Origin of the sequence: Sulfitobacter aestuarii (assembly GCF_042685005.1) — a bacterium.
In the GTDB taxonomy this organism is placed as follows: Bacteria; Pseudomonadota; Alphaproteobacteria; order Rhodobacterales; family Rhodobacteraceae; genus Sulfitobacter; species Sulfitobacter aestuarii.
In genome coordinates this window covers 56,097-165,553 of record NZ_JBHUMP010000005.1, presented here as the reverse complement: position 1 = coordinate 165,553, position 109,457 = coordinate 56,097, and the positions used below count along the sequence as shown (strand labels likewise).

The window sequence follows — 109,457 nt, the reverse complement described above, 5'->3', positions numbered from 1 at the left end:
CGCAGCAGCAACCGGCAGACCCGCTGCTCGGCCCGGCTCAGCCCGCAGGGATTGTCGCTGCCGAGGATATCGGCGCTGTCGGGATGCGGCTGCCGGGGGGGTGTTGCGCCCGGCGCGGGGCCGGGGGCCATGGCGGCGGCAAGCCCCGGCATGCGGCGGGCCCAGCCCTCGGCAAGCGCCTGCGCGATCAGCGTCAGCGGCAATTGCGGATGCAGATCGGGGTCGCGATCGAAATCGAGCGCGATCATGTCGAGACCGTTCTTGGTACAATCCAGCACGATCAGGCAGAGTTCGTGCAGCCCGGCGCTCTGCGCGATGGTGGTCGCGGCGGAGCTGGCGGCGAAACCGGGATCACCGCGCATGTCGGACAATTGCCAGAGCCTGCCGGGGCCGGGCGACGTGCCCCCTGTTCTCAGCAGATGCCGCGCCAGAGCGGCGGCGGGCGCGGTGCGCGCCTCTCCGGCTTCGGCGAGGCATTGCACACGCTCGCCCTGTATCCGCAGCAGAACGACCCGGCGCGCCCCGGTCTGGCGCCGCAGCAGTGCCAGCACCCTGTCGAGCCGCCCCTGACCGCCGAGCGCCGCGTGCCAGTCATTGATCAGCGCGAAGCTCTCCGCGATGCGGAAGGACAGGTCGTCATCGGGTTGGCGCGCCGGGGGGCAGGGGTCTGGCAAGGTGAGTCCTTTGCTTTCGTCGCAGCCTTTCTGCCCCGGGCTGGTGGTGCGGGAAGGGCTGTTTTGCGGCGGCAATGGGGCAATGTCCTGCCGGGAGCGGCCCTGTCGCCCGCCGGAGCCGCAAAGCTGCCGGATTCCGCCTCTGCACGCCTAGAAATGGCCCCGCTGCCTCATCCATCGTGAGGATGCACCACGCTCCGCGCCGCCGTACCATTCCCAAGGCGATGGCCCGTCCTTTGCCGTCTGACGCCCGCTGATAGGAGCCCGCCATGACCCTTGCCGAGACCGATATCGAACGCCAGGTCGCGCTGGCCATGGCGCTGCCGGATGATCCGCCGGAAACCGCGGGGATAGTCGAAGTTGAAGCCGAGGCGCCTGCCGCGCCGGGGTGCGCGCAGGTGCTGCTCGTGACGCAGACACCGGCGATCCGCGACGCCTTGAGCGCCGAGATGGCGCAGGATGACACCGTGCAGGGCCAGACACGCCCCGGCCCGCTGAGCGCGGCGCTGCCGGAACTGGCAGGCGCGCCCGGAAACATCGATGTGCTCGTCTTCGAGCTTGACCGCGAATTGGAGGCGGATCTCGCGGCGCTGCGCGCGCTGACCGAGACGCCGGGGCCGCAGCTCATCGCCGTCAGCGCCACGCCGCTCTGCGAGACGCGCAAACAGGTACTGGAGAACGCCGGGGTGCAGGAGGTGCTGAGCCTCACCCTGACCGCGCAGAGCGGCGCCAGGGACGTGCAGAAGCTCCCCGAACCGGCCGAAACAATCCCTGCCGAAACGATCCCGCCCGAAACGATTCCGGCCGCGCGCGATCTGCCACCTCCGAACGCGCCGCAGGGCAAGCCGATCCGATTGCCGCAATCCGGGCCGCTGAACGCCCTCGCGGCGGCGCAGCCTGTGCGCAGCGACATCACCGTGGTGCTGCGGGCGAGGGGCGGTGCCGGGGCGACCACGATTGCCGTCAACCTCGCGGTGACGGAGGCCGAACATGTCGCGCCGGGCAGCATCGCGCTGGTCGATCTCGACCTGCAGAACGGCGCCATGGCGCTGTCGCGCGACATGCCCGATTGCACCGACACCAGCGAGCAAGGCAAGGGCGAGACGGATGTGGACGACGATTTCCTTGCCCGCGCCATGGTGCGCCATCACAGCGGCGTCGATGTGCTGACCGCGCCCGATGTCTTCGCGCCATTGACGGCGCTGCAGCCGGGGCGCATCGCGCAGCTGCTCGACGCGTTGCAGGCGCGCTATGACCATGTCGTGCTGGACATGCCGCAGAGTGTGCTGGACTGGATCGAGCCGGTGCTCGACCGCGCCGCGCGGGTGCTGCTGGTCAGCGACATGTCCCTACCATCGATCAAGCGCACGCGACGGCTGGTGGACATTATCGGCGAGAACCGCACCGCGCTGCCGATCCGGGTGGTGATCAATCTGGATCGCAAATCTACCTTCCCCAGCGCCACGCAGGCGGAGATCGCCGAGCTCATCGGGGCGCCGCTCGCCCATTGGATCCCGGTCGATCCCCGCGCCGCGCGTCGGGTCGGCAACGGCACAAGAGCCGCGCCGCCCCTGGCCGACGCCAAACCTTCCGCGACCGGCAAGGCTTTCGGCGCGCTGGTCAAGGCGATCAGCCCGAGGCAGAAGAAGGGCTGACCGGACTTGCGCCGGGCGGCCATCCGAGCTTTTTATTTGCGAAAAAATTCTTACCCCCGTAGTCCGGGCCTGCTAATCTGCGGGTCAGACAGCGGGCAGGGCGGGCATGATCAGCAGGCGACACTTCATCAGCGCCACCTCGGCGGCGGCGGCCCTTGCGGGGCTCGCGCCCGGTGTCGCGGCCAATCCTTCCCCCAACCCGGACCCGAGCCGCGCCGATACCCGGCTTGACCGGCTGGTGAACCGCATCGACCCGACCATCGCGCTGTGGAACCCGCATACGGACGAACGGCTGCAGCTCCGGTTCTTCGGGGCGGCGGGCTATGACCGCGAAGCTTTGCGAAAAATAAACTGGCTTCTGCGCGACTGGCGCGAGAACGAGATGGCGGAGATCGACGCGCGGCTGCTCTGGGCGCTGGCGGCGCTGCGTCAGGCGGGGATGCAGGAGGGCAATGCCGGGCTGATCCATGCCCACTCCGGCTACCGCACGCTCAAGACCAACGAATACCTGCGCCGCAAGGGCTATCGCACCGCGCGCCATTCCTTCCATCTGCGCGCCCGTGCGGTCGATTTCACCATGCCCGGCGCGCCGGTGGCCAGCCTCGCGCGCTATGCACAATGGCTGCAGATCGGCGGCACCGGCCATTACCGCAACAATTTCGTGCATATCGATTCCGGCGGGTCGCGGCGCTGGACCGGCTGAGCAGTCTCAATCCTCCTCCTCGGGACGGCGCAGCCGGGCGCCGCCGGGCGGAGCGCGGCGGATGCGCTGCCTGAGGTCATGAACAAAGCTCACCAGCTGCGCGACCGCGGGCCAATGTGCCTCCGGGATCGTCCGGTCCACCTCCGCCGCGGCATAGAGCGCGCGCGCCAGTTCGCGGCTTTCCAGCACCGGGATCTCGTGTTCATGGGCCAGCTTCCTGATCTGCGCCGCCAGCAGGTCGGCGCCCTTGGCCACGCAGACCGGCGCCTCGTCGACGCCGCGTTCATAGCGCAGGGCGACGGCGAAATGCGTCGGGTTGGTCAGGATCATCGTGGCGGTCGGCACGTTGCGGCGGATCTGCTGGCGCAGGCGCTGGCGGCGGATCGCCTCGCGCCGCGCCTTGATCTGCGGATCGCCCTCGGATTCCTTGTGCTCGTCCTTCACCTCTTTCAGGGTCATGCGCTGTTTCTTGGCATGGCTGAAGCGCTTGTAGAACGCGTCGAACAGCACCACCGGGATCATCGCCACCATCACCCAGGCCAGCATCGCCGAGGCCCGGGTGCCGACCAGACCGGGGCTCCATTCCGGCAGCATCGCGGCACCGGGCAGCATCTCGTCGAGCGTGTCCCAGGCGACGTAGAGGCAGATCCCGGCAATGATCACCAGCTTCACGAAGCTCTTGGCGAATTCCACGAGGTTGTTGGCCGAAACGAGCTTCTTGGCACCCTTGAGCGGTGACAGCTTGCTGCCCTTGGGCTTGATCCGCTCCCTGGCCACGACGAAAGGCCCCTGCAACAGCCCCGAAAGCAGGCCGCCGAGCAGGAAGATCGCCAGCGCCACGAGGGTCACCATGGCAATCCGCCCGACCATGTCGCCGAGCGCCGCGGAGAGGTCGGCGATGCCGGTGCTGCCGGAGCCGATCTGCAGGCTGCCCGAGAGCGCGAAAACGCCGCCGAGCGCGCCGCTCGCCTCCATCGCGAAACGCGGCAGGTACCAGGCGGTGAAGATGAACAGCGCGCCATAGCCGAGCAGATGCCCGACCTCCTTGCTGACCGGCACATCGCCCTTCTCGCGCGATTTGCGCAGCTTCTTCTCGGTGGCCTCTTCATTGCGGGACCCGTCGTCGTCCTTGTCCTCAGCCATGCATCACCGCACGAATGTCCGGTACCAGTCGGCAATCGCCTCGATCTGCAGATCGAGCAGCGCCGGGATGGTCAGCGCCAGCACCCCGAGACCGAGGACGATCAGCCCCGGCGCGGCGACGAAGAACACCTGCATCGCGGGCATCACCCGGTTCGCCACGCCGAGCCCGAGATTGACCAGCAGCGACAGCAGGAAGAACGGCGCGGCCATGGTCGCGGCGATGTAGAAGGCCCCGGCGCCGAGCCGCGCCACCTGATCCGCCATGTCGCCGGGAATGATCCGCCCCGGCGGCAGGATCACGTAGGAGCGCAGCAGCCCCGACAGGATCACATGGTGCAGGTTGGTCGCGAACAGCAGCGCCACCGCCCCGGCCATCAGCAGCGCGGCAATTGCCGAACCGCTTTCGGCATTCGACTGGTTGGGCATGAAGGCGTTGCTGAGCCCGGCGGCAAAGCCGATCTGCGCGCCGAGGATATGCAGCGCCGCCAGCAGCAGCCGCGCGCCGAGCCCGATGAAGATGCCGATCATCACCTCGAGCCCGATCAGCAGCACGAAGAGCGGCAGCGCGGCGGGCGGCTCGGGGATCGGCAGGATCGGCATCAGCGCCAGCGTCAGCACCAGACCGAAGGCGATCTTGACGCGCGGCGGGATCGCCTGTTCGCCGAAACCGGGCAACAGCAAGGTGGCGCTGCCGAGCCGCGCGAAGGCGATGAAGGCGGTGAGCAGCCAATGTTCGGCGAAGGCCGAGAACAGCAGCGGGTCGGCGCCGCTCATGTGCCGATCGTCGAAAGCGTCTTGAGCCGCGCCTTGCGGTGGATTTCGGAATGCGAGATCACCGGCGTCTGCGGCGCCACCCGTTCCAGCATCGAGCGGATGATCGGGCGGAATTCGGGGCTGACCAGCAACGCCACCTGTTCCTCTCGCGCCGAGAGTTTCTGCAGCTCGACCCGCGCCTCCTTGATGAAATCCTGCACCTTGCTCGGTGACATGGTGCAGATCGTCTCGTCGCCCTGCACCTTGACGGCAGCGGCGAATTCGCCTTCCCAGCGCTGCCCGAGCGTGCTCACCGCGATATAGCGGTCGGAATCCTCCAGCGCGCCGCAGATCTGCGCGGCCAGCTTGCGGCGCACATGTTCGGTGATCGTGGTGGCATTCTTCGACACCGCCGCCGCCTCGGCCAGGGCCTCGACGATCAGCGGCAGGTTGCGGACCGAGACGCGTTCGGAGAGCAGTTTCTGCAGCACATGCTGGAGCAGGATCACCGGCGAGGCATTGGCGATGTCCGAGACCAGCTTGCGGTAATCGGGGCTGAGACGTTTCAGCAGGGTCTGCGTCGCCTCATAGGTCAGCATGTCGGGCATATGCTCTTTCAGCACATCGGTGAGATGCGTGACGATGACGCTTTCGGGATCGACCACGGTGAAGCCCGCCGCCTCGGCATCCGCCACGCTGGCGCGGTCGATCCACAGGGCGTTGAGCCCGAAGGTCGGCTCCTTGACCCGCTCGCCGGGAATGCCGACCGCCTCTTCGGCGGGGTCGATCATCAGGCGGGCATTGGGGCGCAGCTCGCCGGTGGCGACCTCGACACCCTGTACGCAGATCCGGTATTGCGTCGGGCCGGCGGTCTCGCTGTCCTTGATCCGCACCGGCGGCAGCACGAAGCCGTAATCGGTCATGAACATGTTGCGCAGGCTCTTGACCTTGCCGGGCAGGGTCGCCTCCGCATCGTTGAGCAGGATGATCAGCCCGGTGCCCATCTCGAGCCGGATCGTGTCGATGTTCATCATGTCCATCGGATCCTCGGCCGTCTCCGCGGGCTTGCTCTGCGCCGCGGCCCGCTCCTCCTCCGCCAGTTTCTCGGCGTTGCGGCCGAGCATCAGGCCGAGCCCGGCCAGCGCGGCGGCGACGCAGAAGAACAGCAGATGCGGAAAGCCCGGCAGCAGCCCCATGCCGCCGACCAGCGCGGCCGAGACCAGCAGCGCCTTGGGGCTCGCGCCGAGCTGCTTGGTGATCGCATCCGAAGACGCGCCCTCGCTGGCGCCCTTGGTGACGATCATGCCGGCGGCGATCGACACGATCAGCGCCGGGATCTGCGTGACCAGCCCGTCGCCGATTGTCAGGATGGTGAAGTTATGCAGCGCGTCGGTGATGCTCATGCCATGGCGCATGGTACCGATCAGCACCCCGCCGAGCACGTTGATCAGCGTGATGATGATCCCCGCCACGGCATCGCCGCGCACGAATTTCGCCGCACCGTCCATCGCACCGAAGAAGCTGCTCTCGCCCTCGACCTCCTTGCGGCGACGGCGCGCCTCTTCCTCGTCGATCATCCCGGCGCCGAGATCGGCGTCGATGGCCATCTGCTTGCCCGGCATCGCATCGAGCGAGAACCGCGCGGTGACCTCGGCGATCCGGGTCGACCCCTTGGTGATCACGATGAAATTGATCGTCACGAGGATACAGAAGATCACCGCCCCGATCACGTAATCGCCGCTGACCACGAAATCGGCGATGCCCCGGATCACGTTGCCCGCCGCGTCGGTGCCGGTCTGGCCCTCGGACAGGATCAGCCGCGAGGAGGCGACGTTGAGCGACAGGCGCAGCATGGTCACGATCAGCAGCAGCGTCGGGAAGGAGCTGAATTCCAGGGGCTTGTCCACCCAGAGCGCCACCATCAGCACCAGGATCGACACCGCGATCGACAGCGACAAGCCGAAATCGAGCAGCAGCGGCGGCAGCGGGACGAAGAGGATCGCCAGCACCACGCAGATCGCCAGCGCGAAGGAGATGTCGCGGTTCTTCGCAAAGGGCGCGAGCCATTCGGAGGCCCCGTCGATCGCGGCTGTCTTGCGGTTGCTCATGCTGCTCATGGCGCCTGTCCCGGCAGCGGGGCGATGGCATGGGCGGGGATGACCGGGGCGAGGTCACGGTCGCTGTAGATCGACCGCGCGGCGCCGCCCTCGCTGATCTCCGCGCTCCACCACGGGCCTTTCGCGGTATCAGCCTCGGGCACGGAAGGCGCGGCGACGGCCTGCGCCAGCACGCGCGACGCGGCGGTCGGGGCGAAGCTGCGCCGGTAGCCCCGGTTTCCCGCCGCGCCGTGGCGCACGGGTGCGCGCAGCGGGTTGAACCGGCGCGGCTGCGGCGCGGCGCTGGTGAGCAGGGTGGTGCCCGCGTCGGTGGCAAGGCCCGGCCCGGCATCCTGATCGGCCAGCGCCGCGAAATGCGCGGCCCTGTTTTCGATCACCTGCAGGTTGCGTTCGATCCCGGCGATATAGAGCGTTTTGTAGCGCGGCGTGGCCGAATGATAGCGCCCCGCCGCGTCGATCCAGCCCTGCGCTTCCGCGCGCAGCCGCTTGAGGAACCGCGCCGCGTAATCGGCATTGGCGATGGGATCGAACCCCTGCGCGGCGCTGGCGAAAGCCTGCGGATGCCAGCGCAGGTTGATCTGCATGCAGCCGATGTCGATCGAGGTCTTGCCCTCGGCCTGCCGCGCGGCGACGAAGCCCTGCGCCTCGGCGCGGCTGTCGAAGAAATGGCTCTGCCCGTCGATATTCACCGACCAGGGCCAGACGGTCAGCGCCCCGTGCATCTCGCGCCCGCTTTCTTGCAAACCGATGGCGAGCAGGATGTCCTTTGGCAATCCATGACGCTGCTCGGCGGCGCGGATCGCGCGGATGCAAAGCCCGGTATCGCCGATCGCCGCCTGCGTGACGGGCAGGGCGCGCGCGGTCAGCGCGGGCAGACGACCGCGCGCGGGCAGGTCGGCGTCCGGGTCCGCGAGCAGCGCCAGTTCGGCAAGGCCGGGAAGCCGCGCTTCGGGCGTCCCGATACCCGGCAAGGACAGGCCTGCGCGGATCTCGGAGCGCGGTGCCGGTGGCGAAGGGGGCGTGGCGCTTTCCGGTTCGGGAAAGGCGAAGAGGCTCTCGAATGCCGCGCCGGGCGCGGCGTTCAGCGCCAGAGCGGCGCAAAGGAGCAGGCCGAGAAGGCGCATCGCTCAGGGGCCGCCATGCACGATCAGGTCGAAGACCTGATCGGAGAGCTTGGTCAATGTGGCATAGATGAAAGGCAGGGTGAGCCCGAGCCCGACGAAGATCGCCGCGACCTTGGGCACGAAGGTCAGGGTCATCTCCTGTACCGAGGTCAGGGCCTGGAACAGCGCGATGCTGAGCCCGACCACCATGGCGAGGATCAGCACCGGGCCGGAGGCGATCAGGATCGTCCAGATGGTGTCGCTGAGAATTTGGTGTATGTCGCCGCGCGACACGTCAAACCGCCATCCGCAGGACTTCCTGGTAGGCCTCGACCACCCGGTCGCGCACCGCCGTGCTGACCTTCACCGCCGATTCCATCGCCATCGTCGCCTCGACCACCTGCTGCGTCGTAAGCTGCCCCTGCAGACCCGCCACCGCCGAGGCATCGCCCGCGCGGATCGTCTGCAACGTCTCCTGCGCGGTATTGCCCAGCATCTCCGAGAAGCTCGCCGCGCGCGGTTCCTCCGGCGCGGCAGGCTTGGCGGCGGGCAGCGATTGTGCCGCCTGATAGGCGCGCGCGGCGCCGTTCAAACCGTTGATCGCGTTACTCAATGTATTCAGCCCAGCAGATCGATGAGCTGGCTGCGCATCTTGCGGCCCGCTTCCATGATGTTGAGATTGGCCTCATAGGACCGCGCCGCCTCGCGCATGTTGGCCAGCTCGATCATCGGGTTCACATTGGACAATTTAACATAGCCTTCGGTATCGGCAGCCGGATGGCCGGGATCGTATTCCACCCGGAAGGCAGAGGCATCCTCGCTCACCGCGCCGACCTGCACTAGGCGCGCGCCCGAGGCCGCGTCGAGCAGGCTGTCGAAGCTCACCACCTTGCGCCGATAGGGGTCGGCCCCCGGCGCGGTGCCGGTGCTGTCGGCATTGGCGAGGTTCTCCGAAACCACGCGCAGCCGCTCCGCCTGCACCCGCATGGCGGAGCCCGCGATCTTGGAAATGGCGCCGAGTTGATCCATGTCGTTCCTCACTTGCTGCCCGCTGCAATGGCCATCAGCTCATGACCCTTGCGATAAAGTCGCGCCGCGAGCCGGTATTGCCCGGCGGTCTCGGCGGCGAGAATCGCCTGTTCCTCGACCACGACGTTGTTGCCATCGATGCTGCTGCCCCATGAGGTGCCGGTATAATCCACCGCGACCTCGCCGCGCCGTGCTGCCGGGGCGTTCAGGTAATCCTCGAAGGATTGCACGTCCCGCGCCTTGTAATCAGGGGTATCGGCATTGGCGATATTCTCTGCCAGCACCGCCTGACGCTGCGACAACCAGGTCAGCCGCTGGCTGGCGGTCTGAAACCAGGAGACTTTCGAATCTTCCATTACGAGCCTTGCGAAAAAGTTTCCATAAGGTCCATATATCCGAAAGCCGATGTGCAAGGAAGCCCGCCAATGTCCGGCCCGACCAGATTCTCGCAATTCCGCAGCGCCCTGCGGCATATCCGCGACGGCGAGACGATCGGCCGGGTAGTGGCGCTCGGCTCGCTGGAACTGCAGGCGGCCGGGCTCGGGGGCGATGCGAAAATGGGCGCGCATGTACTGGTCGCCGGGCATATGCGCGGCGAGGTCGTGGGCATGCGCGAGGGCCATGTGGCGGTGCTGCCTTTCGGCACCTGGGAGGGGGTCTCCTATGGCGACGAGGTGCGGCTTCTGGAAAGCGACGGCGCAGTGCATCCCGATGCCAGCTGGCTCGGCCGCGCTGTCGATGCCTTCGGTGCGCCGCTCGATGATGCCCCGCTGATCGAGGGCGCGCGGCCCTATCCGGTGCGCGCCGACCCGCCCGGCGCTTTCGGACGGCGGGTGATGGGCGACAAGCTCGAGACCGGGATCAAGGGGGTCGATGTCTTTACCCCGATCTGCCGCGGCCAGCGCTTGGCGGTGCTGGCGGGGTCCGGGGTCGGCAAATCGACCCTGATGGCCATGCTGGCGCGCCAGACCGATGCCGATGTGATCGTGATCGGGCTGATCGGCGAGCGGGGCCGCGAGGTACGCGACTTCATCAGCCGCGATCTCGGCCCCGAGGGCATGGCGCGGTCGGTCGTGGTGGTGGCCACCTCCGACCAGCCGCCGCTGACCCGGCGGCAGGCAGCATGGACGGCCACGGCCGTGGCGGAATTTTTTCGCGATCAGGGTCGGCAGGTGCTGCTGGTGCTCGACAGCGTCACCCGTTTCGCCATGGCGCAGCGCGAGATCGGCCTCGCCGCCGGGGAGCCGCCCACGACGCGCGGCTATACGCCGTCGGTATTTTCCGAGCTGCCGCGCCTGCTGGAACGCTCCGGGCCGGGCCATGAGGCCGGCGGCTCGGGCGACATCACGGCGGTCTATACCGTGCTGGTCGATGGCGATGACCTCAACGAGCCGATCGCCGACAATGTCCGCGGCATCCTTGACGGGCATGTGGTGCTCGACCGCAAGATCGCCGAGACCGGGCGCTATCCGGCGATCAACATCGCCCGGTCGATCTCCCGCGCGCTGCCGCGCTGCCATCTCCCCGCCGAGCGCAGCATCATGAACAAGGCCCGCCGCGCCATGGCGCGGCATGGCGAGATCGAGGACCTGGTGCGCATCGGCGCCTATCGCATCGGCAGCGACAGCGACAGCGACGCGGCCATCGCCTTTGCCGCCAGCGCCGAGCGGTTCCTGTCCCAGGACATCGGCGAGAGCCTGAGCTCGGAAGAGGCCTTCGCGACGCTTTACGGGCTGCTGATCGAGGCGGGCTACAAGATCACCCAGGAAGAGCTTGCGGGCGGCTGAGCCTAGCGGCGGCGCGCCGCGCGCAGATAGCCCTGGGTGCCGGCCTCGTCGCTGGCGCCCTGTTCGCTGCGCGCCGCCTCGGTCCGGGCCTGGGCGCGGATGATTTCCTGCAATTGCTCGTTGGCACGCAGCGCCTGGTAGCTCTCCAGAACGCTGTCGCGCTGCCGGTCGACCTCGCTGTCGAGCTGTGCAAGCTGCGTGTTGATCCGGTCGTTCTCGCGGCGCAGCGCGGCAAGGAAAGTGCCGCGATAGGCCATCGCCTCGGGCATGGTGACCGTTCCGGCCTCGTGACGACGACGTGCCAGCTCGCCCTGTTCGGCGGTCAGCGCGGCGGCCTGTTGCTGCAGCTCGGTCAGTGCCTGGGCCTGCTCGCTCAGCGCCTCGTCCTGCAGCCGGGCCAGCAGTCCGAGGGTTTCGAGCCGCCGCTGCATCTCAGCCCTCGACCTGCAGCGCGCGCAGCGCCTCTTCGGTCTCGGCAAAGGAGGGACGGATCGAGGGCGGGATATTGCCGCGGCCGATCTCGACGCAGAGATTGGGCGAATGGCCATGGGTCATCGCCACCACCACATCGCGGATCACCTGCGAGAAACAATGGTCATGCTCTTCGATGAACTGGATCTTGCCGACCAGCGGCGCCACCGCGCAATAGGCCAGGAAGACGCCGAGGAAGGTCCCGACCAGCGCCCCGCCGATCATCGTGCCCAGGATCACCGGTGGCTGATCGACCGCCGACATTGTCTTGATCACTCCGAGCACGGCGGCGACGATGCCGATCGCGGGCAGCCCGTCGGCCACCGCGTGCAGGGCATGGGCGGGCAGGAGGTTTTCATGCAGCCGGGCTTCGATCTTCTTTTCGATCACGTCTTCCATCTGATGCGGATCGTCGAAATTCATCGTCACCATGCGATAGGAATCGACGATGATATCGACGCTGCCCTTGTCGTTCAGGATCCGCGGATATTGCTTGAAGATGTTGGATTCATGCGGATTCTCGATATGTCCTTCGAGCGCCACCGGCCCCTGCGTGCGATAGAGCCGGGTCAGCTCGAACAGCAGCGACAGCAGGTCGCGGTGATCGGTGGATTTCCAGCGCGGCCCGGAAAAGGCGCGTTTGATCGCACCGCCGGTCGCCTTCAGCGTCGCGCCGGAATTGGCGATCACGAAGGCCCCGATGGCGGCCCCGGAAATCATCATCCCCTCATAGGGCAGCGCGTGCAGGATCACGTCGAAATAGCCGCCCGAAAGCGTATAGCCGCCGAAGACCATGCCGAGGACGACGACGAGTCCCAGAAGGATCATCATGTGAGCGAGGCCCTTACCAGTTGGGTTGCGAAAAATACGACTTAGCGGCGTTACGAGGGAAAGTACCAGTTGAATATTAACCTCACAACCGGATATTTTTCGCAAAAGTTTCTGCAGCCCGTATGTGCCTTTAGTGTCGCGCGGTGCCTGCGCGGACATCCCGGAGGATTGCCATGTCACGCCCTGCCGCACCCGCCCTGCGGGTTTTCGATCCGATGGAGTTCGCCGCGCCGAAGGACTGGCCGCCGGAGATCGGCATTGCCGCGATTGCCACGCTCGAAGGCCAGCCGGAGTTGCATCCGGCCCATGCCAGCGAGGGGATGGCGGCGCTGATCGCGCGGCTGGAGGCGAAGACCGGCTGGGATTTCAGCGGCGCCGGGATCTATCCGCAGGCCGAGGGCTATCCGGCGCTCGAGGTCAGTTTCGAGGACAACAGCCGGATGCTGCGCGAGCTCGAACGTTTCATCGACGATCCCGCCCTGCTGGAAGCGGCGCAGGACTTCGCGATCAATTTCGAGTTTGCCTCCGAAGAGGGGCTGCAGATGGAGGGCGTGCGCCCGCCCGAACCGGCCCCGCCTGCCGAAGAACCCCCCGAACCGCAGCCCGAAACGACTGCCCCGGAGCCGGAAATCGAGGCCCCGAGTGTCGCCGCGCCCGTCTTGCCGCAGGGCTATGTCCCTGTCGGCGAAGGCGAGATTCCCGCAGCCCTGCGGGGCGCCTATCTGCAGCAGTCGCGCCAGGGCGGGCTGGTCCTCATGCTGCGCGAGGGCGCGAAGCCGCGGCGGGCCGATTCCGTCGAATTGCTGATGCGCGGTGACCGGATGGGTCTGGCGGTGCTCGAAAGCGCGCTTTTCGCCGATGGGCGCCTGCGCCCGGCGATCCATGTCCCGCTCGCCGCGCTGCGCGCCGATCTGATCCGCCCGGGGGAGAAATATCCGGTGGTCTGCGGCCGGGATGGGGAGTACCTGCTGCTCACCCCGGTGTTCACGCCGCTCAGCCGGGAGAAGAAAGCGTCGCGGCGGGTCTCGGCTCCGGTTCTGGCCTCGGCGCTGCTGGCGGCCTTCGCGGCCTATATGCTGCTCACCCAGCCCGGCGGCGAGGCGAGTGCCACACGCAGCGATCCGGTCGGCGCGCTGCGTGACGAGATGTTCAAACCCGGCTCGGACTGACTTTTTCGCAAATCGCTCAGCTCGACGCCGCCTCGAGCGTGATGGTCACACGGCGGTTGCGGGCGTCGGTGGGTTTGTCGGGCAGGAGCGGCGTCATCGCCGCCGCGCCCGCGACGCTGACGAAACGCGCACCCGAAAGGCCAAGCGCCACCAGCGCCCGCCGCGTGGCATTGGCCCGGTCCGCCGACAATTCCCAATTGCCGTAATCCTCGTCATCGCGGAACGGCGTCGCGTCGGTATGGCCGGTGATGGCGATCTGCAGCGGCACGTCGCGGATCGCCGGGGCGACCGAGCCCAGGATGGTGCGGATGTCATCGGTCAGATCGGCGCTGCCGAGCCGGAACATCGGGCGGTCGCCGATATCGACGATATTGATCACCAGCCCGTCATCGGTTCGCGCGATCATCACGTTCTCCGCCAGATGCGCCAGCGCCTCTTCGTCCTCGAAGACGCTGGCCAGCTTTTCCTCCGCCGCTGCCAGCCTGTCGGGCAGATCGACGGGCTCGGCCGACACCTGTTCGACCACCGGGGTAGGGGGCGCGTCAAAGGCGGTCTTGAGCGCCGACCAGGGGTTTTCCGACGCGCCGGGGGCGGCCGGGTTCTCCCCCTCGGGCTCTGCGCTGCGGCCCATGTCGCTGCCCGGCGCGCCCTCGCCGATGCTGATATCGGCGGCTTCCGAATCCTCGCCGTTCTGGTGACGCATCGGATCGATGATCGTGTCATGGCCGCTGGTATCGACCAGCGAAACGGTCGCGGGGGTGAAATATTCCGCCAGCCCTTCGAGCTTGTCCTCGTCCGAGACGGACAGGATCCACAGCAGCAGGAAGAAGGCCATCAGCGCGGTCATGAAATCGGCATAGGCGACTTTCCAGTTGCCGCCGTGGTGACCCTTGCTGACCTTCTTGGGCCGTTTGATGATGATGACGTGATTGTTCTTGGCCATGACGCGGATGTACCGTTCTGTTTCGGACCTTCGCCGCCACGGCGGGTCCGAAGGGCAGGTTATGCGAAAAAAGTGCACCGGGAAAGCCTGTCCTGCGTGCCTGTGTGACCCTTGCAACAGGTGTCTTGCGAAAAAATACTTCCTAGACGGGTATCCCGGTGCCATAGTCGGAAGATGATCGAGAGGGCGGCAAGCCCCGGTGAGGATCTGAGCATGAACGCAATAAGCAGGCCATCCCGGCGCCCGGCGCCGGTGTTCGATCCGCGTATGGATCTGACCGGCGAACGCCAGTTGATCGCCCGTTACCAGACGGCGCGCTGCGCGCTGGCGCTCGACCGGCTGACCCGGCATTTCGCGCCGCATATCCACACCATGGCCCGGCGTCGGGCGCGCGGCGAGGATTATTTCGAGGATCTCGTCTCGGAGGGGCAGATCGCGCTGATCCGCTGTCTGGCAAGCTACGAGCCGCGCGGGGAAATTCCCTTTTTCGCCTATGCGAAGCCCTTCATCCGCGCCGCGCTTTCCGCCGCGATCCGCCAGCAGATCAGCCAGGTCAGCATCCCGCGCCAGCATCTGCGCGCCGCCGCGCAGGGCGAGGATGCGCAGCAGGCGGCGCTGGTGCGTGCCGCACGCCGCAGCGACAGCTACGAGGCCCTGGCCGAGGGGCTGGCACTGGTCGATGAGCAGAACGGCGAGAGCCTTCTGCTGCGCGGCGAGCGTGACAGCCAGCATCAGCGGCTTTTTGAAGGCGCGCTGGCGCAGCTCAGCCCGACGGAGCAGGCGCTGGTCACCCGGCATCGGCAAGGCGGTGACGTGGGGATCTCGGTCATTGCGAAAAAACTCGGGATGCGCGATGATACGGCTCTCAAGCTCGAAAAGAGAGCCCTCGCGCGCATGAAGACCTATTTCCTCCTGCAGGGGCTGACCCCGGCACAGCTCGGGCTCGAGCCGTGATGCAATTCCCGCTTCTGGAAACGCTGCCGCCTGCGCAGCGTCTCTCCCCGCCTGCGGCCCGTGGCGGAGCGGGCGGGTTCGAGGCGTTGCTCGGGCAGGCGCCCGTGACCGACCTGCGGGAAGCGGTCGAGAAGCTTGCCGAGGGACGCGCGGGGGAGGCATCGGAGCTCACCGCCGAGCTGGCGCAAGGCGGGGTCACGCGCCGCGTCGCGAAGGGCGATGGATCAACCGATCCCGACGAGACAGGCACGGCGGAGAGTTCGGCAGCGTCAGGCGCGCCGCAGACGATGCCGATTGACGACGCGATACCGATGCCCGTGACAGGGCCGCAGGTGGCGCGCACGCCGCGTGGCTCTCTTGAGGTGACGCCCAGGACGGCAGAAGCGCCGGAAGAGACCGCCCCGCCTGTGACAGCGACGGATAAACGCACCGAGGCACCGATCTCCGCGCAACCGGAACTGTCGCGGCAGGAGGCAGTCCCGCAGGCGCAAGTTGCAGAAGCCCCGGATGTCCGGGTGCGGGAGATCGTGGCGGCAGAGGCCGGGACGGACGGTGCCCGGCTGGTGCGCGCGGTCGAAGGCGGGACAAGGGATGCATCGGCGATGGCCGCGCCGGTGGCGATGATGCAACGGGCCGTGCCGTCGGCTAGCCAACCGGGTCCGGGGCAAATTCCTGTTGCCGTCCCGGCGCTGCAAAGCGCCGCATCGTCCGCGCCTTCCGCGCCTTCCGCGCCTTCCGCGCCTTCCGCACCGACGGGGGAGGGTGTCGCGTTGCCGAGTCAGGTTTCGGCGGAAATCCGTCAGGCCGGGGCGCCCAAACCCAACGCACCGCAAGTTGACGTGACCCAAGTCACCGCGCGCCAAGCCCCCATGTCCAAGGCCACCGCGAACGACTCCAGCGCACCCCAGGTCACTGCAGCGCCGCCCACCGCGCCAGTGCTCGCCTTTGCCGAGATCCTCCCGACCGGCGCGCCACCGCGCATTGACGCGGCGCTGGCCGAGACGCGCCTCCCCGAGCCATCCGCGCCGAAATCACTGCTGGTGCAGAATGTCGCCGAACGGATCGTGACGCTGGCGCCGGGACCGGGCCTGACCACGCTGCGGCTGCGCCCGCATGGGCTGGGGCTGATCGAGATCAGCATCGAACAGGCGACCGACGGGCGGCTCGACGTGCAGATGCGGGTGCAGAACCCGCTGGTGCTCGACGCGATGCTCGGCGAGCGTGCGGCGCTGTCGCAGCTGTTCGCCGGGCCGCAGGGCAGTCCGGGCGGCGCGCTGGCGCTGAGCCTGTTCCAACCCGGTGGCGATACGCCGGGCGGCCAGCGCCGCGAGCCGGAGGGCCAGACGCCGACCCGACAGAACGATAGGGCCGAGACCGACCTTGTGGAGCCTGAGTCGGAGCCGACCGCTTCGCTCGTCAGCTCCGATCATTTGAACATCCTGACCTGAGGAGCCCGCAGAGATGAGCGTTTCTTCCATCGGCAACCTGACAGCCCCCCAGGGCGCGGATTCGTCGCTTTCCAAATTGTCCAACGATTACCAGAGCTTCATGACCCTGCTTGTGGCGCAGGTCAAAAACCAGGACCCGCTGGAACCGCTGGACGCGACCCAGTTCGTCTCGCAGCTCTCGACCCTCACGCAGGTCGAGCAATCGGTGAAGCTGAACGACCAGCTCAGCGCCCTGCGCTCCAGCATGGCGCTGAGCGCGGCGCTTTCCGAGACCGTATTGATCGGACGCGACGTGACCGTGCCTGCCGAGACGCTGGTAAACGGGCCGGAAGGCGCCCGGTTCAGCTTCGAGACGGAGGCCGATACCGGCGGCATCACCGCGCTCATCACCGATGCCGAGGGCAATGTCCTGCGCCAGATCACCGGGCTCAGCAGTGCCGCAGGGGTGCTTACCGGGGTCGATTGGGACGGGCGCGACGATGCGGGCAACATGCTGCCCGAGGGCGAATACGGGCTCTCGCTGACCTCGGCCGACAGCGACATGGGCTATAATACCTATGCAACTCGGCGGGTCGAATCGATCTCCTATGCCGGGGCGGAACAGCTGCTCAACCTGATCGGCGGCGGCACGGCGCTCAGCGGAGATATCCGGAGGATCGAATAAGCGGCGCGGCATGGCCCCGGGCGTTATGTCGGCAATTCCGCCATATTACGGACATTTATTGAGGTTAAACCAACGGCAGTTAGAGCCATTGGTGATGTTTTCCAGAGAAAGGCTGGGGAAACTTACCTGACGTCGCGTTATAATGAAGTTGCCGACGTAACTTCCCTGAAATACTTTATCGCAATTCAATGAATTCCGGTCGGACCGCTGCCTGACCAGCACCGAATGACCGATATCCGATAATTGGTAGCCGTTATTCCAGACACGTTTCCATATTGCCTCGCCTTCGATATAGCGCTCCCCGCCGTACAACTTGTCATCGGAACGGCGGCGCTTGTCGGGATGCTGATTTTCTGGATCCGCGCGCATGCCAGCCTGCCGGGGGCGAAATGGTTCATCCTGGCCAATTACTCGATGCTCTGGTGGCTGTTGGCCGTCGGTCTGGAATTGTCCGTGCCCTCTGTGGAGTGCAAGGTTTTCTGGGGGCAGCTGTCGTGGCCCGGAATCGTGCTGCTGCCGACTTTCTGGTCGTTCTTCCTTTATGAATACGCGCTTTCCCGGAACGTCAGCACGCGCATATCCCTGCTGGGGGTGCTGGTATTCCCGACGCTGATCTCGCTGCTGGTGTTCAGCAATTCCTGGCACGGCCTGTTTTACGGGCCGCAGACGCGGATGATCACCGGGGAGCAGGCGGATTATGTGCATTACGATCACGGGCCGTTCTTCTTCGCCGCCATCGGCTATCTCTACCTGTTGATCATGGGCAGCACGCTCATCGCGGGACGGGCGGCCAAGAAGGCCAATCCGGCGGTGCAGAGCTTTTTCGTGAAGCTCTTCCTGACCACGGTCTTTCCGGTCGTGGCCAATCTCGGCTATGTCATATTCGGTTTCACGCTATACGGCATGGACCCGACGCCCTTTTCCTTCGCGATCTCGCTGACGCTGGTGGTGTGGCTCATTCTCGACAATCGCTGGGTCGATGTGAATGCCATCGCGCGGGATCTGCTGTTCTATAATTCCTCGGACCTGGTGTTCATCGTCGATGGCCAGGGCAAGCTTTTTCAGGCCAATCAATCCGCGCAGGAATTGCTGGGCAGGCAGCCGACGGAGGGCCGGGATCTCACCGCGCTGGCGGGGTTCGGCATTGCCTTCGGTCGGCTGCTCAGGGAGGGCGCCTTGCCCGAAGCGCTGGAGGTGCAGAATGGCGCGCGGCATTTCGTTGCGCGCGCCTACCGGATCTCGCTGGGCCGGGGGCAGAAGCTGCTTGGCTGGGCGGTGTCCTTCGTCGATGTGACGACCCAGCGGCTCGCCGCCGAACGCGCCATCTCGGCGGAGCGGCAGCAGACCCAGTTCCTCGCCACCGTCAGCCATGAATTGCGCACGCCGCTGACGGTGATCAACGGCTCGATGCAGATGCTCACCGCGAACCGCGAGAAACTCCCGCCCGAACAGGTGGACCGGCTGCTGGACCTGACCACGCGCAATGCGGGCAGGCTGGTCACGCTGGTCAATGACCTGCTCGACACGCAGAAGCTCGCCAGTTCGGAATTCCGCCTGAAGCTGCAGATCTGCGACCTCGGGGTGATCGTTTCGGATGCCGTGGCCAGCATGGAGACCTTCCGCCCGGAAAGCGGCATCTCGCTGACCTGCGACGCGCCGGTGGGCGAGCTGCGGGTGCTCGGCGATTGCGACCGCCTCGCGCAGGTGGTCACCAATGTCATTTCCAACGCGATAAAGTTTTCCGAGCCCGGCGGCACCGTCGCGATCCGCGCCCGGGCGGCGGGGGAGACGGCAATCGTCGAGATCGAGGACAAGGGCTGCGGCATTCCCGCCGGGGCCGAGGAAAAGGTCTTCGGCCGCTTCACGCAGGTCGACGGATCGGATGCCAAGGAAGTCTATGGCAGCGGGCTTGGCATGCATATCTCGCGCCAGATCATGCTGCGCCATGGCGGGCGCATCGGCTATGTCAGTGCGCTGGGGGTCGGCACCACTTTCAGCATCGAGATCCCGCTCGACGCCCGTTTCCCCGCCACGCAAGAGACGCCCGAGGCGCTCGGGAGCCGCGTGCCGCCGGTACCTGCCGCGTCCTGATCCGCCCGCGCCGCTATGGCAGCGACACGCCGAATTGCAGCCCTTCGAGCCAGGGCGCCTGTTGCTCTGCCAGGATCAGGATGATGCGGCGCAGCGCCGCGACCTGATCGATGTCCTGATAGAGCAGCGGCATGTGCAGCGCCTGATGGATGATCCCGAGCAGCATGTCGCGCAAAGCCGCATCGCTGTAGCGCGTCGCCTCCGCGGCGACCTGCAGTTTCAGCCCGGTGAGCAGCAGGTTCTGGCCCCCGAGTTCGATCATGACGTCGCCGATCTTGCGTTTCGAGCGGTCGGCTTCTGCCGTCTCCGCCGCGGCATCGCCATCCCCCATCCCGTCCAGCAGGCCGCGGCCGTGGAAGGCCGAAACGAAGCCGAGCAGCAATGCCGCCAGCAACAGGCCGGTCAGCATCCGCCTGCGCAGATGTGCCGTGCCGTCCTCGTCCGTCTTGTAGAGCAGGGTGGTCATCGCGCGCGTCCTGATCGGGTCAATAGGGCAGCACGACGTCGAGCGCATCCTCGCCATAGCGCGGCTGTTGCACGCGCGACAGCTGGCCCTTGCCGCCATAGGAAATCCGCGCCTCGGCAATCTTCTCGTAGGGGATCGAATTGCTGATATCGATATCGACCGGGCGGATGATCCCGGCGACGCGCAGCTCTCGCAGCTCGTTGTTGACCCGCACCTCCTGCCGCCCGGCGACCACCAGATTGCCGGAGGCCAGCTTTTCCACGATCATGCCCGCCACCTTGAGACTGATCTTCTCGTTGCGCCGGATCTGTCCGGTCCCGCGGGAGGCGGAATTGCCCGAAAGATCCACCAGCGCGCCGCTCGGCAGGTCGTCGGCGCTGAGCCCGGGCAGCACCCGGTCGATCTTGCTTTCATAGCCAAGGAAGGTGCTGCCGTCGATCGCATTGGCCGAGGAACGCGCCCGCTGGCTCTCGTTGCGCAGCTGCGCCTCGTCGTCGATCTCGATCAACACGGTGAGGATATCCCCGACCTGCGCGGCGCGGTGATCGCCGAAGAACCCGGTCGAGCCGGTCTGCCAGAGCGAGGCGGCCTCGGCGCGCTGCGGGATGCGCACCGGTTTCGGCGGCGGCATCGGCACCCGGACGGAGGCGGCCTCGGGCATGGTGGCGGCGCTCAGTTCCATGTCGGAGAGCTGCGGATCGCGGTGTTTTTCGTATTCGGTGCAAGCGCCGAGACCCAGCGCCGCGATGAGGAGCAGGGGCAGGGCGGGGGGGATGGACTTCTGTCGCATGAATGTCTCGCTGGATCTGGAAGGGTTCGGGTCAGCGCACGCTGACCAGGCCATCGCCCATGGCGGCGGCGAGGATCGTCTTGTTGGAGGCGCGGTTGATCACCCGGATTTGCTCGCCCTCGGCCCCGTCTTCGAGCGCCCGGCCCGGCGCGGTGAGCAGGATCGCCCCGTCGCTGAAGCTGATCGTGACATCCTCGCCGCGCCGCACCACCCGGGGCGCCATCACCGATTGCGCCGGGACGGGCCGGTCGGGCAGCAGCATCCGCCGCACCTCCTTGCCGAGGATCTCGCCGGGGTCGCGCAGGGAATTCTCGCCGAGCCGGGCCAGCGGCACTTCGGCAGTGACCATGTCGGCGGAGGTGATCACCTCGCCGGGCATCATGCGCCGCGCCGGCACGAAAGTGGTGACCGAGACCACCGCCTGACCGCGCAGCCCGAGGTTGCCGCCATTCTCCAGCAGCAGGCTCGCCGCGAAAATGCCGGTGCCCGGATCGATGCGGAACCCGTCGAGCCCGAGGATATGCTCCGGCGTGCCCTGCGGCAGACGCAGGCTGATATTGCCTTCGCCGGACGGGTCGATGACGTTGCTGCCCAGCACCGCGTCCTCGAGCAGCATCCGGGTCGGCGCCAGATCGGCGGCACCGACGGCGCCGACACCACCGGCCAGCAGGACGCCGAACAGCGCGGCAAGAAGGGCGCGCGGTTTCATCACCGGATCTGGCTGTTGGTCTGCAGCATCTGATCGGCGGTGCTCATCGCCTTGGAATTCATCTCATAGGCGCGCTGCGCGGTGATCAGATCGGTGATCTGCTTGATCGTATCGACGTTGGAATTCTCCAGATAGCCCTGGCGCAGCAGCCCGATCCCCTCATCGCCGGGGTTGGACAGCACCGGCTCGCCGGAGGCGACGGTCTGCAGCATCAGGTTGTTGCCCACCGGCTTCAGCCCGGCCTCGTTGATGAAGGTCGCGAGGGTGAGCTGGCCGAGCTGTTCGGGCTCGGGATTGTTGCCGACATAGGCGAGGAACTGGCCATCGGGGGAGATCTCGACCCGCGTGGTATTGTCGGGCACCACGATCGCCGGGTCGAGCAGATCGCCGTCCAGCGTCACCACCTCGCCTTCGGCGGACAGGTTGAAATTGCCCGCGCGGCTGTAGGCATTGGTGCCGTCGGGGCGGGTGAGCACGAAATAGCCGCGCCCGTCGATCGCGATATCGAGCTGGTTGTCGGTCTGGGAGAGGCCGCCCTGGGTGTTGAGCCGCACGATCCCGGCGGTCTGCACGCCGAGCCCGATATCGATCCCCACGGGGCGGGTCGCGCCATCCGCACCGGTGGCCGCGCCTTCGCGGCGCTGGGTCTGATAGACCAGATCCTGAAACACCGCCCGCCCGGCCTTGAAGCCGGTGGTATTGGCGTTGGCGATGTTGTGGGAGATCACGTCCACATTGGTCTGCTGGGCCAACATGCCGGTGGCGGCGATACCGAGTGTCTTCATCTTTGGGCCTTTCTCTGGCTCGCGGCGCTCAACTGTTGGACCGCAGGCGGCTCAGCGCTTCCTTGCGCAGGTCGTCGGCCGTCTTGGCCAGGGACATCGAATGTTCATAGGCGCGCTGCAGCTCGATCAGCCGCGACATCTCGGCGATCGGGCTGACGTTGGATTGCTCCACATGGCCCTGCATCAGCGCCGGTTCGAGCGTCGGGTTCAGCGGTGCGACGCCGTCGCGCGGCACCATCATCGTGCCGCTGAGCCGCTCCCAGAAGGCGATGTCGGGCGCATCGAAAACGCCGACCTGGGCGATCACCTCGCCATTGCCGCCGGAGATCGTGCCGTCGCGCGCGATGCTGATCTCGCCGCTGCCTGGCGGGATGTTGATCGGGGCGCCGCCAAGGTCGAGCAGCAGGTCGCCCGCCGTGGTGGAGAGATCCCCGGCGGCGTTCTGCACCAGGCTGCCTTCGCGCCCCAGCGCGGTCTGCCCGGTGGTGGTGAGATAGCCGAGCCAGCCGTCGCCGGTGATGGCGATGTCGAGCGGATTGCCGGTGCGGGTCAGCGCCCCCTGGCTGAGATCGGAGACCGTGCCGCGGTCGATCGCATAGCTCACCGCACCGAGATCGCCCGCGGCATTGCTCTGGGCGACGTAATTCTCGAACAGCGTCCGGGAGGCGCGAAACCCGGCGGTATTGGCATTGGCGATGTTGTTGGCGGCCACATCGGTGGCGCGTTCCAGCTGCGAAGCCCGGGCATAGGCCAGATAGCCGACATTCTCCATGCGTATCTCCCTATTTTTTCGCAGTTGATTTCTCCTCGTTTAGAGACAACAGTAGGCGCTATAGATCAAGCGAATTTTTCGCAAACAAGGCCCGAGGTGAAAACGGGTCGAATTGGGGGCCGGAGGTAGGTGACGCGGGCTTTTGCGACAGGCGGGCGGTATGGCGGCGGTGCGGTTTGCGCGCTGGTGCTGACGTTTGCCTGCGGGGTTCCGGCCAAGGTCCCGGCGGAGGTTGCGTTTATTCTCGCGTCGGGCGGGGAGGTGACTCTGAACGGCGCCGCTCCCACCGTGCCGTTCGGATCTGCGGCGCGAAATCTGCCGCAATCTCTGACTTTTTCGCAAAATCTGCCCGGCATCACCCCTGCATTGCTGCTGCAACCGCCCGCCCGGTTGCATCTGGCCGCGGAGGCGGCGAACCTCACCGCCGGGGACGAGCCGGAAGACGCCGTGGCCCCTGCCGGGAACGCGCCAACGTCCGTCCCGCGTTTCGAGACGGGGCTGATGGTTTTCCCCGAGGCCGCTCAGAGCCTGCGCGAGCAACGTGATATTTTCGCAAACTGTCTGGCCGAGGCCAGCCCGGAAGACCTGCCGCAGATCCTGCTCGATCATGCGCAGCAACTCATCGCCCGGATGATGCTGCCCGAGGCACGCGGGCTGGTGATTGCCGCCCTGCGCGACCTGCCGGAACAGGATCGCATCGCCCGCGCCCGCGGCGAAGGGTATCGCAGCCTGATCGATTATCTCGGCGCTCCGCGCGGCCCCCGCGCCGCCGAGACCCTGCCCGCGGAATGGGCCGGTGATCCGCTCTGGCCGACATTGCTGAAGCTGCAGCATGGCGCCTTGCCCGCCGCGCGCCTGACCGCGGCCCGCGCGCAGGCCGCGCTGCAGAACCCGGCGATTGCCGCGGTGCTGGCGATGGGGCTGTTCGAGGCGGCGCTCGAGGCCGGGGAGATCGCCATGGCGCGCGAGATCACCGCCGATGCCGAGGCGCTCGGAGCGCGGATGGAGCCCGACCGGCTGCTGTTGATGCGCGGGCTGCTGGCGCTGGCGGAGCGCGACGACCGCACCGCTTTTGATTTTTTCGCATGGGCAGCCGAGGGCCGCGGCCGGGCCGCCGCCGAGGCGCGGCTGCATATCGCCGATCTGGCGCTGGGACGGCGCAATCCGGGGCTGTTGCCACAGGTGCTCGACATCCTGAAGGCGGGCGTGCCGCATTGGCGCGGCGACGCGCTGGCGCTGCGGATGCGGGCGCGGTTGGCGCAGGTGGCCGAGGAGCTGCGCGATCAGGAGACGGCGATCATGGTGATGGCCGATATCATCGAGTCCTTCCCGGCCTCGCTCGAGGCGGTGCTCGCCGATGAGCGGATTCCGCTGGCGCTGACGCGGACCGAGAGACGTATCGCGCGCGACAGCCTGAGCCTCGAAGAGGGGCTGGCGCTGGCGCGGCGCATCGGGCCGCGGGTGGCGCAGCGCCCCGAATGGGTCGGGCTGCGGCTGACCCTGGCCGACAAGATCGCCGAGGCCGGGCTGCAACAGGCGGCGGTGGCGGAATATCAGGTGGTCTGGCAGGAATTGCTGGCGCTCGGCGCGAGCCGCATCGACCCGGCGCTGCAGGATCGGCTGGTCCTGCATGAGGCGCGGCTGCTGATCGGCATGGGCCGACCGAAGGCGGCGCGCATCGCGCTCGACCGCCGCGCCGCGCCGCATCCCGACGCGCCCGAAGCCGACTTCGCCTTGCTGCGCGCGCAGCTTGACGGCGCGCCCCAGGGCGGGCCGGAAAACCCCGGGGAGACGGCAACGCCGGGCGATCCGGAGCTGGCCCTCGCCCGGGCGCGCCATGCCCTGCAGGCGGGCAGCGAGGCGGCGGCGCTGGCCGCCTATCGCGCGGCGCTCGGCCGGGCGGAGGGCGCGCGCGAGAGCGATCATCTGCAGGCGATGCGCCTTGCGGCGAAGCTCGAAAAGACCCTGCCGACGAACGAAACCCCAGTCGCGACGGGCGATCTGGCCGCCCCGGCGCTGCCGGTGCTGACCGGGCTGGCGGCGCGGATGCCCGCGCTCGCCCCGGTGGCCGAGGACCTGTCGCGCGGCATGTTGGAAACCGCCGCAGCGACGACGGAGGCGGTCGATGAGCTGTTGGCCGCCATTGAATGAATTTTTCCCCCGGCCCGCACGGCACAGCCCGGCGGCCCTGACGAACTGGTTGAAGAGGATTGAGAGATGACGATTTCGAGCGCGATGCAGGCCGGGGTCTCCGGATTGCGGGCCAACGGCGAGGCCGTGAACCGGATTTCGGAGAATATCGCCAATGCGGGCACCGTCGGCTACAAGCGCAGCTTTGCCTCGATGGTCACCAATACCGCAGGGGACAGTTCCGGCGTGCGCGCCGAACGCGGCTCGGCGGTGGATCTCGCGGGCACCACCCAGAGCAGCAATTCCGGCACCGCGCTGGCGGTCAGCGGCAAGGGCTTCTTCGTGGTCTCGAAAGTCGCCAACGATCCGAACCCGGCCAATTACATGCTGACCCGCGCCGGGGATTTCAAACCCGACGCGAACGGCGATCTGGTCAATGCGGCGGGGTTCTTCCTGGCCGGGTATTCCTTTGGCGAGGACGGCACGGTGAGCGGGGTGGATCGCACCACCTTCGGCTCGCTGGAGACGGTGAACGTACAGCAGGCGACGCTGACCGCCGAGGCGTCCAGCGCGGGCAGCATCTCGGGCAACCTGCCCTCGGCGCTGACCGGCCCCGGCCCGGCACAGGCGCCCTTTATCTCGTCGCTGTCCTATTACACGCCGCTCGGCGAGCGCCAGACGCTGGGGCTGAGCTGGGCCCCGTCGAATGTGACGCCCAATGAATGGACCCTGTCGATGAGCGATGCGCAGGGCGCCGCGCTCGGCGAGGTGACGGTGAATTTCCACGATTCCGGGGAGCTCGCCGGGTCGCCTTCCGGCTACGCCTTCGCGGCCGATCCGGGCCTTGTCCCGCCGGCTGAGTTCACAATGGACGGCGATGGCAATATCCAGCTGACGCTGATGACCGGCGCCGAACCGCAGGCAATCACCATCGCGCTCGGCGCCGTCGGCAGCCATGGCGGGATCACCCAGTTCGCCGGCGATTACGAGCCGCAGCAGATCAGCATGGACGGTTCCGAAGTCTCCGCACTGAGCCGCACCGAGATCGACGAGGGCGGGGTGCTCTACGGGGTCTTCGAGAACGGGATGCGCCGCTCGCTCTACGAGATTTCCATCGCCATGGTGGACAATCCCAACGGGCTCGAACTGCTCGACGGCAATGCCTATCGGGTGACGCTGGCGTCGGGGGACGCGGTGATCAATACCGCGGGCACGGCAGGGGCGGGCACGGTGCTGTCGGGTGCGCTGGAAGGCTCGACCGTCGATATCGCGCAGGAGATGACCGATCTGATCCAGGTGCAGCGGGCCTATTCCTCCAACGCCAAGATCATCACCACCGCAGACGAGATGCTGCAGGAAACCACCAATCTGAAGCGCTGAGACTAGTCGATCATGGGTATTTCATCCGCCTTCAACATCGCCCGTTCGGGGCTCGGCGCGACGGCGCTGCAGGCCGACCTGGTGTCGCGCAACATCGCCAATGCCGATGCGCCGGGACACAGCCGCAAATCCGCGCAGCTGGTCACCGGGCAGAGCGGCGAGGTCCGGGTCGCCGGCGTGGACCGCAGTGTCAGCACCCTGCTGACGCGGCTCGACCGGGGCAATGCCGCGCGGCTTTCGGCCGGGGTGACGCTGGCGGAGGGGATCAAGGCCTATACCGATTATCTCGGCCAGCCCGAGGAGGGGATTTCCCCCGCCGCGCTGCTGAACGGGCTGAACGCGGCGGTGGCGAGCCTGTCGGGGATGCCCGGCGAGGCGGCGAGCCAGCGCGCCGTGGTCACGGCGGCCCATGCCATGGCGGGCAATCTCAACCACCTCTCCGAGGTGCTCTCGGGCGTCAATGCCGAGGTGGATTACAACCTGCGCTACGATATCAGCGCGGCCAATGACACGCTCAACGGCATCGCCGCGCTTAACAAGCAAATCCTCGGCACCGAACAGGGCAGCGCGCTGCAGGCCGAACACCGCGACCGGCTCGATAAGCTGATCGACAAGGTGACTGAATATCTCGACGTACAGGTGGTCAGCACCGCCGATGGCAGCGTGAACCTCTATACCGGCGGCGGCGCGGAGCTGGTGATCGGAACGCAGGTCCAGGATCTCGCCCATGACCGCGCCACCGGGCGACTGCGCGCCGGGGCGGTCGACATCACGCCCGGCCCCGGCGGCCGGGGCGTCAGCGGCGGGACGCTGGCCGGGCTCTTCGCGCTGAAATCCGAGGTTCTGCCCGGTTTCGGCGCGCAGCTCGATGCGCTGGCCGGGGCGCTGGTCTCGGGGTTCGAGACGGCCAACCCGGTGGCACCGGGCGGGCAGGGGCTGTTTACCGACGCGGGCAACGGTTTCGATCCGGGCGCGCTGTCCGGGCTGGCCGGGCGGATCACCGTCAACGCCGCCGTCGATCCCGAACAGGGCGGCGATGCGACGCGGCTGCAGAGCGGTGGCGGTGCCGGGGCGCTGGCGCCGGGCGATCCGGCCCGCGTCTTCGCCATGCTCGATATCTTCGCGCAGCCGGTGACAGTGGACAGCGCCGGGCTCGGCACGGGGCTCGACCTCGGCGGGCTGGCCAATGCGCTGGTCACCCAGCAGCAGGGACGGCGCAGCGCGGCCGAGGGCGAGGTGCTGGCCAGCCGCGCCGCCGGGGACACGATCGCCGCCTCGCGGGCCAATTTCCAGGGCGTCAACATCGACGACGAGATGCAGAAGCTGCTGCTGATCGAGCAGAGCTACAAGGCCAATGCCCGGGTGCTGAGCACCGTGGGCGAGATGATGGACACGCTGCTGGCGGCGGTCTGAACCGCCGGGCAAGTTTGACGAGGAAGACCGATGACACGTATTTCCACCATCGCGAGCAGCCAGATGAGCCTCAACATGCGTCTGGCGCTGGCGCGCCAGAGCAGCGAGATGAGCCGCCTGTCGCAGGAGGCCGCCACCGGGCTCAGACAGGATGTCTATGCCGGGGACGCCTCGAAAGCGGGGCGCAGCCTCGATCTGCGCGGTCAATTGGGCATTACCGAGAGTTTCATCGACGCCAACCGGCTCCTCGAGGGCAAGCTTGAGGTGATGACCGAGGCGCTGAGCTCGGTGCAGACGCTGGCCGGAGATTTTCGCAACCTGACGCTCTCGGGCGACATTGCCGCCAATCACCGCGGGACGTTCCGCGCGCAGGCCGAACATGCGCTCGGCCAGATCACCGATTTCCTCAACACCACCTATCAGGGCGGTTTCCTGTTCTCCGGTCACGAGACCGGCACCGCGCCGCTGGACCCCGACGGCACCGGCACCGGGGTGATCTATCGCGGCGGCGCGCAGGCGGCGGTGGCGCGGATCGACGCGCAGCGCGAGATGGCCTATGGGCTGACCGCGAAGGACCCGGCCTTCAACGATATTTTCGCAGGGCTCGGCATGGTGCTGAACGTGCCCGACCTCGACACGCTCAGCGATGCCGAGTTCGGGCAGCTGCGCGACAACGTGCTCGGCGCGATGAACGACGGGATCGGCGGGCTTACCGCGTTGCAGGGGCGGCTCGGCGATCAGCAGCAGCAGCTTTCCCGGCAGATCGAAAGCCAGGAAGTGCGCCAGAGGATCTATACCGGCGGGATCGGCGATATCGAGGCGGTGAACCTGGAGGAAACCGCCGTGCGGCTGCAGCAGATCGAGCTACAGCTTCAGACCACCTACCAGATCACCGCGCGGATGTCGGGGCTGAGCCTGCTGAATTATCTCTGACCCGGCGGGCCTCAGCGATAGGCCGAGGCGGAAAAGCCGCGCAGCATCTCCATATCGACGGTGAGCACGCTGTAGGTGCCCGAATTGGTCGCCGCGCTCATCAGCGCCAGCACCGGGCTCTGCACCTGCGAAGCCGCCCCGACACCGACGAAGGCCGAATATTGGCGGATCAGCTTTTCCTGCATCTCGGGATCCTGCAGATCCTCGATATCCATCCGCGCCGAAAGCATCTTCATCTTCGAATCGACATCCGCCTGGGCGAGATTGTCGGGCAGGCCGAAGGCGGTGAAGATGAAATCGGTCATCTCCTTGTCGGCGAGCACCTTGTACCAATTGCTCATCCCCGAGACCTTTTGCTCGAAGGCAAGCACCGTGCCGACGCTTTCGTTGACGCTGCTCTGGCTGTCGATCAGCCGCTGGCTGACATAGCGCTGCGTCATCTCCTTCTGCCAGTCCGGGTCCTGCAGATCGGGACCGGCACTGCCGTCGCGGGCGAAGCCGAGCGTCTCGTTGATCACCTTGTACTTGCTGTCGGTCAGCTTGTTGAGGATCGAATCCTTGTCCTCGGGATCGGCGGTGATGATCTGTTTCATCATCGCCTTCGCATAGATTTCCTTCTCGAGATCAAAGGCTTTCATCACAAAGCTGAAGACCTCGTAATCCTGCACCAGCTCCTCGACGCTGCCGATCGCGCCGATCCTCTCCTCGAAGGCGGCAATCTCGCGCTTGGCCATCGCCTCGTTGCGCACGTCATTCTCGAAGGTCTCGCGGTTCTCGCGTACCAGTGTGACGGCAAGCATCGGGGAGAGACCCTGGGTCGAGATCATGCGGGCGCGCCTCCCGGTTCCGGGGTGACCAGCGCGAGCAGACGCTGCTCATGTTCCAGCACCGGGGCGAGCGCCTTGAACGCGGCGTAAAAGTCGCGGGCGTCGAGATGGGCAAGCACCTCGCTCAGCGCCGGACCCTGGCTGTCGCGCATGATCTGGGCGAGCTCGGCGAGGATGCGCAGCGCATCGCTCACCGCCGCCTCGCGGTGCTCGGGGCTGGCCAGCGCCACCTGGCTCAGATAGCACAGCCGCCGCACCGGCGTGGTGGCGTCGGCCTCGCTCATGATCTCGTCGCCGCGCAGCACGTCCGAGCGGTTCTCGATCTCGATCACCATGCGCTGGGACCCGGCATTGCGCAGGATCGCGCCGTTGACGATCACCCGGTCATTCGGCTTGATGGTCAGCTTCAGCCCCATCAGACCGCCGCCGCCTCGGCCTGCCCCTCGAGCGCCTGGAGGATCGAGCGGTTCACATCGACCAGCACCGAGACCTTGGCCTCGCCCGCCAGCACCCGGGCGGTATGGCGTTCGATGAACATGGACAGCGAGATCAGGCTGGCGCGCAGCTCGGCGGGCAGGGAGTTCTGCGGTTGCAACAGATCGGCCTGGAAGGTCATCCACAGGGTGACATTGTCATGCAGGATGGGGCGCAGGAATTCCGCCAGCAGGGTCAGCCGGGTGCCCCGGTCATCGGCAATGTCGAAATCTTCCTGATGCGCGTCGAGCCGGGCAGTGACCTGCGCAAGCACCCGGCGCTCCATCTGGCGCGGGCTTTCGGTCTCGCGGATCGTCTTCTTGTAAGCGGCAAGGCTCATGGTTCTTCACCTTCTGGTGCTGGGGAAAGCGGGCCTACTGCCCTGTGACCCGGCCCCGTTGCGGGGCCGGGCCTGTGCCTGCAATGGCAAGCTGCTCGTTACTGAACTACTCGTTACGAAGTCACGTTTACTGGAACAGACGCAGGACGCCCTGCGGTGCCGAGTTGGCGATCGACAGCGCCTGCGTGGCCAGCTGCTGCTGGGTCTGCAACGCCTGCAGACGCGCGGCCTCTTCTTCCATGTTGGCATCGATCATCGAGCCAACGCCGGAATCGATATTGTCGCTCAGCTTGGTCAGGAACTCCTGCTGGCTTTCGATGGATTTTTCGTATTGACCGAGCTTGGTGGCAGCGTCGGTGGTTTTGGACAGCACCCCTTCGGCAGAAGCCATTAGACCGGCGAGATACGTCGCACCTGTGTCGAGCTCTGCACTTTGTTTGAAGTCAGTAGCCATGGCGGAGAAGTCCGTGACCAGACGTTTCACATCGACGGCACCGATCGTGATCGTCTTGGCAGCGAATGTACCGCCCGCGCGCGAAACTCCCGCGACCACATCAAGGTCTCTTGCGAAATCCTGTGGGGTCGCTTCGGTCGTCTGGCTCGCGGTAGTCGCGGTCAGGACACCTGTGGCGGCATCTACGGCACCTGCCGTGGTACCCGCAGTCGCGCCCGCAGCGACCAAGTCATCGCCGTTGAAGGTCGACTGGCTCAGCGTGGTCTCCATCCGCTTGACGATCTCTTTAAGATCGTTCTCGATCTCGCCATAGCCGCCTTTCGCGCCCTGTGCGAAGCTGACCTTGTCAAGAAATTCCTGGCCCAGACTTTGAATTGTTTCGGCACCAAGGCGGGCGGTGGCCACGCTGTTCTTGGTCAAGGTCAGACCGTCGTTAATCGCTGAGTTTACAGCCGAGTCGGCCTTCATCGTCTCGGAGATCTGAAAATAGGCCGCATTGTCCTTGCCCGAGGACACTTTCAGGCCCGATGAAATCCGGTCCTGGGTGGTCGAGAGGTTGTTGTTGATGTTGCGCAGAGCCTGCAGCGCGTTCATCGCGGACTTGTTGGTAATCAGAGAAGTCATGGATTCTGTCCTTTTGCGTTCTTGCTCAGGCCCCCCATTCTTGGAAGGCGACCCGTTTCTGCGGGCTATCGGGGGAGAGTGCGCGAAAAGTTGCCGAAAGGTTTCCGATCCGGCAGAAGTCAGATATTTTTCACAAAGCCGCCGGAGCCTGTGGCGGAATTGTCACGCAGCTTGCCCGCGCGGTCATAGATCCCGTCGAGGCTCTCGCGTTTGCGCAGCTGTTCGATCTCGCCGAGGATGCTGCTCGACGCCTCGGCCATGCCGCGCAGCAGGCGGCCGTTCTCGGTGAGCTGGGCCGCGAGCTCGCCGAGCAGTTCGCGCAGGCGCGAGACGTTGTCGCCGCCGTCCTGCAGGAAGGGTTCGATCACCGGCTGGCGCTGTTCGAGCGCCTTCATCAGCTCTTCCTTCTCGCCGAAAAGCTGGGCGATCCGGTCCACATCCCCGGCCCCGAGCGCGTCGTTCTCCGCGCGCAGCAGGGTCAGGGTGCTCTGCACCAATTGCTCGAAGGCGGCGATATTGGCCTCGTCCTCGCCGGTCAGCGACGGTTCACCGGCATCGCTGCGCTGGCGTCGCTCGCGGATGCGCATGCCGAGGCGCGACAGGGCGGAGGCGGGGGAAACGTGGGTCATTTGCCATAGGCTTTCATCTGCTGCGCGACCGAGGCGGTGAGCCCGATCCCGCCCGAGGCGACGATCTGCCTGGCCACGGCGTTGCCGAGCACGGAGTTGAACATCTCCTCGCCGAAACCGCCGTTCATCGTCTTGGGCATCGCATCGGCGAGCATCTGGGAGACGACGGTGCCGAGGAAGACTTCCTCGAAATCCCGCGCCGTGGCGGTGATGCGCGGGTCTTCGGCAGGGCGGGGCTGGCTCAGCGTCGGGGCGAGGGCGGTCAGATTCATCAGATGATCTCCAGATCGGCATGGAGCGCGCCCGCCGCCTTGATGGTTTGCAGGATTGAGATGATCTCGCGCGCGCCGATGCCGATGGCGTTGAGCCCGTCCACGAGCTGTTGCAGGTTGACCTGCCCGCCGACCACCGCAAAGCCGGAATCGCGGCGCTGGATCTGGATGTCTGTGGAGGGCACCACAACCGTGTCGCCGATGCTGATCGGGTTGGGCTGGCTGACCGAGGCGCTTTCGCTGACCGAGACGGTGAGCCCGCCCTGGCTGATCGCCACCTCGTCGATGCGCACGTTGGAGCCGATGACGATGGTGCCGGATTTGGCGTCGATCACCACGCGCGCCGGGCCGTCGGGCTCGACCGTCAGGTTGTCGATCGCAGCGAGCATGCCGGGAATGTCGGATTTGCCGTCGATCACGACCTCGACCGTGCCGGAATCGAGCATCCGTGCCCGGGCCGGGGCGCCGGCCTGGTTGATCGCCGCCTCGATCCGCGCGGCGGTGGTGAAATCGGGGTTGCGCAGGGCCAGCCTGATCGAGCGCATCGCGTTGAGATCAAAAGCGACTTCGCGCTCGACGATGGCGCCGTTATCGACCCGCGCCACGGTCGGTACGCCTTCGGTGACCTCCGCCGCATTGCCCTCGACCGAGAAGCCGGAGACCGAGACCGCGCCCTGGCCGACCGCGTAGATCTCGCCATCCGCCCCGGCCAGCGGCGTGACCAGCAGCGTGCCGCCGCGCAGGGAGCTGGCATCGCCGAGCGACGAGACGGTGATGTCGATCGGCGAGCCGCGCCGCGCGAAGGGCGGCAGGTCGGCGGTGACCATGACGGCGGCGGTGTTGCGCGTCTTGATCGCCTCGTTGCTGAGATTGCCCACGCCGAGCCGCCCGAGCATGCCTTCGATGGATTTGCGGGTGAAGGGCGAATTGCGCAGGCTGTCACCGGAGCCATCGAGCCCGACCACGAGACCGTAGCCGATCAGCTGGTTGCCGCGCACCCCCTCATAGGAGACGATATCCTTGATCCGCACCTGCGCCGCCGCAGCGCCCGCGCAGAGGCAGATCATCAGGCCGAGCATCAGGCGATGGAACATGGCGGCACCTTCGGTTGAACCGCGGCCATTCTGCGCTGAGTGCAATTTTTTCGCAACATGAAAGCCGCGCTACAGTAAAGCGATAAACCCCAGGTTGATCGTGATTGATCCGCCGGGCGGGCTGGCCTATCGTCACTCATAACTTTTTCGCAAATGATGGCCAGCTGATGCGCGTGTTTTTCCATGATTCCGATCCGACGCGTGCGGCGGCTCTCGCGCAGACCCTGCGGGCGCAGAAGATCAAGCTCGAAATGCCCGGCGATGCGGCGATGTTCCAGGGGCTGGCCGGGCTCGATCCGGAGGCGGCGCGACTGTTGCCGATGCTGATCGGCCTGACGGCACAGGAGGGCGCGGCGCGGATCCGGGTGTTGCGCGCCAATGGATGCGGCGCGCCGCTGCTGGCGCTGCGCGAGACGGCGGAGCCGGACGAGCTGGCGCAATTGCTCGATGCCGGGGCCGATGACGTGATCACCGCGCCCTATCCGCCGCAGGTGATCGCCGCAAAGCTGCGCGCCGCCCTGCGCGGGGCGCATGACATGCGCTCGGATCGCGTGGTCGTCGGGGCGCTGGCGGTGCATATGGACGGGCGCCATCCGGAGATATCCGGGCAGGAGGTGCGGCTCTCGACCAAGGAGAACGAGGTTCTGCGTTTCCTGGCGCTGAACCGGGGCAAGGTGCTGCCGCGCAGCGCCATTTTCGATGCGCTCTACACCTTGTCGGACTACCAGCCGCACGAGAAATCCATCGACGTGCATATCTGCAAGATCCGCCGCAAGCTCTCCGATCACACGGCCGACGGGCGCAATTATATCGAGACTTTCTCGGGGCGCGGCTATGCGCTGGCGCGGATCGGGGCAGGGGCGGAGGGGGCGACGCCGCCCTGTGCGAGCGGAACCGCGCCTGGCGCGGCTTGCTGGGCCTGAGCCGGGAAGCCATACGCGCCTAGTTTTCCAGCAGTTCGTCCTCGTCGCTCGGCAGGCGGATGATCTCCTGCTGCACCAGCTCGTTGGCGATGTCGATCAGCTTGGTCTGCGCCTCGCGGGTCTCGCGGGCGCGCACGGTGCCGAGCTCACGCATCTCGGTCTTCAGCATCTCCTGCATACGCTGGGTCAGCCCGGCGAGAATCGCATCCCGCACGTCTTTTTTCGCACCGCGCAACGCCAGCGCCAGCACATTGCCCTCGGCCATGCGGATGATCCGCTGCAGGGCTGCCGGTTCGAGCCGGATGAGATCGTCGAAAGTGAACATCTTCTGCTTGATCTGGGCAAATTCCTGCGGCGTGCGGTCGAGCAGATTTTCCGAGAGCCGCTCGAATACCTGACCGTCCATCTTGTTGAACAGCTCGGCCATGCGCTGGCGCGAATCCGGGTCGGATTTGCGCATCCCGGCGGTGAGGATCTCGGATTGGATAATCTTTTCGAGATCTTCCAGAACATGCCGCGGCAGCGCCTTCAGCCCGATCATCCGCACCGAGATCTCGGCCATCCGCTCATCCCCGAACAGGGGCAGCACCCGCGCCGCGACATCGGGCTTGATCTGGGTCAGGATGGCCGCGACGGTCTGGTCGTGCTCGCCGCTCAGCCAATTGGCGATGCTCTGTTCGTTGAGGGTGGAGAAATCCTCCCAGACGTTGCGGCTCCCCGACGGGCTGCGCAGGTCGGACATGATCTCGCTGATCTTCTCGTCGGGCATGAAACCCGACAGCATCCGCTCGGCAATGTCGATCGAACCCTGCACCCCGGCGGCGCCGGAGACATTCTCCGAAAATTCGCGGATCACCGATTCCACCGTGCTCGCCGGGATCGTGCCGAGGGTGGACATGGCATGGACCACCGCCTGAATCTCGCTGGTGGACATCATCTTCATCATTTCCGAACCGCGTTCCTCGCCCATGCACAGAAACAGGACCGCGGCCTTCTCGACGCCGCGCAGCTGGATATCGTCATGGGCAAGTTTCATCGGGTCACTCCGGGGTCAGGACGGCTCAGCCGGCGGCGTAGGATTGGATCAGCGAACCGGCAAGCATGTACCAGCCGTCGATCAGCACGAAGAAGATCACCTTGAAAGGCAGCGAGATCATGACCGGCGAGAGCATCATCATGCCTGCGCCCATCAGGATCGACGCGGTGATCAGGTCGATGGCGATGAACGGCAGGTAGATCAGGAAGCCGATGGTGAAGGCGCGGCGCAACTCGGAGATCATGAAAGCCGGGACCAGCACCGACCAGGACAGCTCGCTGCGATCCGCGGGCAGGGTGATCGCGTCGCCTTGCTCGTCCGGCAGCTGCGGCCCCGGCATGGCGGTCTGCGCGCGCCCGGCATCGGAAAACCGCTGGAACAGCGCCAGATCGGCGTCGCGGGTATTGGCGGCCATGAAGCGGTGGAACGGCGCGGCGATGCGCGGCAGCGCCTGTTCCTCGCTGATCGACCCCTCGATCAGCGGCGCCAGCCCGTCCTCCCAACTGTCCTGGAACGCCGATTGCATGACGAAGAAGGTCAGGAATAGCGCCAGCGAGGTGATCACCATGTTCGGCGGCGACTGGTTGAGCCCCAGCGCCAGCCGCAGCATCGACAGCACGATCACGAATCGGGTGAAGGAGGTCATCACCACCAGCAGCCCCGGCGCCAGCGACAGCACGGTGAGCAGGCCGAAGAGCTGGATCAGCCGTCCGGAAAGCTCGCCGCCGCCGCTTTCGCTGCCGCCGAAATTGCGCGCCAGCGCGCCCAGCGTCTCGCCGAAGGAGGCGGTCGCCTCCTGTGCACCGGCCATCCCGGCGCTCAGGACGAGCGTCGCGCAGAGCGCGGTGACGAGGGCGGGTCTGATCACTCGGTGGCCGAAATGTAGTCTTTGACGATCTCGGTGAGGGTGATGCCGATGCCGTTCTCGCCGACCCGGACCAGATCGCCGCGTGCCACCAGCCGGTCGTTGATCATCACGTCGAGCGGCGCGCCGATCTTGCGGTCGAGCTCGACAACGGAGCCGCGCGACAGGGACAGGAGCTGCGAAATCGGCATCCGGGCATGGCCGAGCACCACCTGGATATTCATCGAGACGTTGAGCATGGCGTTGACGTTCTGTCCCTCGGCAAGGCTGCGCGCCCCGTCGCTGGAGATCAGATCCGTCAACAACTCTTTTTTCGCATCATCGGTCATCGGTGGGTCCTGTCTGCAATTTGCGAGATCTCCGGGGCGGCGAGCAGCTGCAGGATCGCCTTGCAGGTCGCCTCGAAGGAATAATGCGACCGGCCGTTCTGCCAGGTGGCCTCCACATCGGTTTCGGCCAGTGTCGCGTCGGGAATGACCCGCGCCTTGCGCCCCTCGTCGGGTTCGAGCCGGGCCAGCGCCGCGCGCACATGCAGCGCCATGTCGGGAGCAACGCGGATGTCGAGGCTCGGCGAGCCGACTGCGCGGCGGATGATCCGCGCGATCTCCTCGCTGACCCGGGCGCTGCCATAGGCGGCGCCGAGTTCGGGGAAGACCTTGGCGCAGATGTCATGGACAAAACCGGTCATCTCGGTTTCGAGCCGCTGCTGATGCTCCTGCCTGTCGGCCAGCAGATCGCCGAACCGGGCGAGCAATTGCTCGGCGAGCTCGGTCTGGCGCGCCGCGATCTCCGCGCGGGCGGCGGTGAGCCCGGCCTCGTGACCGGCGGCATAGCCTTCCTGCCGGGCAGCCTCGGCGGCCTCGCGCACCGCGGCGGCCAGCGCCTCGGATGAATGCTGCGTCGCGGTTTCGGACCGGGCGCGGGCGGCGGCTTCCGCCTCGATCTCGGCGTCGAAATTACGGTCGAAAAAGCAGTCAAGGGACATTCTTCATCACGCCTTCTGATTGATCCAGTTGCGAATCGTGCGCATCGTCGCTTCCGGCTCCTTGTGGGCGAGCTGGCCAAGCTCCTCGATATAGCGGCTCATCACATGGCCCGAGACCGAGGCGATGGAGACGTAATCGACATCCGCCAGCGGGTCTTCATGGGGATCTTCGGGGTCGAGCAGCTCGCCGGTCTCGCCGCTTGGCGCGCCGACGGCGGTGCCGGGCGGTTCGGAGAGCGCCGGGTTGGCGGCGGGCTTGTCGAGCGCCGGGGCGGCGGCGAGATTGCGCAGCGCCGGACGCACCGCCAGCAGGATCACCAGCGCCACGATGACGATACCGCCGAGCACCCGCAGCAGCGATCCGAAATTGCGCGCCAGCATGTCGCCGAGCCCGAGCCCGCCGACCTCCGCCGTGCGCGGCGGGCCGGTGACGAATTGCAGATTGTCCACCGTGACGATATCGCCGCGGTCCTCGTCGATCCCGGCGGCGGAGCGCACCAGCGCGGTCAGCCGGGCGATGTCCTGATCGCTGCGCGGGACATAAGTGCCGTCCGCGTCCCAGGAGCCGTTGACCAGCGCCGCCACGGTGATGCGCCGCACGCCGCCCGCCTCGGTGATCCGCTCCGAACGCGTGTTGCCGATCTCATAGACCACGTCATCGGAGCTGACGTCGCGGTTGTCCGACCGTGAGCCCGACGCGCCGCCTGTGTCGAAACCGGGCAGGTTGTTGGCGACATCGACATTGGCGTTGCCCGCCTCTGTGCCCGCCGATGATTCGGTGGAGGAGGAGGTCGAGCGCGCGACCTGCTGGTCGGGGTCGTAGCTTTGCTGCACCACCACTTCGCGCGAGGTATCGAGATCGACAGCGACGCGGACCCGGACGTTCTCCGCCCCGACATGGGCGCCGAGGATGTTCTCGACATTGCGGCGCAGCCTTTCCTCGATCTCGGCCCGCGCCCCGGCAATGCCGCTACCTGCGATCGCGTCCTCCTCGGTCAGGATCGCCTCGCCGGTGCCGGACAGGATCGTCACCCGGTCCGGCGCGAGCCCCGGCACGGCGGCGGCCACGAGGCTGCGGATCGCCAGCGCCTGGCGCCGGGTGACCGACTGGCCGCGGCGGGCATGGACGACGACCGAGGCGGAGGGGTCGGGCCGCTCCTGCGAAAAAGTTTCGCGTTCAGGCAGAACCAGATGCACCCGCGCCTGTTCGACCTTGTCGATGGTCTCGATCGACCGGGCCAGCTCGCCCTCCAGCGCGCGCAGCCGGTTGACCCGCTGCAGGAAGCTGTTCATGCCGATTCCCGAAGCGGTGTCGAAGATTTCCCAGCCGGTATTGCCCTCGGCGGGCAGCCCGGCGCTGGCCAGCGCCATGCGGGCGCGGGCGATATCGGCTTCGGGCAGCGAGATGACCGTGCCGTCGGCGGAGACTTTCGGAGCGAATCCGGCGGTTTCCAGTTCCGAGATCATGCGCGAGGCATCCGCGGCGTTCACATCCATGGCCAGCGGACGGTATTGTGGCGCCAGCGCCACAGAGAGCCCGACGAGCAGCGCCGTCATCACCCCCAGGGCCACCGCCGCCATCACCAGGAGCCGAGTCCGCCCGAGCCCCTTCAGATTTTGGATGAGATCTGTCACAGCCGCCTGATTTATTGGGTGAGAATTGTTCTTTGCGAAAATGATATGGACTCTGCGGCCCGGCCTCAAGGAAATTTTTCGCAAACCTGCCCCGGACCTGTGCGCTCCGTGCCGCAGTGTTGCGGCAAGACAGCAACACTTCTGCATCTCGGTTCCGGCATCTTCCCATAGACCAGGAGTCCTGATAATCAATATGCGAAAAAGTTGAAGAGGTCGGGAGCCGAAACCATGTCTGATTCCTCCTCTGCTCCTGTCAGATCGAAATGGGCGGGCAGGGTCATTTTGATCAGCGTTCTCGTCGCCTTCCTCGCCGGCGGCGGTCTTGGTGCCTATGCCTGGCAGGCATTGGGCCCGGGCTTCGCACCCGCGCAGGACCCGGCCGCCGCGCCCTCCGACGCCCCGGGCAAACCGGCCAGCGCGCGTATCGAGTTCGAGCTCGGCAAGACCACCGTCGCGCTCGGCCTGCCGCCCGGCGAGCGGCCGCGCTATCTGATGATCGCGCCGGTCGTGGTGTTCAGCTTCACCGATCCGAAAGTCATCGACGGGGTCGAGAAGGATCCGCTGCCCGGTGCCGCCGCGGTGCTGCGCGACGGATTCGTAGAATACCTGTCGCAGCTGCATCTGCGCGAGGCCGAGGGCAGCGCCGGGATCGTGCGGATCCGCAGCGAATTGCTGCGCCGGGCGCGCGCGCTTTATCCGGAAAATGACGTCAGGGAGGTCCTGTTGCAGGACTTTCTGGTGCAATAGCCATGGCGGGGCTGGAGAATAACGAGCTTTTCGAGGGCAGCGGCGCTGTCAGCTCGGTGCAGACCCGCGACATCCAGCAGGAGATCATCGACCGTGCCTCTGCCGGGTTCCAGCCGCTGCCGATGCTCGATGTCATCTTCAAGCGGCTGGCGGCGGGGCTTGCCGCGACGCTGAAGGCGCGGGCCGGGCTGATCGTGGAGATCGATTTTGACAAGCTGCGCTATGCCAGCTGGGGGGAGATCGTCGCCGGGGCGGAGGAGAACGGCATCTGCGCGCTCGCCGATTGCCGCCCCTGGAACGGGCCGATGGCGGTGGTGCTCGACAACGAATTCATCTTCGCGGCACTGGAATCGCAGCTCGGCGGCACGCCGCGCCCGGGCACCGCGCCCAAACGCGCCGCCTCGATCATCGAGCGCCATATCTCGCGCCATCTGGTCGAGCTGATCCTGGCCGACCTTTCGGCCAATGTCGCGCGGCTGACCGAGGCGCGCTTCATCGTGGATGCGATCGAACCGGTGCGGCAGATGGCGGCGCTGCAGCCTGCGGGCGCGGCCTGCGCCACCGCGCGGCTGATGGTCAGTATCGGGGAATGCCGGGGTCATATCGACGTGATCCTGCCGCTCGCGACACTGGAACCGGCGCGCAAGATCCTGTCGCGGATGTTTCTCGGCGAGAAGCTCGGCGGGGACACGTCCTGGCGCGATCATATCGTCAGCAATATCAGCGGCTCGAATGTCACGCTCACCGCGCAGATCTGCGAAGTGCCGGTGCCGCTGGCGCAGATCCTGACCTGGGAACGCGGCACAACGATCGACCTCGGGATCCTGGCCAGCCAGGAAGTCTCGCTGATCTGTTCCGGCCTGCCGGTGCTCTACGGTTCCGCCGGGCGGCGCGAGAACGGCAATGTCGCGCTGCGCATCAGCCGCGAGGCCGAGGCGCCGGTGCCGGAGGAGGAAGAGGGCGGGACGGCGCGCAGGCCCGCGCCCGGCCCTGATCACAACGACGCGGCGCCGCCACGGGCGCCCGCCACCATCAACGCGGGGGAGCCATGATCGGCGACATCGACCTGACCGACATCATCATCATGGCGCTGCTGATCGCGGCGCTGATCTATTGCTTCGTGCTGTCGCGGCGCATGGAACGGCTGCGCGCGGCGCTCGAGGAGGTCGGCCCGGCGCTGGAGGTCTTCTCCGAAGCGGTGGACCTGTCACAGGAAACAGTGGCCGAGATGCGCCAGGCCAGCGAGGAGCTGAGCGCCCGGACCGGGACGGCGTCGCGCGGGCAGGAAACCAAGGCGGCTGCGCGCGAGGGCGCCGCGCCGGATCAGAAGGACACGCTGGTCAGCGGCTTTTACGATATGGTGAACCGGGGCATGGCCTGATGGCACGGGCGATCACCTATGCGATGATCGGCCTGGTCGGGCTGGCCGGGGTCAAGGGCGTGTCGCTGATCGGCGCGGCCTCGGCCGTCGGCTCCGACGCGCCGCCCGACAAGGTCACGCAGGTGGCCGCCGGGGCCGACACCGCGCCGCAGACGGTGGAACCCCGTGCGCTGCCCGAACGGGCGGCGCGGGAGACGCCCGAGCTCTTGCCCGAGCTCCTCGTCGCCATCGCGGCGGAGCGCCGCGCGCTTGGCGAACGCGAGGAATCGCTTCAGGCGCGCGAGGCGGCGCTCGATCTCGCGCGCGATGCCATCGCCGAGCAGAACCGGCAGCTCGAAGCGCTGCGCGAGCAGATCGACCGCCACCTGGCCCGGGCCGAGCGGGAGAATACCTCCGACGTGACCCGGCTCATCGAGATCTACAAGGCGATGAAGGCGGAGGAGGCCGCCGGGATCATGAACGAGGCCGATATCGAGGTCGCCGTGCTGGTGCTCGCGGCGATGGCGCCGCGGTCTTCCGGACCGATTATCGCCAAGATGAACCCGGTGCGGGCGCGGGCGATCTCGAAGATCATTCTCGAACGCTCCCGCCTGCCGGGGGACCAGAAACTGGTCGATATCAGGCTCAACTGAGCGCTGAAGGTGACTTTAGGTCAGTTAGATCGCGGATGTTGCGCCCGGGCCACAGGTCGAGCCGGGGCCACGTCTGGCGGGTGATGAGGATTCCATTGCACGCCCTGATAGGCGATATTGATTGGGGGGAGGAATCGCCCGGGCCGACAAGGCCATGGCGCTTCAAATTTTCGCCGCGGGAACGCGATGCGATAGCCATGCGAAAAAATGTCAATATCAACCGGCCTCGCCGGTTCTGTATCGGGTAACGAGGGGGGCTTCATGGGCTGTCAGAACGTGCGGGAAACTGTCATTCCGGGAGTTGCGGGCAGGGCGCGCTGCGATCTGCCGGGGCTGTCTTTGGTGAAACGCGGCGAGGACCGTGTCTGGACCGGTTTTGCCACGCTGCCGGGATTGCTGCATTTCAAGGAGGAGCGGGGGCTGGGCCCAGAGTGGCACATCCGCGACCGGCGCTCTGCCGGGGCGGCACTCGATCCCGTTGCCGACCGGCTGCTGGTCTGTGCCGGGATGATCCGCGATCACATCCGCCCGCTGCTCGCCGTCCTGCAGGCCGACAGGCCGGGCCGGGCGTCGTTCGCCGCGGATGTGGCGCTTTTCGCGGCGATGCTGATTCACGAGCAGAATCTGGTTATCGGCGGGGTGCTGCCCGGGGTTCATGCGGTGCGCGGGCAGCGCGACTGGCAGGAATGGGCCTGGCTGGTAAGCGGCGAGGGGGCACTGCTCGATCTGGCCGAAATCGGGCGGGCCGGGGCGCTTGCCTATCATCGCGCGGGACCGGAGATTGCGCGGCGCTATGACGCCAGCCGTCACCTGTCCTTTGATTACGACAACCGGCTCGGTGCGCTGCTGCGTGGCGATGCGACACGCGCCGACATGCCGCTCTCGCGCCCGGAAATGCGGCGGCGCTACGAGGATCTGTCATTGGCCATGAGCCTTTGCCTTGAACGGATGCAGGAGCGCGCCGCGCCGCGCCGACAGGAAATATCCGCCTGAGCCGCGGCCGCGCGCGTTTTCCCTCCCGCCCCAAAGTTTCCATCTTTCCGGCCCATTTCGGCGACAGGAAAATTCACCTTATCCGCTTAAAACACTTTTAAAGTGTGAAAAAGCGGATAACAATAACCTATGAGTGTATAGCGAAAATATTGTAAGCCGGGGTGCAAGGGGGTGGATATGGCCGAAACAGACCGGTTCCATTTCCGCAAAGTGGAAAAACATGGACAGCGCCCCTATTCTTTGTGAGGATATTCGAACTTGCGAGAATATCTGAGAATTACGATCAGAGGATCATCGCGATGACAGGACCGGGCAGCAGGTGCATCACGGGATTTCGCCCGGCACCGCGCTGCGCATCCGGCCCATGCCAGATCCGGTGCATGCATGATCGAGGAGGAAATATTGTTGAACTCCCCTATCACGACCCCCGACGAGACCGTTCCGCGCGCGGCGCGACGCTCCGGCCGCGACATCCGTTTCGCCACGCAGGAGATCACCCCGGCCGAAGCGGCGCAGATGCTCGCCAGCGCGCATGCCCCGCATAAGGACACCCGCGCGATCGAGACCTATGCCCAGGCGATGCGCCATGACGCATGGGTGATGAACGGCCAGCCGATCATCCTTGACGAGCGCGGCGCGCTGATCGACGGGGTTCAGCGGCTGGAGGCCTGCATCCTCGCGGACAGGCCCTTCACCACGCTGGTCGCGCGCAACGTGCGTGCCGATACGCTGCACACGATCGACCAGCACCGGCGGCGCAATTACGCCGGGGTGCTGGAAAGCCGTGGCTATGAGAATGCCGGCGCGGTAGTGCGGCTGCTCAGCAAGATGATCCGGATCGAGAACGGGACCCTGAACCGCGAGCCGCTGCCGGTGAGCTGGGGACATTTCGACCGGGTGCTGGAGCGCAATCCGGGCCTCGTCACGGCGGTGGCGCTGTCCGAGCGTTATGCGGGGTCGATCCTGCCCGCCAGCGTGCGCCCGGCGTTCTTCTTCCAGGCGCTTCAGGCCGGGCGGGGCACGGCGCTTGAACATTTCATGGACGTGCTGGCGCCGGAGGTGCGGGTCGAGCGGATCACCGCGGCCACTCAGGCGCGGATGCGGCTGGCGGGCTGGATGAGCGACGGCGCACTACGCATCGAACCGGACAAGATCCTCGGCAATGTGGTGGATTATTTCAACGCCGAATGTCGCGGCGAGACCCTGCCCGACAATCATGTCTGGAACTTCGATCCCGGCCGGGTGCGGAATGCCGATGGCAAATGGGTGGTGCCCGAACGGCCGGTGCGTCAGGACCGCGCCGACAATCTCGATGCGCGCGAGGTCGAGATGGTGCGCGGCATCCGCTTCGCGAGTGCCAGCGAACTCGAAGAGATCGCCCTCAAGCTGTTGCTGAAGGGGGCGGATATGCCCGATGCCGACAAGGGCGCCGACAGGGACGCGGAGGCGGAAACGGTATCCCGGCGGGTGCCCGAGCGGCTCGATCAGGCCGCGTTCGACGCCTTCCTCACCCCGGTGCAGAGCCTGCGGACGCGGCTTGAAAAGGAGATCGAGCGGCGCTTGGTGGAACGCGCGGCGCCGCCCAACCTCGGCCTGCCGCTGGTGGAGGGCTATCGCGGCTTGACCGGCGGGCGGCTCGACCGGCGCCGCCGGGTCGAACGTTTCACCGGACGGCTCGCGGCCGAGGTGCAGGCGGCGGCGCGCACGCCGAGCGACGCGGTGGCGGTGCGCATGGTCACGATCACGCCGGAGCTGGCCCGGAACTGGCTGGCGGCGCCGATCAACAGCGGCAACCGCAAGATCCAGCGCACCCATGTCAAGGCAATCGCAAGGGACATCGTCAACGAACGCTGGATGGTCAATGCCCAGCCAATCTGCTTCACCGGCGATCCTTTCGAACCGGCCGACCGCGATGGACTGCGCCTGCTCAACGGGCAGCACCGGCTGCAGGCGGTGATCGAGGCCGGTCTGCCGATCGAGGCGCCGGTGGCGGTGAACATTCCGCAGGCCGCCTTTGCCACCTTCGATGTCCATGCCAAGCGGGTGGTGCGCAGCGGCGGCAGCCGGGTCGATGACCGGGTGCTCGCCGCGGCGGCGCGGTTCCAGTGGAAGGAGGACAACAATATCCGCCTGCTGGAAAGCAGCGTCTCGCCGACCTCCTCGGAATTGCTAGAGACCCTGCAGCGCCATCCGGGCCTTGCGAAAAACTTCCCGCGCTCGCGTCGGGCCGGCATGGCGAAGATCGGCTCGGCCGGGGTGCTGACCTATTTCTTCTACCGGGTTGGCAGCGAGGCGCCGGACGTGGCGCCGCAATTTCTCGACGATCTGGAATACGGCGAAAGCCTGACCGGGCAGAACCCGGCCAAGCAGCTGCGCGAGGATCTGCTCTCCGGACAGGGCCGCAGCACCCGCAAGCAGACGCTGGCGCGGTTGCTGAGCGGCTGGAACGCCTACAAGACCTGGGCGCGCAAGGCCAGGGCGCGTCAGGAGACCGACGACCTGTTCTGAAATGGCGCGCCCGCCGGGTCAGCTCAGGGGAAGCGGGCGCTGTTCCTCGATCGCTTCCATGGCGAAATAGGAGGTCACCGTCTCGAGTTCGATCTTCTCGATCAGGCGTTTGTAGACCTCGTCATAGCTGCCCATGTCGCGGGTGATGATCTTGAGCAGGTAATCATATTCGCCGCCAATGCGAAAAAAGTCGATCACTTCGGGGATCGAGGAAACATGACTGCGGAACTGTTTCAGCCAGCTTCCCGAATGGTGGCGCGTCTTGACCATCACGAAAACCACCAGATCGGCGCCGAGCTGGCGCCGGTCGAGCGCCACGGTGCGGTTGCGGATCACCCCCGCTTCCTCCAGCGCCTTCAGCCGCCGCCAGCAGCCGTTCTGTGACAGCCCGACCTTGTCGCTGAGGCTGCGCTGGGATTGTGCGGATTCCCTCTGCAGCTCCTCAAGGATCCGATAATCGATTTTATCTAGTTTTGCCTTCATTCTGCTATCAAGTGATAGTTTATTGGCAAAGACAAGATGAATTTGAGTAAAAACTCTCGCGGCTCCGGTGTCATATTGCGTGTTACATCTGTTTACGGAGCCGAGATGACCCCGCTTGAAGAATTCGCCCAGAGCCTCGATTGCCCGGATGTCCATGCGCTGATCCGCGCCGGGCTGATCGGCGAGGATGCCGAGGTTGACGGACCCTATGGGCGCAAGCCGCTGATCTATGCCGATTATGTTGCCTCGGGCCGGGCGCTGGTGCAGGTCGAGGATTTCATCCGCAACCGGGTTCTGCCCTATTATGCGAACAGCCACACCCAGGCCTCCTATTGCGGTGCCTTCATGACCCGGCTGCGCGAGGAGAGCCGGGCGGCGATCGCGCGTATGATCGGGGCCGGGGAGGGCACGAGCGTGGTCTTCGCCGGGTCCGGTTCGACCGCCGGGATCAACCGGATCGTCGCGCTTCTGGACATTGCCGGTCTGGTGCGCGGCGGGGAGCGGGCGGTGGTGCTGGTCGGGCCCTACGAGCATCATTCCAACCTGCTGCCCTGGCGCGAGAGCGGCGCCGAGGTCATCGAGATCGCCGAAGGGCCGCGCGGCGGGCCGGATCCCGAGGCGCTGGAGGCGGCGCTACATGCGGCGCAGGGGGCCGAGCTGATCGTCGGCGCGTTCTCGGCGGCGTCGAATGTCACCGGCATCGTCGCCGATGTCGATGCGCTCACGGCGCAGCTCAAGCGTCATGGCGCGCTGGCGATCTGGGATTACGGCTGCGCGGCGCCCTATATGGCGATGGACATGGGGGCCAAGGACGCGATCGTGTTTTCCAGCCACAAGTTTCCCGGCGGGCCGGGGGCTTCCGGCGTGCTGGTGGTCCGCGACGCCATTGCGCGTCGCGAGACGCCGAGCCTGCCGGGCGGCGGCACCGTGTCTTTCGTTTCGCCATGGGGCCATGTTTTTTCGCAGAACCTGGCGGCCCGCGAGGAGGGCGGCACGCCGAATGTGATCGGCGACATCCGCGCGGCGCTGGCCATGCTGGTGAAGGAGGCCCTGGGGCAGGACTGGCTCTGCGCGCGGCAACGGGAGCTGCGCGCCCGCGCGCTGGCGGTCTGGTCGGGCAATCCGAATATCGAGCTGCTCGGCAACGGCCAGGCGCAGGAGGCACTGCCGATCTTCTCCTTCAGGGTGCGGGACGGTCGTGGCGGGCGGATCCATCATCAGCTTTTCACCCGGCTTCTGAGCGACGTGCACGGCGTGCAGGCGCGCGGCGGCTGTGCCTGTGCGGGATCCTATGCGCATCGCCTGCTGGGGCTCGACAAGGCCGCGTCGGAAGCCACTTTCGCGGCGATCGCGCAGGGCGAGGAAGTCGAAAAGCCCGGCTGGGTGCGGCTCAACCTTTCGGCGCTGATGTCGGATGCCAAGGTCGAGCTGATCATCGCGGCGGTCGATGCGCTGGCGCGCAATGCGTCAGATTTCCTCAACGATTATGAAGTTGACACCGCGTCCGCGCGATTTATGCCTGCTGGCAGTTCCAAGGAGTCCGCCACCTCGTGAAAAGCCCGCTCGCCCTGCCTGCCTTCCGGACGCTGTTCGCGGCGCAGATCTGCTCGCTCGTCGCGGTCGGTCTGCTCACCGTCGCGCTGTCGCTGGCGGCGTTCCGGCTCGGCGGCGCGGCGAGCGGCGGGCAGATCCTCGGGTTCCTGCTGGCGCTGAAGATGGTCGCCTATGTGCTGCTGGCGCCCTTTGCCGAGACGCTGCTGGCCGGGTTGCCGCGGCGCAAGGTGATGGTGGGGCTCGATATCGGGCGGCTGTTGCTGTTGCTGCCGATGGCGCTGGTTGCCGGTCCCTGGCAGCTGGCGGCGCTGGCCTTCGTCTTTTTCGCATTGTCCTCGGCCTTCACGCCGCTGTTTCAATCGCTGATCCCCGAGCTGTTGCCCGACGAGGCGGTCTATGCCCGGGCGCTGGCCTATTCGCGCATCGCCTATACGATTGAATCGGTGCTGAGCCCGGTGATCGCGGCGATGCTGTTGCAGCTCGTGCCCGCCGACAACCTGTTCTTTTTCGCAGCGCTGGCCTTCGTCGGCTCGGTGCTGGCGCTGCTGGCGACACGCTTTCCGGCGACGGGCGGGGCGACGCGCAAGGGGCCGTTCCTGCGCCGCGCTTTGCGCGGGATGGAAATCTACCGGCGCACGCCGCGGCTGCGCGGGCTGTTCCTGTTCAATCTGGCGCTGTCGCTGGCGATGGCATGGGTGCTGGTCAACGGCGTCGTCTATGCCGGGGCGCGGCTCGGCGATGCAGAGGCGTATTTCCCGGTGCTGATGACCTGTTACGGGGTCGGTGCCGCGATCGGCGCGGTGCTGGTGCCGCGGCTGCTGCGTGATCTGGGCGAGCGTCGGGTGATGCTCGACGGCGCGCTCGGCTTTGCCGGGGCCGGGCTGCTGATCCTGCTGCCGCTGCCCTATGCCGGGCTGCTGCTGCTCTGGGCGGCCTTCGGGCTGGCCTCGTCGCTGGTGCTGACGCCCGGCGGGCTGGTGATCGCGCGTTCGGCGGCAGAGGCGGACCGGGCGGCGGTGTTTGCGGCGCAATTCTCGCTCAGCCATGCGGGCTGGCTGCTGGCCTATCCGCTGGCGGGCTGGCTGGCGACGCAGGTTTCATTGGAGCTGGCGCTGGTCCTGCTCTGCGGTCTGGGTGCGCTGACGGCGCTGCTGGGGGCGCGGGTCTGGCCTGTCGATGACCGGTCTGAACGCGTCCACAGCCACCCCGAGCTTGACCCCGATCACCCGCATCTGCGCGCGGTACCACCGAGCGGCGCCGGGAATGCCCATGCGCATGTTTTTCACATCGACGATCTTCACCCACGCTGGAACCGCGCGCCGGTCACCCAGTGACTGCTGACGCCTTGCCCACAGGAAACGATACATGCCCCAGGACGCGTTGAACCCGATAGATGCCCAAGGACTGCCCGCGCTCGAAGCGCGGCTGCGCGAGGATCTGGAATATCTCTGCCTGCCCGGCAAGGAATGGGCGCCGCGGCGCGAGGGCGTTTCGGATGTGGTCATCATCGGCGGCGGCATGTGCGGCATGGTGGCCTGGCTCGGGCTCTACACCGCCGGTCTGCGCAACATCCGCGTGCTCGACCGGAGCGAGAGCGGTTTCGAGGGGCCGTGGCTGAACTATGCGCGCATGGAAACCCTGCGCTCGCCCAAGACGCTGACCGGCCCGGCCTTCGGCCACGGGGCGCTGACCTTTCAGGCCTGGTACCGGGCGCAGTTCGGCGCGGCGCAGTGGGAGCAGCTCGACAAGATCCCGCGACCGATGTGGATGGAATATCTGCGCTGGTATCGCAGGGTCCTGGAGATCCCGGTGGAGAACCGCGTTTCGGTCGATCAGGTCGAACCCGAGGGCGATCTGCTGCGGCTGCATCTGAGCGGCGGCGCGGAGGCGAGCATCCTGACCCGCAAACTGGTCTTCGCCACCGGGCGCGACGGCACCGGCATGCCGAATATCCCCGGTTTCGTCGGCGATTTGCCGAAGGCGCTCTGGGCCCATTCCTCGGAGGAGATCGACTTTGCCGCGCTCAAGGGCAAGCGCGTCGCGGTGGTCGGGGTCGGGGCTTCGGCGGTCGATAACGCCGCCGAAGCGCTGGAGCATGGCGCGGGCGAGGTGCGTCACCTGATCCGGCGCAAGGAAATGCCGCGGATCAACAAGATGATGGGCATCGGCAGCCCCGGCTTCACCGCCGGTTTCGCCGAGCTGCCGGATGAATGGCGCTGGCGGTTCATGCAATACAGCTTCGCCACCCAGACCCCGCCGCCGCGCGGCTCGACGATGCGGGTGAGCCGTCATCCCAACGCCTATTTCCATTTCGGCAAGGGCGTGGCGCGCACCGAGCGGAGCGGCGAAGCGGTGCGGATCGAATTCACGGACGGCACGGCCTATGAGGCGGATTTCCTGATCCTCGGCACCGGCTTCGCCACCGATCCGATGGCGCGGCGCGAATTCGGGGCGGCGGCGGATGACATTCTGCTTTGGCAGGACGTCTATACCCCTCCCGAGGGCGAGCAGAACCGCGATCTCGGGCAGTTTCCCTATCTCAACCCCGATTTCACCTTCCGCGAGAAGCGGCCCGGCGAGGCGCCCTGGCTTGGCAATGTCTATTGTTTCAACTACGGCGCAACGGCGAGTCTCGGCAAGGTCAGCGGCGATATTCCGGGTGTCTCGGAGGGCGCTGCCTGGCTGGCGCGGGCGATTGCCGCGACGCTTTATGCCGAAGATGTGGAGCAGCATTGGCAGGGTTTCCTCGATTACGAGACGCCCGAATTGCTGGGCGATGAATGGGAGGAAAGCGTGCTGGAGGGTCAGCCGGTGAAGGGAGAGGTGGCATGAGCGATATCTTCGGGATGACCAGTCTGCGACTCGGCGGCGTTTCACCGCAAAGCGCCACCGGCAAGGCGGCGGCGAGCCGCGCCAAGGTGCTGGAACTCACACAGGCGGCGGAAGATGCGGTGCTCGCGCCCGAGGATTGCGGCGGCATCAGCGCCGATCTTCGCGCGGCACTGGCGGCGCGGATCGCGCGGCTGAACGGCGACGAGGCGCTGGCGGCACATTACGCGGCACGGATCGTGGGCGATGCGACGCTGGCCGACCCGGCGCAGGACGGTGCGGCGCAGGGGGTGGCGGCGATGGTGGCTTTCATGGACAAGGTCGCGGCGAAGACTGCCGGTGTGGCGGCCGGGGATGTCAGCGCCCTGCAGAGCGCCGGGGTCAGCGATGCCGATATCGTGCGGCTGGCCGAGCTGAACGCGTTTCTGGCCTACCAGATCCGGCTGATCGCCGGGCTGCGGTTGATGGAAGGAGCCGGGGCATGAGCAGGGTCATTCACAAGTTCACCCGCAACGTGCCGCATTGGCAGCCCCGTGTGGTGCCGGTCGATCTGGCCGAGGCCAGCGAGGAACAGCTCGAGGCGTTGCAGGTCACGCCCTCGAACACCAAGGTCTCGGATTACGTGCTGGTGCTGGCCCATGATGTCGAGACGCTGAAGGTGCGCTCGCCGCTGTTCAACGCGATCATGTATGATCCCGGCGGGATGAGCCGGGCCGAGCGGGAACTGGGGGCGATCGGCGCCTCGATGGTCAACCGCTGCATCTATTGCGCCGCCGTGCACGCCAGCCGCCATGCGCAGCTGGAAAAGAGTGAGGCAGTGACCGACGAAATTTTCGCAAAAGGGGCGAAGGCCGATCTGGGCGAGCGCGACCGGGCGATCTTCGATTTCGCGCGCAAGCTGTCGGAAAGTCCCTCGCAGGCCGATGCGGCGGATATGGCGGCGCTGCGCGCGGTCGGGCTCGATGAGGCGGAAGTGCTGGATCTGATCCTGTCAACCGCGCTATTCGGCTGGGCGAACCGGCTGATGCACGTGCTGGGCGATCCGGTGCGCAAGGAAGAAACCGTCTGAGCCGGGGGCGGCAGGGTGAGGATGTGAGATGAGTGGATCTGTGAAAGTCGGGATTGCCGGAGCCGGGTCGATTGCCATGGGCAGCGCGGCGCTGCTGGCCGAGAATGGCCATGCGCCGATGCTCTGGTCGCCCTCGGGCGCGGGCACGGCGGAGCTCGCGGCGGGCGCGAAGCTGCGCGCCGTCGGTGCGCTGGAAGGCGAACATGCGGTCGGCGTGGCGGCGGATGCGGCGGCGCTGGCCGAAAACGATGTGCTGATGATCGCGCTGCCGGGCTATGGTCACAAGACCGTCTTCGATGCGCTGGCGCCGCATATCCGCGAGGGTCAGCATGTGGTGATCTCCTCGCATGCCTCGCTCGGGGCGGTCTATCTCGGGCAATTGCTGGCGGCGCGCGGTGTCTCGGCGGTGATCACCGCCTGGGGCACGACGGCGGTGACCGGGCGGCGGCAATCGGGCGTCGAGGTGCGGGTCAACACACTGCGCAAGCTGGTGGACCTCTGCACTGTGCCGGAGGAACAATCCGAAGCGGCGCTGGCGTTGATGCAGCGGCTTTTCGGCGACAGGTTCAAAAAGCGCGACGGGCTGCTGGCGATCTCGCTGTCCAACCTCAATCCGCAGAACCACATGGGCATCGCGCTTGGCAACATGACCCGGATGGAACGCGGCGAGAGCTGGAGCCAGGGGCAGAATGTCACCCCCAATGTCGGGCGGCTGCTGGAGGCGCTGGATGGCGAGCGGCTGGCGATCGCGGCGGCGCTGGGGCTTGAGGTGCGCACGATCTTCGAGCATTTCCACCTGTCCTTTCATGTGCCCGTCGCCTCGATCAGCGAGATGAACCAGCAGATGCACGCGCAGGGCAACGGCGGCACGGGGCCTGCCACTGCCGACAGCCGCTATGTCACCGAGGATGTGCCCTACGGGCTTGCCCTTACGGTCGCGCTCGGCGATCTTGTCGGGCGGCCGGCAGAGCTGCACCGGGCCGGGATCGCGATCTTCTCGGCGATGTACGGGCGGGATTTCATGGCGGAGAACGCGCTTCTGAACGCGCTCGACCTTGCGCGCTTCAGCCTTGCCGACCTGCAGGGTGCCGCGCGCAGCGGGCTGTTGCCGGAGGCGCGGGCCGCCGCTGCTGTCTGACCGGCGCAAACGACGCGCATGACGAAAAACGAACCAGAAACGATATCCAGCAAGGAGACGACAATGACAAAACTGAGCTTCAACCGCCGCCGCTTCCTCGGCACCGCCGCCGTCGGTGCCGCCACCCTGGCGAGCCCCGCCTATCTGCGCCGCGCCCATGCCCAGGACGGTGGCGAGGTGAATATCTGGACCTATAACGATTTCGTGCCGGAGAGTTTCAAGGCGCAGTTCCAGGACGAGACCGGGATCAAGGTCAACGTGCGGCTGGTCGATGACCAGGGCAAGCAGTTCAACCTGCTGGCCGCCGAGGCACCAAAGCCGACAGTCGATATCGTTACCGTGGCCGGGCACCGGTTCCTGCAATTCCTCGACAGCGAGCTGCTGGCACCGCTCGACACGCAGCGGCTGAGCAACTGGAAGAACATCAACCCGACCTTCTCGGAAAGCGACTGGGCGACGATCAACGGCGAGAAATGGGGCGCCCCGATCCTCTCGGGAATGGAGATCCTGGCCTATAACACCGAGCTCGTGTCGCCCGAGGAAGTCACCAGCTGGGACGTGCTCTTCTCCGAGGAATATGCCCAGCAGACCGCCTATATCATTCAGGACATGATGTCGGTACTGATGCTGAAGATGGGCTATGACGGCAACATGATCGCCTATCTCGATGACCCGGAGAAGGCCGCCGCGATCGTCGAGGAAGCCAAGCAATTCCTGATCGAGAAGAAGCCGCTGGTGCGCAAATATTACGACGGCGGCGCCGAGGTGCAGCAGATGTTCGTCAATCAGGACATCGCGCTGGCCCATGCCTGGAACGGGCCGATCGCCAAGCTGATCAACGACGGTTTCCCGGTCGACATGACGATTCCGAAGGAAGGCAGCTATGGCTTCGTCTATACCTATAACATCGCCAACAACGCGCCCAATGCCGACAATGCCTACAAGTTCCTCGACGCGATCCTCGCCAGCCCGGAGATCGGCGCGGCGATGACCAAGGCGTCGGGCTTCATCTCGACCTACAAGGATGTCGCGCCGCATCTGAGCGAGCTTGAGCAGAAGGCGACGACCTTCACCGACGAAGAGCTGGCGGGCATGAAGTTCTTCCGTGCCGAGGCCAATGAGTTGAAGTATTCGCTGGTCGATCCGGCGGTCGAAGCGATCAAGGCGGCCTGAACCGGGCGCTGAAAGACCCCGGCCGCCGCTCTGCGCGGCCGGGGTCGCGGCAATGCCGGGCGAGACCTGCGAGACTGAAAGGTAGATCATGAGTTCTGACACCGCTTCCGTGCCCGACAAGCGCGCGGCGAGAACCGGACACCGGCAGGATGCCGGGGACCGCACCTTCTGGGGGCGGCTGGTGAACTGGACCCCGTATCGCGGGCTGGTCGGGCTGATCTATGCGACGCCGCGGCGGCAGTTCCTGATCCTCGCGGCCTTTCCGCTGCTCTGGGTGCTGACCCAGCATCTCGGGCCGATGCTGCAGATGCTGCGGGTCAGCCTGACCGATGCCTATCCGGTGGCGCCGGGGGTCGAGACGCATTTCACCTTCGAGCATTACCTCAAGTTCTTCGGCGACAGCATCTTCTGGATGCCGTTTTTCCGGACTCTCGGCTTCGCCGTGGTGATGACCTTCTGCACGTTGCTGCTGACCTATCCGGTGGCCTATTACCTGGCCCGTCACGTCAGCCGCAAGAACCAGTTGTTGCTGCTCCTGTTGCTGCTGATCCCGTTCTGGGTCGGGGAGATCGTGCGGACCTATGCGATCATGATCCTGCTGGGCAACAACGGCGCGATCAACCTGATGCTGAAGTCGATCGGGCTGATCGACCGGCCGATTCCGTTCATGTATACCGGCTTTTCGGTCGGGCTCGGCATCGTCTATCTGACCGCGCTCTACATGCTGCTGCCGCTCTATTCGTCGCTGGAGAAACTGCCGCGCAGCTATACCGAGGCCGCCGCCGACCTCGGCGCCGGGGCCTGGACGCGGTTCCGCCGGGTGACGCTGCCGCTGACGCTGGAGGGGATCAGCTCGGGCTGTACGCTGGTGTTCCTGATCTCCACCGGTTTCTACGCCACGCCGGTGCTGCTCGGCGGGCCGTCGACCACCACATTCGCCGAGACGATCGCAGGCTTCTTCCATGTGGCGGGCGATCAATGGCCGACCGGCGCGGCCTTTGCCACGATCATGTTCCTGACCGCGCTGGTTTTCACCGGTGTGTTCCAGAAGCTGATGAACAGCCTGCGCAAGGGAGACAGCAAATGACCCGCGGCACCCGCATCCTGCTTTCCTGCATCTACTGGGCCTTCGTGCTCTATGTCTTCGTGCCGCTGATGCTGATGATCCTGATGGGGTTCAAGGACAGCAAGTTCATCGGCTTCCCGATCAAGTCCTGGACACTGGATTGGTATCTCGGCGTCTTCGCCGATACCGAGGTGATCTCCGTCTTCGGCTATTCGGTGGCCATCGCGGTGCTCTCGACGCTGGTGTCGGTGATTGTCGGCACCTGGATCGCGGTGCTGCTGGCGGAGCGCAAGTTCTTCGGCCGGGCGGTGATCTTCGGGCTGACCATCCTGCCGGCACTGGTGCCGGGGATCATCTCGGCCATCGCCTTTCGCATCTATGCGCGGCTGCTCGACATCGAGCCGGGAATGTTCGCGATCATCTGGGCCCATGCGGTGCATAACGTGCCCTTCGTGGTGCTGGTGGTGGTGGCGCGGCTCTCGACGCTGCCGAAAAGCTATGGCGAGGCGGCGCGTGACCTCGGCGCCGATCCGCTGGTCGCCTTTCTGCGGGTGACGCTGCCCTATCTCATGCCCGCGATCATGGGGGCGAGCATCTTCTGCCTGCTGCTCAGCTTCGACGATTTCGTGCGCTCGTTCTTCCTCGGCGGCTACGAACCCACCCTGCCGGTGCTGATCTTCGCCAAGCTGCGCTCCGGCATGTCGCCGGAAATCAACGCCATCGCCACCGTCGCGCTGATCCTCACCGCCATTCTGGGCGTCTGGGCCGAACGCTCGACCCGCCGCATGAACAAGGAATCCTGACATGTCCTCCGCTGATCCCATCGTCCGTATCCACGGTATTTCCAAGAGCTTCGGCAAGGCCGTGGCGCTGCAGACGCTCGATCTCGACATCGCGCCGGGCGAATTCGTCACCTTCCTCGGCCCCTCGGGCTGCGGCAAGTCCACGACGCTGCGCATCCTCGGCGGGTTCGAGACCCCCGATACCGGGCGGATCATCCTCGATGGCAAGGATGTCACCCGCGAGCCGGCCAACCGGCGCAACGTCAACATGGTGTTCCAGGACTACGCGCTGTTCCCGCATATGACGGTGCGTCAGAACATGTCCTTCGGGCTCGAGCTCAAGGGCATGGGCAAGGCCGATATCAAGCGCCGCCTTGACGAGCTGATGGCGTTTCTGGAGCTCGACAGCTACGCCGACCGCTACCCGGCGCAGCTGTCGGGCGGACAGCGTCAGCGGGTGGCGCTGGCGCGTGCGCTGGCGCCGGACCCGGCGCTGCTGCTGCTCGACGAGCCGCTCGGCGCGCTCGATGCCAAGCTGCGCGGGCAGGTCCAGCAGGAGCTGAAATCCATCCAGCGGCGCACCAACAAGACCTTTTTCTTCGTCACCCATGACCAGGAGGAGGCGCTGACCATGTCCGACCGGATCGTGGTGATGAACCAGGGCCGCGTCGAGCAGGACGGCACCCCCGAGGAGCTCTATTTCCATCCGGCAAGCCGTTTCGTCGCCGAGTTCATCGGCGAGACCAACCTGCTGGCGGGCGAAGTGCGCGGCAGCGACGGCGACGAGGTGGTGATGGACTGGTACGGCCAGACCCTGCGCGGCCATGCCCCGGCGGGCGCGCCGAAATCGGGCGAGATCGTCACCGCCTCGCTGCGGCTGGAAAAGCTCGGCTTCCACCGCGACCGCCCGGCGACCGCCAATGCGGTGCAGGGCCGGGTCGTCGGCAAGACTTTCCTCGGCAGCCGCATGGCGGTCGATCTGCTGGTCGAGGAGGCGCATGGCGCGCGGCTCAAGGCCTATGTCGATACGGCCACCGGGCAGGCGGTCGGGGACGATCCGGTCTGGCTCGGCTGGGAGGCGGATACGATGGCGGTGCTGAGGGGGTAGGGCGTTTGGCTGACAGCTTCGCACCGGCGTGCTAGTCTGCGGCCATGAAAGATCCCGGTCCGGAGAGTCCTGACGTCCGAAAGGATGCAGCAGGCATACGCATCTTTCCACCCGCGCTCCCCCTGATGACGGTGCTTGCCGGTCTCGCGCTCGGCTGGGTGTGGCCGGTGGGGGCGGAGCATCTGCTGCCCGCGCCGCTGCGCTATGGGCTCGGCGGGGGTGTCATCGCCTTCGCCGTCAATTTCCTCGGTTTCAGGTCGGTCCGGGCGATGCGGCGTTCCGGGCAATCGGAGAACCCCTACAGGACGACCACCGAGATCCTCCAGACCGGCCCCTTCGCCATCACCCGCAACCCGATGTATCTGCAGATGGTGCTGGTGTGTTTCGGCTTTGCGGTGCTGCTGGGGAACCTCTGGATTCTGCTGCTCACGCCGTTTTGCGCGATCCTGCTGCAGGTTCTGGTGATCTATCCCGAAGAGCGCTATCTCGAAAGGAAGTTCGGCGACGCCTATCTCGATTACAAACGCCGGGTCCGCCGCTGGATATAGTCGCGGCTTGCGGGGCCGCGCGTCAGCTTCACGGACAGTCACGATTTCCCCCCCCCTTAACCACCCCGCACAAAGCATTGGAAATTTTGCACCTTCCGGCCTATCCTGTCTCTGGGAGGACGGTCGATGAAGACGGGCTTGCCTTGCATCAAGCGCTGTTTGCCTCGGGTGGCGATATGCCCCGGCGGGCGGAAATTGTTACTCCGGGAGAGCGGTGGTCGGCATGGTTGAGGAGCGGGATCCGCGTCTGCATGTGCCGGAACCGGCGATCCGGCCGGGGGATGATCCGGATTTCTCCGATGTCGAGATCCCCCGCGCCGGGGCGGTGCGGCGACCTGCGGTGAATGAGAACCCGGAGGCGATGCGCGATCTTGCCTTTACCATCATCCGGGTGCTGAACCGTGACGGCGAGGCGGTCGGTCCCTGGGCGGGCAGTCTGGATGACGAGACCCTGCAACAGGGGTTGCGTCACATGATGACCCTGCGCGCCTATGACGCGCGGATGCTGACCGCGCAGCGGCAGGGGAAGTCGTCCTTCTACATGCAGCATCTCGGTGAAGAGGCGATCTCCTGCGGTTTTCAGAAGGCCCTGCGCGAGGGGGACATGAATTTCCCGACCTATCGGCAGGCCGGGCTGCTGATCGCCGCCGGGTATCCGCTCAGCAAGATGATGTGTCAGGTCTATTCCAACGCCGAAGATCCCCTGCGCGGGCGGCAGCTGCCGGTGCTCTACAGCGCGCGCGACTACGGCTTCTTCTCGATCTCCGGCAATCTGGCCACGCAATATGTGCAGGCCGTGGGCTGGGCGATGGCGGCGGCGATCCGCGGCGAGCGGCATCTTGCGGTCGGCTGGATCGGGGACGGCTCGACGGCGGAGAGCGATTTTCACGGCGGGCTGGTCTTTGCCTCGACCTACAAGCCGCCGGTGATCCTGACCATCGTCAACAATCAATGGGCGATCTCGACCTTTCAGGGCATCGCGCGGGGCGGCGCCGGGACCTTTGCGGCGCGCGCCCATGGCTTCGGCATTCCGGCGCTGAGGGTCGATGGCAATGATTATCTCGCCGTCCATGCGGCGGCGAGCTGGGCGGCGGAGCGGGCGCGGGCGGATCTCGGGCCGACGCTGATCGAATATGTGACCTACCGGGTCGGCGGTCATTCGACCTCGGACGATCCGGCGGCCTATCGGCCCAAGGAAGAAGGCAAGGCCTGGCCGCTGGGCGATCCGATCCTGCGGCTGAAGGCCCATCTGATCCAGCGGGGTCTGTGGAGCGAGGAGCGTCATGCGCAGGCAGAGGCGGAAATCAGGGACGAGGTGATCGCCGCGCAGAAGGAGGCCGAGGCGATCGGCACGCTGCATTCCGGCCACCGCCCGAGCCCGCGCGAGATGTTCGAGGAGGTCTTTGCCGAGATGCCGCTGCATCTGGTGCGCCAGCGTCACGAGGTGGGATACTGACATGGCGCGGATGAGCATGATCGAGGCAATCCGCAGCGCCCATGAGATCGCCATGGAGGAAGACCCCGACGTGATCGTCATGGGCGAGGATGTCGGCTATTTCGGTGGGGTGTTCCGCTGCACCGCCGGGTTGCAGCAGCGTTTCGGCGCGGCGCGTTGTTTCGACACGCCGATCAGCGAGCTCGGCATCGTCGGCGCGGCGATCGGCATTGCCGCCTACGGGCTGAAACCGGTGGTGGAGATCCAGTTCGCCGATTACATGTATCCGGCCTATGACCAGATCGTTTCGGAGGCGGCGCGGCTGCGCTATCGCTCGGCGGGGCAGTTCACCTGCCCGATGGTGGTGCGGATGCCCTCGGGCGGCGGTATCTTCGGCGGTCAGACCCACAGCCAGAGCCCCGAGGCGCTGTTTACCCATGTGGCGGGGCTGAAGACCGTGGTGCCCTCGAACCCGCAGGACGCCAAGGGGCTGCTGCTGGCGGCGATTGCCGACCCGGACCCGGTGATTTTCCTTGAGCCGAAGCGGCTTTACAACGGGCCCTTTGACGGGCATTTCAACCGGCCGTCGCAATCCTGGGCCAAGCATGAGTTGGGCGAGGTCGCGGAGGGGCAATACCTGACCCCGCTGGGCCAGGCGAAGGTGGTGCGCGCCGGGCAGGCGGCGAGCCTGATCACCTATGGCACCATGGTGCATGTGGCGTTGGCGGCGGTGGCGGAAAGCGGCGCCGATGTCGAGGTGATCGACCTGCGCACGCTGCTGCCGCTCGATCTGGACTGCATCACCGCCTCGGTGCGCCGTACCGGAAGATGCATCGTGCTGCATGAGGCGACGCTGATCTCGGGTTTCGGGGCCGAGGTGGCGGCGCTGGTACAGGCGGATTGTTTCTATCATCTCGAGGCGCCGGTGCTGCGCGTGGCGGGCTGGGACACGCCCTATCCGCATGCGCAGGAGGTCGATTATTTCCCCGGTCCCGAGCGGGTGCGCCGGGCCATCGAACAGGTGATGGAGGGCTGAGCATGGCGGAGCGGACCTTCAGGATGCCCGATATCGGCGAGGGGATCGCCGAGGCGGAGATCAGCGAATGGATGGTCGAGGTCGGGGATATCATCCGGGAGGATGACGTGATCTGCGCGGTGACCACCGACAAGGCCACGGTGGAAATTCCGGCAGCGGTGGGCGGCAAGGTGACCTGGCGCGCCGGTGAGGCCGGAGAGAGCCTGGCGGTGGGCAGCGATCTGGTGCGGATCGACACCGGGGAGGCGGGGGAAGAATCCGCCGAGGAAAAACCTGCGACGGAACGGCGCGAGGCACCAAAGAATGAGGAGGCGGGGAAGGAAGCGCCGGAACCATCCGCGAAAGAGCCGGAGCCTGCGCCTCAGACCGACAGGCCCCGCGCCCGCAAACCGGCCGCTGCGCCCGCGCGCAATGTCGCCGGGCGGCCGCTCGCCGCGCCTTCGGTGCGGGGACGGGCGCGCGAACTTGGCATTGACCTGCGCCAGCTGCGCGGCACCGGCCCGGCCGGGCGCATCACCCATGAGGATCTCGACGATTTCGCCCGCCACGGCCCGGAAGCCGGCGCGCGCTCCGGTCCGGCGCGGCGGCATGGCAGCGAGGAAGAACGCGTCACCGGCGTGCGCCGCAAGATCGCCGAGCGCATGGCGCAGGCCAAGGCCGAGATCCCGCATATCTCCATCATCGAGGAGGTCGAGGTGCAGGCGCTGGAGGAGCTGCGCGCCGAGCTCAACCGGCGCTTTGCCGAAAGGCGGGGCAGGCTGACGCTGCTGCCCTTCCTGCTCACGGCGCTCGCGCGCGCACTGGTCGAACATCCGCAGGTCAACGCGCATTACGATGCCGATGCCGGGGTGATCACCCGTCACGCGCCGCTTCATTGCGGCATCGCCACGCAGACCGACGCCGGGCTGATGGTGCCGGTGCTGCAACATGCCGAGGCGCTCGACCTCTGGGAGCTGGCCCGTGAGATCGCCCGCCTGTCGGAGGCGGCGCGCGATCGGCGGATGACCCCGGAAGAGCTGCGCGGCTCGACACTGACGGTAACCTCGCTCGGCCCGCTCGGGGCGCTGGCGACGACGCCGATCATCAACCTGCCCGAAGTCGCGATCATCGGGGTCAACCGCATCGCAATTCGCCCGGTCTGGGACGGCAGCGGCTTCGTGCCGCGCCGGATGATGAACCTGTCCTGCAGTTTCGATCATCGCGTCATCGACGGCTGGGTCGCGGCGCGGTTCGTGGCGGGGCTAAAGGCGCTGCTCGAGGTCCCGGCGATGCTGTTCATGGAGGCGCGCGATGACTGATCTCGAGTGCAGGCTACTGGTGATCGGCGGCGGGCCGGGGGGCTATGTCTGCGCGTCGCGGGCAGCACGGATGGGGGTCGATACGATCCTGGTCGAGGCCGGGCGGCTCGGGGGGACCTGTCTCAACATCGGCTGCATCCCGTCCAAGGCGCTGATCCATGTGGCGGCGCTGTTTGACACGGCCAGGCGGCAGGCGGCGGGCGGGATGCAGGGCATCTCGGTGGCCGAGCCGGTGCTCGATTTCGCGGCGGCGCAGGAGGATTGCGCCGAGAAGGTCGCGACGCTGCGCGCCGGGGTCGGCGGGTTGATGGAGCGCAGCGGCGTCAAGGTCGTGCAGGGGCACGCATGGTTTCGCGACGGCAAGAGCGTCGAGGTGGAGAGCGAGACCGGCACGCTGCTGGTGCGGGCAGAAAATGTGGTGATCGCCACCGGCGCGCGCCCGGTGGAACTGCCGGGCCTGCCGTTTGGCGGCAAGGTGCTCGATTCCGCCGGGGCGCTGGCGCTCACGGAATTGCCCGAGCGGCTGGCGGTGGTCGGGGCGGGCTATATCGGGCTGGAACTGGGCACCGCCTTTGCCAGGCTCGGCAGCGCGGTCACGATCATCGAGGCGGCCGCGCGGATCCTGCCGCAATATGATGACAGCCTGACCCGCCCGGTGCGCCGTCGTCTGGGCGATTTCGGCATTGCGCTGGAGCTCAATAGCAATGTCACCGACTGGCAGGCGCGCGAGGGTCGGCTGACGTTTCAAAGCGACGGTGCCGAACAGGTGCTGGAGACGGATGCGGTGCTCGTCACCGTCGGGCGGCTGCCCAATCTCGACGGGCTGGGGGTCGGCGAGCTGGCGCTGCGGATGACGGACGGATTCATCGAGATCGACGAACATTGCCGCACATCGATGCGCGGGGTCTATGCAATCGGCGATGTGACGCCGGGCGAGATGCTCGCGCATCGGGCCATGGCGCAGGGGGAGATCGTTGCCGATATCGTCGCGGGCCATGCCAACGGCTGGGACAGGACCTGCGTTCCGGCGGTCTGTTTCACCGATCCCGAGATCGCCGTTGTCGGACTGCTGCCGGGGGAGCCCAGCGAAGAGACCGTGGTGAGCCAGTTTGCCTTTCGCGCCAACGGCCGCGCGGTGACGCTGGGCGATACCGAAGGGTTCGTGCGGATACTGGCGCGCAAGCGCGATCACGTGATCCTCGGCATTCAGGCGGTCGGGCCGGGCGTTTCCGAGCTGGTCTCCGGCTTCGCGCTGGCCATCGAGGCGGGGCTGCGGGTCGAGGATATCGCGGCGACGATTCACGCCCATCCGACGCTGAGCGAAGCGCTGCTGGAAGCGGCGCTGATGCAGGCGTCGATGGCCAATCACGGCTGAGGATCAGCCGATCAGATAGGTGGTCATCCGCCCGATGCCCTTTATCTCCGTCTGTCGTGTGCTGATGCACGGCGGCGGTGTCGCCAGCGCGTCGAGCGTGGCGCGCGAGATCTGGATACGCCCGGCGGCGCCCGAAGCCTCCAGCCGACAGGCCAGATTCACCGGCTCGCCCCATACGTCATAGACAAAACGTTTCTGCCCGATCAGCCCGGCGATCACCGGGCCGGAATTGATGCCGACCCGGATCGACAGCGGCGCGGCGGCGCCGAAGCCCTCGGCCATCAGCGCGATCAGGCTCTGGGCAAAGGCGAGGGCGCGGTCGGCGTGGTCCTGCTGGCTGACCGGCACCCCGGCGACGGCCATATAGGCGTCGCCGATGGTCTTGATCTTCTCGATCCCGTGCTGTTCGGCCAGCCGGTCGAAGGCGGAGAACAGGTCATGCAGCAGGCCGACGAGATCGGACGGATCCATCTGCGCGACCAGCGGGGTGAAATCGACGATATCGGCGAAGATGATCGAGGCGGCGTCGAAACGGTCAGCGATGACGTTTTCCCCGGCCCCGACACGGGCGATGATGGTTTCCGGCAGCATCGACAGCAACAGCCCGTCGGCGCGGGATTTCTCGTATTCGATCTGCTTCAGATATTGCCGCTCCTGCGCGCGCCAGCGCCGCTGTTCGAGGCAGCTTTCGACCCGCGCGTTCAGCAGCACCGGATCGACAGGTTTATGCAGGTAATCCTCGGCCCCTGCCTTGATACATTGCACCGTCGCCTGCACGTCCTTGAGCCCCGAGACCATGACCACTCCCATGTCGCGCCAGCGCGGATCGCCCTTGAGTCGGGCCAGCAGCTCGATGCCGTTCATGTCGGGCATCAGGATATCGACCAGCGCCAGATCGAAGCGGGCCTCCTCCAGCAGCTCAAGCGCCGCGCGGGCCGAGGAGACGGAGATCGCCTCATGGCCGCGACGCTGCAGGTTGCGGCAGAGCAATTCGCAATTGGCCGCCACATCGTCGATCACCAGGATCCGCCCGCCAAGCTGTCGGGGTCCGGGAACCGTTGGCGAGAGGCTGCGCGACAGCGCCTCGGCAATGGCTGAATCGCTCTCGGCAATCGCCATGTCGTCGAGCCGCCCGCGGGAGAAATCGACCAGATCGTCGAGCCCGGCGAGCAGGGCGCGGCATTCCTTCACGACGCGCGCGATGTCGTCGGGTAATTCCGGGTCGAGCGCCTCCTGCCATTCCTCCAGCAGCAGTTCGGAATAGCCGAGGATCGCGTTCATCGGGGTGCGCAGCTCGTGGCGCAGGGTGGCCTCGTCGAGTTCGGCCAACGCCCGGTGGCCTTCGGGCGAGAGCAGGGCGGTGATCATCTCCTGCAGCGCCTGTGCCGCGCCGAGCACCTTTTCGGCATCCGCCACCGCCTCGGGCGGGGCGGCGGGGCGCAGGCTGTCGAGGATCAGCAGCTGATAGCCGAGGATCGTCTCGGCCGGTCCGGCAAGCCGCTGGCCGATGCCGATGACCAGCGCGCGACGGTCGGAAAGCTCAGCCTGCGGCATCGTGCGGCACCAGCCCGTTGATCTGCTCGAGCAGGACGGCGAGGTCGATCGGCTTGGTGTGGAAATCGTTGCAACCCGCATCCAGCGCCGATTGCCGGTCGCTTTCCATCGCATGGGCGGTGAGCGCGATGACCGGCAGTCCGGCGAGCTCCGCATGGCCGCGGATCGCCTTCGTCGCCTCCCAGCCGTCGAGCACCGGCAGGCTCATGTCCATCAGCACTAGGTCCGGGCGCTGCGCCAGCGCCGTGTCGATCGCCGCCTGCCCGTCGCGCGCGGCGATGATCTCGTATCCCTTGCGGATCAGGCGCCGCGACAGCATGTCGAGATTCATGTCATTGTCTTCCACGATCAATATCTTGATGCTCATCCTGTCTCTCCCTGTGGGGCGCGCGGGGTCACGTGGCGCCGGATCGCGGACAGCAGCTCGGTCCTGCCGTCCTTGCCCTTGCTGACCACTTCGCGAGCATTGGCGCGCAGCCATTTCATCTCGTCGCGGCTGAGATCCTTCGACGTGGCGATGATCACCGGCAGGGCGGCGCAATCGTCGCGCGCGCGCAGGCTGCGCAGGGTCTCGAACCCGTCGAGGTTGGGCATCATCAGGTCGAGGATCACCACCGAGGGCAGCTTGATGTCGAGCTGGGCAAGCGCGCGCATCCCGTCGGCGGCCTCGCGTACCGACCAGCCCTCACGCACGAGGATGCGGCGAAACAGTGCCCTTGTGCCCGGGTCGTCATCCACCACCAGCGCCTCGCGTTCGCCGCTGGCGGAAAAGGCGTTGAGGATATCGACCAGCCGCTGCTGGTCGATCGGCTTGGTCAGGTGATCGACCGCGCCGAGCGCCAGCCCCATGTCGCGATCGCCCAGCACAGTGGCGAGGATCACCGGGATTTCGCAGAGCGCTGCGTTGTTCTTGAGCTCGCGCAGCACCGACCAGCCGTCCTTCTCCGGCATGATGATGTCGAGCACGATGGCATCCGGGCGATGCGCCTCGGCCAGCGCCAGCCCGGCCCCGGCATCGCCCGCCAGCAGCGGGCGGAATCCCTCGCGGGTCAACAGGTCGGCCATTGATCTGCGCGCCGAGGGGTCGTCGTCGATGACCAGCACCGAAGCACCCGACCCCACCCCGTCGGACCGCGTTCCCGGCAGTTTCTCGCGCCCGCCGAGGGTCACTTTCAGGGTAAAGCTCGCGCCCTTGCCTGGCGTGCTCTCCACCCGCACTTCGCCGCCGAGCATCTCGGTGAACTGCTTGACGATGGCAAGGCCGAGCCCGGTGCCGCCATATTCGCGGGTAGTCGATGAATCGGCCTGTTCGAACGGTTTGAAGAGTCGGGATTTCTGCTCCTCGGTCAGCCCGATGCCATTGTCGCGCACCACGAATTCGACCGCCTCCTCGGCATCCTGCACGATCAGCTCGATCCTGCCCGACTTGGTGAACTTGGCGGCGTTGGACAGCAGGTTGAACAGGTTCTGGCGCAGCTTGGTCTTGTCGGTCTCGATCTCGCCGATTCCGGTGTCGATGCGCACCACCAGCTCGTTGTCGTTGGTGGCGACCAGCGGCTTGATCGTGGCGGCCACGTCCTGCACCAGCCGGGCGATGTCGAAAGTCTCGAAATGCAGCTCCATCTTGCCCGCCTCGATCTTGGAGAGGTCGAGAATGTCGTTGATCAGACCGAGCAGATGCTGCCCAGAGGCCATGATCTTCTCGAGATCGGCGATCGTGGTCTCGTCGCCCTCGTCGCGGGCATCCTCGATCAGCATCTCGCTATAGCCGATGATCGCGTTGAGCGGCGTGCGCAGCTCGTGGCTCATCGAGGCGAGGAAGCGGCTCTTGGCCTTGTTCGCGGCCTCGGCGCGCTCGTGAGCCTCCTGCAGCTGCGCCTGCTTGTCGAGCAGATCGGTGATGTCGCTGTAGATCGCCACGGTGCCGCCATCCGGGGTCTTGCTCTTGGTGACCTGCACCCAGGCCGGACCGATGCGGATCTCGCGACGCGTGGTCTCGGGGCTGGCGTGATGGGCGAGGCGCTCGGCGATCCACTCCTCCTCCGGCTGGCCACCGGCAAGCCCGGGATCGTCGGCCAGCACCGCCCTGAGGATCTCGCGAAAGCTCACGCCCGGGACCAGAACATCCTCGATCGCGGCGAACATGCGCCGATAACGGGCATTGGTCAGCACCAGCCGATGCCCGGCGTCGAACAGCGCGAAACCGTCGGGGATCGTCTCGATCGCGGTGAGGATCGTGTTGCGCTGCTGCTCGGCCTCCGCCTTGAGCTGGCGCTGGCGGATCTGGCTGTCGCGCAGGGCGCGCACCGTACCCGAGACCCGGCCGAGCTCGTCCGGCCCCTCCGGCGGCAGGGTGACCTCGCTGGCCCCGGCGTTGAGCTCACCGATTGCCGTATCGATGGCACCGAGCGGTTTCAGGATCGAGCGGACCACCCAGATCGTGAGCAGCGCCCCGACGAGCGCGATCACGCCGAAAGCGATGATCGCCCGCATCACCGCATCCCGGGCCGCCTGTGTGGCAGCCTGCTCGCTCTGCGCGGCCTCGCGCGCGAGATCGGCCATCAGCGCCTCGAGCGCGGCATTGACCGCACTGCTGCCGATCCGCGCCTGCGAGCTCAGCGTATTGCCGATCACCCGCCGGTCCTCGGTATAGGCATCCGCGGCCCGCAGCGCATTCTCGACATAGGCCTCCACCCCCGCGCGGATCTCCTGCGTGGCGTCCGGCGCGAAGCTCTCCATCTGCGCAAGATGGGTCTCGAGCCGTTCCCGCGCCGCCTCGGCACGGCGTTCGGAGAGGGTGAGCAGGCTGACCGACAGGTCGGTGAGCCAGAAGCGCAGCTCGCCGAAGCTGCTGTCGGCCTCGGCGGCGACCTGCAGGCGGCGGAAACGCTCGGTGGAATCCTCGACACGGTGCAGGTTGTTGAGCAATTCCCATGCCATCACCGCCGCGCTCAGCATCAGCGTGAACAGCAGCCCGGCGGAGAGCGAGCTGATCCGGATCGTGACCCGGTTGCGGGCGAACCAGTCGGAGAGACGCACCGCCCGTCCGGTCATTCCCGCGTCCCGGTCATTCTCGTTTCAGGGTGATCGAGATGGCCCCGGCCAGATCCCCGGCCGCGGCGCCCTCCTTGGGAAAGCCGGTCACATCGACCTCGCCCTTGGGGCCGCCATGACAGGTCAGGCAGGTCTCGCCGTAATATTCGGGGATCAGCATTCGGAACATCTCTCCCTCGCCGGTTGCGACCGTCTCGAAAAACGCCTGTGAGCGCGGCCAGTCGGGCTGGCTGAACTGCCCGTTGAAAACGCCGGCCTCCCAGTCGTCGGGCCGGGCCTTGCGGTTGCGCACCAGATGCATCGGCGCGGTGACCTTGAGTCGTGCCTCGCTGCCGACCTGTTCGGCGAATTGCTCGTTGACCAGCCGTCCGAAGATCGCCGGGATGAAACCCTTGAAGCCGAGCCCCTCGCTGTTGATCAGCTCCTGGTTCTCGTCGAGCACCGTGGCCATGGCGGCAAGCTGCGCCTCGGTCAGGCGGCGCTGGGTGTCGCTGAGATCCCCGTCGAGCGGCCCCTGCCCATGCTGCGCGCGATAGGCGGCATCGACCTTGGCGAGAAAGGCGGCGCTGTCGAGCCCCTTGTCGCCCCTGTCGGGATCGTTGATCAGCGTCTGATTGTTGGACACCACCCGCCGCCCGACCCGCAGCAGGGCGGCGAGGCGTTCGCCCTCGTCGGCAAGCGCCTCCGTTGTGGCCTGCGAAAAACCGGGCGGCGCCGCGAGAGAGAGCAGCAGGGAAAAGAGAAGCGCGTTGAATCGGTTCATCTGAAATCGCCCTCATCGGTAATGTCGGTGCGATATTGTGGTTATCATGCACTTTTGACCGTCATGCGTAAAGTATCTTGGCGTCATCGGGGCGCGGAACCGGCCTCCGGCTGGCGTCTTGCGCAAGTTTGTGAAATCCTGACAGATGATGTGGAAATCCGCACAAGGCCAGGCTCGCAGGGCGCTTCCTGCGGTGTTTTCGGCCGTGCCGGAAGATTCCGCATCGCGCCGCATGGTGGTGGTATTTCCGACCCGGCCTGTTTCGAGCCGGGCGTATTCTGATCGAGTAAGACATGGCAATCATCAGTTTCCTGATCTCCCTGGCCGGCGCCACCATGCTGCTGCTCTTCGCGGTGCGCATGGTGCGCACCGGGATCGAGCGCAGCTTCGGCGCCTCGTTCCAGCGCGTGCTGACCCGCAACAAGAGCATGATCGGCTCGGGCCTGACCGGCACGATGCTGGCGCTGGTCCTGCAGAGCTCGGCCGCGGTGGCGCTGCTCGCCTCGGGCTTCGCGGTGAGCGGCTATCTCGGCTTTGCCTCGGGGCTCGCGGTGGTGCTCGGCGGCGATCTCGGCTCGGCACTGATCATCCAGATCCTGTCCTTCCGGCTCGACTGGCTGGTGCCGCTGCTGCTGGCCATCGGCGGCTGGCTCTTCGTCAAGAGCGAGCAGCGCAAGCTGCGCCAGGCCGGGCGGATCCTGCTGGGCATCGCCTTCATCCTGATCTCCCTGCGTTTCCTGCGCGAAGCGATGGACCCGATCCGCGACAGCGCCTTCCTGCCCGCGGTGGCCGAATATCTGGCCCGCGACTACATCACCGCCTTCCTCGTCGGCGGGGCGCTGGCCTTCGTCATGCATTCCTCTGTCGCGGCAATCCTGATGTGTGTCACGCTGGTGCAGATCGGCGCGCTGCCCTTCGAGGCGGGCCTGTCGCTGGTGCTCGGCGCCAATCTCGGCAGCGCCTTCATCCCGGTCTGGCTGACCCGCGGCATGGAGCCGCGCGGCCGGCGGATCCCGCTGGCCAACCTGGCCCTGCGCGGCAGCGCCGCGATCCTCGCCCTGTTCGGCGCCAACCTGGCGCTGCGCTCGGGGCTGCTGACCGGTGATTACGGGGCACAGATGCTGGTCACCGCGCATCTGGGTTTCAATGCCGGGCTGCTGCTCCTGGCGCTGCCCTTCTGCGGCCTGTTGCAGCGGCCCTTCGAGCGGCTGCTTCCCGATATCGTCGCGCCGCAGAACCCGCAGCATCTGCCGCTGCGGGTCAGCGCGCTCGACCTGCAGAACACCGGCTCCCCGGCACTGGCCCTTTCGAGCCTCAAACGCGAGATCCTGCGCATGGCGGATCTGGTCGAGGCGATGTTCCGCCCGGTGCTCGACCTCTATCACGGTGGCGACGAGCGGCAGATCAAGGCGGTGCAGAAACTCGACAACGAGGTCAACAATTGCCTCTCGGGCGTGCGCGACTATGTCGCCGCCCTGCCGGTGGCGCAGCTTGGCAAGGAGAATGCCCGCGTCGCCCGCGACCTGCTGGAATATGCGGTGCGTCTCGAAACCGCCGGTGACGTGGTGGCCAAGCGCCTTGCCGAACTGGCCCGCGACCTGCGCCGCGCCAATCTCGAATTCTCAAAAGAAGGCTGGGCCGAGCTGCAGGAAATGCACGAGAACATCCTCGCCAACATGAAGCTCGCGACCAATGTGCTGATCTCGGACGATGTGGAAAGCGCCCGGCTGCTGAATCTCGAAAAGACCGAGATCAAGCGCGCCGAACGGCGCAGCCGCAAACGCCACTACCGCCGGTTGCAGGAGGGCAAGGGCCAGAGCTTCGAGACCAGCGACATCCATCTCGAGACGCTGCGCGCGCTGCGCGAATTCAACAGCCATATCGCCGCCGTGGCGACGCCGATTCTCTATGCCAACGGCCAGCTGCTCGAAACCCGCCTGATCGAAGACCTGCCGCGCACCGAGGAAGAGGCTTGAGCCGACTTCTTCTGACCGCAAATACCTCGGGGGTCCGGGGGCAGCGCCCCCGGCTTGCCGCTCCGCTCAGGCGCTCGCGCCGCCGCGCACCGCCGCCAGCAACGCCTGGCGGAACAGCCGCACCGGCGGCGAGGGGTCTTCCTCGGCGCGGGCCATGATCCCCACCGGCCCTGACATCTCGTCGGTCTCCAGCGGCAGCCGCGCCATCCGCCCGGCGGCGATGTCGCGCGCCACCACGCCCTGGCTGATGATCCAGACCGCGCCCGCCGGGCCCAGCGTCATCGCCCGTCCGAACGTGTCGGAGACGGTCTCGATCCGCCGCGACCAGTCGCCGATGCCGCGCGCGATCAGGTAGCGGTCGATCAGCGGGCGGATCGCGGCGTCCTTCGGCGGGTAGAGCACCGGCCAGTGCTCGAGTGCTGCAAGATCGCGCGTGGCGGCCAGCGGATGCCCGGCGGCGACGGCGAAGATCACCTGTTCAGCATAGAGCTGGGTGAAGGACAAGCCGCCCATCGTCTCGGGCAGGGCGAGCCGCCCGACCACCAGGTCGAGCGCGCCCGCGCGCAGCCGCTCGACCAGCGCGCCGATGCGTCCGTCCTCGACCATCACCGGCGTCGCCGGGGAGATTTCGGCGAAGGCGACGATCACGTCGGGCAGCAGATCGGCGGCGACGCTCGGCAGCGCGCCGATGCGCAGCGGTGCGGTCGCGCCGGTGCTGAGCGCATCGAGGCTGGCCAGACCATGGTTGAGCGCCGCCAGGCTCTGCTCGGCGAATTGCCGGAACACCGCGCCCTCCGGCGTCAGGGCGATGCCGCTGCGGTCGCGCAGCAACAGCGGCGCGCCGAGGATCTCCTCAAGCTCGCGCAGGGTCTTGGAGATCGTCGGCTGGGTCAGTGCGATGCGCTCGGCGGCGGCCTTGAAGGAGCCGCAGCGCAGGATTTCGACAAAGGCGGCAAGATGCCTGATCTTGATCTGGCGCAGGCGTTTGCTTTCCATATGGGCAAGTATCCCGGCTGAATTACCATTTTACATGCGCTTATGCCCCGGTCAGAAAGAAGATGACAGTCTTTGGAGGAAGCGATGCGGACACAGGTGGCGATTATCGGGGGCGGACCCTCGGGGCTGTTACTGTCGCAGCTGCTGCATCGTCACGGCATCGACAGCGTCGTGCTCGAACGCAAGACCAAGGAATACGTGCTCGGACGGATCCGCGCCGGGGTGCTCGAACAGGGGCTGGTGCGGCTGATGGAGGAGGCGGGCTGCGGCGCGCGGATGCAGGCCGAGGGCTTTGAGCATCGCGGCACGCTGATCGCCCATGGCGGCGAGAGTTTCCGGGTCGATTTCGCCGGGCTCACGGGCAAGCCGGTGATGATCTATGGTCAGACCGAGGTGACCCGCGATCTTTATGCGGCGCGCGAGTCGGCGGGCGGGCGGATCGATTTCAACGTCGCGGATGTGACGATCCACGATGCCGACAGCGACACGCCGCATGTGAGCTACAGCATCGACGGCGCGCCGCGACGGCTCGATTGCGATTTCATTGCGGGCTGCGACGGGTTTCACGGGGTCAGCCGACAGGCGATCCCGCTGGAGGTGCGGCGCGATTACGAGAAGATCTATCCCTTCGGCTGGCTCGGCATCCTCAGCAAGACACCGCCGGTCAATCACGAGCTGGTCTATGCCAATTCCGACCGCGGCTTCGCACTCTGCTCGATGCGCAACGAGCAACTCAGCCGCTATTACATCCAGTGTTCGCTCTCCGATCATCCCGAGGACTGGACCGACGAGGCCTTCTGGGAAGAGCTGAAACGCCGGATACCGCCGGAACAGGCGGAGAAGCTGGTCACCGGCCCGTCGATCGAGAAATCCATCGCGCCGCTGCGCTCTTTCGTGACCGAGCCGATGCGCTGGGGGCGGTTGTTTCTTTGCGGGGATGCGGCGCATATCGTGCCGCCGACCGGGGCCAAGGGGCTCAACACCGCCGCGTCGGATGTGAATTACCTCTATCGGGCCTTGCGGGAATTCTACGAGAAGAACAGCGCGCAAGGCATTGACGCCTACTCAAAAAAGGCGCTTGCCAGGGTCTGGAAAGCGGAGCGGTTTTCCTGGTGGTTTTCCTCGCTGCTGCACCGCTATCCCGAGCAGAGTGCCTTCGATCTCAAGATCCAGACCGCCGAGCTGGAATTCCTGCGCTCCAACAGGGCGGCGCAGCAGGCGATGGCGGAAAATTACGTCGGGCTGCCCTATTGAGGGCGTGCCGTCAGGAAAGGAGCGAGAATGTGAGCGAAAGATATGAAAGTGGCATGGTCACCCGCCGGGCGGTTCTTGGGGAAGATCACGTCGCCCGCGCCGAGGCGGAGAAAACCGCCTTCGACGCGCCGTTCCAGCAGATGATCACCGAAGGCGCCTGGGGCACGCTCTGGGCCGATAACACGATCACGCGGCGCGAACGTTCGATGCTGACCCTGGCGTTGCTCGCCGCGACCGGCAATTTCAACGAGATCCCGATGCATGTCCGCGCCTGCGCCAATACCGGTGCCTCGCCGCAGGATATCCTGCAGGCGTTCATGCATGTCGCTGTCTATGCCGGCGTGCCGAAAGCCAATCATGCGATCAAGCTGGCCAAGCGGACGTTCAAGGACATGGGGATCGAGACATGAGCAAGGCACCCCAGATGGGCGGCTATCTCGCGCGCGACCGGGGCCGGCAGCCCGAGGCGCTGACCCCCGCCTACAAGACCTCGCTGAAACGCAGCCCGCAGGCGGCGCTGCTATCCTTCCCCTCGACCCTGTCCGAAGAGACCGGCCCGGTCTTCGGTCACGGGATCATCGGCGCGCAGGACAACGACCTGATCCATAATTTTGCCGCCCCGGGCGCAAGCGCCATCGGCCCGCGGATCATCGTGCATGGCCGGGTGAGCGACGAGATGGGCCGCCCGGTGAAGTACGCGCTGCTGGAGGTCTGGCAGGCCAATGCCGGGGGGCGCTACCGTCATGCGAAGGAAGGCTATCTCGCGCCGCTCGACCCGAATTTCGGCGGCTGCGGGCGGGTGATGACCGGCGAGGATGGGACCTATGAGTTCCGCACCATCCAGCCCGGTCCCTATCCATGGCCCAACGGCGCGAATGACTGGCGTCCGGCGCATATCCATTTCAGCCTTTTCGGAGACGGTTTCGCGCAGCGGCTGATCACCCAGATGTATTTCGAGGGCGATCCGCATATCGCGCTCTGCCCGATCGCCAATACGCTGGCCTCCGACGCGCTGGCGGCGTTGGTGGCGCCGCTCGACATGCGCCGTACCCTGCCGATGGATGCCCGCGCCTATCGCTTCGACATCGTGCTGCGCGGGCGGCGACAGAGCTTTTTCGAGAACCGACCGGAGGGCATGTGATATGGTGCAAAATCTTGATAACATGCGCGAAACCCCGTCGCAGACCGCCGGCCCCTATGTCCATATCGGCTGTACCCCCAATGTGGCGGGGCTTGACATGTTCGGGGGCGACCTTGGCGCCGTGATGCGGACCGGACCGGTGCAAGGGCAGGAAATCACCATCCGCGGCAGGGTGTTAGACGGCACCGGCATGCCGCTGAGAGATGCGATGGTCGAGATCTGGCAGGCGGATGCGGCCGGGCTCTATCCCTCGCCGGAGGAGCGGCGCGGCAAGGCCGATCCCCATTTCACCGGCTTCGGGCGCAGCGCCGGAGATCCGCAGAGCGGCGAGTTCATCTTTGAGACCGTCAAGCCGGGGCGCGTGCCCTATCCTGACGGCCGGTTGCAGGCGCCGCATGTGAGCTTCTGGATCGTGGCGCGCGGGATCAACATCGGGCTGCACACGCGGATGTATTTCGCCGACGAGGCTGAGGCCAATGGCGAAGATCCGATCCTGACCCGGATCGAGCATCAGAACCGCATCGCAACCCTGCTGGCCGAGCCGGAGGAGGAAGGGCTCTATCGGTTCGACATCCGGTTGCAGGGCACGGGCGAAACCATCTTTTTCGACATTTGAAGGGGCGCGACATGGACAAACCTTGCATCATCTGCGTGGCGATCACCGGCTCGGTGCCGACCAAGGCCGACAATCCGGCGGTGCCGATCACCGTGGCGGAACAGGTCGAGAGCACGCAGGAGGCGTTCGAGGCCGGGGCCAGTATCGCCCATTGCCATGTGCGCAATGACGACGGCACGCCGAGCAGCGACCCCGAGCGGTTCGCGCTGCTGCTGGAAGGGCTGCGCAGACATTGTCCGGGCATGATCGTGCAATTATCGACCGGCGGGCGATCCGGTGCCGGGCAGGCACGGGGAGGCATGTTGCCGCTGAAACCTGACATGGCCTCGCTGTCGGTCGGGTCGAACAACTTCCCCACCCGCGTCTATGAGAACCCGCCGGATCTGGTCGATTGGCTGGCCTCGGAAATGCTGCAACATCAGGTGGTGCCGGAAATCGAAGCCTTTGATCTGTCGCATATCTTCCAGGCGGTGGCGCTGCACAAGGCGGGCAGGTTGCCTGGCAGGCTCTATGTGCAATTCGTCATGGGCGTGAAGAACGCCATGCCGGTGGACCGTGCGGTGTTCGATTTTTATGTCGAGACGCTGCAGCGGCTGGCTCCGGGCACCGAATGGTGCGCTGCCGGCATCGGACAGCATCAGGGCACGCTCAACGAATGGTCCATCGCGGCGGGCGGTCATGCGCGGACCGGGTTGGAGGATAATATCCGGATGAGCAGGAATGAGCTCGCCCCGTCGAATGCCGCCCTGGTGCAGCGGACGGTGGAGATCTGCGCGGCGCAGGAACGTCCCGTCGCAAGCTGGCGGCAGGCGCGCGAGATACTGGGGTTGGCGGCGCCCGGCGTTTGAGCCGACGGGTCAGCCCGCGATCACCGCTTCTAGATCGGCCAGCGCCGGTTTCGGCAGCTGCGCCAGCAGCGCGGTAACCGACTGGCGACATTGCGCCCCGGCCCAGGGGGCGGGGAAGTAGCGGTCGGGCAGGGCCGGGATCTTCAGCACGATGCGCCGCCAGCTATGCACGATCAGCACGCGAAGTGCCGCGCATTGCAGGGGCGAGAGGCCGGAGGATTGCGCCGTGCTCCGCTGCACGACCTGCAGTCGCTGCGCCAGATCGCGGCTCAGTTCCGCGGTCTCCGCGCTGCAGATCTTGCCGGTCATCCAGCCGGGCAGGGCGGCACCGGCGTCGATCCTTGTGGCAAACAGCCCGGCGAGCTCGGGTGGCCGCGGTGCGATCAGCATGTTGGAGCTGATCCAGGCGCCGCCCGTCGCATCCGCCGCGGCCGGTTGGCCCGGATCGGTGAGCACCAGCCAGGCGTCGTCGCTCTCCGGCTCCGAGGCGTAGATCCGCGGACTCGCGGCGGCACTCTGCGCGCGTCCCCAGTCGGTCAGGAAATAGGCGCTGTTGCGGCCCTGGCGTTGGCTGTCGATCCAGCCATCTTTGCGCAGCCGGTGCAGCGCCACGCGCATCGCCTCGGGTTTGATGCCGATGAGCTCGGTAAGCTGGCTCAGCACCGAGCCGGAAATACGCGCCTCTCGCTCCTGCGCAAGCTCGCCGAAAACGGTGACCAGCAGCGACCAGACCCGCGGGGTCCGGTCGCCGCTGAGGGCACTGATCAATTGGGTAAAGGCGGGCCTGTCCATGATTATTGATAATCCGGTTCGCCCGCCGTTCCAAGCTCAGCTTTGAAAGGCGTTCATCGTCAACAGGTCATATTCCGCGACCAGCTCGCCGTCCTGGTTGGTCAGCGTGACATGCCAGCGCACCTCGCCATATTCCTCGTTGCGCGGGGTCTTTTTCTTGACGGTGAGCCGCACCTTGATCGAATCTCCGCTCTGCACCGGCTTCATGAAACGCAGGTTGTCGAGCCCGGTGTTGGCCAGCACCGGCCCCTCGTTGGGCTCGACGAACATGCCCGCGGCAAAGCTGATCAGCAGGTAGCCATGCGCGACGCGGCCGGGGAAGAACGGATTCCGCTGGGCGGCATCCTCGTCCATATGAGCATAGAACGTGTCGCCGGTGAAATGGGCGAAAGTCTCGATATCCTCGAGCGTAACCTGGCGCAGCGGCGTGTGCAGCGTCTCGCCGATCTCGAGTTCGTGGAAATTGCGGGTAAAGGGATGCGCGCCGCCGTCCTTTTCCGCGGCACCGGGCACCCATTGGCGGCCGATCGCGGTGAGGATGTCGGGGCTGCCCTGGATCGCGGTACGCTGCATGTAATGCATCACGCCGCGCACCCCGCCGAGCTCTTCGCCGCCGCCAGCCCGGCCCGGACCGCCATGCACCATATGCGGCAAAGGCGAGCCGTGGCCGGTCGATTCCTTCATGCTGTCGCGGTTGTTGAAATAGATCCGTCCGTGGAACGCACCGGCACCGAGCGCCACTTCGCGGGCGACTTCGGGGTCATGGGTAATGACCGAGGCGACCAGCGAGCCACCGCCACGGTTGACCAGCGCGACGGCGTGGTCGAGGTCGCGATAGCCCATGATCGTGGAGACCGGGCCGAAAGCCTCGGTATCATGCACGCGCTGCGCCCCGTCAGGGTCGGCGCAATGGAACAGCATCGGTGGCAGGAAGGCGCCTTTGTCGGCATCCGCACCCTGCACGTCGAAGTTTTCCGGATCCCCGAAGACGCGCTCGGCCTCGGCGCCGAGGATCTGAGCCTTCTCCAACACGTCGCGCTTCTGGCTGTTGGAGACCAGCGCCCCCATGCGCGTCGTTTCGGCGCGCGGATCGCCGATTACGGTCTTGGAGAGCCGCGCAGAAAGCGCCTCGATCACAGCGTCGACCTGCGCCTGCGGCGCCATGATGCGCCGGATGGCGGTGCATTTCTGCCCCGCCTTGGCGGTCATCTCGCGGTGCACTTCCTTGACGAAAAGGTCGAATTCCGGCGTGCCGGGGGTGGCATCCGGGCCGAGGATCGAGGCGTTGAGACTGTCCTGTTCGGCCACGAAACGGATCGAGTTCTTCAGGATATGCGGCGCCGAGCGCAGTTTCAGCGCGGTATCGGCGGAGCCGGTGAAGCTGACCATGTCCTGACAGGTCAGACGGTCCAGCATGTCGCCGAGCCCGCCGGTCACCAGCTGCAGCGCGCCTTCCGGCAGCAGCCCGCTTTCCAGCATGATCCGCACCGCCAGCTCGGTGACATAACAGGTCGCGGTGGCCGGTTTGACGATGGCGGGCATCCCCGCCAGCAAGGTCGGGGCGAGCTTTTCCAGCATCCCCCAGACCGGGAAGTTGAAGGCGTTGATATGCACGGCGGCGCCGCGCATCGGGGTGCAGATATGCTGGCCAAGGAAGCTGCCTGAGCGCGACAGCTGTTCGACGTCGCCATCAAGATAGACATGGGCATCGGGCATTTCGCGCCGCCCCTTGGAGGCGAAGACGAACATCGTGCCGATCCCGCCGTCGATGTCGATCATGTGGTCGGCCTGTGTGGCGCCGGTGGCGAAGGACAGATCGTAAAGCGCCTGTTTCTTTTCGTTGAGATGCGCCGCCAGCGCCTTCAGCATCCGGGCGCGGTCATGGAAGGTCATGGCGCGCAGGTTGGGCCCGCCGATATTCACCGCATGATCCAGCATGGCCTGCGCATCGAGCCCGTCATTGCCCGCCCGCGCCATGACCTCGCCGCTGACCGCATTCTCGATCTCGCGTGCGCCTGTTCCGGGGGCGATCCAGCTGCCTGCGGCGAAGGAGTTGATCTCTAGAAGGCTCATGGCGATTTCCTTTCGGGGCAGGGGGCGCTTGGCTTGGCCCCTATCCTAACATGATCCGTGGCCGCCGGGGTGGCCGCAACGGGGTGGGTATTGCTTGGCGTTATTTATTGACCGACCGGACGGTTTATGCAAGTTTAATTGCAGTTCGCATCAGGCAGGGGGGCCATATGACCGATTCAATTCTGGTTCAGCAGCACGAGCGCTGGACGGAGATCACCCTTAACCGGCCGGATCGGCTCAACTCTTTCAATGACGAGATGCATTTTGCCCTGCGCGAGACTCTGGAAGGCACCCATGAGGACGGCACCCGCGCGGTGCTGCTGACCGGGGCCGGGCGCGGGTTCTGTGCCGGGCAGGATCTCGGCGATCGCGATCCCTCGAAGATGGACGGGCCGCCGGACCTCGGCAAGACGGTGCGCGACTTCTATGCGCCGCTGGTGCGGCTCATCCGCTCGCTCGATTTTCCGGTGATCTGCGCGGTCAATGGTGTGGCCGCCGGGGCAGGGGCCAACATCGCGCTGGCCTGTGACATCGTGCTGGCGGGGGAGAGCGCGAAGTTCATCCAGTCCTTCTCCAAGGTCGGGCTGATCCCGGATACCGGCGGCAGCTGGCATCTGCCACGGCTGCTCGGGGAGGCGCGGGCCAAGGGGCTGGCCTTCACCGCCGAGCCGCTGACTGCCCGCAAGGCAGAGGAATGGGGGCTGATCTGGAAGGCGCTGCCCGACGCCGATCTGATGGACGAGGCACGGGCCATGGCCGCGCGTTTCGCCGACGGTCCGACGCTCGGCTACGGGCTCACCAAGGCGGCGATCCAGGCCGCGGCGACCGATAGCCTCACCGATCATCTCGAGCTTGAGGCCGATTACATGAAACGCTGCGGCGAAAGCGCTGATTATGCCGAGGGCGTCAGCGCCTTCCTGCAGAAACGCGCGCCGGAATTCAAAGGCTCATGAGCATGGATGCGAAGACCCGCGCCAGCCGCGCCGCCGCCGCGATGTGGGAGAGCGATCAGGCGTCGAAATGGCTCGGCATGGAGCTTGGCGAGGTTGATGAGGGCCGCGCCGAGCTGGTGCTGACGGTCGCGGCGCATCATTGCAACGGGCACGGCATCTGCCATGGCGGCGTGACCTTCGCGCTGGCCGACAGCGCCTTCGCCTTTGCCTGCAACAGCCGCAATCAATCGACGGTGGCGCAGCACAACGTGATCAGCTTCACCGCCCCGGCGCAGCTTGGTGACCGTCTGACGGCGCAGGCGCGGGAGGTTTCGCTGACCGGGCGCAGCGGTATCTATGACATTCGGGTCAGCAATCAGGATGGCGTGACCATCGCCGAGATGCGCGGCATTTCGCGGGCCATCAAGGGTCGGCTATTCGAGGAGGAAGAACAGAGGATGGAAAGACAATGAAGGATCTGAGCCCCGCCAAATCCGATCTGGAACCGATCGAGATCGCCAGCCGCGACGAGATCGCCGCCCTGCAGCTCAAGCGGATGCAATGGTCGCTGCGCCATGCCTATGACAATGTGGCGATGTACCGGGAACGCTTTGACGCGGCCGGGGTCCATCCGGACGACCTCAAGGAGCTGAAGGACCTCGCCAAGTTCCCCTTCACCACCAAGAACGACCTGCGCGACAATTATCCCTTCGGCCTCTCCGCCGTGCCGCGCGCACAGATTGCGCGGATCCATGCCTCCTCGGGCACGACGGGCAAGGCGACGGTCGTGGTCTATACCAAGGGCGATATCGAGGTCTGGGCCGACACGCTCGCCCGCAGCCTGCGCGCCTCGGGGCTGCGCGCCGGGGATATGGTGCACAACGCCTATGGCTACGGGCTGTTCACCGGCGGGCTCGGCGCGCATTACGGGATCGAGAAGCTCGGCGCGACCGTGGTGCCGATGGGCGGCGGGCAGACCGAGAAACAGGTCGGGCTGATCACCGATTTCCAGCCGCAGGGCATCATGGTGACGCCCTCTTACATGCTCAACATCCTTGAGGGCTTTCACAAGGCCGGGATCGACCCGCGCGAGTCATCGCTGCAGGTCGGGGTGTTCGGCGCCGAACCCTGGACCAACGCCATGCGCCGCGAGGTCGAGGAGGCTTTCGACATGCATGCGGTCGATATCTACGGGCTCAGCGAGATCATGGGGCCGGGCGTGGCCAATGAATGTGTCGAGACGAAGGACGGTCTGCATATCTGGGAGGATCATTACTACCCCGAGATCATCGACCCGCAGACCGGCGACGTCGTCGAGGACGGGCAGGAGGGCGAGCTGGTCTTCACCACGCTGACCAAGGAAGGCATGCCGATGATCCGCTACCGCACGCGCGACCTGACCCGGCTGCTGCCCGGCACCGCGCGCTCCATGCGGCGGATGGAGAAGATCACCGGGCGCTCCGATGACATGATGATCCTGCGCGGGGTCAATGTCTTTCCCACCCAGATCGAGGAACAGGTGATGGCGACCGGAGGGCTGGCCCCGTATTTCCAGATCGAGCTCTACAAATCCGGCCGCATGGATGCGATGCGCGTGCATGTCGAGGTCTTGCCGCAGGCGGCGGATGAAGCCTCGCGCGCGGCGGCACAGCGGATGTTGAGCAAGCGGATCAAGGACATGGTCGGGATCTCGACCGAGATCGTGGTCGGCGACCCCGGCTCGGTGGCACGCAGCCAGGGCAAGGCGGTGCGGGTGGTCGACAACCGCGACAAGGGCTGAGCGTGGCCCGGACCATTGCCAAGGACCATGACGAGAAACGCGCCGCCATCCTGAAAACGGCGGCGCGGGTCTTTGCCGAAGAAGGCTACGCCCGCGCCTCGATGGCGCAGGTGGCGCGGGCCTGTGGCATTTCAAAGGCCAATATCTATCATTACTACCCCAGCAAGGACGCGCTGCTTTTCGATATTCTCGACAATTACCTGCGCGCCCTGCGCAACCGGCTGCGCGATCAGCGGCTCGAAGCGCTGCCTCCGGCCGAGCAGCTGCGCGTGGTGCTCTGCGAGACGTTGCTGGCCTACAAGGGCATGGATCACGAACACAAGATCCAGACCGAGGGGATCGTGCTGCTCGATGCGGCGCAGCAGGAGGTGCTGAAGGGCTATCAGCGCGACATGGTCAGCCAGATGAGCGGTATCCTCGCGGCGCTGGCGCCCGAGGTCTTCGCCGCCGACGCGGCCAAGCTGCGCGCCGCGACCATGTCGGTCTTCGGCATGTTGAACTGGTTCTACATGTGGAACAGCAATGCCGATGCGCAGGCGCGCGCCGATTATGCCGAGTTGGTGGCGCGGCTGACGCTGGGCGGCGTCGAGCGGCTCTAGCCGAGCCCGAGCCGTGCCAGCGTCGCGTCGAGCCGCTGCTGCCATTCCGCGCGCAGATCGGCCCCGTCCTGACGGCGCAGACCCCAGGTCTTGAGCTGCGCCATCCGCTCTGGCTCCGCATCGCCGAACATCGCCGCGACGCGGGGCTGCCAATAGGCGAGGCTCGTCTCGACGTCGGCGCGCGCGCCGGTTTCCAGCAGCCGGGCGATGCCTTCCTCGGCAAGCTCGGCATGGCGCTGCTCGCGCGGCAGGATCTCGCGGATCGCCTGGGACAGCGGTTGATAGGAAATCCGCGTAAGCTCCTGCAATTGCACGCAGACGCCAAGGCCCATGCAGAGATTCATCACCACCGCATCGCTCCAGCCCTGCAGCGGGTAATTCAGCACCGAGAGCCGCATGTCATGGGCGCTGCGCCGCGTGCCCGGCGCAGTGTCGCGCGACAGGCGGTCGCGCCACGGATGGTGGTTGGCATAGCGCGCCGTGTCGGCGCCGAACTCGCCCATCAGGCGCAGCACCTTCTCGGCATGGTCGGTTTTTTCCAGCACGATCCGCGCCGCCGCTATGCGTTCCTTGATGCCCGGACCCTCATTGATGATATCGGCAAAACCGGCGGCGCCGGCCAGCTCGCTGTCCACGAAGATCGCCATGATCTTCATCAGCTCGGCGCGGTAGCGCGCCGGGGCGTTGGCTGGCGTCGTGAGCTTGCCGCCCTGGGCGAGGTAATCCTCGATCTTCATCTCGTCGGACATCGGCTGGCTCCTATTGATCGTAATCCACGACAACGCGATCGCTTACCGGGAAGGACTGGCAGGACAGCACGTAACCGCGCGCGACCTCGTAATCCTCCAGCGCATGGTTGGCGACCATCTCCACTTCGCCTTCGAGCACCTTGCACTTGCAGGTAGAGCAGACTCCGGCCTTGCAGGCATAGGGCGCATCGAGCGCGTTTTCGAGCGCCGCGTCAAGGATCGTCTGATCCTTCTCCATGGTGAAGCTGCGCGACGCCCCGTCGATGGTGACGCTGGCCTGCGTCGATTTCGCGGCACTGGCGCCCGCCTCGGCACTGGCCTTGCGGGCCAGCCGTCCGGGCTGGGCGCTGGCGAACAGCTCGAACTTGATCTGCTCCTCGGACAGCCCATGTTCTTTCAGCGCCGCGGCAATGCCGAGCATCATCGGCTCGGGGCCGCAGATGAAGGCGGTATCGACGCTGGCGATGTCGATCCAATGGGCAAACAGCGCCTTGCATTTCTCGGCATCGACGCGCCCGGTGAACAGGTCGATATCCTGCGCGTCGCTTTCGAGGATATGGATCAGCGTCAGCCGCCCCATGTAAAGGTTCTTCAGATCCTCCAGCTCCTCGCGGAACATGATGCTGTTCACGCCGCGGTTGGCATAGACGAGGGTGAAGCTGCTCTGGCTCTCGCGCGCCAGCACGGTTTTCAGGATTGACAGGACCGGGGTGATCCCGGAGCCGCCGGCGAAGCCGAGGTAGTGACGGCCCTGATCGGGTATGATCGGCGTGTGAAACGAACCCATCGGCTCCATCGCTTCGAGCACCATGCCGGGCTGCAATTCCTCATTGGCCCAGGTCGAGAAGGCGCCGCCATCGACCTTCTTGATGCCGACCTGCAGCTTGCCCTCGCCCCTGGCGGCGCAGATCGAATAGGAGCGCCGCACCTCCGTACCGTCGAAATCACGGCGGAAGGTAAGGTACTGACCCTGGGTAAAATCGAAATCGCCGGACTCGGTCGGCTCCAGCGTCACCACGACCGCATCGCGGATGGTCTTTTGCACGTCAGTGACGGACAGGGGGTGAAATCGTGCCATCTGCTGCGTTCCTCAGATACATTTGAAATAGTCGAAAGGCTCAAGACAATCCTTGCAGCGCCAATGCGCCTTGCAGGGGGTAGAGCCGAACTGGCTGACGCGGACCACGTCGGTCGAGCGGCAGCGCGGGCAATGCTCTGGCCCGCCAGCGGCGCGCGGCGGGGCGATGCCGCATTCCAGCAATCGCGCGCGGCCCTTGTCGCTCAGCCATTCGCTGGTCCAGGGCGGCGAGATCTGGGTGCGGATGCGCAGATCCTTGACGCCCCGGTCTCGCAGCGCGGTCTCGATGTCGAGCGAGATCACCGTGGTGGCCGGGCAGCCCGAATAGGTCGGCGTCACCGCCACCTCCAGCGTCTCGCCCTGCCAGGCGACATCGCGCACGATGCCGAGATCGACGACCGAGATCACCGGGATCTCCGGGTCGGGCACAGCGTCAAGCCAGCGCCAGATCTCCTCGACCTCGGGTTTCATCTTACCACGCGGCTCCGGGATAGGCGCGTTGCAGCCATTGCATCTGGGTCAGCATATGCCCGAGGTGCTCCGAATGTTGGAAGCCGGACTTGCCGCCCTTGTGGGCAAAGCCACTTTCGGGGATGCTCAGCGTTGCCGCTTTCATCACCCGCGCGACCTCGCCGTCATAGCCCTGACGCAGCGCGGCCAGATCCGGTGCGATCCCCTCCGCCGCCATCATCTCGTCCACCGCATCGGCGGCGAACATCTCGCCGACATAGGGCCAGAGCAGGTCGAGCGCGTTCTGCATCCGGGCATGGCTCTCGGTGGTGCCGTCACCAAGACCGATGACCGTGTCGGCGGAACGCTCGACGTGATAGGTAATTTCTTTCACCGCCTTGGCGGCGATCTCCGCCACCCGTGGCTCGGAAGATTGCTCGAGCCCGCGCAGCATTGCCAGATGCCAGGCGTCGAACAGGAACTGGCGCATCATGGTCTGGCCGAAATCGCCATTGGGCTGTTCGACCAGCAGCAGGTTGCGGAAATCCCAGACGTCGCGCAGCATCGCCAGATCATCGGCGCTGCGGCCCTTGCCCTCGACCTCACCGGCGAGGCCAAGCCACATCTGCGTCTGGCCGATCAGGTCGAGCGCGATATTGGCCAGCGCGATGTCTTCTTCCAGCACCGGCCCCATGCCGCACCATTCGCTGACCCGGTGGCCGAGCACCAGCGCGTTGTCACCCATCCGGCAAAGGAATTCGAAATAGGCCGCGTCGCGCTCCATCACATCGCCCCCACTTCGTCGGGAATGTCAAAGAAGGTCGGGTGGCGATAGGCCTTGCTCTCGGAAGGCTCGTAATACGGTCCCTTGTCCGAGGGCGAAGAGGCGGCGATATCGGCGGTACGCACTGCCCAGATGCTCACGCCCTCGTTGCGCCGGGTATAGACATCGCGGGCGTTCTTGACCGCCATCTCGGCATCGGCGGCATGCAGCGAGCCGACATGACGATGGTTCATCCCGTGCTGGCCACGGATGAAGATCTCCCAGAGCGGCCATTCTTGGCGGTTCTCGCGCTTGGGCTGCTCGTTGTCGGGATAGGGGCTGGGGGCGACGCTGCTCATTCTGCGGCCATCCTCTGTGCTGTGGATTTCTTGGCGGCATGGGCCATCAGCCCTTCGCGCACCCATCGGCCCTCGTCCCACGCCTTGTTGCGCGCGGCGAGGCGTTCGCTGTTGCAGGGGCCATTGCCCTTGATCACCTGAAAGAACTCGTCCCAATCGGGCTCGGCGAAATCGTAGCCGCCCTTTTCCTCGTTCCAGCTCAGGGTCTTGTCGGGCACGGTCAGCCCGAGATATTCCGCCTGCGGCACGGTCTGATCGACGAATTTCTGACGCAGCTCGTCATTGGTGTTCATCTTGATCTTCCAGGCCATCGACTGCGCCGAGTGGACGGAGTCCTTGTCCGAGGGGCCGAACATCATCAGCGAGGGGAACCAGAAACGGTTGAGCGCATTCTGCGCCATCTGCTTTTGCTGCTCAGTGCCCTTGGCCATCTTCATCATGATGTCGTAGCCCTGACGCTGATGAAAGCTTTCCTCTTTGCAGATCCGGATCATGGCGCGCGAATAGGGACCATAGGAGGTGCGCTGCAGCGGCACCTGGTTCATGATCGCGGCACCATCGACCAGCCAGCCGACCGCGCCCATATCGGCCCAGGTCAGCGTCGGATAATTGAAGATCGAGGAATATTTCATCCGCCCGTCGAGCAGCATTTCGGTCAGCTCGTCGCGGGTGACGCCCAGCGTCTCGGCGGCGCAATAGAGATAGAGTCCGTGACCGGCCTCGTCCTGCACCTTGGCGAGCAGGATCGCCTTGCGCTCCAGCGTCGGTGCGCGGGTGATCCAGTTGCCCTCGGGCAGCTGGCCGACGATTTCGGAGTGGGCATGCTGGCCGATCTGGCGGATCAGCGTCTTGCGGTAGCCCGCAGGCATCCATTCCTTCGGCTCGATCTTCTCGCCCGCGTCGATCCGCGCCTGAAAGGCCTGTGCCTCGGCACTGTCATCGGCGTTTTCGGATTTTACCATCTGTGCATACATGTCGTCTTCCTCCCGGTCAGACGCGTTCAAGGATCAGCGCGGCCCCCTGGCCGACGCCCACGCACATCGTGCAGAGCGCATAACGCCCGCCGCTGCGCTTGAGCTGATGCGCGGCGGTGAGCACCAGCCGGGCACCGGACATGCCCAGCGGATGCCCGAGGGCGATCGCGCCGCCATGCGGGTTCACGCGTTCATCGTCATCGGCCACGCCCAGCTCACGCAGGGTAGCAAGGCCCTGGCTGGCGAAAGCCTCGTTCAATTCTATCACATCCATCTGTTCGATGCTAAGCCCGGCGCGTTCGAGCACCTTGCGGCTCGCCGGAACCGGGCCGATGCCCATGATCCGCGGTGCGACCCCGGCAGAGGCCATGCCTACGACCCGCGCCATCGGTGTCAGGCCCTGCTGTCGCGCTGCCGCTTCGGAGGCGATCAGCAGCGCCGCAGCACCGTCGTTGACGCCACTGGCATTGCCTGCGGTCACCGACAGATCAGGGCCGTTGACGCCCTTGAGCTTGCCGAGCTTTTCCACCCCGGTGCCGGGGCGGGGGTGTTCGTCGGTGTCAAAGATCACCGGATCGCCCCTGCGCTGCGGCACCGTGACGGGAACGATCTCGTCGGCGAAGCTTCCGGCCTGCTGCGCGGCTTCCCAGCGGGCCTGGCTGCGGGCGGCGAAAGCGTCCTGATCCGCGCGGCTCACCTCGAAATCGGCGGCGACATTGTCAGCGGTCTGGGGCATGGAATCGACGCCGAACTGCGCCTTCAGCTTCGGATTGACGAAACGCCAGCCGATCGTCGTGTCATAGACCGCATTGGCGCGGGTGAAGGCGCTCTCGGCCTTCGGCATCACGAAGGGGGCGCGGCTCATGCTTTCGACACCGCCGGCGATGGTCAGATCATAATCGCCCGCCTTGATGCCACGGGCGGCAAAACCCACCGCATCCATGCCGCTGGCGCAGAGCCGGTTGATCGTGGCGCCCGGCACGCTTTCGGGCAGCCCGGCCAGCAGCGCGGCCATGCGCGCGACGTTGCGGTTGTCTTCGCCGGCCTGGTTGGCCGCACCGTAGATCACCTCGTCAACGGCGCTCCAGTCAACATCGGGATGCCGTTCGATCAGCGCCGCGATGGGCAGGGCCGCGAGGTCATCGGCGCGGATCGAGGAGAGCGCACCGCCATAGCGGCCAATGGGAGTCCGCACTCCGTCACAAATCAAGGCTTCCATGGGATCGTCCTCCTGAAATCATCCGACCGCAGCATCGGTCTTAGGCAAATCGACAGATTCGCGCAATGAAAAAGTTACAGGCTGTGACGAACTTGATTATTTTGTAACGTTAATGCTTGGTAACCTTGTCGGTCAGATTTTGCAGGGTGGCGAGGAAGTCGGCGGACCAGCGCGTGACATCGGTCTCCCGCACCGTGTGCATACAGGCCTCGTAGCGGCGCTGCCGTTCGGGCAGGGGCATGTTTAGCGCGGTGCGGATCGCCTCGCTGATTTCCTCGATGTCATAGGGATTGACCAACAGCGCCTCCTCCATGTCTTCGGCCGCCCCGGCCATGCGCGACAGGATCAGCACGCCGGGGTCCTCGGGATCCTGTGCGGCAATATATTCCTTGGCGACGAGGTTCATCCCGTCGGCGAACGGCGTGACCAGCCCGGCGCGGGCACGGCGATAGAGCTGGGCCAGCAGGTTGCGGTCGATGGCGCGGTGAATGTAGCGCAGCGGCGTCCAGTCCAACTCGGCATGTTGCCCGTTGAGCCGCCCGGCAAGCTCCTCGAGCTCAAGGCGGATCTGGCGATAGGCAGGCACTTCCTCCCGCGTCGGCGGCGCGATCTGCAGCAGGCTGACCCGCCGACAGGTCTGGCGGCGCCGTTCGAGGTAGCGGCCGAAGGCGCGGAAGCGGTTCGGCAGGCCCTTTGAATAATCGAGCCGGTCCACCCCGATCAGGATATCGCCGGGCATGTCGGTGCCGAGCACGTTGCGCAGATCATCTCCCCCCGCGGCCTCGACGAAAGCCTCCACCTCGATGCCGATGGGGAAGGAGCGCAGCGCCACGGCACGGTCGAGATATTTGACCCGGCCATTGAGCATCAACTCCGCATCCGGCTCGGCGCGGAACATTTCCAGACAGCGGGCGACATCGGCACGGGTTTGCAGCCCCACGAGATCAAAGGCGGAGAGCCAGCCGGGAAAATCGATCCGCTGGGGCAAGGCGCCGAGATCCCCGAGAGCCGGAAAGGGAATATGCAGGAAGAACCCGATCTTCGCCGTGACCCCGAGCGCGCGCAGTTTCTCCGCCAGCGGGAAGAAATGGTAATCATGGATCCAGATCATGTCGTCCGGCCGCGCAAGCTCGGCAATCTGCCGTGCCAGCCGGGCGTTGACTTCCAGATAGGCGGTCTCGAATTCGCGCTCGAGCGACACCAGATCGCCGCGCCGGTGGCAGAGCGGCCAGAGCACCGAATTGGCAAAGCCGAGATAGTAATCCTCGTGTTCCTGTCGGCTGAGCTGGAAGGCCAGACGCGCGTAGCGCATGCCCTCGCGGCCCTTGTCCATGTCGATCAGCTGTTCGGAAGGCTTCTCCGCGAAGTCAGGATGGGCACCGATCCATAATCCGTTTCCGTCATGCAATGCCCCCTGCAATGCCACCACGAGACCACCCGAGGTCTGCGCCTCTGTCGGCATTCGATTCGATACCAAGATCAATCTGCCAGCCATCACCGAGCACCCTGAAATAAATTTCACGCATCCTGTCGGATCCACTCCTAGAGCAACCGACAGGAACATTCATAATACCACATTAACGCCCGACATGGGTTCCCGGTTTCCGAGAAACCCCGATTCCCTCAGAGCTCGGCCTCCCAGCGCTTCGAGAGCCGCATGGCGCCGTTGACGATGCCGACCATCGAATAGGTCTGCGGAAAATTGCCCCAGAGCGCACCGGTGGCAAAGGCGCTGTCCTCGGACATCAGGCCGAGATGGTTGCGCGCGGAGAGCAGGGTCTCGAAATGCAGGCGCGCCTCGTCGATCCGCCCGATCCGCGCCAGCGCATCGATGCGCCAGAAAGCGCAGACGTTGAAACCGACCTCCGGCACCCCGAAATCATCGGCCTCCTCGTAGCGCAGCATGAAGGCGCCGCGCCCGAGCGATTCCGAAAGCGCCTCTACCGTGGCAATGAATCGCGGGTCCTGCGGCGGCAGGAAGCCGACCTCGCCCATCAGCAGCACGCTGGCATCGAGCGTCTTGCCACCGAAGCTTTCGACGAAGGCCTTGCGCTTGTCCGACCAGGCGTTGTCGAGGATCTTGTCCTTGATGACCTGCGCCCGTTCGCTCCAGTAGCGCGCCCGCGGTTGCAGATGCAGATGCGCCGCAATCTTCGCCAGACGGTCGCAGGCAGCCCAGCACATCAGCGCCGAGGACGTATGGATACGCGCCCGCGTGCGCAGCTCCCAGATCCCGGCGTCGGGCTGGTCATGCAGTTTCCAGGCCTGTTCGCCAAGACATTCGAGGCTCTCGAACGCGGCAATGCCGGTGTTCATGAACAGCCGCCGGTCGAAGAACGCGGGCGTCGCGCCGAGGATGATATTGCCGTAGGTGTCATGCTGGAAATGCTCGAAAGCCTGATTGCCGACCCGGACCGGCCCCATCCCTTCGTATCCCTGAAGGCATTCGGCCATGGTCTCGGTCAGTTCGGTCTCGAGCCCGACGCCGAGCACCGGCTGGATATGGCCGCCCCCGGCATCGGCGACGACATTCATCAGCCATTGGAAGTAATGCTCCAGCGTGCGGGTCGCGGCGAGGCTGTTGAGCGCGCGCACGGTGAAGAAGGCGTCGCGCACCCAGCAATAGCGGTAATCCCAGTTACGGCCGCTGTTGGGCGCCTCGGGCAGCGAGGTGGTCATCGCCGCGACGACGCCGCCGGTCGGCTCGTAGCTGCACATCTTCAGCGTGATGGCGGCACGGATCACCGGCTCCTGCCATTCCAGCGGGATCGCCAGCCGCTGCACCCAGCGCCGCCAGTAACGTTTGGTGCTCTCGTAAAAATTGCTGCCGATGTCGCGCGGGCTCTCGCTCAGGCTCTCGTCGGGGCCGATCACGAAGGTCAGCGTGCCATCGAGATTGATCAGCCGCTCGTCGATCACATGATCGAGCGAGGCATCGGTGGTCATCCGGATCACCTGCTCAGGCCCGACGAACCGCACGTGATTGGAGCCCCGGGTCAGGTCCGGCGCGCGCCGCCCCCAGCCGAACCGCGGCCGCACCCGGATACGCACCCGCGGGCAGCCCTCGAGCGTGCGCAGCCGCCGGATCAGCGTCTGCGGACGAAAGCTGCGGCCCCGGGATTCGAAACGGGGACAGAAATCGATGATCTCGACCGACCCGGATTCGCCATGCAGCACGGTGCGCAGGATCGCGGTATTGGCCTCGTAATGCTGCTCGCTGGACTGGAACCCGTCGAGCTCGACCGAGAAAGCGCCATCGCCCGGGCGTTCGGGACCATGACCGAGCAGATTGTGAAACACCGGATCCCCGTCAAAGCGCGGCAGGCAGAACCAGTTGATCACGCCCTCGCGGTTCACCAGCGCCGAGACAGCGCAATTACCGATAATACCCAGATCCATTTCAGCTTCCTTCGGAAAGGCTTCCGGCCGGATCGAGCGCCGCCGCCAGCCAGGTCAGAAAATCTTCCATCGTGGCGACACGATATTGCGCACAGCTCGGACCCGGGCCGATCTTGAGACCAAAGCCGCCGAGGCTTTGCGCCGCCGCGAAACCGTCCTCGTCGGTAACATCGTCGCCCACCATCACCGGCCGCTGGTCGCGATAGGCGGGCAGGGTCATGAAACTGCGCAGGGCGGAGCCCTTGTCGATCCCCGCCAGGGTCACCTCGCTGACCATCTTGCCATGCAGCGCGCGCAGATTGTCATCGCGGGACGCGATCTCGTCGACCAATGCCATGCTGGCGTCGGCCGCTGCCGGGGCGGTGCGGTAATGCAGCGCGATGGCGCCCGGCTTGCGTTCGAGCAGCAGGTCGCGGGCATGGGCAAAATCCCGCATCTGCGCGAAGACCTCCTCCATATCGTAATCGAGCTCCGGCGCCTCGAAAAGCCCGCCGTCAGCGCGACGCAGCTCCAGCCCGTGCGATCCCGCCAGCGGCAGTCGCAGCGGCGCCAGCAGCGCATCGAGCTGCGTCAGCGAACGGCCCGACACGATCGCGAGTGCCCCGGAGGTCTGCGCGATCAATCGCTCCAGAAGCGACGCGGCCGTCGGGTCGAGCCGTGCCGCGGCCGGGTCATCGACGATCGGCGCCAGAGTACCGTCAAGATCAAGAAAAAATGCCGCCTCGGAAGCAACAATCGGCGGCGGGACTTGTCCGTCAGACATCAGGGAACTCGAGCAATCTGGTATTCCAAAAATGGGCATCCCCTGCAGTATCGGCGGCGAGGGATGCCCAGGTCAATTATTCTATGGATCAACCGGCGACTTACGGTGCGGCCCGAATTACAGGTTCTGACCGGCCTTGCGGCAATCCTCGGCACATTCGCGGCACATTTCGGCGCAGCGCTTGCAATGCGCGTCGCCATGGTGGCTGCACATCTCCGCACAATCCTCGCAAGCCTCGGCGCAGAGCTGCAGCGTGGCGCGCAGGATCTTCTCGTTGCTGCCCGTGCGCCGCGTCGCAATGCGGTAGGTTGCGGTGCAGATGTCGGCGCAGTCGAGACATTGACGGATACAATCGCGCCGCTCGGCGACGTTCTCCTCGGCAGCACAGGCATCGGCGCAGGAATTGCAGATCGCCGCGCAATACATCGCATGGCGCACCGCCTTGGCCAGCGGCTCGTTGAGGTGACCGGCAACATCGGGATGTTCGGAGATCATTTTCTCGATCGACATGATAGGTTCCTTTGGTTGCTTCTTGCAGGTCAACACGGCGCGCGGCGCAGGGTTCCGGGCGGAATCCCGCGTCGCGCGGATTGCCCCGGCGTCAGCCTGCGAGCCAGACCTTCTCGAGATGGATCTCCCGCGCCGGATGGCGCTTGTAGCCGCGCAGGGCGGCGGTGTGATGCATCACCAGCTCGCTCCAATAGGGCTGGATGATCACGCCGCTGTCCTGCAACATCTTCTCGAGTTCGGCCATCAGCGGACGGCGCTGTTCGGGATCGAAAATGCCGAGCGCTTCGATCAGCTTGGCGTCGAATTCCGGGTTGGCATGGCCGGTCTCGTTCCAGGCCTGATCCGACATATAGGCCAGCGCATAGACCTGCACACCGAGCGGACGCGCGCCCCAGGAGGTGGTGGAGAAAGGATATTGCGTCCAGTCGTTCCAGAAGGTCGCGCCGGGCAGGGTGCGGCGCGAAATCTTGAACCCCGCATCGCGCAGTTGTGCGGCGACGGTGTCGGCAAAGGCCAGCAATTCGCCGTCATCGATGGAAATCAGCTCCAGCTCGGTCTCCGCATGGCCGCTTTCCTGCAACATCTGCGCCGCGCGTTCGGGGTCGGTCGGGGGTTTGGGCACATCGGCATATTCGGGATGCACCGGCGCGACATGGTGGTTGTCCGCAGGTACGCCCAGCCCGGCGGCGGCCAGTTCCAGCGCCAGCTCATTATCGACCGCCAGCTGCACGGCGTTGCGCAGCTGCTTGTTCTCGAAGGGCGGCTGATTGACGTTCATCCGCGCCACCAGCGTCGTTGCGGTCACGGCGGTGCCGCGTTCGAGACCGATCGAATTGAACAACTCGTCGAGATTCTTCGTGGTCTCGTCGTTCATGTCGATCTCGTCGGATTCGAAGGCCGAGACATAGGCCGCGTCATCGCTGCCGTAATCAATGAACTCGACCCCGTCGAGATAGACCTCGCCACCCCAATACTTGCCATCCTCGCGCCGCTTCAGCACCGCCTTGCTGCCGACGGCGAACTCGACCAGCTCGAAGCCGCCGGTGCCGATAGGAGCATCCTGCAACTGCCCACTGAAACTCTGGTGGACGCAGAGCGCGGGATAATCGCCGAAAGAGGGGATCAGGGAAATGTCGGGCTTGAAAAGGTTCAGCTTGACGGTGAAATCGTCAACCTTCTCGACCGCGCCCTCGGCAGCCTGCTTTGCTTCACCGTCGCGCAGGGCGACAAGCCGCGCCGCCATGGAATTCCCCTCGGCATCGGCATCGGCCATGCGGCGTATGTTGAAGATCACGTCATCCGCGGTGAAGGGATCGCCGTTGTTCCAGACCGCATCACGCCTAACATTCAGCACATAGGTCTTCGCGTCATCGGAGACTTCCCAGCTTTCCAGCAGCGACGGACCGAAGGAGCCATCGACGTTCCAGCGCACAAGCGGTTCGCAGAATTGCCGCGCGACGTTGGATTTCTGCGGCCAGTCATAGGTGCGCGGGTCGTTGATATCGAGCACGGTCTGGCCGATCCGCAGGATGCCGCCCTTCCTCGGTTCCTCGGCGCGGGCGGGGGCAGCGCTCATGCCGATCAGCCCGGCGGCTCCGGCGGCGCTCATCCCCCAGATGCTCGACAGCGCCATGAACTCGCGCCTGTCCAGTTGCCCTGCCTTAACAGAGCGGGCCATATCTTTGATCTTGTTCAGTCTTTGCGGTTTCATCTGGACTCCCCCGGTGGCGGGTTGGCGTAAGGTTGTTGCCCTTTCGGGCGCTGCGCCTTCTGAGGATAGACCGCGATCGGGACAATTCACGCTATTTCTGCGCGATCCGTGGAAATCGGGTGGGATTGGACAGGATGAAAGCTCACCGCGACGAACCGGACTGCGCCAGCCGTCCCCGACGGTGCATTTGCAACTATTTTGAAAGGGCGGCAATCAGCCGATCCCGCGCGGCAAGACCGCCGTGACGAGGGTAGGGCTGCAAGGCGCAGCGGAGAACTTCATGTCCCACTTGAGAATATCTCTACAAACTTCTGTTCTAGATCAATAATACTCGTTAAACGCGCCGCCTCACCAAAGCTCGCGACCCAGTAGAGGTGAAGCGGCGTTACGGCCGAACTTGCCGTCTTTCCTTGGCAGAAAGTTATCCACCCAGACATTCCCGCGGGAGAAAAAAAATTGCCAGAATGAAAAATCCGTGCGAGCTTTTACTTACTTTCGCGCGTGGGAGGCGCGCTTTTCAACTCGTCAATAGCAGTGGAGGAATGCGTATGGACGACCGAATGAGAAGAAGAATCGACAAGATGTACAAGGGGGACACACTGTTCGCCTGTGCCTTCGTGCTGGTGCTCTGGTGCGCCATCATCTTCGTCTTCACCAGCATCAGCGACCGGATCACCGACAGCGGCCTCGGTACCGTGCTGATGATCGCCGGGGGTCTCGTGTTGGTCTTCAACACCGCCGCCATTGTCGCGATGATCCGTCAATACGCCCAGGAGAAGGATTTCATCTACGGGCTCGACATCCGGCATCTCGACGAAATGCGTGCGGCGAAGGGGAAATGATGGAACAGCGACGCGAGAATTACGAACCCCCGACACAAAGCGGCATCGGCCAGGTTTTCGACTCGGTCTTCCTGCTGGCGCTCGTCTATACCGCCCTGTTCATTCCGCTGGTGCTGGGCCTGACCGGCTCGGGCACGACGACGGTGCTGCCCGAGGAGATCACCTGGGCGAGCCTCGAGCAGAATGAGGTCATGCAGACCCAATGGGAGCAGCTCGGCTATACGCCCGAAACCGCGGCGGAGCTGATCGGCACGCGTTTCGATTACGCGATCGATCCGCTCATGCTGATCCTTACCGGGCTGGTGATCCTGGGATATTTCGTCTTCCTGGTAAAGGTATCGGACAAGGAATACCGCCAGGTCATCCGTGAAAAATTCAACAGCTGAACGTGAAGGAGGGACGACAAGATGTGGATAATACTCGAATATCTCGCATGGGCGGTCTCTGCAGCGATTCTGCTGTGGATGGTTGCCGATGCGGCACGGGTGAACCGGCTCTATGACGAGGACACGCTGATGTCTTCGGTCGAAGGGGTCGATGAACTGCTCGAACACGGCGAAGTGCCGGAAGCTGCGGAAGGAGTCAGAGGATGACCGCAGGAACAACGAATACGGGCGATCTGGTCGAACAGGCCGTCGCGAGCGATCGCGTCGGTCTGCTGCGGGTGCTCGGCCCGGTGCATGTCTGGGCGCTCGGCGTCGGCATCGTTCTGGTCGGCGAGTTCATGGGATGGAACTTTTCGGTCGGCAAGGGCGGCGCCTTCGGTGCGCTGATCGCCTGCTGGGTGATCGGGCTGCTCTATACCTGCGTGGCCATGATCGATTCCGAGGTGACCTCGACCGTTGCCGCGGCGGGCGGGCAATATGCCCAGGCCAAGCATATCATGGGGCCGCTGATGGCCTTCAACGTCGGGCTCTATCTGGTGATGGCCTATACGATGCTCGAAGCGGCGGATGCGTTGATCGTCGGTGACCTTCTGGTCATTCTCGCCGAGCAGACCGGCCATATCGGGCTCGATCCGAAACCCTTCGCGGTGTTGATCATCGCCCTGCTGGCGCTGCTGAACTACCGTGGCGTCTTCATGACCCTGTCGCTGAATTTCGTAATTACCGCAGCGGCTTTCGTGTCGATCCTTATCCTGTTTCTCGGCGTCAAGCCGTGGCAGCCGGGGGCGATCCTGCAGCATCAGGGCCTGCTCACCGAATTGCCCTACGGCTGGATCGGGGTGATCGCGTCCTTCCAGTTCGGGATCTGGTACTACCTCGGCATCGAGGGCACATGCCAGGCCGCCGAAGAGGTGCGCTCGCCCAGCCGGTCGCTGCCGCTGGGCACGATGACCGGGATCATGACGCTGCTGATCGCCGCGACCCTGACCTGGTATATTTGTTCGGGACTGCTGCCTTGGCAGTATCTCGGCCAGGCCACCGTGCCGCTTTACGACGCGGGGCGGATGAGCGGGTCGCTGCTGTTGCAGATCTTCCTCTTCGTGGGAACGATGTTCGCGGCGACGGCCTCGGCCAACGGGTGTATCAACGATGCCTCGCGGGCCTGGTTCTCGATGGGGCGGGACCGCTATATGCCGTATTGGTTCGGCGCGGTGCATCCGGTCTATCGCACACCCTATCGCTCGATCCTGATCCTGATCCCGATCGCCGTGTCCTTTGCCTTCACCGGGCTTCTGGACCAGGTGATCACCTTCTCGATCCTGTCGGGCCTGCTGGGCTACACGTTCATGCCGATCAACATGATCATGTTCCGGCGCAAATGGCCGCTGGGCAGCATCCGGCGCGGATATGTGCATCCGTTCCACCCGCTGCCGGCGATCGTGCTGATGGCGCTCTGCATCACCACGTTCTTCGCCACCTTCCTCGGCTTCGGTACCCAGCTGCTGGCGATGATGGCGTTCTATATCGTGGCGTCGCTGTGGTTCGTGGCGCATCGCTATAAATATGTACGCCGTGCGGATCAGTTCACCATGAACTGGCCCAAGCCGCAGGGGTATTGAGCGATGACCGACGTTCCGATGATGGCGGCGGCGCTGACCCTGGCTGCGGGCGGCATCGGGACGCTCGGATGGATCCACCACAGAGACCGGCGGCGCGCAAGCGCACGCCGCCGGTCGGTCTTTGACGATTGCCGCGGTCTGCTCGATGATGCCGAGCTGAAGATCGACGCGCAGAGCTATCCCGAGTTGACGGGCCGTTTCGACGAACATTCCGCCCGGCTCAAACTGATTTCCGACACCGTGCAGCTGCGCAAGCTGCCGGTGCTCTGGCTCGCGGTCACGCTGGAAGAACGGCTGCCCTGGACCGGCACTTTCGACCTGATGATCCGGCCCTCCAATACCGAGTTCTACTCGCCGCACTGGAACCTCGCCGAAAGCATCCGCACCCCCGACAGCTGGGAACCGGACGCGGTGATCCGCAGCGATGATCGCGCCGCGATGATCCGGCGCATGCCCGGCCTCGCGCCGCATGTGGCGGAATTCCTCGAAGACGGTCGCGGCAAGGAGCTGTTGATCACCCCGCGCGGCGTGCGGCTGGTCTGGCGCGTCGCCGAGAGCGAGCGCGGCCATTACCTGGCCATACGCCAACCGCTCTATGACCAGGAGCGCTTGCAGCGACCGGATGTCGAGCGGCTGCTGCGCCTTGCGCGCGGACTCGTCGAACATATCAGAAAGGACAGATCATGAAGGATCAGCACCATCGCCCGCCGCATCCCTACAAGGTGCTGGCGATCTCGTTTTTCCTGACCGGCATGGGGCAGGTGGTCAACGGGCATCCCTCGCGCGGGCTGATGATGGCCTTTACCGCGCTGTCGCTGGCCTGGGTCAGCTATAATCTCACGGGCGTCGATCATTCCTTCGTCGGGCGCTTTGCCGGCGGGTTCATGATCCACGCGATCGCGCTCATGGACGCCTATCGCCATGCCCGCATCCGCTGGGAGCAGTGGAAACATGCGCAGGGCCGCGCTGCCGGGGCGGTCTAGGCCTCAGGCTTCCGCCACCGAGCCGGGCGTCAGCAAACCGGGCGCGACACCCTTCTTCTCGGCGCTCTCGCGCACCGCCTTGCGCAGCAGCGGGCTGCGCCGGAGCAGCCGCTGGAACCGCGCTTCGTCGAGCACCAGCAGCGTGCAGGGGGTGATCGCGCGCACCTCGATGCGCCGGGTCTTCTGGATCAGGATGCGCATCTCGCCGAACATCTCGCCCTGGCCGAGCCGCCAGGACTTGCCAGCATGGCGCAGCTCCACCGCGCCGGAGGCGATGAAATAGACACGCCGGCCGGGGCTGTCGCGTTTCACGATCACCTCCCCGGCATGGGCATAGCGGGTCGAGAGCGCCCGGCCGAGCCGCCGCTGCGCATCGGTGTCGAGATCCGCGAAGAGCGGGAATTGCCGCACCAGCCGCGCCCGCTGCAGCGTCAGATCGAGCCGCGGCCGCTCGTCGGCGGCGGCGCGGCGGCGGTTGATGTCTTCTGTCAGCACGTTGTGGAGTTCCGCCCCGATCAGCCCGTCCTCGCGCATCACCATGTATTCGCGCTCCTCGAAACGCAGGGCGGTGCGGCGGATGAAACGGCGTTCGAGCTCCTCGGCATAGCCGGGATATTGCAGCCGCAGCCCGGCCAGCGCGGTCTCCACGTTCTCAGCCCGCCGGGCCAGCAATTCGAGCAGCAGCTCGGCAAGCCGACGCCCGTGGATGCGGCGGATTCGTCCCTCGATGAACCCGTCGAGATCGCGCAGGATCAGCCGTTGGGACAGCAGGATCTCGAACCGATCCGCGGTAAGCTGCGCCAGCAGCGCCGAGATGCCGAGCCGGTTGTGCAGGAACAGGGCCAGTCGGAAATAGGGGCCATAGCCGACGTTCTCCTGCGCGGCCCGGCGATAACCACTGCGCCCGTGCGAGCGCGTCGCCTCGATCAGCCGGTCGGCATCGGAGATCACCCGTTCCGCAAGATGTGTGGATATCGTGCGCTCGCGCACCCGCGACAGGATCGTGTCGCGTTCGGCGCCGGCCAGCGCGATCAGCCCCAGCGTCACCCGGTCGCGCTCAAGAAGCCCCTCGCCACTTTCGGCGGCCTCGACCGCCTCGTCGAGATGGGCGGCAAAATTCTTGGCCTCCGATCGCACGATCTCATGGGTCAGCTCGTAATTCTCGGCGGTGCGCGCGACATCCTCGCGCACCGTCTGCAGCGCCACCGCGATCACCTGATTGGAAAGCGCCTGGTCGATCGGCGCCAACCGGTCGAGTCCGAGACGGCCGATCACCCAGCGCAGTGTCGTCCCCTGCACGAGCAGCGTGTAAAGGGTGAAGCCGGTGGCGAGGATACCGACCAGCCGCTTGACCTCGACCGGCACCCGGAAGCTCTCCGTCACCGCCAGGGCCAGCGCCAAAGTCACGGCACCGCGCAGTCCGCCCCAGAGGATCGCCACGCGATAGGGCCGCTCCACCACCGGCGAGACCCGCAGCAGCGTCAGCAGCGGCAAGAGCCCGAAGAGGATCACCATCCGCGCCAGCAATGCCGCGACGACGACCACCGCGATCAGTCCGAAATCGCTCGCCCGCGCATCGCCGAGCAGCCGCGGGATCAGCAGCGCGGCGAGGATGAAGATCAGCGCTCCGGCCCAATGCGCCAGCAGGTCCCAGACATCGCGCAGGTTGGCCCAGATCTGCGGCGCCAGCCGACCCGGCCCGCCGAGGTTCAACACCAGCCCGGCGACGATCACCGCGATCACCCCGGAGGCCCCGACGCTCTGCTCCGCGATGATATAGGTCAGATAGGGCAACGCCACGGAAACCGACACCGGCGCCAGCTCGTAGCGCCCGAGCATCCCCATCAGCCAGATCCCGGCCCGCGCGGTCAGCCATCCGGTGGCGACGCCCCCGAAGATCAGCAGCGGAAACCGCCAGAGCGCGTCCTGCAGGGTCGGATTCGGAACGCCGAGCATCACGTAGCTCATGAACAGCCCGAATAACGCGATCGCCGCGGCGTCGTTGAGCAGGCTTTCGCCCTCGATAATCCGCGCCAGCCGCCGCGGTGCCGAGATCGACCGGAAGATGCTGACCACGGCCGAGGGATCGGTGGTCGAGACGATGGACCCGACCAGCAGGCAGACCGCCAGCGGCAATGCGGTGACGGACGCCAGCGCGTAGCCCACGCTCATCGTCGCCACCACTACGGCGAGCACCGCCAGCACCAGTATCGGCACCCAATCGTCGCGCATCCGTCGCAGATTCATCCCCAACGTCGCCTGGAAAAGCAGTGTCGGAAGGAAGACATAGAGGAAGACATTCGAGCGGATCGGCAGGTTGACGATCGCCGCCGCCGCCGGGTTCAGCGCATCGGTAAGCTCGGTTTGCAGCAGGAAGATCGCGCCGCTGCCGATCAACATGCCGAGCACTGCGAGGATCACCGTATAGGGCAGGCGCAGATGCGCCGCCAGCGGCTCGGCCGCGCCGATGACGAGGAACAGCGAGGCGATGATCGTGGTGATGAGAACGATATCCATACCCATCCGAATAATCGCAAACCGCGGGCGCGGTAAGCCTGAAGTCGCGGCTTTGTGCCTGTTTTCCGCCATTTGCAGATGTCGGGGCGACGTGTGCCCGTCGCCTTGGAGGAAACAAGCGCGGGCAGGGGCCCGAACAGGTGGCACCGCCCCCGGGCGGCAGGTTCAGCCGGGCAGGGGGAAACCCATCCGCACCAGCTCGCCGCCCCCCGGCCTCGGCGCGAAGGAGAGCGCGCCGCCGAGCTGGTTCACCGCGGCCTTGACGATCGCCAGCCCCAGCCCGGAACCGCCGCCGCCCCGGCTGCCGTGGAAGAACCGCTCGGTGATCCGCACCCGGTCCTGCGCCGCGATCCCCGCGCCGCGATCCGCCACCTCGATCACCAGCCGGTCATCGGCACGGGAAAGCCCCACCTCGACCGTGGTCCCGACGGGGGCGGCGGCGATGGCATTCTCGATCACGTTGCGCAGCGCCACCGACAGGATCACGGCATCTCCGCTGAGCGGCGCCGCCTCCGGCCCGGCCAGGCACAGCGCCACCTCTTTGACCTCTGCCGATCGGCGCAGCTCGGCGACGACCTCCCGGGCGACCTGTGCCGCATCAAGAAGGCTACCGACGCAGGGTTCGGCGCTGTCGAGCCGCGCCAGTGCCAGCAATTGCTGTACCATCCGATCACTGCGCGTCACCCCGTCGGCGATGCGCCGCAGCGCGCGTTCGCGGGTTTCGGCATCGGGCGCCATCGCGGCGATCTGCGCCTGTGTCCTGATCCCGGCGAGCGGCGTCTTCAGCTCATGGGCGGCAAAGGAGGTGAAGCTCTTCTCCCGCTCGCGCGCGGCATCGACACGGGCAAACAGACCGTTGAGCGCCGCGCCCACCGGCCGGATCTCGCGCGGCAGCGGCGCCAGCGCCACGGGGCCGAGATCCCGCGCCGGACGTCGCGCCAGCGCCGCCGCCAGCCGGTCGAGCGGTCGCAGGCCCCGGCGCAGGCTCGCCCAGATCAACAGCGCCAGCACCGGCAGGATCAGCAGCGCCGGCAGGATCAGCCCGGTGAGCACATCGCGCACCAGCCGGTCCCGGACCCGGAGCGCATCGCCGACCATGATCCGCATCCCCAGCGGCTCGTTGATCACCGTATAGACGCGCCAGACCTCGCCATCGACGACATTCTCACTGAACCCCGGCGTCGGCCCGCCGAGCCGCCCGCGCGGCGCACCGCCCGACTGGCCGACCAACACCCCGTCGAGCGACCAGATCTGACAGGTCAGCTGATGCGAATAGACGGCAGGGAAAGAGGAGCCATCCCGCCCGTCGCCATCGAGCAGCGCGGCGGCGCGGGTCACGTCGATGCGATGGTCCGCGATGAGCGAGGAAACCATCTGCCCGGCCTCCTCCAGCCGCGCATCCAGCACCTGCTCGACCTCGGCACGGGTGTTCTTCTCGATCCAGAAAAACGCGGAGAGCCAGACCAGCCCGGTGGCGCCGAGCAGGATGAGAAACAGCCGGATGCGGATCGAATTCACGCGCCGGATCCCGCCAGCCGATAGCCCGCGCCGCGCAGGGTCTCGATGAACCCGGATCCGAGCTTGGCCCGCAGCTTGTGGACATGCACTTCGATCGCGTTGCTCTCGACCCCTTCCTGCCAACCATAAAGCCGCTCCTCGAGCGTCGTTTTCGAAAGGATCGTGCCCGGTCGTTCCAGAAGGGCGCGCAGGATGGCGAATTCACGCGGCGAGAACGCGATCTGCCGCCCCGCATAGAGCCCGGTCATCTTCGCCGGATCGACCGCCAGTCCGTTCCATTCGAGCCGCGCCCCGGCCCGGCCTTCGGCGCGCCGCACGATCGCCCGCAGCCGCGCCGTGACCTCGTCGAGATCGAAGGGCTTGCCGAGATAATCATCGGCCCCCGCATCGAGCCCCGCGACCCGTTCCTGCACCTGGTCGAGCGCCGTCAGCAGCAGCACCGGGGTGCGATCCCCCGCGGCGCGCAGGTCGCGCAGCAGATCGAGCCCGGAGCCGTCGGGCAGCATGATATCGAGCAGCATCGCCGCGAACCCGCCCTGGGCCAGCGCTTCGCGCGCATCCGCGCAGCTGCCGACCAGTTCCGGTGTCAGCCCGGTCAGCCGCAGCCCGACGAAGAGCCCTTCGGCGATGCTTTCATCATCTTCGATCACTAATATGCGCATGTGGCGATCCCCCAAGGGCATGGCGCGCCGATTGCCCGACAATCCTTAAGCCCCGCTTAAGAACCGCGTCCCCGCGCCGCAAGTCCGTTTCTTCTGTCCGTTAAATACCTCAGGGAGTTTGAGGGACAGCGTCCCTCATTCCGCCCCTCGTCACGAACATTAACATAACCCTGATTATCCGTGTGCCGGAAGCCCACCTTGTCGGGCGGGCAATATGCCGCGATATTTCGGCTTTCCACTACGTCACCTTTTCCGGCATTAACGGCGTTAACCTTCATTGCGGATCTGATTCGACATGAGTATCGCCACCATTCTGCGTCATGCCTTCACCCCGGCGCTGCCGCAACCCACGGCACGGGAGCTGCTGCGTGCCGGGCTCGGCGCGATGCTGGGGATCGCCGGTTGCGCGTTGCTGGCACCGCTGCTTGCCGAGGCGTTCGATATCCCGGTGCTGCTCTTCGCCCCGCTCGGCGCCTCGGCGGTGCTGGTCTTCGCCATGCCCAACGCCCCGCTGGCGCAGCCCTGGTCGGCGGTGATCGGCAATGTCACGGCAGCTCTCGCCGCGATCGCCGTGCTGATGCTGGTGGCGCAGCCCTTCGCCCCGGCGCTGGCGGTCGGCGCGGCGATCCTGGCGATGCTGGCGATGCGCGCGCTGCACCCGCCGGGCGGTGCGGTGGCGCTGCTGGCAGCGCTCGACCCGCTGCCGGTGCTCGAGGTCGGGTTTGTCTTCGCGCTGGTGCCGGTCGGGCTGCTGACCGCGGTGCTGGTGCTGTGCGGCATCCTATTCCACCGGCTCAGCGGACGGATCTACCCGTTTCGCCACATGGACGACATGAACGAGGCCGACGCGGTCGAGCCGCGGCTCGGGCTTTCGGAAGAAGAGCTCGCCGCGCTTCTGAGCCGGTTCAACCAGTCCCAGAACATCGGTGTCGCCGATCTCGGTCGGCTGCTCGCGGCGGCCGAGTTCGAGGCCGCCTGTCATCGGTTCGATCAGGTCACCTGCGCGCAGATCATGACCGCCGAGCTGATCACCGCGCGGCCCGACACAAAGCTCGCCGAGCTTGCCCGGCTTTTCCGCCGCCACGCGATCAAGAGCCTGCCGATCGTCGATGATGCGGGCGCGATCAAGGGGCTGGTGCTGCAGGCGGATCTGATCGAAGCGCTGCTGCCGGGCCCGCGCCGTCCGGTCTGGCGCAAGGAACGGCTGAGTGCCGCCGATGTCATGCGCCCGCCCAACGCGCCGGTGGCGCATGACCTGCCGGTCGGCCAGCTGCTCAATCGCCTCGCCGGGCGCGGCGTCGAGGTCGTTCCGGTGACACGCGAGGGCAAGCTCGCCGGGGTGATTACCCGCTCCGACATCATCGCGCTGTTGCTGCAGGGCTCGGACCGGCGCATGGCAGCCTGATGGCGCCGCGGTTCAGCCGCTACGCGGTCTATTACACGCCGCCGCCCGGACCGCTGGCCGATTTCGGGGCGGGCTGGCTCGGCTGGGACCTGCTTCGGGGCCGCGCCGCGGCGGCGCCGCCCGATCTTTCCGCGTCCGATTTCTCCGCTCCCCATCTCGCGGCATGCACCGAGGCACCGCGGCGCTACGGCTTTCACGCCACGATCAAACCGCCCTTCTCCCTCGCGCCGGGGTGCAGCGAGGCTGATCTGTGCGGGGCGCTGCGGCGTCTCGGTGCCGATCTTTCCCCGATCCGCACCGCGCCGCTGCGGCTCGACCGGCTGGGGCGGTTCCTGGCGCTGACATTGTCCGAACCGAATGAGACGATCACCGATCTCGCCGCCCGGATTGTCACCGAACTCGACGATTTCCGCGCCCCGATGAGCGCGGCGGAGCAGGCCCGCCGTCAGACACCGCATCTCAGCCCGCGCCAGCAGCAAAATCTGCGCGACTGGGGATATCCGCATGTGCTGGCGGATTTCCGTTTCCACATGACCCTCACCGGCCGACTGGACCGGCAGGCGCTGGCACGGGTGCAGGAGATCCTCTCCGACCGGTTGGTGCGGCTGCTCAACTCGCCGTTCGCGCTCGACTCGCTCAGCATTGTCGGCGAACGCGCGGATTCCATGTTCGTCGAGATCGACAGGATCGCCCTGACCGGACGAGCGCCCTGACGATCGACATGCCTGGCGGGAACCGCGCGCCATGCTGCGGGGTTGGTCCGGAAAGACGGCTTGCCCATTCGCCGGAAAGGGAGACCAGCAGGATGACCCGACAGAACGATCCTTCCAAGGAAGAGAATACCGCCCCCGGACAATCGACCGGCGATGACCTGAAATCCCGCGCCCGGGAAAGCGTCAGCGCCGCCTCCGAGCGGATCAGGTCCGGCGTAGGCGATCTGGCCGAGAGCGTTTCCAGCAGCGCCGCAGAATATGCCGAAGAGGCCCGGGACAGCGCGGCGCAGGAAGTGCGGAGCACCGCCGCCGCATTGCGCAAGGCCGCCGATGAACTGCGCCGCGGGACGCCGCAGGAACGCGGCATCAGCCTGATTGCCGATAACCTCGCAGATGTTGCCGATCGGATGCGTGACAAGGAGCTGGACGAGATGGTCGGCGATCTCACCCATTTCGCCCGCCGCGAGCCGCTCTTGTTTCTCGGCGGCGGCGTGCTGCTCGGGTTCGTCGCGGCGCGTTTTGCCAAGGCCTCCCAGTCTCCGCAGGACGCAAGCCAAGGCGCGACAGCCGACGTTTCCGCGCGCGACCCCGCCTCGCAACCCCATTCTGCCACTTCCGGATTGCCCCGCCGTTCGGGTGAGCATCGCCCGTTCGCCAGTACCGACGATTCAGCCATGGAGGAAGATCAATGACCCTTTTCAAGCCCCCGCAGAACAAGCTGGCACGGTTCCTTGACGCTTTGGTCGATGCGATCCGTACCGCTTTTCCCACCCCCGCCCGGGCACCACTGCGCATTCCCGCCGAGCGGCCCCAGCGCGGGGTAGCTCAGCAAATATCGCGCCGCTGATCCGCGGATCAGTCCCGCCGTTTCTGCAACAGCAGTGACGCCAGCCCGAGCAGGGCCGAAGCGATGATGAGCAACAGCGACACCGCGTTCAGCACCGGTGTTGAGCCGAGCTTCAGACGGTCGAACATGGTGATGGTCAACGGGGCATCCGAACCGACGAGCATCAGCGTGGTGTTGAAATTCTCAAACGACATCAGCACGGCAACCACCCCGGCGGCAGCCATTGCCGGGTACAGGAACGGCAGCGTCACCGCACGGATCGCCCCCCATTCACTGGCGCCGAGGTTCAGCGCCGCCTCTTCGAGGCTCGGATCGAACTTCTGCAACCGTGCCGAAATCACCAGCGTCGCGAAGGTGGTGATGAAGGAAAACTGCCCCAATACCACCAGAATCAACCCCGGCCGCAGCCCGTCGAACCAAAGCCCGGTCGCGTCTTCGAGCGTGTTGGCGAGCGACGAGGTGAAGACGAGGATCGAGATGCCAAGGATGATGCCGGGGATGATCAGCGGCAGCAACATCAGGATATAGAGCAGCCCTTTCAATCGGAAGTCATACCGAACGAACAGGAACGCATTACAGGTCCCGACAAAGACCGACAGGAGCGCCACCCAGAAGGCCACCACGCCCGAGGTCACGACCGACCGCAAGATCGGACGTTCATGGAAGACGCCGATATAGGGCGCGTCATCACCGAAGAACCAGGCCCAGGTAAAGCCCTCCCAGGGCAGCGCGGGAAACACGGAATTGTTGAAGGCAAAGACGCAGACCGTGGCCAGCGGCAGCGCCAGATAGATGAAGAACAACGCGACATAGAGCCGGTATGTCCATATAAAGGCGGGCTTTTGCGGGATGCCGGTAATCATGTCAGTCCCCCTGTCTCACTGCGCCATGGTCTTGCCAAGCGACTGGCCCGACAGTTTGAGCCCAAGGAACACGATGACCGAGGACAGGCCAAGCAGCAGGAAACCGAAGGCCGAGCCGAGCTCCCAGTTGAAGCGGGTGATGAACTGGCTGTAGATCAGCCCGGTGAACCACAGGCTGTCCTTGCCCCCCAGCAGCACCGGCGTCAGGTAATTGCCCAGCGAGAGCATGAACACCACGATACAGCCCGAGACGATGCCCGGCATGGCGTGGGGAATGACGATCTCGCGCAGGATGGTGAAGCTGCTCGCGCCGAGGTCATACCCCGCTTCGATCAATGAATCGTCAAGCGAATCCAGCGTCGTAACCAGCGGCACCACCATGAACAGCATCGAGGTATAGACCAGCCCGGTCATGATCGCGGCGTCGTTGTAGAGCATCTCGACCGGCCCGCTGACCAGCCCGAGCCCCTGCAACAGGTTCGAGAACACCCCGGTCTCGCGCAGCAGGATCATCCAGCCGAAGGTGCGCACCAGCTCGCTGACCCAGAACGGGATCAGGCACATCAGGAACAGAGTCGTCTTGCTGCGCCCGCGGGTCATCTTGGCGATGTAATAGGCAATGGGAAAGCCGATCAGCAGGGTAAGGATCGTCGCCGTGATCGACATATAGGCGGTGCGCGCGAAGGTGTTCCAATAAAGCGGCTCGTTGAAGAACACCGCGTAATTGGCGAAACTCGTTTGATATTCCCGGATCCCCACCTTCTCGCGCAGCGAGACGAGGAACATGCCGACATGTGGCAGCAGGATCAGGCTGACCAGCCACAGCAGCAGCGGCGCCATCAGCAGCCAGAAGGTCAGACGCGAGCGGTCAGAGGCCATCCCGACCCCCGATCTGACGATAGCAGCGGGTCTGCTCCGCCTGCCAGGTAAAATGGATAGTATCGCCGCGCTGCAGATCGCGGAACTCGCCGGTCTGCGGCAGGCTGACGTTCATCTCGGCTCCATTGGCACGGTCGCGCAGGATCACCTGACTGTTGGCGCCGTTGAACAGGATGGTCTCGACAATCCCCTCGCCGCTATTGGTCCCGGCACTTACCACCCCGGCTGCGCGGGATAGTCGCACCGCTTCGGGGCGCACAAAGATCTCTGCCGCGTCACCGCGTGCCAGACCCCTGCCCGCGTCGATCCCGCAGAAGATGCGACCTCCGGCAGTCACCAGTTGCAGCGCTGCGCCATCGACTTGCTCGACCCGCGCCCGAAACCGGTTCGCCTCGCCCACGAAACCGGCGACGAAGGCCGTCTCGGGCGCGTAGTAGAGCTCGCGCGCCGCGCCGACCTGTTCAAACACACCGCGGTTCATCACTGCAATCTGGTCGCTCATCACCAGCGCCTCGGATTGATCATGAGTGATATAGACGAAGGTGGTGTTGAACTCGGATTGCAGCTTTTTCAGCTCGACCTTCATATGCTCGCGCAGTTTCAGATCGAGCGCGCCGAGCGGTTCATCGAGCAGCAGCACGTCAGGCTCCAGCACCATGCAGCGGGCGATCGCGACACGTTGCTTTTGCCCGCCCGACAATGAACTGACCGAGCGTTCGGCGACCCCGGCAAGCCCGACCCGCTCCAGGACCCGTTCGACCTGTTTCTTGATGTCACTGCGGTTGACCCCGCGCTGGCGCAGGCCAAAGCCGACATTGGCGCCGATATTCATCATCGGGAATAGCGCCAGATGCTGAAACACCATCGAAACCGGGCGTTTGTTGGGCGGCACGTCGAGCATCGAGCGGCCCTTGATCAGCAGATCGCCCCCGCTCGGAGCCTGAAACCCCGCGATCATCCGCAACAGAGTGGTCTTGCCGCAGCCCGACGGCCCGAGGATCGAGAAAAACGTACCTTGTGGCACGCTGAAGCTCACCTCCTTGACCGCCTGAAAGGTGTCAAAGTTCTTGCTGATCGCGCGGCATTCGAGATCCGGAGTGGGGGTCATTGATACTTGGGCCTTCACAAATTTGAAGGAGCGCGGCAGCGCGCTCCCCTGTCTTTCCTGATGGTCTGCGTTCCGCGGCAGGGTCCGAGCTCACATCCGACCCTGCCTGCCGAACACCGCAGCGCAAAGGCTTATTTGGCCGCGTTGATCCGGTCGAGCGCCGCACCTTCCAGTGCTTCAAGCCCGGCGGGCACTGAAGGATACCATTTGATGTTGTCGATCGCCTCCTGCGGGAAGCTGGCTTGATAACGCTCCTTCAGCGCCGCATCGACATCGGCGTCACCCCCCTGCGAGGCGGTGAAATTGCCCGCCGACGTAGTGATCATCGCCGCGATTTCGGGCTTCATGACAAAGTTGATCCAATCGTAAGCTGCCTGATCGGCGCGGCCCCGTGACGGTATCGCGAATGTGTCGATCCAGCCCAGAGCGCCCGAGGTCGGCGCGACGAAAGTGATATCAGGATTGTCGGCATTGAGCTGCCAGCCGCCGGTGTCCCAGGCCATTGAGGCGGTGACCTCACCCGAACGCAGCAGGTTCTTCAGCTCATCGCCGCCATCCCAATAGGTCTTCACATTGGCCTTGCACTCGACCAGCTTGGCTTCGACCTGATCAAGGATATCCTTGTAAGCGGCCTCATCGCCATAGGCGGCAAACGGGTCGAGCCCCATCGAATAGGCAAAGCCGATGAGGGTGGGACGTTTGAGCCGGTAGGAAACCTTGCCCGCTACGGAATCGTCGCAAAGATCGAGGTAATCCTTCACGTTGCCCGCTTCGGCGGTGTTTACCACCAGACCGCTGGTGCCCCAGATATGCGGCACGCCGTAAACCTCACCTTCAAGCGTGGTGTTGGCCTTGGTCGCTTCCAGCATCGAGGGAATGAACAGGCTGGTGTCGATCTGAGCCATGTCGAGCGGTTTGTAGATGCCAAACTCGCCCTGCGGACCGGCGATCCGGTCCTGGCTTGGCTGGGCAAGGTCGAAGCCGCCGCCATTGGTGGCGCGCAGCTTGGCAATCATCTCTTCGTTGTTGGATTTGGTGACCTCGACCTTGTGGCCCGTCTCGGCCTCAAATTTCTCGATCACCTCGTCGGGCGCATAACCACCCCAGGTCAGCAGCCGCAGGGTCTCGGCCTGCGCGGCGGAGGCCAGGGCGATCAGCGCGACGCCCGACAGCATGACTTTCATTCTCATCTCACTCTCCCTTGGTGGCCGGAACACAGGGGGCGCTGTGACGGCATATGCGGTTTCGGGGATCTCCGCCGGGAGCAGGGCTCCGCTGGCGATGCGACACCTCTAGACATCCTGAAACCCGTTCTTGTTACCCTGCGCAGATGACACTTCCATGACAATACATGCGATATCTTTTGCGCTCTCAGCCGTTACTGTTAGGTATCGCACTGATTTATGGCAAGTTTTATTTTCGTTTCGGTTCGTTCATGCGCGAAAGGAAAATCCCCCGCTTGCATGCAAAGCCCCGGCGCGCATAATCTGCGCGCATTGCCAGCCAGGAGCGCCACCATCTCACAGACCTTCCGCCATCCCGAAATCCTCGACATCGCGCGGCGCGCCGGCAAGGTGACGGTTGAGGATCTGGCTAGCCACTTCGGCGTCACCCTGCAGACCATCCGCCGCGACCTCGCCGAGCTTGCCGACAGCGGCAGGCTCGAGCGGGTGCATGGCGGCGCGATCCTGCCCTCGGGCACCAGCAACATCCGCTATGACGAGCGGCGCAGCCTGCAGGGCGAGGCCAAGGCGGATATTGCCCGCGCCTGCGCTGCGCTGATCCCCGAGGGCTCTTCGCTGTTCCTCAACATCGGCACCAGCACCGAGGCGGTGGCGCGTGAGCTGTTGCATCATCGCGGGCTGATGGTGGTCACCAACAACATGAACGTCGCCAATATCCTCGCCGCCAATCCCGAATGCCAGATCCTGCTGACCGGCGGCAGCCTGCGGCGCAGCGACGGCGGGCTGGTCGGCAACCTGACGATCGAAACGATCCGCCGCTTCAAGTTCGACATGGCGGTGATCGGCTGTTCCGCGCTAGACGAAAGCGGCGACATACTGGATTTCGACATCGAGGAGGTCGGCGTCAGCCAGAGCATCATCGCACAGTCGCGCAAGACATTTCTGGTGGCCGATCATTCGAAGTTCAAACGCTCCGCCCCGGCGCGCATCGCCTCGCTGGCGGAGGTGGACGCGATCCTCACCGACGCCCCCCTGCCAGGCGCGCTGCCGGAGAAATGCGATGTCTGGGAGACGCAGGTGATCCTCGCCGCCCGTGGCGGGGCCTGAGCCCTAGCTGCGCCAGTCGAAGAAGCCCGGCCCGGCGGTTTCCAGCATCTTCAGCGCCATGTCGCGTCCCGCATCGGCGCCGTCCTCGATGGGACAGCGCAGCGCATCCTCGACCACTTCCGAGCCGTCCGGGCGCAGCACTTCGCCGCGCAGATGCAGTTCGCTGCCGTCCAGCTCCGCCAGCCCGGCAATCGGGGTCTCGCAGGAGCCGTCGAGGGCGGCGAGGAAGGCCCGCTCCGCCGCCA

112 protein-coding genes (2 of these 112 cut by a window edge) are annotated in these 109,457 nt (G+C 65.8%); 54 read left to right on the top strand and 58 right to left on the bottom strand.

Annotated elements, in window-relative coordinates:
* Positions 1–674, bottom strand: partial view of a helix-turn-helix transcriptional regulator gene (locus tag ACFSUD_RS08390; RefSeq protein ID WP_386373340.1) — the 5' portion only. It extends 148 nt beyond the left edge of the window; 674 of the gene's 822 nt are visible here — the first part of the coding sequence; its start codon is at positions 672–674; its stop codon lies beyond the left edge, outside the window.
* Positions 675–943: 269 nt separating this feature from the next.
* Between ACFSUD_RS08390 and ACFSUD_RS08385 the strand changes: the two genes are divergently transcribed.
* Positions 944–2,329: an AAA family ATPase gene (locus ACFSUD_RS08385; protein WP_386373338.1), complete on the top strand. Its 1,386-nt coding sequence runs from the start codon at positions 944–946 to the stop codon at positions 2,327–2,329.
* Between the two features lie 106 nt (positions 2,330–2,435).
* Positions 2,436–3,032 (top strand): YcbK family protein, encoded by a 597-nt coding sequence (locus ACFSUD_RS08380; protein WP_386373336.1) that lies wholly within the window; start codon positions 2,436–2,438, stop codon positions 3,030–3,032.
* Between the two features lie 6 nt (positions 3,033–3,038).
* Here the strand turns inward: ACFSUD_RS08380 and ACFSUD_RS08375 are convergent, their stop codons facing one another.
* From ACFSUD_RS08375 to ACFSUD_RS08340, 8 genes are read right to left on the bottom strand one after another with little or no spacing between them, the layout of a single operon-like run.
* Positions 3,039–4,175, bottom strand: a complete 1,137-nt coding sequence (locus ACFSUD_RS08375) for an EscU/YscU/HrcU family type III secretion system export apparatus switch protein (RefSeq protein WP_386373335.1) — start codon at positions 4,173–4,175, stop codon at positions 3,039–3,041.
* Positions 4,176–4,178: 3 nt separating this feature from the next.
* Entirely contained in the window at positions 4,179–4,949 is a 771-nt protein-coding gene (locus ACFSUD_RS08370) for a flagellar biosynthetic protein FliR (RefSeq protein WP_386373333.1), read from the bottom strand.
* The gene (gene flhA / locus ACFSUD_RS08365) at positions 4,946–7,045 is read right to left on the bottom strand and encodes a flagellar biosynthesis protein FlhA (protein WP_386373331.1); all 2,100 of its coding nucleotides are present in this window, start codon (positions 7,043–7,045) and stop codon (positions 4,946–4,948) included. The genes ACFSUD_RS08370 and flhA overlap by 4 nt, the downstream gene beginning before the upstream one ends.
* Positions 7,042–8,169, bottom strand: a complete 1,128-nt coding sequence (locus ACFSUD_RS08360) for a lytic transglycosylase domain-containing protein (protein WP_386373329.1) — start codon at positions 8,167–8,169, stop codon at positions 7,042–7,044. Before ACFSUD_RS08360 ends, flhA begins: the two co-directional genes overlap by 4 nt.
* A 3-nt stretch (positions 8,170–8,172) precedes the next feature.
* Positions 8,173–8,442 (bottom strand): flagellar biosynthetic protein FliQ, encoded by a 270-nt coding sequence (locus ACFSUD_RS08355; RefSeq protein WP_386373327.1) that lies wholly within the window; start codon positions 8,440–8,442, stop codon positions 8,173–8,175.
* A gap of 1 nt (position 8,443) precedes the next feature.
* Positions 8,444–8,761: a flagellar hook-basal body complex protein FliE gene (locus tag ACFSUD_RS08350; RefSeq protein WP_386373326.1), complete on the bottom strand. Its 318-nt coding sequence runs from the start codon at positions 8,759–8,761 to the stop codon at positions 8,444–8,446.
* A gap of 5 nt (positions 8,762–8,766) precedes the next feature.
* On the bottom strand, positions 8,767–9,177 hold the full coding sequence (flgC, locus tag ACFSUD_RS08345) for a flagellar basal body rod protein FlgC (protein ID WP_386373324.1): 411 nt from the start codon (positions 9,175–9,177) through the stop codon (positions 8,767–8,769).
* Between the two features lie 8 nt (positions 9,178–9,185).
* Positions 9,186–9,533, bottom strand: a complete 348-nt coding sequence (locus tag ACFSUD_RS08340) for a flagellar basal body rod protein FlgB (protein ID WP_386373322.1) — start codon at positions 9,531–9,533, stop codon at positions 9,186–9,188.
* A gap of 69 nt (positions 9,534–9,602) precedes the next feature.
* Between ACFSUD_RS08340 and ACFSUD_RS08335 the strand changes: the two genes are divergently transcribed.
* Positions 9,603–10,964, top strand: a complete 1,362-nt coding sequence (locus ACFSUD_RS08335) for a FliI/YscN family ATPase (RefSeq protein ID WP_386373320.1) — start codon at positions 9,603–9,605, stop codon at positions 10,962–10,964.
* A gap of 2 nt (positions 10,965–10,966) precedes the next feature.
* On the opposite strand, the gene ACFSUD_RS08330 is transcribed toward ACFSUD_RS08335, so the two are convergent.
* Together ACFSUD_RS08330 and motA are read right to left on the bottom strand one after the other, a co-directional pair.
* Positions 10,967–11,395, bottom strand: coding sequence for a flagellar FliJ family protein (locus ACFSUD_RS08330; protein WP_386373318.1), 429 nt, complete (start codon positions 11,393–11,395; stop codon positions 10,967–10,969).
* 1 nt (position 11,396) lies between these two features.
* On the bottom strand, positions 11,397–12,266 hold the full coding sequence (gene motA / locus ACFSUD_RS08325) for a flagellar motor stator protein MotA (protein ID WP_386373316.1): 870 nt from the start codon (positions 12,264–12,266) through the stop codon (positions 11,397–11,399).
* Positions 12,267–12,439: 173 nt separating this feature from the next.
* Here motA and ACFSUD_RS08320 point away from each other — a divergent pair, with 173 nt between their 5' ends.
* Positions 12,440–13,435 carry a hypothetical protein gene (locus ACFSUD_RS08320; RefSeq protein ID WP_386373314.1) on the top strand — a complete coding sequence of 332 codons (996 nt, stop codon included), beginning with the start codon at positions 12,440–12,442 and terminating at the stop codon, positions 13,433–13,435.
* 16 nt (positions 13,436–13,451) lie between these two features.
* Here ACFSUD_RS08320 and ACFSUD_RS08315 read toward each other — a convergent pair whose 3' ends face one another.
* Positions 13,452–14,378 carry a flagellar motor protein MotB gene (locus ACFSUD_RS08315; protein WP_386373312.1) on the bottom strand — a complete coding sequence of 309 codons (927 nt, stop codon included), beginning with the start codon at positions 14,376–14,378 and terminating at the stop codon, positions 13,452–13,454.
* A gap of 213 nt (positions 14,379–14,591) precedes the next feature.
* Between ACFSUD_RS08315 and ACFSUD_RS08310 the strand changes: the two genes are divergently transcribed.
* The 3 genes from ACFSUD_RS08310 to ACFSUD_RS08300 are packed head-to-tail and all read left to right on the top strand — an operon-like array spanning position 14,592 to position 17,444.
* Positions 14,592–15,332, top strand: a complete 741-nt coding sequence (locus ACFSUD_RS08310; RefSeq protein WP_386373310.1) for a sigma-70 family RNA polymerase sigma factor — start codon at positions 14,592–14,594, stop codon at positions 15,330–15,332.
* A complete protein-coding gene (locus ACFSUD_RS08305; protein WP_386373308.1) occupies positions 15,332–16,780 on the top strand; it encodes a hypothetical protein in 1,449 nt (482 codons plus the stop codon). The genes ACFSUD_RS08310 and ACFSUD_RS08305 overlap by 1 nt, the downstream gene beginning before the upstream one ends.
* Before the next feature lie 13 nt (positions 16,781–16,793).
* A complete protein-coding gene (locus tag ACFSUD_RS08300; protein ID WP_386373307.1) occupies positions 16,794–17,444 on the top strand; it encodes a flagellar hook assembly protein FlgD in 651 nt (216 codons plus the stop codon).
* A gap of 45 nt (positions 17,445–17,489) precedes the next feature.
* On the opposite strand, the gene ACFSUD_RS08295 is transcribed toward ACFSUD_RS08300, so the two are convergent.
* Positions 17,490–17,813 (bottom strand): hypothetical protein, encoded by a 324-nt coding sequence (locus tag ACFSUD_RS08295; protein WP_386373305.1) that lies wholly within the window; start codon positions 17,811–17,813, stop codon positions 17,490–17,492.
* On the opposite strand from ACFSUD_RS08295, the gene ACFSUD_RS08290 reads away from it, so the two are divergent.
* Entirely contained in the window at positions 17,787–19,535 is a 1,749-nt protein-coding gene (locus ACFSUD_RS08290; protein ID WP_386373303.1) for a histidine kinase N-terminal 7TM domain-containing protein, read from the top strand. The two genes, ACFSUD_RS08295 and ACFSUD_RS08290, sit on opposite strands and share 27 nt — an antisense overlap.
* Before the next feature lie 13 nt (positions 19,536–19,548).
* Here ACFSUD_RS08290 and ACFSUD_RS08285 read toward each other — a convergent pair whose 3' ends face one another.
* The 5 genes from ACFSUD_RS08285 to ACFSUD_RS08265 are packed head-to-tail and all read right to left on the bottom strand — an operon-like array spanning position 19,549 to position 23,057.
* Positions 19,549–20,001 (bottom strand): hypothetical protein, encoded by a 453-nt coding sequence (locus ACFSUD_RS08285; protein WP_386373301.1) that lies wholly within the window; start codon positions 19,999–20,001, stop codon positions 19,549–19,551.
* Positions 20,002–20,020: 19 nt separating this feature from the next.
* Positions 20,021–20,791, bottom strand: a complete 771-nt coding sequence (gene flgH / locus ACFSUD_RS08280) for a flagellar basal body L-ring protein FlgH (protein ID WP_386373299.1) — start codon at positions 20,789–20,791, stop codon at positions 20,021–20,023.
* A 31-nt stretch (positions 20,792–20,822) separates the two neighbouring features.
* Complete coding sequence (gene flgA / locus ACFSUD_RS08275; RefSeq protein ID WP_386373297.1) at positions 20,823–21,500, bottom strand: flagellar basal body P-ring formation chaperone FlgA; 678 nt, start codon at positions 21,498–21,500, stop codon at positions 20,823–20,825.
* Complete coding sequence (gene flgG, locus ACFSUD_RS08270; protein WP_386373295.1) at positions 21,500–22,285, bottom strand: flagellar basal-body rod protein FlgG; 786 nt, start codon at positions 22,283–22,285, stop codon at positions 21,500–21,502. Before flgG ends, flgA begins: the two co-directional genes overlap by 1 nt.
* 28 nt (positions 22,286–22,313) lie before the next feature.
* Positions 22,314–23,057, bottom strand: a complete 744-nt coding sequence (locus ACFSUD_RS08265; RefSeq protein ID WP_386373293.1) for a flagellar hook-basal body complex protein — start codon at positions 23,055–23,057, stop codon at positions 22,314–22,316.
* 129 nt (positions 23,058–23,186) lie between these two features.
* Between ACFSUD_RS08265 and ACFSUD_RS08260 the strand changes: the two genes are divergently transcribed.
* The 4 genes from ACFSUD_RS08260 to ACFSUD_RS08245 all read left to right on the top strand — a co-directional run bounded on the left by ACFSUD_RS08260 (position 23,187) and on the right by ACFSUD_RS08245 (position 28,913).
* Positions 23,187–25,208 (top strand): hypothetical protein, encoded by a 2,022-nt coding sequence (locus ACFSUD_RS08260; RefSeq protein WP_386373291.1) that lies wholly within the window; start codon positions 23,187–23,189, stop codon positions 25,206–25,208.
* 66 nt (positions 25,209–25,274) lie between these two features.
* On the top strand, positions 25,275–26,567 hold the full coding sequence (locus ACFSUD_RS08255; protein WP_386373290.1) for a flagellar hook protein FlgE: 1,293 nt from the start codon (positions 25,275–25,277) through the stop codon (positions 26,565–26,567).
* A 12-nt stretch (positions 26,568–26,579) separates the two neighbouring features.
* Positions 26,580–27,980, top strand: coding sequence for a flagellar hook-associated protein FlgK (flgK, locus tag ACFSUD_RS08250; RefSeq protein ID WP_386373288.1), 1,401 nt, complete (start codon positions 26,580–26,582; stop codon positions 27,978–27,980).
* A gap of 30 nt (positions 27,981–28,010) precedes the next feature.
* Positions 28,011–28,913, top strand: coding sequence for a flagellin N-terminal helical domain-containing protein (locus tag ACFSUD_RS08245; protein ID WP_386373286.1), 903 nt, complete (start codon positions 28,011–28,013; stop codon positions 28,911–28,913).
* 11 nt (positions 28,914–28,924) lie between these two features.
* Here the strand turns inward: ACFSUD_RS08245 and ACFSUD_RS08240 are convergent, their stop codons facing one another.
* From ACFSUD_RS08240 to ACFSUD_RS08210, 7 genes are all read right to left on the bottom strand, one after another.
* The gene (locus ACFSUD_RS08240) at positions 28,925–29,740 is read right to left on the bottom strand and encodes a DUF1217 domain-containing protein (protein ID WP_386373284.1); all 816 of its coding nucleotides are present in this window, start codon (positions 29,738–29,740) and stop codon (positions 28,925–28,927) included.
* Entirely contained in the window at positions 29,737–30,156 is a 420-nt protein-coding gene (locus tag ACFSUD_RS08235) for a flagellar biosynthesis repressor FlbT (RefSeq protein ID WP_386373282.1), read from the bottom strand. Before ACFSUD_RS08235 ends, ACFSUD_RS08240 begins: the two co-directional genes overlap by 4 nt.
* Complete coding sequence (flaF, locus tag ACFSUD_RS08230; protein ID WP_386373281.1) at positions 30,156–30,554, bottom strand: flagellar biosynthesis regulator FlaF; 399 nt, start codon at positions 30,552–30,554, stop codon at positions 30,156–30,158. The genes ACFSUD_RS08235 and flaF overlap by 1 nt, the downstream gene beginning before the upstream one ends.
* A gap of 127 nt (positions 30,555–30,681) precedes the next feature.
* On the bottom strand, positions 30,682–31,632 hold the full coding sequence (locus ACFSUD_RS08225) for a flagellin (protein ID WP_386373279.1): 951 nt from the start codon (positions 31,630–31,632) through the stop codon (positions 30,682–30,684).
* A gap of 119 nt (positions 31,633–31,751) precedes the next feature.
* Positions 31,752–32,261 (bottom strand): hypothetical protein, encoded by a 510-nt coding sequence (locus ACFSUD_RS08220; RefSeq protein WP_386373277.1) that lies wholly within the window; start codon positions 32,259–32,261, stop codon positions 31,752–31,754.
* Positions 32,258–32,533, bottom strand: a complete 276-nt coding sequence (locus ACFSUD_RS08215; protein ID WP_386373275.1) for a rod-binding protein — start codon at positions 32,531–32,533, stop codon at positions 32,258–32,260. The genes ACFSUD_RS08220 and ACFSUD_RS08215 overlap by 4 nt, the downstream gene beginning before the upstream one ends.
* On the bottom strand, positions 32,533–33,627 hold the full coding sequence (locus ACFSUD_RS08210; RefSeq protein WP_386373273.1) for a flagellar basal body P-ring protein FlgI: 1,095 nt from the start codon (positions 33,625–33,627) through the stop codon (positions 32,533–32,535). The genes ACFSUD_RS08215 and ACFSUD_RS08210 overlap by 1 nt, the downstream gene beginning before the upstream one ends.
* A gap of 167 nt (positions 33,628–33,794) precedes the next feature.
* On the opposite strand from ACFSUD_RS08210, the gene ACFSUD_RS08205 reads away from it, so the two are divergent.
* A complete protein-coding gene (locus tag ACFSUD_RS08205) occupies positions 33,795–34,550 on the top strand; it encodes a response regulator transcription factor (protein WP_386373271.1) in 756 nt (251 codons plus the stop codon).
* A gap of 19 nt (positions 34,551–34,569) precedes the next feature.
* Here the strand turns inward: ACFSUD_RS08205 and ACFSUD_RS08200 are convergent, their stop codons facing one another.
* From ACFSUD_RS08200 to fliF, 5 genes are read right to left on the bottom strand one after another with little or no spacing between them, the layout of a single operon-like run.
* Positions 34,570–35,586 (bottom strand): flagellar motor switch protein FliG, encoded by a 1,017-nt coding sequence (locus ACFSUD_RS08200; protein ID WP_386373270.1) that lies wholly within the window; start codon positions 35,584–35,586, stop codon positions 34,570–34,572.
* A 25-nt stretch (positions 35,587–35,611) separates the two neighbouring features.
* A complete protein-coding gene (locus ACFSUD_RS08195; RefSeq protein WP_386373423.1) occupies positions 35,612–36,397 on the bottom strand; it encodes a flagellar type III secretion system pore protein FliP in 786 nt (261 codons plus the stop codon).
* A gap of 53 nt (positions 36,398–36,450) precedes the next feature.
* Complete coding sequence (locus ACFSUD_RS08190; protein WP_386373268.1) at positions 36,451–36,780, bottom strand: FliM/FliN family flagellar motor switch protein; 330 nt, start codon at positions 36,778–36,780, stop codon at positions 36,451–36,453.
* The gene (locus ACFSUD_RS08185; protein ID WP_386373264.1) at positions 36,777–37,436 is read right to left on the bottom strand and encodes a FliH/SctL family protein; all 660 of its coding nucleotides are present in this window, start codon (positions 37,434–37,436) and stop codon (positions 36,777–36,779) included. Before ACFSUD_RS08185 ends, ACFSUD_RS08190 begins: the two co-directional genes overlap by 4 nt.
* A 6-nt stretch (positions 37,437–37,442) precedes the next feature.
* Complete coding sequence (fliF, locus tag ACFSUD_RS08180; protein WP_386373262.1) at positions 37,443–39,071, bottom strand: flagellar basal-body MS-ring/collar protein FliF; 1,629 nt, start codon at positions 39,069–39,071, stop codon at positions 37,443–37,445.
* A gap of 282 nt (positions 39,072–39,353) precedes the next feature.
* Between fliF and ACFSUD_RS08175 the strand changes: the two genes are divergently transcribed.
* From ACFSUD_RS08175 to ACFSUD_RS08150, 6 genes are all read left to right on the top strand, one after another.
* Positions 39,354–39,818 carry a flagellar basal body-associated FliL family protein gene (locus tag ACFSUD_RS08175; protein ID WP_386373260.1) on the top strand — a complete coding sequence of 155 codons (465 nt, stop codon included), beginning with the start codon at positions 39,354–39,356 and terminating at the stop codon, positions 39,816–39,818.
* A gap of 2 nt (positions 39,819–39,820) precedes the next feature.
* Positions 39,821–40,870 carry a flagellar motor switch protein FliM gene (locus tag ACFSUD_RS08170; protein WP_386373258.1) on the top strand — a complete coding sequence of 350 codons (1,050 nt, stop codon included), beginning with the start codon at positions 39,821–39,823 and terminating at the stop codon, positions 40,868–40,870.
* Positions 40,867–41,199: a hypothetical protein gene (locus ACFSUD_RS08165; protein WP_386373256.1), complete on the top strand. Its 333-nt coding sequence runs from the start codon at positions 40,867–40,869 to the stop codon at positions 41,197–41,199. The genes ACFSUD_RS08170 and ACFSUD_RS08165 overlap by 4 nt, the downstream gene beginning before the upstream one ends.
* Positions 41,199–41,831 (top strand): MotE family protein, encoded by a 633-nt coding sequence (locus tag ACFSUD_RS08160; protein ID WP_386373254.1) that lies wholly within the window; start codon positions 41,199–41,201, stop codon positions 41,829–41,831. Before ACFSUD_RS08165 ends, ACFSUD_RS08160 begins: the two co-directional genes overlap by 1 nt.
* A 261-nt stretch (positions 41,832–42,092) precedes the next feature.
* Complete coding sequence (locus tag ACFSUD_RS08155; protein ID WP_386373252.1) at positions 42,093–42,824, top strand: hypothetical protein; 732 nt, start codon at positions 42,093–42,095, stop codon at positions 42,822–42,824.
* A gap of 405 nt (positions 42,825–43,229) precedes the next feature.
* Complete coding sequence (locus tag ACFSUD_RS08150; protein ID WP_386373250.1) at positions 43,230–45,332, top strand: hypothetical protein; 2,103 nt, start codon at positions 43,230–43,232, stop codon at positions 45,330–45,332.
* 18 nt (positions 45,333–45,350) lie between these two features.
* On the opposite strand, the gene ACFSUD_RS08145 is transcribed toward ACFSUD_RS08150, so the two are convergent.
* Positions 45,351–45,815, bottom strand: a complete 465-nt coding sequence (locus ACFSUD_RS08145; protein WP_386373248.1) for an Lrp/AsnC family transcriptional regulator — start codon at positions 45,813–45,815, stop codon at positions 45,351–45,353.
* Positions 45,816–45,920: 105 nt separating this feature from the next.
* Here ACFSUD_RS08145 and ACFSUD_RS08140 point away from each other — a divergent pair, with 105 nt between their 5' ends.
* The 15 genes from ACFSUD_RS08140 (at position 45,921) to lpdA (ending at position 62,226) form a co-directional block, all read left to right on the top strand.
* On the top strand, positions 45,921–47,369 hold the full coding sequence (locus tag ACFSUD_RS08140) for an aminotransferase class V-fold PLP-dependent enzyme (protein ID WP_386373246.1): 1,449 nt from the start codon (positions 45,921–45,923) through the stop codon (positions 47,367–47,369).
* Complete coding sequence (locus ACFSUD_RS08135) at positions 47,366–48,703, top strand: MFS transporter (protein ID WP_386373244.1); 1,338 nt, start codon at positions 47,366–47,368, stop codon at positions 48,701–48,703. The genes ACFSUD_RS08140 and ACFSUD_RS08135 overlap by 4 nt, the downstream gene beginning before the upstream one ends.
* A gap of 31 nt (positions 48,704–48,734) precedes the next feature.
* Positions 48,735–50,201 (top strand): NAD(P)-binding domain-containing protein, encoded by a 1,467-nt coding sequence (locus ACFSUD_RS08130; protein WP_386373242.1) that lies wholly within the window; start codon positions 48,735–48,737, stop codon positions 50,199–50,201.
* Entirely contained in the window at positions 50,198–50,683 is a 486-nt protein-coding gene (locus ACFSUD_RS08125) for a hypothetical protein (protein ID WP_386373240.1), read from the top strand. Before ACFSUD_RS08130 ends, ACFSUD_RS08125 begins: the two co-directional genes overlap by 4 nt.
* Entirely contained in the window at positions 50,680–51,267 is a 588-nt protein-coding gene (locus ACFSUD_RS08120; RefSeq protein ID WP_386373238.1) for a peroxidase-related enzyme, read from the top strand. Before ACFSUD_RS08125 ends, ACFSUD_RS08120 begins: the two co-directional genes overlap by 4 nt.
* A gap of 28 nt (positions 51,268–51,295) precedes the next feature.
* On the top strand, positions 51,296–52,405 hold the full coding sequence (locus tag ACFSUD_RS08115; protein WP_386373236.1) for an NAD/NADP octopine/nopaline dehydrogenase family protein: 1,110 nt from the start codon (positions 51,296–51,298) through the stop codon (positions 52,403–52,405).
* Positions 52,406–52,468: 63 nt separating this feature from the next.
* Positions 52,469–53,578, top strand: a complete 1,110-nt coding sequence (locus ACFSUD_RS08110; protein WP_386373234.1) for an ABC transporter substrate-binding protein — start codon at positions 52,469–52,471, stop codon at positions 53,576–53,578.
* An 88-nt stretch (positions 53,579–53,666) separates the two neighbouring features.
* On the top strand, positions 53,667–54,665 hold the full coding sequence (locus ACFSUD_RS08105) for an ABC transporter permease (protein WP_386373232.1): 999 nt from the start codon (positions 53,667–53,669) through the stop codon (positions 54,663–54,665).
* Positions 54,662–55,447: an ABC transporter permease gene (locus ACFSUD_RS08100; RefSeq protein WP_386373230.1), complete on the top strand. Its 786-nt coding sequence runs from the start codon at positions 54,662–54,664 to the stop codon at positions 55,445–55,447. Before ACFSUD_RS08105 ends, ACFSUD_RS08100 begins: the two co-directional genes overlap by 4 nt.
* Before the next feature lies 1 nt (position 55,448).
* Positions 55,449–56,534: an ABC transporter ATP-binding protein gene (locus ACFSUD_RS08095; protein WP_386373228.1), complete on the top strand. Its 1,086-nt coding sequence runs from the start codon at positions 55,449–55,451 to the stop codon at positions 56,532–56,534.
* A gap of 125 nt (positions 56,535–56,659) precedes the next feature.
* On the top strand, positions 56,660–57,082 hold the full coding sequence (locus tag ACFSUD_RS08090) for a methyltransferase family protein (protein ID WP_386373227.1): 423 nt from the start codon (positions 56,660–56,662) through the stop codon (positions 57,080–57,082).
* A gap of 223 nt (positions 57,083–57,305) precedes the next feature.
* Entirely contained in the window at positions 57,306–58,538 is a 1,233-nt protein-coding gene (locus ACFSUD_RS08085) for a 3-methyl-2-oxobutanoate dehydrogenase (2-methylpropanoyl-transferring) subunit alpha (RefSeq protein ID WP_386373225.1), read from the top strand.
* Between the two features lies 1 nt (position 58,539).
* Positions 58,540–59,553: an alpha-ketoacid dehydrogenase subunit beta gene (locus ACFSUD_RS08080; RefSeq protein ID WP_386373223.1), complete on the top strand. Its 1,014-nt coding sequence runs from the start codon at positions 58,540–58,542 to the stop codon at positions 59,551–59,553.
* A 2-nt stretch (positions 59,554–59,555) separates the two neighbouring features.
* On the top strand, positions 59,556–60,851 hold the full coding sequence (locus ACFSUD_RS08075) for a dihydrolipoamide acetyltransferase family protein (RefSeq protein WP_386373221.1): 1,296 nt from the start codon (positions 59,556–59,558) through the stop codon (positions 60,849–60,851).
* Complete coding sequence (gene lpdA / locus ACFSUD_RS08070; protein WP_386373219.1) at positions 60,844–62,226, top strand: dihydrolipoyl dehydrogenase; 1,383 nt, start codon at positions 60,844–60,846, stop codon at positions 62,224–62,226. Before ACFSUD_RS08075 ends, lpdA begins: the two co-directional genes overlap by 8 nt.
* A 3-nt stretch (positions 62,227–62,229) precedes the next feature.
* Here the strand turns inward: lpdA and ACFSUD_RS08065 are convergent, their stop codons facing one another.
* From ACFSUD_RS08065 to ACFSUD_RS08050, 4 genes are read right to left on the bottom strand one after another with little or no spacing between them, the layout of a single operon-like run.
* Complete coding sequence (locus tag ACFSUD_RS08065; protein ID WP_386373217.1) at positions 62,230–63,780, bottom strand: adenylate/guanylate cyclase domain-containing protein; 1,551 nt, start codon at positions 63,778–63,780, stop codon at positions 62,230–62,232.
* Positions 63,767–64,147, bottom strand: coding sequence for a response regulator (locus ACFSUD_RS08060; RefSeq protein WP_386373215.1), 381 nt, complete (start codon positions 64,145–64,147; stop codon positions 63,767–63,769). The genes ACFSUD_RS08065 and ACFSUD_RS08060 overlap by 14 nt, the downstream gene beginning before the upstream one ends.
* Complete coding sequence (locus tag ACFSUD_RS08055) at positions 64,144–66,834, bottom strand: response regulator (RefSeq protein ID WP_386373213.1); 2,691 nt, start codon at positions 66,832–66,834, stop codon at positions 64,144–64,146. The genes ACFSUD_RS08060 and ACFSUD_RS08055 overlap by 4 nt, the downstream gene beginning before the upstream one ends.
* Positions 66,835–66,847: 13 nt before the next feature.
* On the bottom strand, positions 66,848–67,597 hold the full coding sequence (locus ACFSUD_RS08050; RefSeq protein ID WP_386373211.1) for a c-type heme family protein: 750 nt from the start codon (positions 67,595–67,597) through the stop codon (positions 66,848–66,850).
* Between the two features lie 293 nt (positions 67,598–67,890).
* Here ACFSUD_RS08050 and ACFSUD_RS08045 point away from each other — a divergent pair, with 293 nt between their 5' ends.
* Positions 67,891–69,573 (top strand): Na/Pi cotransporter family protein, encoded by a 1,683-nt coding sequence (locus ACFSUD_RS08045; RefSeq protein ID WP_386373209.1) that lies wholly within the window; start codon positions 67,891–67,893, stop codon positions 69,571–69,573.
* A 66-nt stretch (positions 69,574–69,639) separates the two neighbouring features.
* On the opposite strand, the gene pcaQ is transcribed toward ACFSUD_RS08045, so the two are convergent.
* Positions 69,640–70,569: a pca operon transcription factor PcaQ gene (pcaQ, locus tag ACFSUD_RS08040; RefSeq protein WP_386373207.1), complete on the bottom strand. Its 930-nt coding sequence runs from the start codon at positions 70,567–70,569 to the stop codon at positions 69,640–69,642.
* A gap of 84 nt (positions 70,570–70,653) precedes the next feature.
* On the opposite strand from pcaQ, the gene pobA reads away from it, so the two are divergent.
* Genes pobA through ACFSUD_RS08015 form a run of 5 tightly spaced genes read left to right on the top strand, consistent with a single transcriptional unit; the run spans position 70,654 to position 74,428 of the window.
* Entirely contained in the window at positions 70,654–71,823 is a 1,170-nt protein-coding gene (pobA, locus tag ACFSUD_RS08035) for a 4-hydroxybenzoate 3-monooxygenase (protein ID WP_386373205.1), read from the top strand.
* Between the two features lie 29 nt (positions 71,824–71,852).
* Positions 71,853–72,233: a 4-carboxymuconolactone decarboxylase gene (gene pcaC / locus ACFSUD_RS08030; RefSeq protein ID WP_386373203.1), complete on the top strand. Its 381-nt coding sequence runs from the start codon at positions 71,853–71,855 to the stop codon at positions 72,231–72,233.
* A complete protein-coding gene (gene pcaH, locus ACFSUD_RS08025; RefSeq protein ID WP_386373201.1) occupies positions 72,230–72,964 on the top strand; it encodes a protocatechuate 3,4-dioxygenase subunit beta in 735 nt (244 codons plus the stop codon). Before pcaC ends, pcaH begins: the two co-directional genes overlap by 4 nt.
* A 1-nt stretch (position 72,965) precedes the next feature.
* Positions 72,966–73,580, top strand: a complete 615-nt coding sequence (pcaG, locus tag ACFSUD_RS08020; RefSeq protein WP_386373199.1) for a protocatechuate 3,4-dioxygenase subunit alpha — start codon at positions 72,966–72,968, stop codon at positions 73,578–73,580.
* An 11-nt stretch (positions 73,581–73,591) separates the two neighbouring features.
* Positions 73,592–74,428: a BKACE family enzyme gene (locus tag ACFSUD_RS08015; protein ID WP_386373197.1), complete on the top strand. Its 837-nt coding sequence runs from the start codon at positions 73,592–73,594 to the stop codon at positions 74,426–74,428.
* Positions 74,429–74,437: 9 nt separating this feature from the next.
* On the opposite strand, the gene ACFSUD_RS08010 is transcribed toward ACFSUD_RS08015, so the two are convergent.
* Together ACFSUD_RS08010 and paaZ are read right to left on the bottom strand one after the other, a co-directional pair.
* Positions 74,438–75,220, bottom strand: a complete 783-nt coding sequence (locus tag ACFSUD_RS08010; RefSeq protein ID WP_386373195.1) for a PaaX family transcriptional regulator C-terminal domain-containing protein — start codon at positions 75,218–75,220, stop codon at positions 74,438–74,440.
* A gap of 36 nt (positions 75,221–75,256) precedes the next feature.
* On the bottom strand, positions 75,257–77,293 hold the full coding sequence (gene paaZ, locus ACFSUD_RS08005; RefSeq protein WP_386373193.1) for a phenylacetic acid degradation bifunctional protein PaaZ: 2,037 nt from the start codon (positions 77,291–77,293) through the stop codon (positions 75,257–75,259).
* 167 nt (positions 77,294–77,460) lie between these two features.
* Between paaZ and paaG the strand changes: the two genes are divergently transcribed.
* Genes paaG through ACFSUD_RS07985 form a run of 4 tightly spaced genes read left to right on the top strand, consistent with a single transcriptional unit; the run spans position 77,461 to position 80,604 of the window.
* On the top strand, positions 77,461–78,246 hold the full coding sequence (paaG, locus tag ACFSUD_RS08000) for a 2-(1,2-epoxy-1,2-dihydrophenyl)acetyl-CoA isomerase PaaG (RefSeq protein ID WP_386373191.1): 786 nt from the start codon (positions 77,461–77,463) through the stop codon (positions 78,244–78,246).
* 2 nt (positions 78,247–78,248) lie between these two features.
* Positions 78,249–78,698, top strand: a complete 450-nt coding sequence (gene paaI / locus ACFSUD_RS07995; RefSeq protein WP_386373189.1) for a hydroxyphenylacetyl-CoA thioesterase PaaI — start codon at positions 78,249–78,251, stop codon at positions 78,696–78,698.
* Complete coding sequence (paaK, locus tag ACFSUD_RS07990; RefSeq protein ID WP_386373187.1) at positions 78,695–80,005, top strand: phenylacetate--CoA ligase PaaK; 1,311 nt, start codon at positions 78,695–78,697, stop codon at positions 80,003–80,005. The genes paaI and paaK overlap by 4 nt, the downstream gene beginning before the upstream one ends.
* Before the next feature lie 2 nt (positions 80,006–80,007).
* Positions 80,008–80,604: a TetR family transcriptional regulator gene (locus ACFSUD_RS07985; RefSeq protein ID WP_386373185.1), complete on the top strand. Its 597-nt coding sequence runs from the start codon at positions 80,008–80,010 to the stop codon at positions 80,602–80,604.
* On the opposite strand, the gene ACFSUD_RS07980 is transcribed toward ACFSUD_RS07985, so the two are convergent.
* The 12 genes from ACFSUD_RS07980 to ACFSUD_RS07925 form a co-directional block, all read right to left on the bottom strand.
* On the bottom strand, positions 80,601–81,353 hold the full coding sequence (locus tag ACFSUD_RS07980; protein WP_386373183.1) for a Phenylacetic acid catabolic protein: 753 nt from the start codon (positions 81,351–81,353) through the stop codon (positions 80,601–80,603). The genes ACFSUD_RS07985 and ACFSUD_RS07980 overlap by 4 nt on opposite strands.
* Positions 81,354–81,363: 10 nt before the next feature.
* Positions 81,364–82,431 (bottom strand): 1,2-phenylacetyl-CoA epoxidase subunit PaaE, encoded by a 1,068-nt coding sequence (paaE, locus tag ACFSUD_RS07975; RefSeq protein ID WP_386373181.1) that lies wholly within the window; start codon positions 82,429–82,431, stop codon positions 81,364–81,366.
* Between the two features lie 12 nt (positions 82,432–82,443).
* Positions 82,444–82,902 (bottom strand): 1,2-phenylacetyl-CoA epoxidase subunit PaaD, encoded by a 459-nt coding sequence (gene paaD / locus ACFSUD_RS07970; protein ID WP_386373179.1) that lies wholly within the window; start codon positions 82,900–82,902, stop codon positions 82,444–82,446.
* Between the two features lies 1 nt (position 82,903).
* Positions 82,904–83,665 (bottom strand): 1,2-phenylacetyl-CoA epoxidase subunit PaaC, encoded by a 762-nt coding sequence (gene paaC / locus ACFSUD_RS07965; RefSeq protein WP_386373177.1) that lies wholly within the window; start codon positions 83,663–83,665, stop codon positions 82,904–82,906.
* On the bottom strand, positions 83,665–84,003 hold the full coding sequence (paaB, locus tag ACFSUD_RS07960; protein WP_386373175.1) for a 1,2-phenylacetyl-CoA epoxidase subunit PaaB: 339 nt from the start codon (positions 84,001–84,003) through the stop codon (positions 83,665–83,667). The genes paaC and paaB overlap by 1 nt, the downstream gene beginning before the upstream one ends.
* A complete protein-coding gene (gene paaA / locus ACFSUD_RS07955) occupies positions 84,000–84,977 on the bottom strand; it encodes a 1,2-phenylacetyl-CoA epoxidase subunit PaaA (protein WP_386373173.1) in 978 nt (325 codons plus the stop codon). The genes paaB and paaA overlap by 4 nt, the downstream gene beginning before the upstream one ends.
* A 16-nt stretch (positions 84,978–84,993) precedes the next feature.
* On the bottom strand, positions 84,994–86,196 hold the full coding sequence (gene pcaF, locus ACFSUD_RS07950) for a 3-oxoadipyl-CoA thiolase (RefSeq protein WP_386373171.1): 1,203 nt from the start codon (positions 86,194–86,196) through the stop codon (positions 84,994–84,996).
* A 109-nt stretch (positions 86,197–86,305) separates the two neighbouring features.
* Positions 86,306–87,691, bottom strand: a complete 1,386-nt coding sequence (locus ACFSUD_RS07945) for an alpha,alpha-trehalose-phosphate synthase (UDP-forming) (protein ID WP_386373169.1) — start codon at positions 87,689–87,691, stop codon at positions 86,306–86,308.
* A gap of 128 nt (positions 87,692–87,819) precedes the next feature.
* Positions 87,820–89,595 (bottom strand): glycoside hydrolase family 15 protein, encoded by a 1,776-nt coding sequence (locus tag ACFSUD_RS07940; RefSeq protein ID WP_386373167.1) that lies wholly within the window; start codon positions 89,593–89,595, stop codon positions 87,820–87,822.
* Position 89,596: 1 nt separating this feature from the next.
* Complete coding sequence (gene otsB / locus ACFSUD_RS07935; protein ID WP_386373165.1) at positions 89,597–90,358, bottom strand: trehalose-phosphatase; 762 nt, start codon at positions 90,356–90,358, stop codon at positions 89,597–89,599.
* Positions 90,359–90,475: 117 nt separating this feature from the next.
* Complete coding sequence (locus ACFSUD_RS07930; protein ID WP_386373163.1) at positions 90,476–90,868, bottom strand: four-helix bundle copper-binding protein; 393 nt, start codon at positions 90,866–90,868, stop codon at positions 90,476–90,478.
* 91 nt (positions 90,869–90,959) lie between these two features.
* Positions 90,960–92,546 carry an ABC transporter substrate-binding protein gene (locus tag ACFSUD_RS07925; protein ID WP_386373161.1) on the bottom strand — a complete coding sequence of 529 codons (1,587 nt, stop codon included), beginning with the start codon at positions 92,544–92,546 and terminating at the stop codon, positions 90,960–90,962.
* 593 nt (positions 92,547–93,139) lie between these two features.
* Here ACFSUD_RS07925 and ACFSUD_RS07920 point away from each other — a divergent pair.
* The 6 genes from ACFSUD_RS07920 to ACFSUD_RS07895 are packed head-to-tail and all read left to right on the top strand — an operon-like array spanning position 93,140 to position 96,409.
* The gene (locus tag ACFSUD_RS07920) at positions 93,140–93,421 is read left to right on the top strand and encodes a hypothetical protein (RefSeq protein ID WP_386373159.1); all 282 of its coding nucleotides are present in this window, start codon (positions 93,140–93,142) and stop codon (positions 93,419–93,421) included.
* Positions 93,421–93,807 (top strand): hypothetical protein, encoded by a 387-nt coding sequence (locus tag ACFSUD_RS07915; protein ID WP_386373157.1) that lies wholly within the window; start codon positions 93,421–93,423, stop codon positions 93,805–93,807. Before ACFSUD_RS07920 ends, ACFSUD_RS07915 begins: the two co-directional genes overlap by 1 nt.
* 21 nt (positions 93,808–93,828) lie before the next feature.
* Entirely contained in the window at positions 93,829–94,014 is a 186-nt protein-coding gene (locus tag ACFSUD_RS07910; RefSeq protein WP_386373155.1) for a hypothetical protein, read from the top strand.
* The gene (locus tag ACFSUD_RS07905) at positions 94,011–95,426 is read left to right on the top strand and encodes an APC family permease (RefSeq protein WP_386373153.1); all 1,416 of its coding nucleotides are present in this window, start codon (positions 94,011–94,013) and stop codon (positions 95,424–95,426) included. Before ACFSUD_RS07910 ends, ACFSUD_RS07905 begins: the two co-directional genes overlap by 4 nt.
* A 3-nt stretch (positions 95,427–95,429) precedes the next feature.
* The gene (locus ACFSUD_RS07900; protein WP_386373151.1) at positions 95,430–96,113 is read left to right on the top strand and encodes a hypothetical protein; all 684 of its coding nucleotides are present in this window, start codon (positions 95,430–95,432) and stop codon (positions 96,111–96,113) included.
* A complete protein-coding gene (locus tag ACFSUD_RS07895; protein WP_386373149.1) occupies positions 96,110–96,409 on the top strand; it encodes a hypothetical protein in 300 nt (99 codons plus the stop codon). Before ACFSUD_RS07900 ends, ACFSUD_RS07895 begins: the two co-directional genes overlap by 4 nt.
* Positions 96,410–96,412: 3 nt before the next feature.
* Here ACFSUD_RS07895 and ACFSUD_RS07890 read toward each other — a convergent pair whose 3' ends face one another.
* The 3 genes from ACFSUD_RS07890 to ACFSUD_RS07880 all read right to left on the bottom strand — a co-directional run bounded on the left by ACFSUD_RS07890 (position 96,413) and on the right by ACFSUD_RS07880 (position 101,106).
* Complete coding sequence (locus ACFSUD_RS07890) at positions 96,413–98,926, bottom strand: cation:proton antiporter (RefSeq protein ID WP_386373147.1); 2,514 nt, start codon at positions 98,924–98,926, stop codon at positions 96,413–96,415.
* A gap of 165 nt (positions 98,927–99,091) precedes the next feature.
* Positions 99,092–100,444: a sensor histidine kinase gene (locus ACFSUD_RS07885; RefSeq protein ID WP_386373145.1), complete on the bottom strand. Its 1,353-nt coding sequence runs from the start codon at positions 100,442–100,444 to the stop codon at positions 99,092–99,094.
* The gene (locus ACFSUD_RS07880; RefSeq protein WP_386373143.1) at positions 100,441–101,106 is read right to left on the bottom strand and encodes a response regulator transcription factor; all 666 of its coding nucleotides are present in this window, start codon (positions 101,104–101,106) and stop codon (positions 100,441–100,443) included. Before ACFSUD_RS07880 ends, ACFSUD_RS07885 begins: the two co-directional genes overlap by 4 nt.
* A gap of 295 nt (positions 101,107–101,401) precedes the next feature.
* Here ACFSUD_RS07880 and ACFSUD_RS07875 point away from each other — a divergent pair, with 295 nt between their 5' ends.
* The 3 genes from ACFSUD_RS07875 to ACFSUD_RS07865 all read left to right on the top strand — a co-directional run bounded on the left by ACFSUD_RS07875 (position 101,402) and on the right by ACFSUD_RS07865 (position 103,916).
* A complete protein-coding gene (locus tag ACFSUD_RS07875; protein ID WP_386373141.1) occupies positions 101,402–102,511 on the top strand; it encodes an HPP family protein in 1,110 nt (369 codons plus the stop codon).
* The gene (locus tag ACFSUD_RS07870; RefSeq protein WP_386373139.1) at positions 102,511–103,224 is read left to right on the top strand and encodes a DUF1045 domain-containing protein; all 714 of its coding nucleotides are present in this window, start codon (positions 102,511–102,513) and stop codon (positions 103,222–103,224) included. Before ACFSUD_RS07875 ends, ACFSUD_RS07870 begins: the two co-directional genes overlap by 1 nt.
* 92 nt (positions 103,225–103,316) lie before the next feature.
* A complete protein-coding gene (locus tag ACFSUD_RS07865) occupies positions 103,317–103,916 on the top strand; it encodes a hypothetical protein (protein WP_386373137.1) in 600 nt (199 codons plus the stop codon).
* 163 nt (positions 103,917–104,079) lie between these two features.
* Here the strand turns inward: ACFSUD_RS07865 and ACFSUD_RS07860 are convergent, their stop codons facing one another.
* The 4 genes from ACFSUD_RS07860 to ACFSUD_RS07845 all read right to left on the bottom strand — a co-directional run bounded on the left by ACFSUD_RS07860 (position 104,080) and on the right by ACFSUD_RS07845 (position 108,111).
* Entirely contained in the window at positions 104,080–104,934 is an 855-nt protein-coding gene (locus ACFSUD_RS07860; protein ID WP_386373135.1) for an ABC transporter permease, read from the bottom strand.
* A gap of 15 nt (positions 104,935–104,949) precedes the next feature.
* A complete protein-coding gene (locus tag ACFSUD_RS07855; protein WP_386373133.1) occupies positions 104,950–105,813 on the bottom strand; it encodes an ABC transporter permease in 864 nt (287 codons plus the stop codon).
* A complete protein-coding gene (locus ACFSUD_RS07850) occupies positions 105,803–106,921 on the bottom strand; it encodes an ABC transporter ATP-binding protein (RefSeq protein ID WP_386373131.1) in 1,119 nt (372 codons plus the stop codon). Before ACFSUD_RS07850 ends, ACFSUD_RS07855 begins: the two co-directional genes overlap by 11 nt.
* A 131-nt stretch (positions 106,922–107,052) precedes the next feature.
* Positions 107,053–108,111 (bottom strand): extracellular solute-binding protein, encoded by a 1,059-nt coding sequence (locus ACFSUD_RS07845; RefSeq protein WP_386373129.1) that lies wholly within the window; start codon positions 108,109–108,111, stop codon positions 107,053–107,055.
* 327 nt (positions 108,112–108,438) lie between these two features.
* On the opposite strand from ACFSUD_RS07845, the gene ACFSUD_RS07840 reads away from it, so the two are divergent.
* A complete protein-coding gene (locus tag ACFSUD_RS07840; RefSeq protein ID WP_386373421.1) occupies positions 108,439–109,212 on the top strand; it encodes a DeoR/GlpR family DNA-binding transcription regulator in 774 nt (257 codons plus the stop codon).
* A 3-nt stretch (positions 109,213–109,215) separates the two neighbouring features.
* Here the strand turns inward: ACFSUD_RS07840 and hemC are convergent, their stop codons facing one another.
* Positions 109,216–109,457, bottom strand: partial view of a hydroxymethylbilane synthase gene (gene hemC, locus ACFSUD_RS07835; RefSeq protein WP_386373127.1) — the final stretch only. 706 nt of this gene lie beyond the right edge of the window; 242 of the gene's 948 nt are visible here — the last part of the coding sequence; the start codon falls outside the window, past its right edge; it ends in the stop codon at positions 109,216–109,218.

Coding starts and splice junctions, on each gene's coding strand:
- motA (WP_386373316.1), bottom strand. CDS start 12,266: ATGATGATCCTTCTGGGACTCGTCGTCGTCCTCGGCATGGTCTTCGGC.
- ACFSUD_RS08125 (WP_386373240.1), top strand. CDS start 50,198: ATGAGCGATATCTTCGGGATGACCAGTCTGCGACTCGGCGGCGTTTCA.
- paaI (WP_386373189.1), top strand. CDS start 78,249: ATGGATGCGAAGACCCGCGCCAGCCGCGCCGCCGCCGCGATGTGGGAG.
- ACFSUD_RS07890 (WP_386373147.1), bottom strand. CDS start 98,926: ATGGATATCGTTCTCATCACCACGATCATCGCCTCGCTGTTCCTCGTC.
- ACFSUD_RS08120 (WP_386373238.1), top strand. CDS start 50,680: ATGAGCAGGGTCATTCACAAGTTCACCCGCAACGTGCCGCATTGGCAG.
- ACFSUD_RS07850 (WP_386373131.1), bottom strand. CDS start 106,921: ATGACCCCCACTCCGGATCTCGAATGCCGCGCGATCAGCAAGAACTTT.
- flgG (WP_386373295.1), bottom strand. CDS start 22,285: ATGAAGACACTCGGTATCGCCGCCACCGGCATGTTGGCCCAGCAGACC.
- ACFSUD_RS07940 (WP_386373167.1), bottom strand. CDS start 89,595: ATGGATCTGGGTATTATCGGTAATTGCGCTGTCTCGGCGCTGGTGAAC.
- ACFSUD_RS08335 (WP_386373320.1), top strand. CDS start 9,603: ATGTCCGGCCCGACCAGATTCTCGCAATTCCGCAGCGCCCTGCGGCAT.
- pobA (WP_386373205.1), top strand. CDS start 70,654: ATGCGGACACAGGTGGCGATTATCGGGGGCGGACCCTCGGGGCTGTTA.
- ACFSUD_RS07875 (WP_386373141.1), top strand. CDS start 101,402: ATGAGTATCGCCACCATTCTGCGTCATGCCTTCACCCCGGCGCTGCCG.
- ACFSUD_RS07945 (WP_386373169.1), bottom strand. CDS start 87,691: ATGGCTGGCAGATTGATCTTGGTATCGAATCGAATGCCGACAGAGGCG.
- ACFSUD_RS08015 (WP_386373197.1), top strand. CDS start 73,592: ATGGACAAACCTTGCATCATCTGCGTGGCGATCACCGGCTCGGTGCCG.
- ACFSUD_RS07930 (WP_386373163.1), bottom strand. CDS start 90,868: ATGTCGATCGAGAAAATGATCTCCGAACATCCCGATGTTGCCGGTCAC.
- ACFSUD_RS08315 (WP_386373312.1), bottom strand. CDS start 14,378: ATGGCCAAGAACAATCACGTCATCATCATCAAACGGCCCAAGAAGGTC.
- paaD (WP_386373179.1), bottom strand. CDS start 82,902: ATGAAACCCGAGGTCGAGGAGATCTGGCGCTGGCTTGACGCTGTGCCC.
- ACFSUD_RS08130 (WP_386373242.1), top strand. CDS start 48,735: ATGCCCCAGGACGCGTTGAACCCGATAGATGCCCAAGGACTGCCCGCG.
- ACFSUD_RS08075 (WP_386373221.1), top strand. CDS start 59,556: ATGGCGGAGCGGACCTTCAGGATGCCCGATATCGGCGAGGGGATCGCC.
- ACFSUD_RS07895 (WP_386373149.1), top strand. CDS start 96,110: ATGAAGGATCAGCACCATCGCCCGCCGCATCCCTACAAGGTGCTGGCG.
- ACFSUD_RS07845 (WP_386373129.1), bottom strand. CDS start 108,111: ATGAGAATGAAAGTCATGCTGTCGGGCGTCGCGCTGATCGCCCTGGCC.
- ACFSUD_RS08095 (WP_386373228.1), top strand. CDS start 55,449: ATGTCCTCCGCTGATCCCATCGTCCGTATCCACGGTATTTCCAAGAGC.
- ACFSUD_RS08290 (WP_386373303.1), top strand. CDS start 17,787: ATGCTGATTTTCTGGATCCGCGCGCATGCCAGCCTGCCGGGGGCGAAA.
- ACFSUD_RS07855 (WP_386373133.1), bottom strand. CDS start 105,813: ATGGCCTCTGACCGCTCGCGTCTGACCTTCTGGCTGCTGATGGCGCCG.
- ACFSUD_RS08060 (WP_386373215.1), bottom strand. CDS start 64,147: ATGAGCATCAAGATATTGATCGTGGAAGACAATGACATGAATCTCGAC.
- ACFSUD_RS08310 (WP_386373310.1), top strand. CDS start 14,592: ATGAACGCAATAAGCAGGCCATCCCGGCGCCCGGCGCCGGTGTTCGAT.
- ACFSUD_RS08170 (WP_386373258.1), top strand. CDS start 39,821: ATGGCGGGGCTGGAGAATAACGAGCTTTTCGAGGGCAGCGGCGCTGTC.
- ACFSUD_RS08185 (WP_386373264.1), bottom strand. CDS start 37,436: ATGTCCCTTGACTGCTTTTTCGACCGTAATTTCGACGCCGAGATCGAG.
- ACFSUD_RS08285 (WP_386373301.1), bottom strand. CDS start 20,001: ATGACCACCCTGCTCTACAAGACGGACGAGGACGGCACGGCACATCTG.
- ACFSUD_RS08240 (WP_386373284.1), bottom strand. CDS start 29,740: ATGATCTCGACCCAGGGTCTCTCCCCGATGCTTGCCGTCACACTGGTA.
- paaA (WP_386373173.1), bottom strand. CDS start 84,977: ATGTATGCACAGATGGTAAAATCCGAAAACGCCGATGACAGTGCCGAG.
- otsB (WP_386373165.1), bottom strand. CDS start 90,358: ATGTCTGACGGACAAGTCCCGCCGCCGATTGTTGCTTCCGAGGCGGCA.
- pcaF (WP_386373171.1), bottom strand. CDS start 86,196: ATGGAAGCCTTGATTTGTGACGGAGTGCGGACTCCCATTGGCCGCTAT.
- ACFSUD_RS08090 (WP_386373227.1), top strand. CDS start 56,660: ATGACGGTGCTTGCCGGTCTCGCGCTCGGCTGGGTGTGGCCGGTGGGG.
- ACFSUD_RS08295 (WP_386373305.1), bottom strand. CDS start 17,813: ATGCGCGCGGATCCAGAAAATCAGCATCCCGACAAGCGCCGCCGTTCC.
- ACFSUD_RS08045 (WP_386373209.1), top strand. CDS start 67,891: ATGGCAATCATCAGTTTCCTGATCTCCCTGGCCGGCGCCACCATGCTG.
- ACFSUD_RS08205 (WP_386373271.1), top strand. CDS start 33,795: ATGCGCGTGTTTTTCCATGATTCCGATCCGACGCGTGCGGCGGCTCTC.
- flgA (WP_386373297.1), bottom strand. CDS start 21,500: ATGAAACCGCGCGCCCTTCTTGCCGCGCTGTTCGGCGTCCTGCTGGCC.
- ACFSUD_RS08245 (WP_386373286.1), top strand. CDS start 28,011: ATGACACGTATTTCCACCATCGCGAGCAGCCAGATGAGCCTCAACATG.
- ACFSUD_RS08340 (WP_386373322.1), bottom strand. CDS start 9,533: ATGGAAGATTCGAAAGTCTCCTGGTTTCAGACCGCCAGCCAGCGGCTG.
- ACFSUD_RS07905 (WP_386373153.1), top strand. CDS start 94,011: ATGACCGCAGGAACAACGAATACGGGCGATCTGGTCGAACAGGCCGTC.
- paaB (WP_386373175.1), bottom strand. CDS start 84,003: ATGAGCAGCGTCGCCCCCAGCCCCTATCCCGACAACGAGCAGCCCAAG.
- ACFSUD_RS08380 (WP_386373336.1), top strand. CDS start 2,436: ATGATCAGCAGGCGACACTTCATCAGCGCCACCTCGGCGGCGGCGGCC.
- ACFSUD_RS08330 (WP_386373318.1), bottom strand. CDS start 11,395: ATGCAGCGGCGGCTCGAAACCCTCGGACTGCTGGCCCGGCTGCAGGAC.
- ACFSUD_RS08305 (WP_386373308.1), top strand. CDS start 15,332: ATGCAATTCCCGCTTCTGGAAACGCTGCCGCCTGCGCAGCGTCTCTCC.
- ACFSUD_RS07870 (WP_386373139.1), top strand. CDS start 102,511: ATGGCGCCGCGGTTCAGCCGCTACGCGGTCTATTACACGCCGCCGCCC.
- ACFSUD_RS08050 (WP_386373211.1), bottom strand. CDS start 67,597: ATGAACCGATTCAACGCGCTTCTCTTTTCCCTGCTGCTCTCTCTCGCG.
- pcaG (WP_386373199.1), top strand. CDS start 72,966: ATGGTGCAAAATCTTGATAACATGCGCGAAACCCCGTCGCAGACCGCC.
- pcaQ (WP_386373207.1), bottom strand. CDS start 70,569: ATGGAAAGCAAACGCCTGCGCCAGATCAAGATCAGGCATCTTGCCGCC.
- ACFSUD_RS08160 (WP_386373254.1), top strand. CDS start 41,199: ATGGCACGGGCGATCACCTATGCGATGATCGGCCTGGTCGGGCTGGCC.
- ACFSUD_RS08255 (WP_386373290.1), top strand. CDS start 25,275: ATGACGATTTCGAGCGCGATGCAGGCCGGGGTCTCCGGATTGCGGGCC.
- flgC (WP_386373324.1), bottom strand. CDS start 9,177: ATGGATCAACTCGGCGCCATTTCCAAGATCGCGGGCTCCGCCATGCGG.
- ACFSUD_RS08105 (WP_386373232.1), top strand. CDS start 53,667: ATGAGTTCTGACACCGCTTCCGTGCCCGACAAGCGCGCGGCGAGAACC.
- ACFSUD_RS08115 (WP_386373236.1), top strand. CDS start 51,296: ATGAGTGGATCTGTGAAAGTCGGGATTGCCGGAGCCGGGTCGATTGCC.
- ACFSUD_RS08360 (WP_386373329.1), bottom strand. CDS start 8,169: ATGCGCCTTCTCGGCCTGCTCCTTTGCGCCGCTCTGGCGCTGAACGCC.
- ACFSUD_RS08200 (WP_386373270.1), bottom strand. CDS start 35,586: ATGAAACTTGCCCATGACGATATCCAGCTGCGCGGCGTCGAGAAGGCC.
- ACFSUD_RS08370 (WP_386373333.1), bottom strand. CDS start 4,949: ATGAGCGGCGCCGACCCGCTGCTGTTCTCGGCCTTCGCCGAACATTGG.
- ACFSUD_RS08100 (WP_386373230.1), top strand. CDS start 54,662: ATGACCCGCGGCACCCGCATCCTGCTTTCCTGCATCTACTGGGCCTTC.
- ACFSUD_RS08145 (WP_386373248.1), bottom strand. CDS start 45,815: ATGAAGGCAAAACTAGATAAAATCGATTATCGGATCCTTGAGGAGCTG.
- ACFSUD_RS08215 (WP_386373275.1), bottom strand. CDS start 32,533: ATGAATCTGACCGCCCTCGCCCCGACGCTGAGCCAGCCCCGCCCTGCC.
- ACFSUD_RS07910 (WP_386373155.1), top strand. CDS start 93,829: ATGTGGATAATACTCGAATATCTCGCATGGGCGGTCTCTGCAGCGATT.
- ACFSUD_RS07880 (WP_386373143.1), bottom strand. CDS start 101,106: ATGCGCATATTAGTGATCGAAGATGATGAAAGCATCGCCGAAGGGCTC.
- paaE (WP_386373181.1), bottom strand. CDS start 82,431: ATGGCACGATTTCACCCCCTGTCCGTCACTGACGTGCAAAAGACCATC.
- ACFSUD_RS08080 (WP_386373223.1), top strand. CDS start 58,540: ATGGCGCGGATGAGCATGATCGAGGCAATCCGCAGCGCCCATGAGATC.
- ACFSUD_RS08155 (WP_386373252.1), top strand. CDS start 42,093: ATGGGCTGTCAGAACGTGCGGGAAACTGTCATTCCGGGAGTTGCGGGC.
- ACFSUD_RS07865 (WP_386373137.1), top strand. CDS start 103,317: ATGACCCGACAGAACGATCCTTCCAAGGAAGAGAATACCGCCCCCGGA.
- ACFSUD_RS08300 (WP_386373307.1), top strand. CDS start 16,794: ATGAGCGTTTCTTCCATCGGCAACCTGACAGCCCCCCAGGGCGCGGAT.
- paaK (WP_386373187.1), top strand. CDS start 78,695: ATGAAGGATCTGAGCCCCGCCAAATCCGATCTGGAACCGATCGAGATC.
- pcaH (WP_386373201.1), top strand. CDS start 72,230: ATGAGCAAGGCACCCCAGATGGGCGGCTATCTCGCGCGCGACCGGGGC.
- paaG (WP_386373191.1), top strand. CDS start 77,461: ATGACCGATTCAATTCTGGTTCAGCAGCACGAGCGCTGGACGGAGATC.
- flhA (WP_386373331.1), bottom strand. CDS start 7,045: ATGAGCAGCATGAGCAACCGCAAGACAGCCGCGATCGACGGGGCCTCC.
- ACFSUD_RS08010 (WP_386373195.1), bottom strand. CDS start 75,220: ATGGACAGGCCCGCCTTTACCCAATTGATCAGTGCCCTCAGCGGCGAC.
- ACFSUD_RS08385 (WP_386373338.1), top strand. CDS start 944: ATGACCCTTGCCGAGACCGATATCGAACGCCAGGTCGCGCTGGCCATG.
- ACFSUD_RS07860 (WP_386373135.1), bottom strand. CDS start 104,934: ATGATTACCGGCATCCCGCAAAAGCCCGCCTTTATATGGACATACCGG.
- ACFSUD_RS07920 (WP_386373159.1), top strand. CDS start 93,140: ATGAGAAGAAGAATCGACAAGATGTACAAGGGGGACACACTGTTCGCC.
- ACFSUD_RS07900 (WP_386373151.1), top strand. CDS start 95,430: ATGACCGACGTTCCGATGATGGCGGCGGCGCTGACCCTGGCTGCGGGC.
- ACFSUD_RS07925 (WP_386373161.1), bottom strand. CDS start 92,546: ATGGCCCGCTCTGTTAAGGCAGGGCAACTGGACAGGCGCGAGTTCATG.
- paaC (WP_386373177.1), bottom strand. CDS start 83,665: ATGGAGCGCGACGCGGCCTATTTCGAATTCCTTTGCCGGATGGGTGAC.
- ACFSUD_RS08375 (WP_386373335.1), bottom strand. CDS start 4,175: ATGGCTGAGGACAAGGACGACGACGGGTCCCGCAATGAAGAGGCCACC.
- ACFSUD_RS08210 (WP_386373273.1), bottom strand. CDS start 33,627: ATGTTCCATCGCCTGATGCTCGGCCTGATGATCTGCCTCTGCGCGGGC.
- flaF (WP_386373281.1), bottom strand. CDS start 30,554: ATGAGCCTTGCCGCTTACAAGAAGACGATCCGCGAGACCGAAAGCCCG.
- ACFSUD_RS08225 (WP_386373279.1), bottom strand. CDS start 31,632: ATGACTTCTCTGATTACCAACAAGTCCGCGATGAACGCGCTGCAGGCT.
- ACFSUD_RS08220 (WP_386373277.1), bottom strand. CDS start 32,261: ATGACCCACGTTTCCCCCGCCTCCGCCCTGTCGCGCCTCGGCATGCGC.
- ACFSUD_RS08265 (WP_386373293.1), bottom strand. CDS start 23,057: ATGGAGAATGTCGGCTATCTGGCCTATGCCCGGGCTTCGCAGCTGGAA.
- ACFSUD_RS08235 (WP_386373282.1), bottom strand. CDS start 30,156: ATGGGGCTGAAGCTGACCATCAAGCCGAATGACCGGGTGATCGTCAAC.
- flgH (WP_386373299.1), bottom strand. CDS start 20,791: ATGCGACAGAAGTCCATCCCCCCCGCCCTGCCCCTGCTCCTCATCGCG.
- ACFSUD_RS08195 (WP_386373423.1), bottom strand. CDS start 36,397: ATGGCCGGTGCACAGGAGGCGACCGCCTCCTTCGGCGAGACGCTGGGC.
- ACFSUD_RS08085 (WP_386373225.1), top strand. CDS start 57,306: ATGGTTGAGGAGCGGGATCCGCGTCTGCATGTGCCGGAACCGGCGATC.
- ACFSUD_RS08140 (WP_386373246.1), top strand. CDS start 45,921: ATGACCCCGCTTGAAGAATTCGCCCAGAGCCTCGATTGCCCGGATGTC.
- lpdA (WP_386373219.1), top strand. CDS start 60,844: ATGACTGATCTCGAGTGCAGGCTACTGGTGATCGGCGGCGGGCCGGGG.
- ACFSUD_RS08165 (WP_386373256.1), top strand. CDS start 40,867: ATGATCGGCGACATCGACCTGACCGACATCATCATCATGGCGCTGCTG.
- ACFSUD_RS08320 (WP_386373314.1), top strand. CDS start 12,440: ATGTCACGCCCTGCCGCACCCGCCCTGCGGGTTTTCGATCCGATGGAG.
- flgK (WP_386373288.1), top strand. CDS start 26,580: ATGGGTATTTCATCCGCCTTCAACATCGCCCGTTCGGGGCTCGGCGCG.
- paaZ (WP_386373193.1), bottom strand. CDS start 77,293: ATGAGCCTTCTAGAGATCAACTCCTTCGCCGCAGGCAGCTGGATCGCC.
- ACFSUD_RS08190 (WP_386373268.1), bottom strand. CDS start 36,780: ATGACCGATGATGCGAAAAAAGAGTTGTTGACGGATCTGATCTCCAGC.
- ACFSUD_RS07980 (WP_386373183.1), bottom strand. CDS start 81,353: ATGTCCGACGAGATGAAGATCGAGGATTACCTCGCCCAGGGCGGCAAG.
- ACFSUD_RS08065 (WP_386373217.1), bottom strand. CDS start 63,780: ATGCCGCAGGCTGAGCTTTCCGACCGTCGCGCGCTGGTCATCGGCATC.
- ACFSUD_RS07915 (WP_386373157.1), top strand. CDS start 93,421: ATGGAACAGCGACGCGAGAATTACGAACCCCCGACACAAAGCGGCATC.
- ACFSUD_RS08055 (WP_386373213.1), bottom strand. CDS start 66,834: ATGACCGGACGGGCGGTGCGTCTCTCCGACTGGTTCGCCCGCAACCGG.
- ACFSUD_RS08110 (WP_386373234.1), top strand. CDS start 52,469: ATGACAAAACTGAGCTTCAACCGCCGCCGCTTCCTCGGCACCGCCGCC.